At 66.8% G+C, this 114546-nt stretch carries 97 protein-coding genes (1 of these 97 running past the window's edge); 52 read left to right on the top strand and 45 right to left on the bottom strand.

What is annotated here, in order from left to right:
- Positions 1-102 precede the first annotated feature (102 nt).
- A complete protein-coding gene (secB, locus tag K225_RS0101250; protein ID WP_026434713.1) occupies positions 103-561 on the top strand; it encodes a protein-export chaperone SecB in 459 nt (152 codons plus the stop codon).
- A gap of 55 nt (positions 562-616) precedes the next feature.
- Positions 617-1630 (top strand): NAD(P)H-dependent glycerol-3-phosphate dehydrogenase, encoded by a 1014-nt coding sequence (locus tag K225_RS0101245; RefSeq protein WP_026434712.1) that lies wholly within the window; start codon positions 617-619, stop codon positions 1628-1630.
- Between the two features lie 57 nt (positions 1631-1687).
- Here K225_RS0101245 and lysA read toward each other — a convergent pair whose 3' ends face one another.
- The 3 genes from lysA to panB form a co-directional block, all read right to left on the bottom strand.
- Positions 1688-2941: a diaminopimelate decarboxylase gene (lysA, locus tag K225_RS0101240; RefSeq protein ID WP_026434711.1), complete on the bottom strand. Its 1254-nt coding sequence runs from the start codon at positions 2939-2941 to the stop codon at positions 1688-1690.
- A gap of 256 nt (positions 2942-3197) precedes the next feature.
- A complete protein-coding gene (gene panC / locus K225_RS0101235) occupies positions 3198-4052 on the bottom strand; it encodes a pantoate--beta-alanine ligase (protein ID WP_026434710.1) in 855 nt (284 codons plus the stop codon).
- A gap of 27 nt (positions 4053-4079) precedes the next feature.
- Positions 4080-4973 (bottom strand): 3-methyl-2-oxobutanoate hydroxymethyltransferase, encoded by an 894-nt coding sequence (panB, locus tag K225_RS0101230; protein ID WP_026434709.1) that lies wholly within the window; start codon positions 4971-4973, stop codon positions 4080-4082.
- A gap of 309 nt (positions 4974-5282) precedes the next feature.
- Between panB and K225_RS0101225 the strand changes: the two genes are divergently transcribed.
- The 9 genes from K225_RS0101225 to K225_RS0101185 all read left to right on the top strand — a co-directional run bounded on the left by K225_RS0101225 (position 5283) and on the right by K225_RS0101185 (position 14577).
- Positions 5283-6257, top strand: a complete 975-nt coding sequence (locus K225_RS0101225) for a tripartite tricarboxylate transporter substrate binding protein (RefSeq protein ID WP_051248561.1) — start codon at positions 5283-5285, stop codon at positions 6255-6257.
- A gap of 4 nt (positions 6258-6261) precedes the next feature.
- Positions 6262-6750, top strand: coding sequence for a MarR family winged helix-turn-helix transcriptional regulator (locus K225_RS0101220; protein WP_081679567.1), 489 nt, complete (start codon positions 6262-6264; stop codon positions 6748-6750).
- Positions 6751-6786: 36 nt separating this feature from the next.
- The gene (locus K225_RS0101215; protein WP_026434706.1) at positions 6787-8478 is read left to right on the top strand and encodes an FAD-dependent monooxygenase; all 1692 of its coding nucleotides are present in this window, start codon (positions 6787-6789) and stop codon (positions 8476-8478) included.
- 11 nt (positions 8479-8489) lie between these two features.
- Positions 8490-8693 (top strand): hypothetical protein, encoded by a 204-nt coding sequence (locus tag K225_RS0101210; RefSeq protein ID WP_026434705.1) that lies wholly within the window; start codon positions 8490-8492, stop codon positions 8691-8693.
- Positions 8694-8730: 37 nt separating this feature from the next.
- Complete coding sequence (locus K225_RS0101205; protein ID WP_026434704.1) at positions 8731-9267, top strand: VOC family protein; 537 nt, start codon at positions 8731-8733, stop codon at positions 9265-9267.
- A 32-nt stretch (positions 9268-9299) separates the two neighbouring features.
- Positions 9300-10613 carry a fumarylacetoacetase gene (gene fahA / locus K225_RS0101200; RefSeq protein WP_026434703.1) on the top strand — a complete coding sequence of 438 codons (1314 nt, stop codon included), beginning with the start codon at positions 9300-9302 and terminating at the stop codon, positions 10611-10613.
- 94 nt (positions 10614-10707) lie between these two features.
- Positions 10708-11577: a carboxylating nicotinate-nucleotide diphosphorylase gene (gene nadC / locus K225_RS0101195; protein ID WP_026434702.1), complete on the top strand. Its 870-nt coding sequence runs from the start codon at positions 10708-10710 to the stop codon at positions 11575-11577.
- On the top strand, positions 11574-12692 hold the full coding sequence (gene nadA / locus K225_RS0101190) for a quinolinate synthase NadA (protein WP_026434701.1): 1119 nt from the start codon (positions 11574-11576) through the stop codon (positions 12690-12692). Before nadC ends, nadA begins: the two co-directional genes overlap by 4 nt.
- An 82-nt stretch (positions 12693-12774) precedes the next feature.
- Entirely contained in the window at positions 12775-14577 is a 1803-nt protein-coding gene (locus K225_RS0101185; RefSeq protein ID WP_034711481.1) for a chorismate-binding protein, read from the top strand.
- Positions 14578-14676: 99 nt separating this feature from the next.
- On the opposite strand, the gene K225_RS0101180 is transcribed toward K225_RS0101185, so the two are convergent.
- The 8 genes from K225_RS0101180 to K225_RS0101145 all read right to left on the bottom strand — a co-directional run bounded on the left by K225_RS0101180 (position 14677) and on the right by K225_RS0101145 (position 20106).
- Positions 14677-15312 carry a tRNA-uridine aminocarboxypropyltransferase gene (locus tag K225_RS0101180; protein ID WP_026434699.1) on the bottom strand — a complete coding sequence of 212 codons (636 nt, stop codon included), beginning with the start codon at positions 15310-15312 and terminating at the stop codon, positions 14677-14679.
- 79 nt (positions 15313-15391) lie between these two features.
- Complete coding sequence (locus K225_RS0101175; protein WP_026434698.1) at positions 15392-15751, bottom strand: 5-carboxymethyl-2-hydroxymuconate Delta-isomerase; 360 nt, start codon at positions 15749-15751, stop codon at positions 15392-15394.
- 88 nt (positions 15752-15839) lie between these two features.
- Complete coding sequence (gene panD, locus K225_RS0101170) at positions 15840-16220, bottom strand: aspartate 1-decarboxylase (RefSeq protein WP_026434697.1); 381 nt, start codon at positions 16218-16220, stop codon at positions 15840-15842.
- A gap of 85 nt (positions 16221-16305) precedes the next feature.
- Entirely contained in the window at positions 16306-16680 is a 375-nt protein-coding gene (locus K225_RS0101165; protein WP_026434696.1) for a 6-carboxytetrahydropterin synthase, read from the bottom strand.
- 14 nt (positions 16681-16694) lie between these two features.
- Complete coding sequence (queE, locus tag K225_RS0101160) at positions 16695-17330, bottom strand: 7-carboxy-7-deazaguanine synthase (RefSeq protein ID WP_026434695.1); 636 nt, start codon at positions 17328-17330, stop codon at positions 16695-16697.
- Positions 17327-18916, bottom strand: coding sequence for an L-aspartate oxidase (gene nadB / locus K225_RS0101155; protein WP_026434694.1), 1590 nt, complete (start codon positions 18914-18916; stop codon positions 17327-17329). Before nadB ends, queE begins: the two co-directional genes overlap by 4 nt.
- A gap of 73 nt (positions 18917-18989) precedes the next feature.
- On the bottom strand, positions 18990-19835 hold the full coding sequence (locus K225_RS0101150; protein WP_026434693.1) for a ScpA family protein: 846 nt from the start codon (positions 19833-19835) through the stop codon (positions 18990-18992).
- A 64-nt stretch (positions 19836-19899) separates the two neighbouring features.
- Positions 19900-20106: a DUF3460 family protein gene (locus K225_RS0101145; RefSeq protein WP_026434692.1), complete on the bottom strand. Its 207-nt coding sequence runs from the start codon at positions 20104-20106 to the stop codon at positions 19900-19902.
- A gap of 42 nt (positions 20107-20148) precedes the next feature.
- Here K225_RS0101145 and K225_RS0101140 point away from each other — a divergent pair, with 42 nt between their 5' ends.
- Entirely contained in the window at positions 20149-20676 is a 528-nt protein-coding gene (locus tag K225_RS0101140) for a hypothetical protein (protein WP_026434691.1), read from the top strand.
- Positions 20677-20751: 75 nt separating this feature from the next.
- Here the strand turns inward: K225_RS0101140 and K225_RS22405 are convergent, their stop codons facing one another.
- Complete coding sequence (locus tag K225_RS22405; protein WP_081679566.1) at positions 20752-20958, bottom strand: FAD-dependent oxidoreductase; 207 nt, start codon at positions 20956-20958, stop codon at positions 20752-20754.
- On the bottom strand, positions 20939-22678 hold the full coding sequence (locus K225_RS20120; protein ID WP_051248559.1) for a SulP family inorganic anion transporter: 1740 nt from the start codon (positions 22676-22678) through the stop codon (positions 20939-20941). Before K225_RS20120 ends, K225_RS22405 begins: the two co-directional genes overlap by 20 nt.
- Positions 22679-22942: 264 nt before the next feature.
- On the opposite strand from K225_RS20120, the gene K225_RS0101130 reads away from it, so the two are divergent.
- On the top strand, positions 22943-23563 hold the full coding sequence (locus K225_RS0101130) for a YitT family protein (protein WP_026434690.1): 621 nt from the start codon (positions 22943-22945) through the stop codon (positions 23561-23563).
- Here the strand turns inward: K225_RS0101130 and K225_RS20115 are convergent.
- Both K225_RS20115 and K225_RS0101120 read right to left on the bottom strand, forming a co-directional pair.
- The gene (locus K225_RS20115; RefSeq protein WP_051248577.1) at positions 23529-23882 is read right to left on the bottom strand and encodes a hypothetical protein; all 354 of its coding nucleotides are present in this window, start codon (positions 23880-23882) and stop codon (positions 23529-23531) included. The two genes, K225_RS0101130 and K225_RS20115, sit on opposite strands and share 35 nt — an antisense overlap.
- Positions 23883-23974: 92 nt before the next feature.
- On the bottom strand, positions 23975-24868 hold the full coding sequence (locus K225_RS0101120) for a LysR family transcriptional regulator (protein ID WP_026434689.1): 894 nt from the start codon (positions 24866-24868) through the stop codon (positions 23975-23977).
- A gap of 127 nt (positions 24869-24995) precedes the next feature.
- Between K225_RS0101120 and K225_RS0101115 the strand changes: the two genes are divergently transcribed.
- The 4 genes from K225_RS0101115 (at position 24996) to K225_RS0101100 (ending at position 30103) form a co-directional block, all read left to right on the top strand.
- Entirely contained in the window at positions 24996-26354 is a 1359-nt protein-coding gene (locus K225_RS0101115; protein WP_026434688.1) for an acyclic terpene utilization AtuA family protein, read from the top strand.
- Between the two features lie 11 nt (positions 26355-26365).
- Complete coding sequence (locus K225_RS0101110) at positions 26366-26737, top strand: hypothetical protein (protein ID WP_026434687.1); 372 nt, start codon at positions 26366-26368, stop codon at positions 26735-26737.
- Positions 26738-26791: 54 nt separating this feature from the next.
- Positions 26792-27796: a tripartite tricarboxylate transporter substrate binding protein gene (locus tag K225_RS0101105; protein WP_026434686.1), complete on the top strand. Its 1005-nt coding sequence runs from the start codon at positions 26792-26794 to the stop codon at positions 27794-27796.
- Positions 27797-27979: 183 nt separating this feature from the next.
- On the top strand, positions 27980-30103 hold the full coding sequence (locus K225_RS0101100; protein ID WP_051248557.1) for an alpha/beta hydrolase domain-containing protein: 2124 nt from the start codon (positions 27980-27982) through the stop codon (positions 30101-30103).
- Between the two features lie 225 nt (positions 30104-30328).
- Here the strand turns inward: K225_RS0101100 and metG are convergent, their stop codons facing one another.
- The 3 genes from metG to K225_RS0101085 form a co-directional block, all read right to left on the bottom strand.
- Positions 30329-32422: a methionine--tRNA ligase gene (gene metG / locus K225_RS0101095; protein WP_026434684.1), complete on the bottom strand. Its 2094-nt coding sequence runs from the start codon at positions 32420-32422 to the stop codon at positions 30329-30331.
- Positions 32423-32488: 66 nt separating this feature from the next.
- Positions 32489-33724, bottom strand: a complete 1236-nt coding sequence (locus K225_RS0101090; protein ID WP_026434683.1) for a patatin-like phospholipase family protein — start codon at positions 33722-33724, stop codon at positions 32489-32491.
- A 19-nt stretch (positions 33725-33743) separates the two neighbouring features.
- Positions 33744-34328: a restriction endonuclease gene (locus K225_RS0101085; protein ID WP_238323156.1), complete on the bottom strand. Its 585-nt coding sequence runs from the start codon at positions 34326-34328 to the stop codon at positions 33744-33746.
- A 119-nt stretch (positions 34329-34447) separates the two neighbouring features.
- Here K225_RS0101085 and apbC point away from each other — a divergent pair, with 119 nt between their 5' ends.
- Complete coding sequence (apbC, locus tag K225_RS0101080; protein ID WP_026434681.1) at positions 34448-35539, top strand: iron-sulfur cluster carrier protein ApbC; 1092 nt, start codon at positions 34448-34450, stop codon at positions 35537-35539.
- Between the two features lie 14 nt (positions 35540-35553).
- Here apbC and K225_RS20110 read toward each other — a convergent pair whose 3' ends face one another.
- Positions 35554-36771, bottom strand: a complete 1218-nt coding sequence (locus K225_RS20110; RefSeq protein WP_155885198.1) for a cyanophycinase — start codon at positions 36769-36771, stop codon at positions 35554-35556.
- A 195-nt stretch (positions 36772-36966) separates the two neighbouring features.
- Here K225_RS20110 and K225_RS0101070 point away from each other — a divergent pair, with 195 nt between their 5' ends.
- From K225_RS0101070 to K225_RS0101000, 15 genes are all read left to right on the top strand, one after another.
- A complete protein-coding gene (locus K225_RS0101070) occupies positions 36967-38802 on the top strand; it encodes an NAD(P)H-dependent oxidoreductase subunit E (protein WP_026434680.1) in 1836 nt (611 codons plus the stop codon).
- A complete protein-coding gene (gene fdhF, locus K225_RS0101065; protein ID WP_026434679.1) occupies positions 38799-41684 on the top strand; it encodes a formate dehydrogenase subunit alpha in 2886 nt (961 codons plus the stop codon). Before K225_RS0101070 ends, fdhF begins: the two co-directional genes overlap by 4 nt.
- An 83-nt stretch (positions 41685-41767) precedes the next feature.
- Entirely contained in the window at positions 41768-42328 is a 561-nt protein-coding gene (locus K225_RS0101060; protein WP_026434678.1) for a DUF3305 domain-containing protein, read from the top strand.
- On the top strand, positions 42321-43076 hold the full coding sequence (locus K225_RS0101055) for a DUF3306 domain-containing protein (protein ID WP_026434677.1): 756 nt from the start codon (positions 42321-42323) through the stop codon (positions 43074-43076). Before K225_RS0101060 ends, K225_RS0101055 begins: the two co-directional genes overlap by 8 nt.
- Positions 43036-45105 (top strand): 4Fe-4S binding protein, encoded by a 2070-nt coding sequence (locus tag K225_RS0101050; RefSeq protein ID WP_026434676.1) that lies wholly within the window; start codon positions 43036-43038, stop codon positions 45103-45105. Before K225_RS0101055 ends, K225_RS0101050 begins: the two co-directional genes overlap by 41 nt.
- On the top strand, positions 45102-45731 hold the full coding sequence (locus K225_RS0101045; protein ID WP_026434675.1) for a molecular chaperone: 630 nt from the start codon (positions 45102-45104) through the stop codon (positions 45729-45731). Before K225_RS0101050 ends, K225_RS0101045 begins: the two co-directional genes overlap by 4 nt.
- A gap of 148 nt (positions 45732-45879) precedes the next feature.
- The gene (locus K225_RS0101040; protein ID WP_026434674.1) at positions 45880-46089 is read left to right on the top strand and encodes a formate dehydrogenase; all 210 of its coding nucleotides are present in this window, start codon (positions 45880-45882) and stop codon (positions 46087-46089) included.
- A 14-nt stretch (positions 46090-46103) separates the two neighbouring features.
- On the top strand, positions 46104-49073 hold the full coding sequence (locus K225_RS0101035) for a formate dehydrogenase subunit alpha (protein WP_026434673.1): 2970 nt from the start codon (positions 46104-46106) through the stop codon (positions 49071-49073).
- 29 nt (positions 49074-49102) lie between these two features.
- A complete protein-coding gene (gene fdh3B, locus K225_RS0101030; RefSeq protein ID WP_026434672.1) occupies positions 49103-49723 on the top strand; it encodes a formate dehydrogenase FDH3 subunit beta in 621 nt (206 codons plus the stop codon).
- Entirely contained in the window at positions 49720-49956 is a 237-nt protein-coding gene (locus K225_RS0101025; RefSeq protein WP_026434671.1) for a hypothetical protein, read from the top strand. Before fdh3B ends, K225_RS0101025 begins: the two co-directional genes overlap by 4 nt.
- Before the next feature lie 8 nt (positions 49957-49964).
- Entirely contained in the window at positions 49965-51182 is a 1218-nt protein-coding gene (locus tag K225_RS0101020; RefSeq protein WP_026434670.1) for a formate dehydrogenase subunit gamma, read from the top strand.
- Positions 51183-51184: 2 nt separating this feature from the next.
- Complete coding sequence (locus K225_RS0101015) at positions 51185-51556, top strand: hypothetical protein (RefSeq protein ID WP_034711472.1); 372 nt, start codon at positions 51185-51187, stop codon at positions 51554-51556.
- A 63-nt stretch (positions 51557-51619) separates the two neighbouring features.
- Positions 51620-52480: a formate dehydrogenase accessory sulfurtransferase FdhD gene (locus K225_RS0101010; protein WP_026434668.1), complete on the top strand. Its 861-nt coding sequence runs from the start codon at positions 51620-51622 to the stop codon at positions 52478-52480.
- A gap of 39 nt (positions 52481-52519) precedes the next feature.
- Positions 52520-55039: an ABC transporter permease gene (locus tag K225_RS0101005; RefSeq protein WP_026434667.1), complete on the top strand. Its 2520-nt coding sequence runs from the start codon at positions 52520-52522 to the stop codon at positions 55037-55039.
- 664 nt (positions 55040-55703) lie between these two features.
- Positions 55704-56120, top strand: a complete 417-nt coding sequence (locus K225_RS0101000) for a group II truncated hemoglobin (RefSeq protein ID WP_026434666.1) — start codon at positions 55704-55706, stop codon at positions 56118-56120.
- A 110-nt stretch (positions 56121-56230) separates the two neighbouring features.
- Here the strand turns inward: K225_RS0101000 and K225_RS0100995 are convergent, their stop codons facing one another.
- Both K225_RS0100995 and K225_RS0100990 read right to left on the bottom strand, forming a co-directional pair.
- The gene (locus K225_RS0100995; protein ID WP_026434665.1) at positions 56231-57211 is read right to left on the bottom strand and encodes a tripartite tricarboxylate transporter substrate binding protein; all 981 of its coding nucleotides are present in this window, start codon (positions 57209-57211) and stop codon (positions 56231-56233) included.
- A 31-nt stretch (positions 57212-57242) separates the two neighbouring features.
- On the bottom strand, positions 57243-57899 hold the full coding sequence (locus K225_RS0100990; protein ID WP_034711470.1) for an RraA family protein: 657 nt from the start codon (positions 57897-57899) through the stop codon (positions 57243-57245).
- 121 nt (positions 57900-58020) lie between these two features.
- On the opposite strand from K225_RS0100990, the gene K225_RS0100985 reads away from it, so the two are divergent.
- Positions 58021-58926 carry a LysR family transcriptional regulator gene (locus tag K225_RS0100985; protein ID WP_026434663.1) on the top strand — a complete coding sequence of 302 codons (906 nt, stop codon included), beginning with the start codon at positions 58021-58023 and terminating at the stop codon, positions 58924-58926.
- 266 nt (positions 58927-59192) lie between these two features.
- On the opposite strand, the gene ureG is transcribed toward K225_RS0100985, so the two are convergent.
- From ureG to K225_RS0100950, 7 genes are all read right to left on the bottom strand, one after another.
- Positions 59193-59867 (bottom strand): urease accessory protein UreG, encoded by a 675-nt coding sequence (gene ureG, locus K225_RS0100980; RefSeq protein ID WP_034711468.1) that lies wholly within the window; start codon positions 59865-59867, stop codon positions 59193-59195.
- Entirely contained in the window at positions 59864-60574 is a 711-nt protein-coding gene (locus K225_RS0100975; protein ID WP_026434661.1) for an urease accessory protein UreF, read from the bottom strand. Before K225_RS0100975 ends, ureG begins: the two co-directional genes overlap by 4 nt.
- A 17-nt stretch (positions 60575-60591) precedes the next feature.
- Positions 60592-61236 (bottom strand): urease accessory protein UreE, encoded by a 645-nt coding sequence (gene ureE, locus K225_RS0100970; protein ID WP_026434660.1) that lies wholly within the window; start codon positions 61234-61236, stop codon positions 60592-60594.
- Between the two features lie 10 nt (positions 61237-61246).
- The gene (ureC, locus tag K225_RS0100965) at positions 61247-62965 is read right to left on the bottom strand and encodes an urease subunit alpha (RefSeq protein ID WP_026434659.1); all 1719 of its coding nucleotides are present in this window, start codon (positions 62963-62965) and stop codon (positions 61247-61249) included.
- Positions 62966-63058: 93 nt separating this feature from the next.
- Positions 63059-63364 (bottom strand): urease subunit beta, encoded by a 306-nt coding sequence (locus K225_RS0100960; RefSeq protein WP_026434658.1) that lies wholly within the window; start codon positions 63362-63364, stop codon positions 63059-63061.
- 22 nt (positions 63365-63386) lie between these two features.
- Positions 63387-64001, bottom strand: coding sequence for a HupE/UreJ family protein (locus K225_RS0100955; RefSeq protein ID WP_026434657.1), 615 nt, complete (start codon positions 63999-64001; stop codon positions 63387-63389).
- A 36-nt stretch (positions 64002-64037) separates the two neighbouring features.
- Positions 64038-64340 (bottom strand): urease subunit gamma, encoded by a 303-nt coding sequence (locus K225_RS0100950; RefSeq protein ID WP_026434656.1) that lies wholly within the window; start codon positions 64338-64340, stop codon positions 64038-64040.
- Positions 64341-64488: 148 nt separating this feature from the next.
- Here K225_RS0100950 and K225_RS0100945 point away from each other — a divergent pair, with 148 nt between their 5' ends.
- The 7 genes from K225_RS0100945 (at position 64489) to urtE (ending at position 75978) form a co-directional block, all read left to right on the top strand.
- Positions 64489-68082, top strand: coding sequence for an ATP-binding protein (locus tag K225_RS0100945; protein WP_026434655.1), 3594 nt, complete (start codon positions 64489-64491; stop codon positions 68080-68082).
- Positions 68082-69152, top strand: a complete 1071-nt coding sequence (locus tag K225_RS0100940; protein WP_026434654.1) for a response regulator — start codon at positions 68082-68084, stop codon at positions 69150-69152. Before K225_RS0100945 ends, K225_RS0100940 begins: the two co-directional genes overlap by 1 nt.
- A 159-nt stretch (positions 69153-69311) precedes the next feature.
- Positions 69312-70574, top strand: a complete 1263-nt coding sequence (gene urtA / locus K225_RS0100935; RefSeq protein ID WP_026434653.1) for an urea ABC transporter substrate-binding protein — start codon at positions 69312-69314, stop codon at positions 70572-70574.
- Positions 70575-70730: 156 nt separating this feature from the next.
- The gene (gene urtB / locus K225_RS0100930) at positions 70731-72311 is read left to right on the top strand and encodes an urea ABC transporter permease subunit UrtB (protein ID WP_026434652.1); all 1581 of its coding nucleotides are present in this window, start codon (positions 70731-70733) and stop codon (positions 72309-72311) included.
- A gap of 20 nt (positions 72312-72331) precedes the next feature.
- Entirely contained in the window at positions 72332-73471 is a 1140-nt protein-coding gene (urtC, locus tag K225_RS0100925; RefSeq protein ID WP_026434651.1) for an urea ABC transporter permease subunit UrtC, read from the top strand.
- Positions 73468-74343 (top strand): urea ABC transporter ATP-binding protein UrtD, encoded by an 876-nt coding sequence (gene urtD, locus K225_RS0100920; RefSeq protein WP_026434650.1) that lies wholly within the window; start codon positions 73468-73470, stop codon positions 74341-74343. Before urtC ends, urtD begins: the two co-directional genes overlap by 4 nt.
- Before the next feature lie 942 nt (positions 74344-75285).
- Positions 75286-75978 (top strand): urea ABC transporter ATP-binding subunit UrtE, encoded by a 693-nt coding sequence (gene urtE, locus K225_RS0100915; RefSeq protein ID WP_026434649.1) that lies wholly within the window; start codon positions 75286-75288, stop codon positions 75976-75978.
- 39 nt (positions 75979-76017) lie between these two features.
- Here urtE and K225_RS0100910 read toward each other — a convergent pair whose 3' ends face one another.
- From K225_RS0100910 to puuE, 12 genes are all read right to left on the bottom strand, one after another.
- Positions 76018-76848 (bottom strand): urease accessory protein UreD, encoded by an 831-nt coding sequence (locus K225_RS0100910; RefSeq protein WP_026434648.1) that lies wholly within the window; start codon positions 76846-76848, stop codon positions 76018-76020.
- A gap of 547 nt (positions 76849-77395) precedes the next feature.
- Entirely contained in the window at positions 77396-78193 is a 798-nt protein-coding gene (gene otnI / locus K225_RS0100905; protein ID WP_026434647.1) for a 2-oxo-tetronate isomerase, read from the bottom strand.
- A gap of 36 nt (positions 78194-78229) precedes the next feature.
- Positions 78230-78919, bottom strand: a complete 690-nt coding sequence (locus K225_RS0100900; RefSeq protein ID WP_026434646.1) for an aldolase — start codon at positions 78917-78919, stop codon at positions 78230-78232.
- 17 nt (positions 78920-78936) lie between these two features.
- Positions 78937-80208 (bottom strand): 3-oxo-tetronate kinase, encoded by a 1272-nt coding sequence (gene otnK, locus K225_RS0100895; protein WP_026434645.1) that lies wholly within the window; start codon positions 80206-80208, stop codon positions 78937-78939.
- The gene (gene ltnD, locus K225_RS0100890; protein WP_026434644.1) at positions 80205-81116 is read right to left on the bottom strand and encodes an L-threonate dehydrogenase; all 912 of its coding nucleotides are present in this window, start codon (positions 81114-81116) and stop codon (positions 80205-80207) included. The genes otnK and ltnD overlap by 4 nt, the downstream gene beginning before the upstream one ends.
- 36 nt (positions 81117-81152) lie before the next feature.
- Complete coding sequence (locus tag K225_RS0100885; RefSeq protein ID WP_026434643.1) at positions 81153-82520, bottom strand: GntP family transporter; 1368 nt, start codon at positions 82518-82520, stop codon at positions 81153-81155.
- A 127-nt stretch (positions 82521-82647) separates the two neighbouring features.
- A complete protein-coding gene (locus K225_RS0100880) occupies positions 82648-83427 on the bottom strand; it encodes a FadR/GntR family transcriptional regulator (RefSeq protein ID WP_026434642.1) in 780 nt (259 codons plus the stop codon).
- A 149-nt stretch (positions 83428-83576) separates the two neighbouring features.
- Positions 83577-84629, bottom strand: coding sequence for a patatin-like phospholipase family protein (locus tag K225_RS0100875; protein WP_026434641.1), 1053 nt, complete (start codon positions 84627-84629; stop codon positions 83577-83579).
- A 205-nt stretch (positions 84630-84834) separates the two neighbouring features.
- Positions 84835-87141, bottom strand: a complete 2307-nt coding sequence (locus K225_RS0100870) for an NADP-dependent malic enzyme (protein WP_026434640.1) — start codon at positions 87139-87141, stop codon at positions 84835-84837.
- 597 nt (positions 87142-87738) lie between these two features.
- Positions 87739-88974, bottom strand: a complete 1236-nt coding sequence (locus tag K225_RS0100865) for a M20/M25/M40 family metallo-hydrolase (RefSeq protein WP_026434639.1) — start codon at positions 88972-88974, stop codon at positions 87739-87741.
- Positions 88971-90749 (bottom strand): 2-oxo-4-hydroxy-4-carboxy-5-ureidoimidazoline decarboxylase, encoded by a 1779-nt coding sequence (gene uraD, locus K225_RS0100860; RefSeq protein ID WP_026434638.1) that lies wholly within the window; start codon positions 90747-90749, stop codon positions 88971-88973. The genes K225_RS0100865 and uraD overlap by 4 nt, the downstream gene beginning before the upstream one ends.
- A gap of 64 nt (positions 90750-90813) precedes the next feature.
- Positions 90814-91764, bottom strand: coding sequence for an allantoinase PuuE (puuE, locus tag K225_RS0100855; RefSeq protein WP_026434637.1), 951 nt, complete (start codon positions 91762-91764; stop codon positions 90814-90816).
- 262 nt (positions 91765-92026) lie between these two features.
- Here puuE and uraH point away from each other — a divergent pair, with 262 nt between their 5' ends.
- Entirely contained in the window at positions 92027-92377 is a 351-nt protein-coding gene (gene uraH, locus K225_RS0100850) for a hydroxyisourate hydrolase (protein ID WP_026434636.1), read from the top strand.
- Between the two features lie 131 nt (positions 92378-92508).
- Here the strand turns inward: uraH and K225_RS0100845 are convergent, their stop codons facing one another.
- The gene (locus K225_RS0100845) at positions 92509-92979 is read right to left on the bottom strand and encodes a hypothetical protein (protein WP_026434635.1); all 471 of its coding nucleotides are present in this window, start codon (positions 92977-92979) and stop codon (positions 92509-92511) included.
- Positions 92980-93097: 118 nt separating this feature from the next.
- Here K225_RS0100845 and xdhC point away from each other — a divergent pair, with 118 nt between their 5' ends.
- Both xdhC and K225_RS0100835 read left to right on the top strand, forming a co-directional pair.
- Entirely contained in the window at positions 93098-93958 is an 861-nt protein-coding gene (xdhC, locus tag K225_RS20105) for a xanthine dehydrogenase accessory protein XdhC (protein ID WP_051248553.1), read from the top strand.
- 184 nt (positions 93959-94142) lie between these two features.
- The gene (locus K225_RS0100835) at positions 94143-95369 is read left to right on the top strand and encodes a urate hydroxylase PuuD (protein WP_026434634.1); all 1227 of its coding nucleotides are present in this window, start codon (positions 94143-94145) and stop codon (positions 95367-95369) included.
- Here the strand turns inward: K225_RS0100835 and K225_RS0100830 are convergent, their stop codons facing one another.
- Positions 95370-96002, bottom strand: a complete 633-nt coding sequence (locus K225_RS0100830; protein ID WP_026434633.1) for a TetR family transcriptional regulator — start codon at positions 96000-96002, stop codon at positions 95370-95372.
- Between the two features lie 173 nt (positions 96003-96175).
- Here K225_RS0100830 and K225_RS0100825 point away from each other — a divergent pair, with 173 nt between their 5' ends.
- The 4 genes from K225_RS0100825 to K225_RS0100810 are packed head-to-tail and all read left to right on the top strand — an operon-like array spanning position 96176 to position 103552.
- On the top strand, positions 96176-97483 hold the full coding sequence (locus K225_RS0100825; protein WP_034711465.1) for an efflux RND transporter periplasmic adaptor subunit: 1308 nt from the start codon (positions 96176-96178) through the stop codon (positions 97481-97483).
- A 12-nt stretch (positions 97484-97495) separates the two neighbouring features.
- Positions 97496-100654 (top strand): efflux RND transporter permease subunit, encoded by a 3159-nt coding sequence (locus tag K225_RS0100820; RefSeq protein WP_026434631.1) that lies wholly within the window; start codon positions 97496-97498, stop codon positions 100652-100654.
- Complete coding sequence (locus tag K225_RS20100; protein ID WP_051248551.1) at positions 100647-102140, top strand: efflux transporter outer membrane subunit; 1494 nt, start codon at positions 100647-100649, stop codon at positions 102138-102140. Before K225_RS0100820 ends, K225_RS20100 begins: the two co-directional genes overlap by 8 nt.
- Before the next feature lie 59 nt (positions 102141-102199).
- Positions 102200-103552 (top strand): glycerate kinase, encoded by a 1353-nt coding sequence (locus K225_RS0100810; RefSeq protein ID WP_369794825.1) that lies wholly within the window; start codon positions 102200-102202, stop codon positions 103550-103552.
- Positions 103553-103688: 136 nt separating this feature from the next.
- On the opposite strand, the gene K225_RS0100805 is transcribed toward K225_RS0100810, so the two are convergent.
- Positions 103689-104711, bottom strand: a complete 1023-nt coding sequence (locus K225_RS0100805; RefSeq protein ID WP_026434629.1) for a porin — start codon at positions 104709-104711, stop codon at positions 103689-103691.
- Positions 104712-104970: 259 nt separating this feature from the next.
- On the opposite strand from K225_RS0100805, the gene K225_RS0100800 reads away from it, so the two are divergent.
- Together K225_RS0100800 and K225_RS0100795 are read left to right on the top strand one after the other, a co-directional pair.
- Positions 104971-105594, top strand: a complete 624-nt coding sequence (locus K225_RS0100800) for a Crp/Fnr family transcriptional regulator (RefSeq protein WP_026434628.1) — start codon at positions 104971-104973, stop codon at positions 105592-105594.
- A gap of 174 nt (positions 105595-105768) precedes the next feature.
- A complete protein-coding gene (locus tag K225_RS0100795; protein WP_026434627.1) occupies positions 105769-107871 on the top strand; it encodes a diguanylate cyclase in 2103 nt (700 codons plus the stop codon).
- A gap of 57 nt (positions 107872-107928) precedes the next feature.
- Here the strand turns inward: K225_RS0100795 and xdhB are convergent, their stop codons facing one another.
- Both xdhB and K225_RS0100785 read right to left on the bottom strand, forming a co-directional pair.
- Entirely contained in the window at positions 107929-110208 is a 2280-nt protein-coding gene (gene xdhB, locus K225_RS0100790) for a xanthine dehydrogenase molybdopterin binding subunit (RefSeq protein WP_051248573.1), read from the bottom strand.
- A 53-nt stretch (positions 110209-110261) separates the two neighbouring features.
- Positions 110262-111860 carry a xanthine dehydrogenase small subunit gene (locus K225_RS0100785; protein ID WP_026434625.1) on the bottom strand — a complete coding sequence of 533 codons (1599 nt, stop codon included), beginning with the start codon at positions 111858-111860 and terminating at the stop codon, positions 110262-110264.
- A 244-nt stretch (positions 111861-112104) separates the two neighbouring features.
- On the opposite strand from K225_RS0100785, the gene K225_RS0100780 reads away from it, so the two are divergent.
- Both K225_RS0100780 and K225_RS0100775 read left to right on the top strand, forming a co-directional pair.
- Positions 112105-113730: an ABC transporter ATP-binding protein gene (locus tag K225_RS0100780; protein WP_051248549.1), complete on the top strand. Its 1626-nt coding sequence runs from the start codon at positions 112105-112107 to the stop codon at positions 113728-113730.
- A protein-coding gene (locus tag K225_RS0100775; protein ID WP_026434623.1) for an ABC transporter permease crosses the window boundary here: on the top strand, positions 113717-114546 show its 5' portion. Its footprint extends 253 nt past the window's final position; only the first 830 of its 1083 coding nucleotides appear in the window; its start codon is at positions 113717-113719; the stop codon falls past the right edge of the window. Before K225_RS0100780 ends, K225_RS0100775 begins: the two co-directional genes overlap by 14 nt.

Here is a 114546-nt window from a genome sequence, read left to right as displayed (position 1 = left end):
TGCCCGGGCGCTGCATAATGCAAGCCCATGTGCCCGCTGCGGGAGCTGCTCCCCGGCGGGTTTTGTTTTGCTGAAATTTTGTTAGAGCAGAGAGACTTCACCATGGCCGATCAAGAAAACCCCGTGTTCCAGATCCAGCGCGTCTACCTCAAGGACATGTCCCTGGAGCAGCCCAATTCGCCCGGCATCCTGCTCGAACAGGAGCAGCCCAGCGTGGACATCCAGCTGGGCGTGGAAGCCACCCCTGTGGCCGAAGGCATCTTTGAAGTCGCCGTCACCGCCACGGTGCAGACCAAGGTCAAGGACAAGACCGTGTTCCTGGTCGAGGCCAAGCAGGCCGGCATTTTCGAGATCCGCAACATCCCCGAAGACCAGATGGGCCCCATCATGGGCATCGCCTGCCCGCAGATCGTGTACCCCTACCTGCGCGGCAACGTGGCCGACATCGTGAACCGCGCGGGCTTCCCGCCCGTGCACCTGGCAGAAATCAACTTCCAGGCCATGTACGAGCAGCAGCAGGCCCAGGCCGCCGGCGAACCTTCGCCCATCATCACCCAGTGATGCGGTTCAGGGGCCATTTTGGCCTCTGGCGCTTGATGCATAGGCGCAAGCAGCTATGAACATCGTCGTACTTGGTGCCGGTGCCTGGGGCACGGCACTGGCCATGGGGGCCGCCCGGCAACCGGTCGGTCACACCGTCACGCTGTGGGCGCGCGATGGCCAGCAGGTGGCCGACATGCGGGCGCAGCGCCAGAATGCGCGCTACCTGCCGGGCATTGCTTTTCCCCCCGCGCTCGCGGTATCGGGTGCCGACCCGCTGGCGCTGGCGCGCGCTGCCGACCTGGTCATCGTGGCCACGCCCATGGCTGCGTTGCGCGGCATGCTGCGGGCTTTGCGCGGCTGCCAGGCCCCCTTGGCCTGGCTGTGCAAGGGCTTCGAGGCGGTGGTTCCGGCCGATGCAGGGGCATTTGGGCTGCTGGCGCACGAGGTGTGCGCGCAGGTGGCTCCTGATTTGATCGCCGGCGTACTCAGTGGCCCCAGCTTTGCGCAAGAGGTGGCGCGCGGCCAGCCCACGGCGCTGGTGGCGGCCAGCCGGCACGCCGTGGTGCGCGATGCGCTGGTGACGGCCTTTCACAGCGCCAGCCTGCGGGTCTATGCCAACGACGACATCGTGGGCGTGGAAGTGGGCGGTGCGGTGAAGAACGTGCTGGCCATTGCCACCGGCCTGTGCGACGGGCTGAACCTGGGGCTGAATGCGCGTGCCGCCCTCATCACGCGCGGCCTGGCCGAAATGACGCGCCTGGGCGTGGCGCTGGGCGCACGGCCCGACACCTTCATGGGGCTGTCGGGCATGGGCGATCTGGTGCTGACCGCCACGGGCGACCTGTCGCGCAATCGCCGTGTGGGTTTGCTGCTGGCGCAGGGGCAGAGCCTGCAGCAGGCGGTGGATTCACTGGGCCATGTGGCCGAGGGCGTGTACTGCGCCCGCACCGTGGCCCAGCGTGCGGCCGGGCTCGGTGTGGACATGCCCATCACCCAGGCCGTGGTGGCTCTGCTCGATGGCCGGCTGCACCCGGCCGATGCCGTGGGCCTGCTGATGGGGCGCGACCCGGCCTCCGAGCTGCGCTAACCCAATTCCAATGGCCAGCATCCATCCACCGGGCATTTCATTGACCCGGTGGCTGTTTTACAGCCCCAGCTCCAGCGCCAGCAGTTCTTCCACCGTCTGGCGGCGGCGGATCAGGCGGGCCTGGCCGCCATCGACCAGTACCTCGGCGGTCAAAGGCCGGGTGTTGTAGTTGGAGGACATCGAGGCGCCGTAGGCGCCCGCGTCGTGGATCACCAGCAGATCGCCCACCTGGGCGTCCGGCAGGTTGCGTGGCAGCACCACGCCGCCGTCGCCCTGCGTGAACACATCGCCCGACTCGCACAGCGGCCCTGCCACCACGCTGGGCCGGTGCGTGACCGTGTTGCCGTCGCGGCGCAGCACGCTCATGGTGTGGTAGCTGCCGTACATGCTGGGGCGCATCAGCTCGTTGAAGCCGGTGTCGAGCAGCATGAAATGGTTGTTGCCTGCATCCTTGGTGGCACGCACCTCGCCCAGCAGCACGCCCGATTCGGCCACCAGAAAGCGGCCGGGTTCGATCTCCAGGCCCAGCGGGTGGCGCACGATGGCCTCGGCCTGCTGGCGTGCGGCATCCCACAGGCCGTGGTAATGCTGGGTATCGATGACCGGATCGCCATCGCGGTAAGGGATGGACAGGCCGCCGCCGGCCGAGATGGCGTGCAGGTCGTGCCCCGCAGAGTGCGTGGTGCGCACCAGCTCCACCATGGCGCCGCACACCTGTTCGAGGTGGCGGTAGTCCACGCCCGAGCCGATGTGCATGTGCAGCCCCGCCAGCTTCAGGCCATGTTGGCGGATGGCGGCCAGCGCGTCCGGCAGGTCGGTGTGCCAGATGCCATGCTTGCTGTGCTCGCCGCCGGTGTTGGTCTTGTTGCTGTGGCCATGGCCAAAGCCGGGGTTGATGCGCAGCCATACGGCATGCCCTGGCGATGCCGCGCCCAGCTGGTGCAGCATGTCGATGGAGCCGGCGTTCACCGGCACGCCATGCTCGACCACGCAGGCCAGCGTGGCCGCATCGAACAGGTCGGCGGTGAACACGATCTCCGACGGTCCGTCGCCTGGTTGGCCGGCCTGGTAGCCGGCGGCCAGCGCGCGCAGGATCTCGCCGCGCGAGACCGCGTCCACCTTCACGCCCTGCGCGCGCATCAGCGCCAGGATGTGGATGTTGGAGCAGGCTTTTTGCGCAAAGCGGATGGTGTCGAAGTTGGACAGCTGCGCAATGCGCTGGCGAATGGTGGCCGCGTCGTACACCCACAGCGGGGTGCCAAACTGGTCGGCCAGGGACCACAGTTGTGCGGGTGAGAAGGGGTTGGACATGGGGCGATCCGGGTGCAGGGAAAAGGCGCAGGGGTGTGGCGGATCAGGCAATTGATCCGGGTCGTGGAAGTTTACCGGGCATTCGTGGTGGCCGGCGCTCCATGCCCCGATGGCCGGCGGCGCCCGCACCACCTGCCGCAGGTGCTGGTTGGCAAGGTTGGATGTCTTGACTCCAATCTGGTTTTATCCCTTGTTCCTTCAGCGCCAGCCGCGGGGCCCGGCTGGGCGGTGTGCCCTCCCAAGGGCCGGGCGTTGTTCAGAACTCCCGGTTGTCGATCAGCCGCGTGGCCCCCAGCCGGGCGGCACCCAGGGCCACCAGCGTCCCGGGTGCATCACCTGGCGTGGCCGGCTGCAGGTCCAAGCGGCGGCGCACCGCCAGGTAGTCGGGCAGCCAGCCGCGCGCGCGCAGCTGGTCCAGCGCCTGCTGCTCCAGCTCGGCGGGGTGCAGCGTTCCGGCGGCCTGCGCTGCGGCCCAGCGGTCGCACAGCTGGCGCAGCGCCTGCGGCAGCGCTACGGCTTCCTGGCGCTCCTGCGGGCTGAGGTAGCCGTTGCGCGAACTCAGGGCCAGGCCGTCAGGGGCACGGCTGGTCTCGCCCGCGACCACCTCGATGGGCAGCGCAAACTGGCGCACCATCTGGCGGATCACCATGAGCTGCTGGTAGTCCTTGCGGCCAAATACCGCCGTGCCGCCGCCGGTGGCGCCAAAAACGCAGCTGAAAAGCTTCATCACCACCGTGGCCACCCCGGTGAAGAAGCCGGGGCGGAACTGGCCTTCGAGCAGCTCGGCCAGCTGCGGGTCGGGGTGCACCTTGAAGGTCTGCGGCTCGGGGTAGAGGTCGGTTTCGCGGGGCGCAAACAGCACATCGCAGCCGGCGGCCCGCAGCTGGGCGCAGTCTGCATCCCAGGTGCGCGGGTAGCTGTCGAAGTCTTCGTGCGGCAAGAACTGCAGGCGGTTCACAAAGATGCTGACCACGGTGCAGTCGCCCAGCGGCCGGGCCTGGTGCACCAGCGCCAGGTGCCCCGCGTGCAGGTTCCCCATGGTGGGCACGAAGGCGGGGCGGCGGCCGGCCAGGGCGGCGCGCAGTTCAGGAATGGAGCGGGCGATGAGCATTTTGGAGATCTGGGTGGAAGAGGGGCCTTACCAGGCGTGCAATGCGTTGTCGGGGAAGCGGCCCTGCTTGACGGCCTGCACATAGGCCTCCATGGCGCCGCGCACGCTGCCGGCGTCCTGCATGAAGTTATGCACGAATTTGGCCATCTTGCCCAGGTTCATGCCCAGCATGTCGTGCAGCACCAGCACCTGGCCGGCCGTGCCGTTGCCCGCGCCGATGCCGATGGTGTGGCAGTGGCGCAGCTCGGCGGTGATTTCGGCGGACAGTGCGGCGGGCACCATCTCCAGCACCAGCATGGCCGCGCCGGCGTCCTGCAGTTCCAGCGCCTCCTTGCGCAGGGTACGGGCGGCGTCTTCGGTCTTGCCCTGCACGCGGTAGCCGCCCAGGGCGTGCACGGTTTGCGGCGTCAGGCCCAGGTGGGCGCACACGGGCACGCCGCGCTGCACCAGAAACTCCACCGTGGGCGCCGTCCAGCCGCCGCCTTCGAGCTTGACCATGTGCGCGCCGGCCTGCATCAGCACACAGGCGTTGCGCAGGGCCTGTTCGCGGGACTCGTGGTAGCTGCCATAGGGCAGGTCGGCTACCAGCCAGGCCGTACCCTGCACGCGGTGCAGGCCGCGCGCCACGCTGGCCGTGTGGTAGGCCATGGTGTCGAGCGAGACGCCCACCGTGCTGGGCAGGCCCTGGCAGACCATGCCCAGCGAGTCGCCCACCAGAATGCACTCGATGCCGGCCGCATCGGCCACGGCGGCAAAGGTGGCGTCGTAGGCCGTGAGCATGGTGATTTTTTCGCCGGCCTCGCGCATCTGCGCCAGGCGCGGCAGGCTGACGGGCCGGCGCTGGGGCAGCGGTGATGCGGGCGGCAGCGTGCCATACGGCGTGGCGTGCGGGGGCGCCTGGAGCTGGGCAGGATCAGTCATGAAGGTCCCATGGGCAAAAAGTGCCGCGAGTCTATGCCATGTCCATGCTGCCAAGCCTGCGGCCTGCCCTGCCGGACGGTCACCTGGGCAAGACGTCTGGGTGCGCCACCGTACCGGGCCTGCGTTTGCAAGCGGTCGCAGTGGGCTGTAACAGGTTGCGCGCGCAACCATTAGGGTAAGTATCTAGTTGCGCATGCAACCAAATTGCGTACATTTGTTGCGCCAGATCAATGCCGCGTGTGTTTGCCCGGTGGTGGTTTTGGTGTCTTTGCTCCAGCTCAACCCATCCTGCCCGATTCCGAGGTTTTCATGCGCGCCTTCCTGCCTACCACCCGCCGCCTTTTTGCCCTGGCCATGCTCGCCGCCTGCACGGCGGCGGCGGCCCAGACCTATCCTTCCAAGGCCATCGAGTGGGTGGTTCCGTACCCCGCTGGCGGCGGCACCGATGTGGTGGCCCGCACACTGGCCGAGTCCATGGGCAAGTGGCTGGGCCAGCCCATGGTCATCAACAACAAGCCCGGTGCCGCCACCAACATCGGTGCGGAGTATGTCGCCCGCGCCAAGGCCGATGGCTATGTGCTGATGTCCGCCGACACTGCCACGCTGGCGGCCAACCCGTCGCTGTACACCAGGCTGGGCTACAGCGCCGAAAAGGACCTGGCCCCGGTCGGCCTCACGGTGCGGTTTCCGATGATCCTCGTGGTCAACCCGCAGGTGCCGGCCAAGACGCTGCCCGAGTTCCTGGCCTGGGCCAAGGCCCAGAACGCCGCCAACTACGCATCGCCTGGCCCGGGCAGCCCGCACCATCTGGCGGCCGAGCTGTTCCGCGAGAAAACCGGCAACCGCTTTACCCATGTGCCTTATCGCGGCGCGGCCCCTGCGGTGCAGGATGTGGTGGCAGGCCAGGTGCCTTTCATGTTTGTGGACACGGCCAGCGGCTACCAGTTTGTGACAACCGGCAAGCTGCGTGCCATCGGCATCGCCAGCGCCAAGCGGGTCAAGAATTTCGAGGACATCCCGACGCTGCAGGAACAGGGTCTCCGGGGCTTCGAGGCCTACGCCTGGCAAGGCCTGGTGGTGCCTGCAGGCACCCCCAGGGACGTGATCGCCAAGCTCAATGCGGCCTTGCTGGCCGCCATGGACAGCACGGCCGTGAAGGCCCGCCTGCAGGCGCTGGGCCTGGAGTCCATCCCCAGCTCGCCCGAGCAGATGGCCCGCTATTGGGTCGATGAGCGCGCCAAGTGGGGCCAGGTCATCAAGGTCGGCAGCATCAAGCTGGACTGATCCCATGGCCCGGCCCTCCCGTTTCACCATTCCCCAGGCCGATGGGGCCGCCGACCCGTTCGAGGTGCCGCTCAACCGCTCGTTCACCTACCGGTTCCACCACCTGGGCAAGCTGTCCGACCCGGTCAGCCACCAGGCTTATCTGGACGAGGCAGGCCTGTCGCTCAGCGATGGCCGGTGCCTGACCACCATCGGCACCTTCGAGCCGCTGTCGGTCAAGGACCTGGCGCGCCTGTCCAACCTGAACAAGAGCCAGGCCAGCCGGGCTGCCCAGGCGCTGGTGGACCAGGGCCTGGTGTTCAAGCAGGGCAGCGAGGCCGATGGCCGTGGCGTCGTGCTGATGCTGTCGCCGCAGGGCCGCGAGCGCTGGCAGGCCGCCAACCAGCTCGTGGTGCGGCGCAACCGCGAGATCTTTGGCTGCCTCAAGCCCCGCGAGCTGGCCCAGCTGGGCCAGCTGCTCGACCGCCTGGTCGCGCACAACGAGCGCGGCTGACCGGCCGCCCCTTCCTTTTCTGATTCACGACCGACCATGCACCAGCCCACCACGCAAGCGCGCGCTTCCATCTACTACCCCTACCAGGTCCACGCTCCGTGGCTGGCCTCGCAGCATCCGGCCCAGGGCCGCCACCCGGTGGCGATCGTCGGCTCGGGCCCCTCGGGCATGGTCACGGCGCTGGAGCTGGCACGCCACGGCGTGGCCAGCGTGGTGCTCGAATCCGAGCTGCAGGTCTCGCAGGGCAGCCGCGCCATCGTGTTCACCCGCCGTTCGCTGGAAATCCTGCAGCAGGTCGGCGTGGCCCAGCGCATGGTGGACAACGGCCTGCCCTGGCGCTTTGGCAACTCGTACTACCGGGGCCAGCGCGTGTTCCGCATGGAAGCGCCGCACGACGCGGACGACCGGTTTTTCCCCATGCTGAACATCCAGCAGCAGTACATGGAGGAGTACCTCTATGACGCCTGCCAGGCCGAGCCGCTGGTCGATTTCCGCTGGGGCAACAAGGTCACGCAGGTGGCGCAGGACGCCAGCGGCGCCACGCTGGAGGTGGATACCCCCGAAGGCCCCTACACGCTGCACGCCGACTGGGTGGTGGCCGCCGACGGCGGCCGGTCGGGCATCCGCACGGCGCTGGGCCTGCAGATGGAGGGCGCTTCATACGAAGGCCGCTTCGTGATTGCCGACATCCGCATCGACCTGCCCCTGCCCACCGAGCGCCTGGCCTTCTTCGACCCCGAGTGGAACCCCGGCAACACCGTGCTGATGCACCGCGAGCCGCACGGCATCTGGCGCGTGGACTACCAGTTGCCCGAAAACGAAACGCCTGAAGACGCGCTGCAGCCCGCCGCGCTGGCATCCCGCATCAATGCCCTGCTGGCGCAGATTGGCCATGCCGGCAAGCCCTGGGAGATGGACTGGAGTTCGGTGTACTCGGCCCGCACGCTGACGCTGCCCGACTACCGCCACGGCCGCGTGCTGTTCACCGGCGATGCGGCCCACCTGCTGCCGATTTTTGGCGTGCGCGGGGCCAACACCGCCTTCCAGGACGCGCAGTCGCTGGGCTGGCACCTGGCCCTGGCGGTCAAGGGCGTCGCCAGCGACGCGCTGGTGGACAACTACAGCCGCGAACGCGTGGGCGCCGCCCGCGAGATCATCGAAGAGGCGGGCAAGAGCACGCGCTTCATGACACCGCCCACGCGCGGTTTCCGGCTGCTGCGCGATGCCGTGCTGTCGCTGTCGCTGTCGCAGGCGTTCGTGCGCCCGCTCTACCACTGGCGCACCTCGCGGCCGCACGAGTACACGCAGTCGGCGCTCAACAGCCCCGGCGACGACAACGCCCTGTTCCGGGCCGGCCCGGCCCATGGCGCGCCTCCGCAGAATATCCGCCTGTCGGCCAACGACTTCCTGCTTGATCACCTGGGTGGCGGCTTTGACCTGCTGTATTTCACCGAAGCTGCGGCGATTCCAGAGGCGCTGCAATCCGTGGTGAACGCCGTCCGCGCCAAGGGTGTGCCGCTGCGCGTCACCGCCGTGGGCGCCAGTGCAGCCGTGGCCGGCGCCGACCAGACCCTGGCCGATGCCGATGGCCATTTCCGTGCGCGCTACGGCGTGCCCGCCAGCGGCGCGGCCTACCTGCTGCGCCCCGACCAGCATGTGTGCGCCCGCTGGCTCACGCTCGACGCCACCCGCCTGCAGGCGGCCCTGAACCACGCACTGCCCCAGTGAGGAACCGCGCGATGACCACCACTTCCTTGAACCACCCGTCGCTCGGTATCGCCGGGCTCGAGCAGGTCTATGACCAGCTCGCCACCGCCATCGACCAGGCCGGCCCCGACAAGGCCGAGCTGTTCCTCGTCAAGCTCGCGCTGCTCAACGCCCAGGCGCTGGGTGACGCCGAAGCTTTTGGCCGCCATCTGCAGGCGGCCCTGCAGGACCTGTAAACCCCGTAATTCTTCCCAACACCCCAAGGAGACCACCATGCTGGTTCAGAAAATTCACCACGTCGCCTACCGCTGCAAGGATGCCAAGCAAACCGTGGACTGGTACGTCAAGCACCTGGACATGCAATTCGTGCTGGCCATCGCCGAAAACGAAGTGCCCTCGACCAAGGCCCCCGATCCGTACATGCATGTGTTCCTGGATGCCGGCAACGGCAATGTGCTGGCGTTTTTCGAGCTGCCCAGCCAGCCGCCCATGGACCGCGACCACAACACCCCCAGCTGGGTGCAGCACCTGGCGTTGAGTGTGGATTCGATGGACACGCTGCTCGCCACCAAGGCCCGCCTGGAGGCGGCCGGCATCGAAGTCGTCGGCCCCACCGACCACACCATCTTCAAGAGCATTTATTTCTTCGACCCCAACGGCCACCGCCTGGAGCTGGCCTGCGACATCGGCACGCCCGAGATGTACGCCAGGCTTGATGCCGTGAAGTGGGAGATGTTGCAGGAGTGGAGCGAAACCCGCCGCGCCCCCAAGCACGCCGCCTGGATGCACGACGGCAGCATGGCGCAGTAAACCCCGTCCTACCGAACCTGCTTGCCCCACCCATGACCCTTCTGAACGAAACCCACGACCCGCAGCTGCGCTGCTGGCTGCCCTCGGCCCATGCACCCGGTGCCGACTTCCCCATCCAGAACCTGCCGTTCGCGGTGTTTCGCCGCCAGGGGGGCGCCGAGCCCTGGCGTGGCGGCGTGGCCATTGGCGACCAGATCATCGACCTGGCGGCATTGGCCGCCGCGGGCGTGCTGGCGGGCCCTGCACAGGTGGCGGCCCAGGCCGCGGCCAGCGACAAGCTCAACGCCCTGATGGCCCTGGGCCAGGGCGCCTGGAGCGCGCTGCGCCTGGCGCTGTCGCGCGCCCTGCGCGAAGGCGCGCCCGAGCAGGCCGCGCTGGCTGCCTGCCTGGTGCCCCAGGCCGGGGCCGAATACGACGTGCCCGCCCGCATTGGCGACTACACCGACTTCTACACCTCGGTGCACCACGCCACCAACATCGGCCGCCTGTTCCGCCCCGACAACCCGCTGATGCCCAACTACCATTGGGTGCCCATCGGCTACCACGGGCGGGCGTCCAGCATTGGCGTATCGGGCCAGGCCTTTCCCCGGCCCAAGGGCCAGACCCTGCCGCCGGGTGCGCAGACCCCCGTGGTCGGCCCGTGCAAGCGCCTCGATATCGAGCTGGAGCTGGGCATCTTCGTGGGCGAGGGCAATGCCCAGGGCGACGCCGTGCCCATCACCGAAGCCGAGCAGCATGTGTTTGGCATCTGCCTGCTCAACGACTGGTCGGCCCGCGACATCCAGGCCTGGGAATACCAGCCCCTGGGCCCGTTCCTGTCCAAGAACTTCGCCACCACCATCTCGCCCTGGATCGTGCCGCTGGAGGCCCTGGCACCGTACCGCGTGGCCTTTGCCCGCCCCGAGGGCGACCCCGCACCGCTGCCCTACCTGGACAGCCCCGCCAACCGCGCCGGCGGCGCGTTCGACATCCAGCTGCAGGTGGGCCTGCGCACGCCGCGCATGGCTGCCGCCGGGCAGGGCGACGCCAGCATCTGCCGCACCAGCTACCGCCACGCCCACTGGACCGTGGCGCAGATGCTCGCGCACCACACCGTCAACGGCTGCAACCTGCAGCCCGGCGACCTGCTGGGCAGCGGCACCCTGTCGGGCCCCACGCTCGACCAGGCGGGCGCACTGATCGAGTTGACCGCCGGCGGCAAGAACCCGCTGCAGCTGCCCGGCGGCGAGCAGCGCACCTATCTGGAAGATGGCGACGCGGTCGTGCTGCGCGGCTGGTGCGAAAAGCCCGGTGCGGCGCGCATCGGCTTTGGTGAATGCTGGGGCACGGTGCTGCCTGCGCGTTGAAGCGGCGCGAGGGCGCCGGCCAGGCCCTGGGAGGAGGGCCGGGGGAAGTCCGAGCAAGGGCGCGGCCCTTGCCAATGCCGCTATGCTCCCGCCCATGACCCATCCGACCGACGATTTCAGCCCCGCGGCCGTGGCCGCCCTGGCCCGCGCCGATGTGGCGCGCGCCCTTGAAGAAGACGTGGGCAGCGGCGACCTCACCGCTGGCCTGATCGACCCCGCCCGCCGCACCCGCGCGCGCATCCTGGCCCGCGAAAGCGCCGTGATCTGCGGCGCCCCCTGGGCCGAGGCCGCCCTGCGCGCGCTCGACCCATCCGTGCAGCTGACCTGGCGCGTGGCCGAGGGCCAGCGCTGCGCCCCCGACCAGGTGGTGCTGGAGATCGAGGGCCATGCCCGCGCGCTGCTCAGCGCCGAGCGCACGGCGCTCAACTTTCTGCAACTGCTCAGCGCCGTGGCCACCAAGACCGCCACCTATGTGGAGGCCGTGGCCGGCACCCAGGCGCACATCGTGGACACGCGCAAAACCCTGCCCGGCCTGCGCCTGGCGCAAAAATACGCCGTGCGCGTGGGCGGCGGCACCAACCACCGCATCGGCCTGCACGACGCCGTGCTGATCAAGGAGAACCACATTGCCGCCGCCGGCGGCGTCACCGCCGTGCTGCGCGCAGCCGAACAGGTGGCGGCGCAGGCCAAGTTCATCGAGATCGAGGTCGAAACGCTGGCGCAGCTCACCGAGGCGCTGGATGCGGGAGCGAAGATGGTGCTGCTGGACAACATGCCGCTGCCCCTGCTGCGCGAGGCCGTGCGCATCAACGCCGGGCGCGCCATTCTGGAAATTTCCGGCGGTGTCACGCTGGCGGGCCTGCGCGAACTGGCCGAAACCGGCGTGGACCGCATCTCGATTGGCACCCTCACCAAGGACGTGAAGGCCACCGATTTCTCGATGCGCCTGCAGGAGCTGGCATGAACACCACCATCACCCTCAAGGAAGTCGATTACGAGCAGCCCGAAGGTGGCGGCTTGTGCTCCACCAAGCATGCCTGGGCGCGGGTGCCCGCCGAGCCATCGCCCACCGAGCGCACCGCGCTGAAAGACAAGATTCGCCGCCTTTTGAAGGAAAAGAACGCCGTCATGGTCTCGCACTACTACGTGCACCCCGACCTGCAGGACCTGGCCGAGGAAACCGGCGGCATCGTCAGCGACTCGCTGGAGATGGCGCGCTTCGGCCGCGACCATGCCGCGCAGACGCTGGTGGTGAGCGGCGTGCGCTTCATGGGCGAGACGGCCAAGATCCTCTCGCCCGAGAAGACCATCCTCATGCCCGACCTCGATGCCACCTGCTCGCTCGATCTGGGCTGCCCTATCGAGGAGTTCAGCGCTTTCTGCGATGCGCACCCCGACCGCACCGTGGTGGTCTATGCCAACACCAGCGCCGCCGTGAAGGCCCGTGCCGACTGGCTGGTCACCAGCAGCTGCGCGCTCGACATCGTGCGCGCCCTCAAGGACGCGGGCCAGAAGATCCTGTGGGCGCCCGACCGGCATCTCGGCGACTACATCCGCCGCGAAACCGGCGCCGACATGGTGATGTGGAACGGCGCCTGCATCGTGCACGACGAGTTCAAGGCCTTCGAGCTGGAATCGCTCAAAAAAGAGCACCCGAACGCCAAGGTGCTGGTGCACCCCGAAAGCCCGGCCGACGTGATCGCCCTGGCCGACGCCGTGGGTTCCACCTCGGCCATCCTGAACGCCGCGCGTACCATGGATGCGCGCGAATTCATCGTGGCCACCGACAACGGCATGATGCACAAGCTGCGCACGCTCAACCCCGGCAAAGTCTTTTACGAGGCCCCCACCGCCGGCAACAGCGCCACCTGCAAAAGCTGCGCCCACTGCCCCTGGATGGCCATGAACGGCCTGGCCGGCGTGGCCCGGGTGCTGGAAACCGGCGCCAACGCCATCGCGGTGGACCCTGCCATCATCCCGCGCGCACGCCTGCCGATTGACCGCATGCTGGCTTTCACGGCGGCGCTGAAAAGCGGCCAGCCCACCCCTGGTCTGGTGCCGAACATCGGCGCGGCCTGATGCCCGTGTCCGTGGTGTCGGGGCGCGAATGCTCTGTTGGTAATAGCTGTCAGCGAAATACCTGTAGGCGCTGGGGGCCGATTTGATTCCAACGGCGCTCATCGACTTCACCCAACCGCGCGACCGCGGCGCGCCGCGCCTGCGCCACGCCTTTGGTGCGCCGCGCCAGGTGCTGCAGGCCCATGCCCTGCACGAAGTGCGCGGCGTGCTCGATGCCGTGCACGCCGCCGCAGAGCAGGGCCAATGGTGCGTGGGCCATGTGCGCTACGAGGCCGCAGCCGCCTTTGACGCCGCCCTGCAAACCCACGCCGCCGACGGCCCGCTGGCCTGGTTTGCCGTCTATGGCGCGCCCTTGCCATGGCCCGCTGATGGGGCTGCTGACTTGGATGCCGCCGCGCAGGTCGAGTGGACCGGCGGCCCCGACCGCGCCGGTTTTGACGCCGCCATTGCCCGCATCCAGCAGGCGATTCGTGACGGCGAGTTCTACCAGGTCAACTACACCGCGCCTCTCACCGGCGCCTTCCAGGGCAGCCCCGCCGCGCTGTTTGCCGCGCTGCAGCGTGCCCAGCCCGGCGGCTACGCGGCGCACATCGACGCGGGCGACGAGCAGGTGCTCTCCGTCTCGCCCGAACTCTTTTTTGACTGGCAGGACGCGCCCGGTGGCGGCCACATTCTCACGCGCCCCATGAAGGGAACGGCAGCGCGCGGCGCCACACCCGCAGAAGATGCCGCCCAGGCCGCCCAGCTGCGCGCCTCGCCCAAGGAGCGCGCCGAGAACGTGATGATCGTGGACCTGCTGCGCAACGACCTCTCGCGCATCGCCCAGCCCCACAGCGTGCGCGTGCCCGCGCTGTTCCACACCGAGGCCCTGCCCACCGTGTGGCAGATGACGTCCGATGTGCAGGCGCACACCCGGCCCGGCACCACCTTGGGGGACGTGTTTGCCGCGCTGTTCCCCTGCGGCTCGGTCACGGGCGCGCCCAAGGTGCGCGCCATGCAGATGATCCGCGCGCTGGAGGCCGCACCGCGCGGTATCTACTGCGGTGCCATCGGCGTGGTGCGGCCTGCGGGCGCGGCCGGGCCTGATGGCCTGCACCGCGTGGCCGCCACCTTCAACGTGCCGATCCGCACCGTGGTATTGCGCACCGGGGCCGACGGTACCACCACGGCCACCTGCGGCATCGGCAGCGGTATTACCTCGGGCGCCACGGCCGACGCCGAATGGGCCGAATGGCGCCACAAACGCGCCTTTGCCCTGCGCGCCAGCGCGCCGTTCGACCTGCTCGAAACCCTGGCGCTGCAAGCTGGCGCGTTCCACCACCTCGGCGATCACCTGGCCCGCCTGCAAGGCGCAGCGGCGCATTTCAACCGACCGTTTGACGCCGCCGCCGTGCAGCAATGCCTGCAGGCGCTGGCCGCCAGCCTCCCCGCCGGCGCATGGCGCGTGCGCCTGCTGCTGGACGAGCACGGCCAGCCCCGCGCCGAGGCCTTTGCCCTGCAGCCCACGCCCGAGCCCGTGCGCCTGCAACTGGCCAGCCGCCCGCTGGCCGAGGCGCAGGGCGAATTCGTGCGCTACAAGACCACGCGCCGCGCGCACTACGCCGCCTTTGCGCCCACCACGCCCGGCGTGTTCGACACCGTGCTGTACAACGAGGTGGGCGAGATCACCGAGGGCACCTTCGGCAACCTCGCCATGCTGCTCGACGGCCGTTGGGTCACGCCGCCGCTGGCCTGCGGCCTGCTGCCCGGCGTGGGCCGCGCCGTGGCGCTGCGCGAGGGGCGCGTGCAGGAGGCCGTGGTGCGCCTGGCCGATGTGCCGCGCGTGCAGGCCTGGGCCTTCATCAACAGCTTGCGTGGCTGGCTGGCGGCCGAGCTGGTGCCGTGATGTTGCGCGCGTTTTCTGGCCCTGGCGCTTATCTGTAAAGCGCTGATAGCGATTGTTCTTGGAGTATTTGGGTCAGCCGGATCTGTTCATCGCCCGCAGCTACCGACCCTGCCAGGCCGCCTGTTGCTCCACAAACCCGTCGAATGCGGCCAGCAGGGGCGCGAACCGCCCGGCGCCACCCTCCAGCTGGGCCAGCGCGGCGCAGGTGGCTTCCAGCGTGGAGAGCTGGTGCGGCTGGCGTGCCGTGCGGATGCGGTAGCGCGAGGTGGGCAGTGCCTGCAGCGGCAGGCGCGGCAGCTGCTGCAGCAAGGGGTTGAGGTGCAGCATCTTGCGGCTTTTGCGCCAGGTGCCGTCGAGCACCACCAGGCGCAGGCGCTCGGGCCTTGGCAGCCAGGTGGGGTCCAGCGGCGGCGGGGGGGCAATGCCCAGGGCCGCATCCTGCAGCGCCTCGGGGTAGAGCAGCAGGGCGTGGCGCGGCGGGGCTGAAGTGTCTGACGGGCCCCAGGGCGCGGTCAGCAGCGACTGCAATGCGCCGGGGTCGAAGCGCTCGCCGGTCACCACGCGGCTGTGCGGCAGGCTCAGGTGCAGCAGCCGGGCCGTGCCTTTGGCCTCATGCACCTCGCCCGGGTGCTGCAGGATCAGCACCTCGGTGCGGTGCTCCACGGGCGTGGCCCACCGGCAGATGCAGGCGCTGTGCGGGCGCAGGCAGGCGGGGCAGCGCGGGCGTGGGTTCACTCTAAAAAAAGAGCTGCACGCGCTTATGGGATAAGCACTGCAGCCCTGCCGTGTTCAAAAAAGAGGCGATACGGGTGGCTTACAGCCGCTCTTTGACGTAAGAGCCGCGGTCCATGTCCACGATCTCCACGCTGAGCTGCACCATCACGCCAGCCGGCTTGGGCGTGAGGCGGCGCAGCACCTCGGCCACGCGCTCGGACAGGTCTTTCTTGGCCTCGGGCGTGCGACCCGAGAGCAGGCGCAGCTGGGCGTGCACAAAGGCGCGGTTGGCGGGGGCGGTGCCCACGGCAAAGCTGTCCACCAGCACGAAGCGGCTTTTGAGGTCGGCCTCGTCCAGCACTTCGGGGCTGCTGGTGACGGCCTGGTTCAGTTCGGCGAGGGCCTGCGCCTCGGGGAAGCCGGCGAGGTTGTGCGAGTATTCAACGATCAGGTGGGGCATGGCGTGTTCTCGGGTTGGGGGTGGGTCAAGGAAGGATCGGAGCGCGGGCCATCCTGGGGCGGAGCCAGGGGATTCTTTCCGGTGGTTGTCAGAGCGCCTGCGTGGGCACGGCGTGGCGCAGGGCGGTCTGGCGATTGCGGTCATCGACGAACACGAGCTGCGGTTCGTGCGTGGCCACCTTGTCTTCGGGCACCTGGGCAAACGCCGCAATGATGAGCAGGTCGCCCACGGCGGCGCGGCGTGCGGCCGAACCGTTGACCGAGATCATGCCGCTGCCGCGCTGGCCCTTGATGGCGTAGGTGATGAAACGCTCGCCGTTGTTGATGTTCCAGATGTGGACCTGTTCGTTTTCCACGAGGTTGGCGGCATCCAGCAGGTCTTCATCGATGGCGCACGAGCCTTCGTAGTGCAATTCGCAGTGCGTGGTGGTGGCGCGGTGGATCTTGGATTTGAGCAAGGTGCGGAACATGGTGTTTTCTGGCAGTGGAGACGGTGAAAGCGAAGGGTCTTGGGTCTGGCGGGACGGATGCGCTGCGGCGAAGGCGGTTGGCGCGTCAGTGCGTGGAGAAATCCAGCATGCAGCTGTCGCCCAGCGCCTCGCGCCACACGCGCACGCGGCTCACGCTGGCGCGCAGGTCGGCGGGCAGGGCCTGGGCGATGAAGACGCACAGGTTTTCGAGCGTGGGCGTGCCCAGGCCGGGCACCTCGTCGAGCATGTGGTGGTCGAGCTGCTCGCGTACCACGGTCAGGCCCTGGCGCAGCAGGCCCAGGTCCAGCACCATGCCGGTATCGGGATTGCGTGGGCCGGTCAGAAAGACTTCGGCATGGTAGGTGTGGCCGTGCACACGGCGGCTGCCTTCGGCCTCGATCTCGCGGCGCAGGGTGTGGGCGGCGTCGAAGAAAAAGCGCTGGGAGATGGTGAACAACATAGGGCGAAAAGAGCTTAGCGGATGCCGGTGAGCTTGTGCGTCTGCAGGCTCAGGCGCCAGGCCGGGCGGGCCAGGCAGGCGTCAATGCAGGCAGCGGTGTTCTGGCGCTGCAGCAGGCCGTCCATGGGCTGCAGAAAGCGGTGGGTGAAATGCGTGTCCTGCTCCAGCGCCTGCAGGTCAAACCCCGGCTGGGGCCAGACGAGTTTCAGTTCCTGCCCGCTGCGCTGCACCCAGGGCGCACCCGCCTTGGGGCTGATGCACAGCCAGTCGATGCCTTCGGGGGCGACCACGGTGCCGTTGCTTTCGACCGCGATGCGGAACTGCCGCGCATGCAGTGCGTCGATGAGTTCGCTGTCCACCTGCAGCAGGGGCTCGCCGCCCGTCAGCACGACCAGGCGGTGGCCCGCGCCTGCGGGCCATTGGGCGGCAATCAGCTCGGCCAGTGCGGTGGCCGTCTCGAACTTGCCACCCAGCGTGCCATCGGTGCCCACAAAGTCGGTATCGCAGAACTGGCAGACGGCCTGCGTGCGGTCCTGCTCACGGCCCGTCCAGAGGTTGCAGCCGGCAAAGCGGCAGAACACGGCGGGCGTGCCCGCCTGGCCGCCTTCGCCTTGCAGGGTGTAGAAGATTTCCTTGACGCTGTAAGTCATCGTGGCACCGGTGGGACGAGGAGCGTGGGCGCGGCCGGGGCTGCAACCTCGGGGTAATCACGGCTGTAGTGCAGGCCCCGGCTTTCGCGGCGCAGCTGGGCGCTTTGCACGATCAGGTCGGCCACCTGCACCAGGTTGCGCAGCTCCAGCAGGTCACGCGTGACATGGAAGTGCGCGTAGAACTCCTGGATCTCCCCCTGCAGCATGGCGATGCGGTGGGCGGCGCGTTCCAGCCGTTTGTTGGTGCGCACGATGCCCACGTAGTCCCACATGAAGCGGCGCAGCTCATCCCAGTTGTGCGAGATGACGACGGACTCATCGGCGTCGGTCACGCGGCTGTCGTCCCATGCGGGCACGGTGGGCAGTTCGGCCGTGGGTGCCGCTGCAATGGCCTGCGCGGCCGCGCGTGCAAACACCATGCATTCGAGCAGCGAGTTGCTGGCCAGGCGGTTGGCGCCATGCAGGCCGGTGCAGGCGACCTCGCCCACGGCATGCAGGCCCGGCAGGTCGGTGCGGCCGGCCAGGTCGGTCAGTACGCCCCCGCAGGTGAAGTGCGCTGTGGGCACCACGGGGATGGGTTCCCTGGTGATGTCGATACCCAGCGATGCGCAGTGCGCCAGGATGTTGGGGAAATGCTCCTGCAAAAACGCGGGGCTCTGGTGCGAGATGTCGAGGTGCACGCAATCGAGGCCGTGCTTTTTCATCTCGAAGTCGATGGCGCGGGCCACCACGTCGCGCGGGGCCAGCTCGGCACGCGGGTCGTGGTCCAGCATGAAGCGCGTGCCACCCGCCGAGGGGGGCAGCAGCAGCCTGCCACCTTCACCGCGCACGGCCTCGCTGATGAGGAAGGATTTTTCGTGCGGGTGGTACAGGCCCGTGGGGTGGAACTGGATGAACTCCATGTTCGCCACGCGGCAGCCCGCACGCCAGGCGGCGGCAATGCCGTCGCCGGTGGCGGTGTCGGGGTTGGTGGTGTACAGGTAGACCTTGCCCGCGCCGCCCGTGGCCAGGATGGTCTGTGGTGCGCGGAAAGTGACGACATCGTCCGTGCCGCTGTCCAGCGCATACAGGCCCAGGCAGCGGTTGCCGGGCAGGCCGAGCTTGCGCGTGGTGATCAGGTCCACCAGCGTGTGCTGCTCGAACAGGGTGATGCCGGGCGTGGCGCGCACCACGTCGATCAGCGTGCGCTGCACGGCGGCACCGGTGGCGTCGGTCACATGCGCAATGCGGCGCGCGCTGTGGCCGCCCTCGCGCGTGAGGTGCAGCTGGTCGCCTTCGAGCGTGAAGGGCACGCCCAGGCGGCGCAGCCAGGCAATGGATTCGGGCGCGTTCTCCACCACGAAGCGGGTGGTGGCCAGGTCGCACAGGCCCGCGCCGGCCACCAGCGTGTCTTCGATGTGGGCGGCAAAGCTGTCGTCGTCGGCCAGCACGGCGGCAATGCCGCCCTGGGCCCAGCCGCTGGAGCCGTCCTGCAGCTGGCGCTTGGTGATGACGGCCACGCGGTGCGTGGGCGCCAGGTGCAGGGCCGCCGAAAGACCGGCGAGGCCGCTGCCTACGATGAGTACGTCAAAGTCGTGGGATTGCATGGGGGTTTTCTGGGGTCTGCCAGGCCACGGGTGGCGTCCCCCTGGGGGGAAGGCGCGAAGCGGTGCAGGGAGGTCATGCCGGTGTATAGGCCAGCCGGACGTAAATGGGGGCAAAGGCCTCGGCCTGGGTGATCTCGATCAGGGTCTCCTTGGCCAGCTCCAGCAGGGCGATGAAGGTCACCACCAGCACGGTGCTGCCGTTGGCGGGCTCGAACAGTTCTTCAAACTCGACAAAGCGGCGCCCCTGCAGGGTTCTGAGCACCATGCTCATGTACTCGCGCACGCTCAGTTCTTCGCGGGTGATCTTGTGGTGCTGCACCAGCCGGGCGCGCTTGAGGATGTCGTGCCAGGCTTCCTGCAGATCCACCACATGCACATCCGGAAAGCGCGGTTGCATGCTTTGCTCGATGTACACCTGCGCCTTCACAAAGTCGCGCCCGTATTGCGGCAGTTGCGCGAGGCGCATGGCCGCCGTCTTCATCTGCTCGTATTCGAGCAGGCGGCGCACCAGCTCGGCGCGCGGGTCTTCGGCCTCTTCACTGCCTTCCTGCTTCTTGGGTGGCAGCAGCATGCGCGACTTGATCTCGATGAGCATGGCCGCCATCAGCAGGTATTCGGCGGCCAGCTCCAGGTTGCGGCTGCGGATCTCGTCCACATAGACCAGGTACTGGCGGGTGAGGCCGGCCATGGGAATGTCGAGGATGTTGAAGTTCTGCTTGCGGATCAGGTACAGCAGCAGATCGAGCGGGCCTTCAAAGGCCTCGAGGAAGACTTCGAGCGCGTCGGGCGGGATGTACAGGTCTTGCGGCAGCGCAAACAGCGGCTCGCCATACAGGCGGGCCAGCGCCACCTGGTCCACCACGTCGGGCATGGCGCCCGGTGCGACGGCAGTGGCTTCTGCGGGACTGGCGCTGTGCATGAATTGCGATGCAATCAATAGCATCTCGCGCTTGATGGCAAAGCGCTAGAAGCCATTGTGATGCTCAATCCGCGTTGGTCTGGTAGACGTAGGGCTTTTGCGCCACCTGGGCTTCGCGGTACTCGCCCCAGATCTTGCGGTCCACCTGCTTGTCCCACAGCAGGGCACGGCCGGCAAGCTGCTGTGCATCGAGCTCGGGCTTTTGCTCCTTGAGCTGGTTGATGAACTGGGTGGCTTCGGACTGGTAGTCGGGGCGGCGGAAAATGGACATGGACTGATAACCTCTCTTCTTTGATTTTACCGGGAGCCTTTCATGCCCTTTCATTTCAGTGCCCTGGCCGTTGCGGCGGCGGCCCTCGGCCTGGCGGCCCTCGGCCTGGCGGCCCTTGCCGGATGCGATGCACAGCGCATCAGTGAACTGCAGCCCGGTGTCTCCACCGAGGCCGACGTGCGCGACCGCTTCGGCGCACCCGAAACCATCTGGGACGAGGCCGATGGCGCACGCACCCTCGAATACAACCGCCAGCCCGCCGGCCAGATCAATTACATGATCACCGTGGGCGCCGACGGCCGGCTGGTGGCCGTGCGCCAGGTGCTCACGCCCGAGAACTTTGCCCGCATCACCCCCGGCATGGACATGGCGCTGGTGCGCCGCAGCCTGGGCAAGCCGGCCAAGGTCACGCCGTACCGGTTAAGCGGTGAAACCCACCACGACTGGCGCTTTGCCGAGCCGCCCAATATTCCCAAGGTGTTTACGGTGGTGACCAAGGATGGCAGCACGGTGCTGCGTACGATGGTGGGGCCGGATATGGATGCGCCGGAGAACAAGGGCGGGCGTTGAGTTTTTGGTGTTTTTTGGTTCTCGTGTTTATTTTGTAAGCGTTGGTTTGGTGGTGTGCTTTGGCTGAGCGCCTGTTCACAATCTCGCAGGAGATCGTAAACAGGCGCTCAAGGCGCAATTTTCCGCTGCGGCGCTCTCGCCACCGCCGGCGGCCAGCGCGCACTCGGGCGTGTCGCGGTCGATCAAGGCGACCGACTGGCCGGCACGCAGGCACTCCAGTGCGGTGACGATACCGGCCAGCCCGCTGCCGACGATCACCACATCATGGTGCTGCGCCCGCATGGTGTGTCTCCGTTTGGCCCTTGTGGCGGGCCTCGGTGCCGGCCGCCTGCGCCGCATTCTGCTCGGCCAGCCGGGCGCTGAAGCCCGATCGCTCCATCAGCGAGCGCGGCTGCTCTTGCGCATCCAGAACGCTCAGCACGCCGCCGCGCTGGCCCACGGCCTTGAGGATCTGTTCCAGGCCTTCGAGGCCGGTGGTGTCGAGTGCGAACAGGTTGCGTGCGTCCAGCAGCACTTCGGGGCCGTCGGGGCCGGCTTCGATGGCCTGCACGATGGGGTCGATCTTGGCCGCCGCGCCAAAGAACAGCGCGCCGTGCAGGCGCCAGACCATGCGGGGGCGGGGGCCAGCCTCCAGGGCGAGGCCATCGGTACCAGGGGTGGGCGCGGACTCGGGTTCGGCGCGGAACAGCGCGCTCATGCGCCGCACAAACAGCACGCAGGCCAGCCCCAGCCCCACCTCCACGGCCACCGTGAGGTCAAACACCACGGTGAGGAAAAACGTGCCCAGCATCAGCAGCCGGTAGTGGTTGCTGAAATGCCGCAGGCGCACGAACTCGTGCCATTCGCCCATGTTCCACGACACATGCAGCAGGATGCCGGCCAGCACCGCCAGCGGAATATGCAGCGCCAGCGGCGCGGCCACCAGCACGATCACCGCCAGCGTGGCTGCATGCACCATGCCGGCAATGGGGCTGCTGGCGCCCGCCCGCAGGTTGGTGACGGTGCGGGCAATGGTGCCGGTGGCCGGCATGCCGCCGAAGAACGGCACCACGAAATTGGCCACGCCCTGGGCCATGAGTTCCTGGTTGGGGTCGTGCTTGCGGTAGTGCGGGTCAGTGGCCACCTGGTCGGCCACGCGCGCGCACAGCAGCGATTCGATGGCACCCAGCAGCGCAATGGTGACGGTGGGCGTGACCAGCAGGCGCACCGTGTCCCACGAAAAATCGGGCAGCGCAAAGGCCGGGGGCTGCTGCGGAATGCCACCGAACCGGGTGCCGATGGTCTCCACCGGCATCTCCAGCCAGTGCGCCAGCGCCGTGAGCGTGACCAGCGCCACCACGGGCGCCGGGATGCGGGCAAAGCGGCGCACGGTGTGGCCCTCGGCCACGCGCAGCACCGGTGAGCCGTGCGCGAACAGGCGCGGCCACACCAACAGCCCGCCCAGGCAGGCAGCGCCCAGCGCCAGCGCGTAGGGGTTGATGCTGCCCATGTGCAGGGCCAGCGTGTGCACCTGCGAGAAGAAGTTGCCGGGCATCTTGTCGATGGCCAGCCCCAGCCAGTCCTTGAGCTGCGACAGCGCAATCAGCACCGCGATGCCGTTGGTGAAACCGATGACGATGCTCACCGGCACGAAGCGCACCAGGCTGCCCAGCTTGAACATCCCGAGCAGGAACAGCAGCACACCCGCACAGGCCGTGGAGATCAGCAGGTTGGCCACGCCGTAACGCTCGACGATGCCATAGACGATGACGATGAAGGCGCCGGCCGGACCGCCGATCTGCACGTTGGTGCCGCCCAGCAGCGCAATCAGAAAGCCGCCGATGATGGCCGTCCACAACCCGGCTTCGGGCTTGAGCCCGCTGGCGATCGCAAACGCCATGGCCAGCGGCAGCGCCACGATGCCCACGGTAACACCCGCACCCAGGTCGGCCAGCCAGCGGCTGCGGCTGTAACCGCGCAGGGCATCGAGCAGGCGGGGGCGAAAGGCAGGCGAGAAACGCATGGATGGACAGGGCGCGGGTGGCCAGCGAAGGCAAAAGCCGGTGGCCCAGTGTAGTGAGCCGGGAACAAAGCACAACCGCGGCGGTCCTGCCCTGCTGGCGCGTGTTTTCTGTTGATGCTATATAACTGATAGCATGATGCGATTTTTGTATCAGCGATGCAGGCATTTTTGGCCCAAGATGCCTGGCGGGCTTTGCTGGCGCAGCGGTCAGCCGCTCCATGGCCTGGCGCGTTGCTTGCTTGCACTCCTCTCGTGAACTCTTCCATGCCTGACACCTCCCCTTCGCCTTCCTCCCTGCGCCACGGCACGTTCGAAGACGTGCAGGCACTGTTTGCCGGCACGCTGTTCGTGGCCATGGCGCTCATGCTGTTCAACCAGGCAGGTCTGCTGGTGGGGGGCACGGCGGGGGTGGCATTCTTGCTGCACTACGTCACGGGCATCTCGTTTGGCAAACTGTTCTTTGTGGTGAACCTGCCGTTTTACTGGTTCGCCTGGACGCGCATGGGGCGCGAATTCACGATCAAGACCTTTGTCTGCGTGGCCCTGCTGTCGCTGCTGACCGAGCTGTTCCCGCATGTAATGCATGTGGACTACCTGAACCCGTTGTTCGCATCGTTGCTGGGCGGGCTGCTGCTGGGCACGGGCTGTCTGTTTCTGGCGCGCCACCGCTCCAGCCTGGGTGGGGCCACGGTGGTGTCGCTGTACCTGCAAAGCCGCTACGGCATGCGCGCCGGCAAGGTGCAGATGATGATCGACGGCACCGTGGTGCTGCTGGCGCTGTTCGTCGTGCCGGTGGAGCGGGTGGCGTATTCGGTGCTGGCGGTGCTGGTAATGAGCGGTTTTTTGTGGATCAGCCACCGGCCGGGGCGCTATACCGGGGAGTGAGCGGGGGCGGATTTGACTGGGGCAGTGGGTCCGGCAGAGCGGGCAGTGCGGATTGCGCGCCGGGCGCCGGGCGGATGGATTCCCTGATCTGGATGCCGCTGTTGTCTGCCGCTGCCCCGTCACTGGACATGGCATCGACGGCCATTCCTACGCCCTTGCCCACCACCTTGGCGGTGCCCACCGCAGCATCTGCTGCCAGGCCCACGGCGGTGGCCGTGACGCCGACGGCCGTGGTGGTCACTGCCACCACCGTGCAGCCGGCCAGCAACTGCGGCAGCAGCAAGGTGCCCACCAAGGCACAGGCCAGACTGCGCACCAGTCGGGCCGCTTTCAGCGCACGCGATGCCGGGCTTTGCACCCGGCCAATGGAGCGTGTAGATGCCGAAGGAATGGCTGTGCTCTGGATGGTGCTCATGGCCGCTTCTTCATGACCAGAGCATACAGCGCTTGCGCCGCTACCGACAGGCTTTCGTCCCGCCGCCGCACCAGATAGATCTGCCGCGTGAGGCCTGGCAACGACAGCGGCCGCGTGACCAGGCCCGGCTGCTCGAAATGAAACAGTGTGAGCGCAGGCACCACGCTGATGCCCAGTCCCGCGCGCACCATGCCCATCACGGTGGCCAGCTGCTCGACCTCCATCAACGTGTGCATGGCCTGCGGGTGCAGTGCGGCCTCCAGGTACTGGCGCACGCTGCTGGTGCGCGCGAGGTGGACGAACGGCCAGGCCGCCAAGTCCTGTGCGGTGATGGCTTTGCGCTGGCGGGACAGCGGGTGGTCGCTGGGGCACACCAGGTAGAAGTCGTCGCTGCAAAAGGGGGCGGCCTGCAGCGCCGGGGTGTCGGCGCGGATGGCGGCGAGCGCGAAGTCGGCATGGCCGCTCGCTACGCGGTCGATGCAGGGCTCGGACAGCACATCGGCAATGTCGATCTCGATGCCCGGGTGCGCAGCGCTGTACTGCGCCAGCACGCCCGGCAGCCAGCCCGCCGCCAGAGAAGGCAGCAACGCCACGGCCACGCGACCGCGCTGCAGGGTGGCGGTATCGCGCACGGCAGACAGCGCGTTGGTGATCTCGGCACGGATGCGGCGGGCCGAATCCAGAAAGTTCTGCCCCTCGGGCGTCAGGTCCACATGCCGCGTGCTGCGGTCGAACAGGCGCAGGCCCAGGTCATCTTCCAGTGCGCGGATGAGGGCGCTGAACGCGGGCTGCGACAAATGGCACAGCGCCGCTGCGCGTGTGAAGCTGCGCTGCGCGGCCAACGTGATGAAGGCGTCCAGCTGGCGACTGGAGAGGTGGGGGGTGCTCATGGTTGGTGCCGTGGCCGGTACATCGGTTGTCCATCGATTTATCTGAAATTCAGATGGATTCATCGTAACAATCGATTTCACAGAATACCGCAGTTTCTCTACATTGGCCCCAGGAGACAACAAACCCATGGCGAACAACACCCATCTGCTGGTTGGCTGCGCCGCCGGCTTTTCGGGCGACCGCACCGACGCTGCTGCGCCCGTGGTGCAGGCGCTCATTGCCAGCGGCCAGCCCTCGGTGCTCATCTTCGAGACCCTGGCCGAGCGCACGCTGGCCCTGGCCCAGCTGGCCCGTCGCACTGACCCTGACGCGGGTTACGAACCCCTGCTGGTCGATCTGCTGCGCCCCGTGCTGGCGCCATGCCTGGCACACGGCGTGCGCATCGTCAGCAACTTTGGCGCAGCCAACCCGCATGGTGCCGCACGCCGCATCCACGCGTTGGCGGCCGAGCTGGGCCTGCGCCGCCCGCGCATTGCCGTGCTGCAAGGCGACGACCTGAGCGGCCCCGAGCACCGCGAACTGCTGCAAGGCGCGTTGGGCGATGCCATGCCCACCGACACCATCGTCAGCGCCAACGCCTACATCGGCGCGCAGGCCATTGCCGATGCGTTGCGCGCGGGCGCCGACATCGTGGTCTGCGGCCGGGTGGCCGACCCGTCCCTGGTGCTGGGCCCGGCGCTGGCGCATTACGGCTGGGCGCTGGACGACTGGGACCGCCTTGCCCGCGCCACCATGGCAGGCCACCTGCTGGAATGCGGAGCGCAGGTCACGGGCGGCTACTTTGCCGACCCCGGCTACAAGGACGTGCCGGGTCTGGCCCAGCTGGGTTACCCCATTGCCGAGATCGATGCCGACGGCCACTGCACCATCACCAAACCCCCCGGTACCGGTGGCCGCATCGACGAGCGCACGGTGAAGGAGCAACTGCTGTACGAGCTGCACGACCCGGCGGCGTACCTCACGCCCGATGTGGTGGCCGACATTACGCAGGCATGTGTCTCGGCCGCAGCTCCTGACACCGTGCGACTGGAAGGCGTGCGAGGCCACGCGCGGCCGGCCACGCTCAAAGTCAATGTGTGCTTTGAATCGGGCTGGTTTGCCGAAGGCGAAATCTCCTACGCCGGCCCGCGCGCCGAAGCCCGAGCCCGCCTGGCGGGCGAGGTGCTGCGCGAGCGCGTGAGCGGTCTCGGCCCGCTGCGCATCGACCTGATTGGCGTGACCAGCGTCTTTGGCGACGACAACAGCCGCTGGCTCGATGTGCCCGCCAACGGTAGCGAAGATGCCCGCGATGTACGCCTGCGCGTGGCCCTGCAGCACCGCGACCACGCCAGCGCCCAGCGCCTGGTGCGCGAGGTGACCGCGCTCTACACCTGCGGCCCCGCGGGTGGCGGTGGCGTGCGCACCGCCATGCGCCCACGCCTGGGCACGGTGTCGTGCCTGGTGCCGCGCGATGCCGTTGCCGTGCGCTTTGAGATGGTGGATTGAGGATTCAGGCCATGACAACAACAGACCACACCATGACCGTTCCTTTGTATCGACTGGCCCACAGCCGCACGGGCGACAAAGGCAACCGCTCCAACATCAGCGTCATCGCCTGGCACCCCGCGCTGTGGGAGGTGCTGGTCGATCAGGTCACCGAGGCCGCCGTGGCCCGCCAGTTTGCGCAGCGCCGCCCGCGCCAGGTCACGCGCTACCTGTTGCCTCGGTTGCAGGCCATGAACCTCGTGCTCGACGACGTGCTCGACGGTGGCGTGAACGACGCGCTCAACCTCGACAGCCACGGCAAGGCGCTGAGCTACCTGCTGCTGGACCTGTCCGTCACCGTGCCCGCGCACCTGGCGCCGTACTTCGGTGGCCCCACCGTGTAAGCCCTCCGGTTTTTTCCCCTTCCTTTCCCATCCATACCAACACAAGGAGACAACATGACCCATCCATCTCCCCGCGCGGGCTGCCGTCGCGCTCTGCTCGCCACAGCCGCCGCGCTGGCGCTCGGCACATTGCATGCCCCCACTGCTTTCGCCCAGGCTGCTGGCGCCTACCCTTCGAAGGCCATCACTTTTGTCGTTCCCTTTGCCGCAGGCAGCGCCACCGACCAGCTGGCCCGCGCGCTGGGCCAGTCCATCACCAACGACACCAAGCAGCCCGTGGTCATCGACAACAAGGCGGGCGCCAGCGGCATGATTGCTGCGTCTGCCGTGGCCAAGGCGGCGGCCGATGGCTACAGCGTGCTCATCACCACCAACACCACGCATGCGGCCAACGAGCACCTGTACAAGAAGCTCTCGTACGACCCGGTGAAGGACTTTGCCCCCGTCACCGGCCTGGGCAAGGGCGGGCAAGTGCTGGTGGTCAATGCCAGCGCGCCGTACAAAAACGTGGGCGAGCTGCTGGCCTTTGCCAGGAAGAACCCCGGCAAGCTCAGCTTTGGCAGCGGCAGTTCGTCCAGCCGCATGGCGGGCGAAATGCTCAAGCAGCTGGCCAGCGTGGACATCCTGCATGTGCCCTACAAGAGCAACCCGCTGGCCATCACCGACCTGCTGGGCGGGCAGATCGACCTGATGATCACCGACACCTCCACCGGCGTGCCGCAGGTCAAGGCGGGCAAGCTGCGTGCGCTGGGTTATTCCACGCAAAGGCGCAGCGCGCAATTGCCCGACGTGCCCACGCTCGACGAGGCGGGCGTGAAGGGCTACGACATGGGCTACTGGTTTGCGGCCTACGTGCCAGCAGGCACGCCCGCGCCGGTGGTGGCGCGCCTCAATGAGCTGCTGGGCGCTGCCACCAAAAGCGCGGCGGCCAAGAGCTTCTTCGACAACGCGGGCTCCGAGGCGTGGACGACCACGCCTGATGAACTGGCCAGGTTCCAGGCCGCCGAAACCCAGAAATGGGGCAAGGTGATCAAGGCCGCGGGCATCGAGGCCGAATAAGCCACTTGCCCGGCGCACGCTGAACTGCGCGCCGGGCTCCGTAGCTTCCTTCCACTTTTTTCACACCGCCTGCCGTTCATCGGCAGGTGTGGGCGAAGCCTCGCCCGCGTGCTGCGCCAAAGACGCCGCCACCTTCCCCCAGAGCCGCCAAAGCGGCCACAACCACCCACCCAAGGAGACAATATGAGACCTCTTCATGCATTCGGAAAAATCACGCTGACCGCCGCCACTGCTGCGGCCCTCGCTGCCTGCGGAGGCAGCAGCAACAGTGACGCAGCCAAGGGCCCGACCTTCAAGCTGGAGATCACCGCCACCGAAGCCTTCCCCGGCACCTACGGTGATGTGGGCGAATACGAGCGCGTGACGGGTACGCTCAGCGGCGAGGTGGACCCCAAGGATCCCAAGAACGCCACCATCCAGGACCTGGCGCTTGCGCCCACCAATGCCAATGGCATGGTCGAGTACAAGGCCGATTTCCTCATGCTCAAGCCCAAGAACATGGCCAAGGCCAGCGGCGTGCTGCGCTACGACGCGCCCAACCGCGGCAACATCCTCACGCTGCTCAACCCCACGGCCTCGCCCAGCGATGCGGTGTACCTGGAGCGGGGGTACGTGATGCTGTACTCGGCCTGGCAGGGCGACGTGCCCAAGAGCACACCTGCGCGCCTCACGGTGAGCGTGCCCGTGGCCAAGAACAAGGACGGCAGCAGCATCACCGGTCCCTACCGTGCCGAGCTGGTGCCTGCTGCGGCCAGCCCCGCGATGACGCTGCCCGGCGGCGTGTTCAATGGCTCCATGATTCCGTACGAACCCGCCAGCCTGGACAACGCGCAGCCCGGCTACTCGCTCACCCGCCGCGCCAACGAGACGGATGCGCGCATCCCTGTGCCCGCGAGCGACTGGAAGTTCGCCACTTGCGACACGGGCACCAACGCCTTCCCCGGCACGGCCAGTCCCACCAGCGTGTGCCTCAAGGGCGGGTTCGACCCCGCCTACCTGTATGAACTGGTCTACGTCGCCAAGGACCCGAAAGTGATGGGCGTGGGCCTGGCTGCACTACGCGACACGGTGAGCTTCTTCCGCAGCAAGGCGGCGGACTCGGCGGGCACCCCCAACCCGCTCGCAGGCCGCATCCAGTACACGCTGGGGCAGGGCACTTCGCAGTCGGGCAACGCGATGAAGACCTTTTTGCACCTGGGCTTCAACCAGGCGCTGGATGGGGGCAAGGTGTTCGACGGCATGTACGCCCACGTGGCCGCGCGGCAGACCCACATCAACACCCGCTTTGCCGTGCCCGGCGGTGGTGGTGGCCTGCGCACCGACCACACGGCCTTTGGCCAGACCGCGCCGCGTGGGCTGGACAAGGACTACATGGACGACATCAGTGGCCGCCAGGGTGGCGTGATGAAGCGCTGCGCCGCCACCAACACCTGCCCCAAGTTCTTCCTGGGCCTGTCGGGCACCGAGTTCTGGCAGCTGCAGGGCTCGCCCGTGCTGACCGATGCCAACGGTACCAGGGATCTGGCCCAGCCCGAGAATGCGCGCATCTACTACTACGCCAGCACCCAGCACGGCGGGGCAGGGGGCACGGCCAGCATCGGCTACGCGCCCACGCGCGCCACCTACCCCACGGGCACGGTGGTGCACTTCAATGACACGTTCCGCGCGCTGTTCCTGAACCTGGAAGACTGGGTGGTGCGTGGCACGCTGCCGCCCGACAGCCAGGTGCCCAAGCTGGCCGACGGCACGCTGGTGCGGCCGGAGGCGCTGGCGTTCCCGGCCATGAAGGGCCTGACCTGGGCGGTGGGTGGGGCGCAGACCGCGATCCCGGACTTCACCTACCGGGGCCTGTACAACAACTTCCCGCTGTTCGACTTTGGCCCACAGTACATCCCGCAGGACGAATCGGGCATCGCCACGATCCTGCCTCCGCGCAACCTGGGCCGCGACTACGCGATCCTGGTGCCGCAGGTGGATGCGTCCACCGGCCTGACCCGCGCAGGCATCCGCAGCGTGGAAGCCCGCGCCCCGCTGGGTACCAGTATTGAATTCAATTACGTGGCCACGCCTGGCATCACCGACCTGGCCAACCTCACGGGCAGCTTCATCCCCTTCCACAAGACGCGCGCGGCGCGCCTGGCGGCGGGTGATGCGCGGCCCTCGCTGGAGGAGCTGTATGGCACGCAAGAGGGCTACGTGGCGGCCGTGACCGAAGCGGCCAATGTGCTGGTGGCGCAGCGTCTGCTGCTGCAGCGCGATGCGAATTTGCAGATCGCCCGAGCCAAGGCCCAGGTCGTATTGCCCTGAAGGCCGGGCGCGCGCTGTGGCGTCGGGGTGTGCACCCTGCGGCGGGCACGAGGCCGTGGGCATGCCTCGCTGAGGCTTGTGTTCCGGCCGCACAACCTGGGCAGAAGCCGCTGCGTTTGTGCGGGGTTGAGCCTGCATGAAGGGCGCGGGCGCCATGTTGCCGCCCGTGCGCGCCCCCAAGGAGGCGTGTCCGGGATCGCCGTGCCCGGTTCCGGGGTGCCCGTGTCAGCGCACGCGCATGCCAGGCATGGCGCCGGGCCAGGGGTTGAGCACGTAGATGCCGGGGTTGGCTTTTTCGTCGCCATGGCTGGCGGCCAGCACCATGCCTTCCGACACGCCAAACTTCATCTTGCGCGGCGCCAGGTTGGCCACCATCACGGTGTGCTTGCCGATCAGGTCGGCGGGCTGGTAGGCGCTGGCAATGCCGCTGAAGACATTGCGCGTGACGGGATTGCCCTGCGGGTCAGTGCCTTCGCCCACGTCCAGCGTCAGGCGCAGCAGCTTGGTCGAGCCCTCCACGGCCTCGCAGTTCACGATCAGCGCAATGCGCAGGTCGATCTTCGTGAAGTCGTCGATGGTGATGGTGGGGGCCAGCTCCTCGCCGCCGGGGGCTGCGGTTTCAATCGTTGCCTGTGCTGGAGGATCAAACAATGCTTCCAGCTGCTTGGCATCCACGCGCTGCATCAGGTGCTTGTACTCGCCGATCCCATGGCCCTTGCCCAGCATGGTGGCGGCGTCGGCAAAGGAGAACGGCGGCACCTTGAGGAAGGCCTCGACCTGCGCGGCCAGCGCGGGCAGCACGGGCTTGAGCAGGATGGTGAGCAGGCGGAAGGCCTCGATGCAGGTGGTGCACACGTCCTGCAGGCGGCCTTCCATGCCCTCCTGCTTGGCCAGCTCCCAGGGCTTGTTCTGGTCCACGTAGGCGTTGACGCGATCGGTCAGCAGCATGGTCTCGCGCAGGGCCTTGCCATATTCGCGCTCGGCCAGCAGCTCAATGATGGAGGGCGCCACGGTGCGCAAGTGGTCCAGCAGCGCATCGCCGTCGGCCGACACCTCGCCGAGCTGGCCGCCAAAGCGCTTGGCGATGAAGCCGGCCGCCCGGCTGGCGATGTTGATGTACTTGCCGATCAGGTCGCTGTTGACGCGGGCCATGAAGTCGTCGGCGTTGAAGTCGATGTCCTCGTTGCGGCTGCTGAGCTTGGTAGCCAGGTAGTAGCGCAGCCATTCGGCGTTCATGCCCAGGCCCAGGTACTTGAGCGGATCGAGGCCGGTACCGCGGCTCTTGCTCATCTTCTCGCCGTTGTTCACCGTGAGGAAGCCGTGCACGAACACCGAGTCGGGCACCTTGCGGCCGCTGAACTTCAGCGTGGCGGGCCAGAACAGGGTGTGGAAGGTGACGATGTCCTTGCCGATGAAGTGGTACTGCTCCAGCGCCGGGTCGGCCATGTAGGCCTCGTAGTCCTGGCCGCGTTTTTCGAGCAGGTTCTTCAGCGAGGCCAGATACCCGATGGGGGCGTCGAGCCACACGTAGAAATACTTGCCTGGCGCGTCGGGGATCTCGATGCCGAAATAGGGCGCGTCGCGCGAGATGTCCCAGTCGCCCAGGCCCTCGCTGGTCGTGCCGTCGGGGTTGGTGCGCACGGTGAACCATTCGCGCACCTTGTTGGCCACTTCGGGTTGCAGGCGGCCGTTTTGCGTCCAGTCTTCCAGAAAGGCCACGCAGCGCGGGTCGGACAGCTTGAAGAAGAAATGCTCCGAGCTTTTGAGCACCGGCTTGGCGCCCGACAGTGCCGAGTAGGGGTTGATCAGGTCAGTGGGCGCATACACCGCGCCGCAGACCTCGCAGTTGTCGCCGTACTGGTCCTTGGCGTGGCACTTGGGGCATTCGCCCTTGATGAAGCGGTCGGGCAGGAACATGTTCTTCTCGGGGTCGAAGAACTGCTCGATGGTGCGCGTCTCGATCAGGCCGTTGGCCTTGAGGTCGCGGTAGATATCTTGCGCGAGCTGGTGGTTTTCGGGCGCGTCGGTGCTGTGCCAGTTGTCGAATTCGATGTGAAAACCGTCCAGGTACTGCTGGCGGCCGGCGGCAATGTCGGCCACGAACTGCTGCGGTGTCTTGCCGGCTTTTTCGGCCGCGATCATGATGGGCGCGCCGTGGGTGTCGTCGGCACCGACGAAATTGACCGCGTTGCCCAGCAGCCGCTGCGTGCGCACCCAGATGTCGGCCTGGATGTATTCCATGATGTGGCCGATGTGGAAGTTGCCGTTGGCATACGGCAGGGCGGTGGTGACGAAGAGTTTGCGTGCAGAGGACGTCATGGAAGCGGCTTTCTCGGGCGGAACCCGCAATTTTAGGCGCTCTGCGGTGGGGATGCAGACCCGGCGTCAGGTGTATGGCCGGTTGCGCAGTTCGGCGCCCGTGTCCTTCCAGCCAAAGAAGTGGCATACCTCGGCCCGCCGGGCCAGGGTGTCCTTGCGGCCCAGGGCCATCAGTTCCTGGGTGTAGCCCCGTTCGAACAGCAGGTAGCTGGCCAGCGCCGCGCCGCGCACATCGGCCATGTTCGGTGTCACGCCCAGTGCGCCCAGCATGGCGCGCACGGGGCCGGGCAGGTCGCCCACATGGCGGGCCGCTATGGCGTCGAGCCGCTGCGAGGGGGCGATCACCAGCAGCTCGATGGGGCGCAGCGCACTGTGGGAGCGTTTGTCCTCGGAGATGAGCGACAGCGTCTGGTTGATGCGTTTGACCCGCTCCACATCGACCGACAGCGCATCCAGAAAGATATTGGACAGCGCATGCCCGGCAATCTGCGCCAGCGAGGGGTAGCCGGGCGAGGGCGTGGCGGCGCTGTCGCCCCGGGGCTCGTGCATGCGGCCTGCGCCGATGACCAGCACGCGCTCGGCCCCCAGGTGGATCGCCGCGGCGATGGGGGCCGACTGGCGCATGGAGCCGTCGCCAAAGTATTCGGTGTGGCCATCGATGGCGAGGCCCTTGGCCGGAAAGACGAAGGGAATGGCCGAAGACGCCAGCAGGTGCTCGTGCGTGATGCGGGCGCGCACCGCCTTGCGCTGCGAGCGCACCCAGGGCTGTTCACCGTCGGCCACCTCGAAAAAAGTGACATGCTCGCCCGAGCTGTAGCTCGATGCCGTGACCGCCAGTGCCGTGAGGTGACCTTTGTGCATCAGCCGGGGCAGGCGCATGAGTGGCACCATCTTGCCCAGCAGTTTTTCGAGCGGCGCATTGTCCAGCAGCGAGCGCGGGCGCAGGCGGCGCCAGCGGGCCAGCGCCCAGCCCAGCGACACCAGGGTGAGCCAGCGGGCACCGCTGCGCATCACGCTGAACGGATCTGCACCGTATACCTGGCCCGCGTGGAACTGGCGCCACACGCGGGCGATGCGGCGCACGGTACGGTCGAAATCATCGGCGCCGCAGGCCAGCGCGGCGGCGTTGATGGCCCCCGCCGAGGTGCCCGTGATGATGGGGAACGGATTGGGCTGGCGGCTGGCGCCGCAGGCGTGGCGCAGGTCGGCAATGGCTTCGAGCACGCCCATCTGGTACGCGGCCCGTGCACCGCCCCCGGTGAGGAGCAGGCCTGTGCGGGGCGATGGGGTGGCGGTCGGCATGGTGCGGCGGGCCAGCCTCTCAGGCCTTGGTCTTGGTGAGCAGCAGCGCGGCCAGGGCGGCGTCCTGCACGATGGTGATGCCGTTGTCGCGCGCATACAGCCGGGCGTTGTCGCTCAGGCCGCCCTGCGCCAGCACATACAGGCCCGTGGGTGCGCCGCGCTGGTCCATGGCGGCGCGCAGTTCGCGCAGTGGCTCCACGCCATGGGTGGCGGCCTTCCAGCGGCGGGCGCTGGCCAGCGTGGTGCTGCCGTTCTTCGCCAGGCAGAAATCGGCAGCACCGTTGCCCGGCAGGCGCTCCACGGTGTAGCCCGCGCGCGTCCAGGCGGCCGCGAGCGCCTGGGCAAAGTCACGCCAGGGCATGCGGGCCGCTGCATCGAGCATTCCGGTCAGGTGCGCGGGGTTGGGTGCGCGCAGCTGCTTCCAGGCCGCCATGCAGCCCACCACGAAGATGGGAAATCCGGCCAGCGCACCCACCACGAAATACTCCCTGGGCAGCAGCGCACCTGCCGCCAGGACGATGACGCCCACCACCACGAAGCTGACCCACCACGGCGAGCGCAGCAGCATGGCAAACAGGGATTTCTCGGCCATCTTGAATTTCACGGAGGTCCTTTTCTTTCGGTTTCACGGGGTGCCGGCTGTGGCAGGGCGTGCGCATTGTCCTTCAGACAACGGGGGAACAGCGCTTGGATAGACTACCGGCCTCTTCTGGAGTTTATTGAATGGCAGTCACCGAACAGGGCCTCTTGGCCGCACTTTCCAGCGTGCTGGACCCCCACACGGCCCAGGATTTCGTCAGCACCCGCGCCCTGCGCAATGTGCAGATCACCGGCGGCGATGTGGCCTTTGATGTGGAGCTGGGCTACCCCGCCAAGAGCCTGGTGCCCGAGCTGCGCCGCAGCCTGGTGGCCGCCGCCAAGGGCGTGGCCGGGGTTGAAAACGTGTCGGTCAACATCACCACCAAAGTGGTGGCCCATGCGGTGCAGCGCGGTGTGCAGCTGCTGCCGCAGGTCAAGAACATCATTGCCGTGGCTTCGGGCAAGGGCGGCGTGGGCAAGAGCACCACGGCCGCCAACCTGGCCCTGGCCCTGGCCGCCGAGGGCGCCAGCGTGGGCGTGCTCGACGCCGACATCTACGGCCCCAGCCAGCCCATGATGCTGGGCATCAACCGCCGCCCCGAAAGCGACGATGGCAAGACCATGGAGCCGCTCGAAAACTACGGCGTGCAGGTCATGTCCATCGGCTTCCTGGTAGACCAGGATGAGGCCATGATCTGGCGCGGCCCCATGGCCACGCAGGCGCTGGAGCAGCTGCTGCGGCAGACCAACTGGAAAAACCTCGACTACCTCATCATCGACATGCCCCCCGGCACCGGCGACATCCAGCTCACGCTCTCCCAGCGCGTGCCCATGACGGGCGCCGTGATCGTGACCACGCCGCAGGACATCGCGCTGCTCGATGCCAAGAAGGGCATCAAGATGTTCGAGAAGGTGGGTGTGCCCATCCTGGGCATCGTCGAGAACATGGCCGTGCATGTGTGCAGCAACTGCGGCCAGGTCGAGCACATCTTTGGCGCCGATGGCGGCAAGAAGATGGCGGCCGAGTACGGTATGGACTATCTGGGCGCGCTGCCACTCGACATGAGCATCCGCCTGCAGGCCGACAGCGGCAAGCCCACCGTGGTGGCCGATCCCGACGGCGACGTGGCCAGGATCTACAAGCAGGTGGCGCGCGACGTGGCGGTGAAGATCGCCCGGCAGGCGAAAGACTTCTCCAGCAAGTTCCCCACCATCTCGGTCAGCAAGAACACCTGATCCGCCAGGGTGCATCAGTAGGGATTGGCCGGCAGCAAGCTGCCGTTCACCACGCCCACCGACTGGTAGACGGGAAAGCCCGACCAGTCGGTCAGGTTGATCGATGCAGCGGAATTGGCAAGCTTGCGAATCACCACCGATGACGTGGGCACTTCCAGGGGCCTGCCCGCAGCGCACACGGTCGGCCCCTGGGTGACATTGATGAAGTACACCGCGCTTTCCGTAGTGGTGGAGATATTGGTCACCCGCCTGCCGCTGTAGGTGGAGTCAGGGTTGCGCTGCACCAGCAGGGCGGCTTCCACGCCAATGCCGATGCCCCGGGCTGTGTTGTTGCCCAGCACGCCGCCAGGGCAGCCAAATTCTTGCAGGCCCGCACCGGGGTACGTGCCGATCAGCCGGGAGACAAAGGTGACCAGGCGGCCCATGCGATCGCGTGAATCCAGGTGCGAATCGGTGATGGTATTGGCCAGCGCCGGCGGTGCGATGAAGCCGCCCACCGTGCTCAAGGGGTTGGGGTCCAGCGTCACGTAGCTGTTGTAAGGGTTGCTCAGCGCTTGCGTGGAGGTGACGGTGCCATTGAGCGCGGCAAAGTCAAACCCGCCCAGCACGGCCAGTCCCGCACTGGTGCCACCAATGGGCACGTTCTTTTGCATCAGGCCGTTCAAGGTCGCCTCCAGCGCCTGGCCTTTCCAGTAGCGGATGTAGTTGGCCTGGTCACCGCCGGCAATCCACACTGCATTGGCCCGGGCCAGCACGGTGTTGACAAAAGGGTCGTTGGCCGCCGCGATGCTGGGAATCACCAGCGTTTCGACCGAACTCAGGCCCAGCGAAGCCCCGCCAACCCAGCCGTCCCGGACCACGGAGTCCATGGCCGACTTGCGGCCGCTGTAGTAGATGTAAGGGTTGTAGCCGTCATCGCCCGAGGCACGGATCACCACAAGGCGGCCACCAGTGCCCGGCGCCACCCCGGCGCGCTGGATCATCCACCGAAAGGCATCGTCCACATCGGGCCCACCGCCCATCAGTACATACGACGGGTGGGGTTGTGACTGGCTGACCGTGGGCACCACATCGGGGTTGCCCTCGGCGTAGTACTCATAAGCCGTTTTGACTGGCTTGGCCTGCGCGGCGCCGAAGCTTGCGCCGAACACCAGGGTCAGCAGGGTGAGGGCGAGCTTGCACCAGGACGCACTGCGCCGCGAAGCGGCCTTCTGCAACGGGAATCGAGCCATGGCATCTTCCTGTCAAAAGTGTGAGAAACCCACTCTACGGTGCCGGGGCATGTTTATTGTTAGTTGATGTCATTGTTGTGACTATATGTTTCATGTGGCTATGATCTGTGGCCTGTCCCGGTACCCTGCCATCCATTTTGAAATTCTGAAAGATGGGGCCCCTTTGCCGAGGCCTGCTCAACCGAGACAACACCCATGCAGCCATCACCTGTTCCGCCTGCCGTAGCCTCGGTCGCAACGCTCGCCACCTCCGACGACCTGCGCGCCAGCCTTCGTCGCGCCAGCCAGCTCAAGGGCCGCCAGCCTGAAGGCGCCGCGATGGCCGAGTTGACCGCTTTGCTGGGTGATCCGCCGGCCGAGGGCTTTCGGCGCGACCTGCTGATCGAACATCTGCACCGCCTCAACGACCACTTTGGCGTTCTGCACGACCGGCACCTGGTAGCGCTGGCCAAGCAGATGCATCTGCCCATGGCCGAGGTGTACGAGGTGGCCAGCTTCTACCACCACTTCGAGATCGTGCGCGGCGACCAGGCCCAGGCACCGCGCCTGGTGCTGCGCGTGTGCGACAGTCTGAGCTGCGGCATGGCCGGCGCGCGCGCGCTGCTGGCCGCGCTGCCCGAGCGCCTGCGTACGGCCGGGCAGGGCGATGTGCAGGTGCAGGCCGTGCCCTGCGTGGGCCGCTGCGAACAGGCGCCCGTGGCCGTGGTGCACCAGTGCCCGGTGCCACACGCCACGGTCGAGGGGGTGCTGGAAACCATCGATTGGAAGCCCGATCGGTCGGTAGCGATACATCCCTATGCACAAGGTGTTCTCCATTTTGATGTTGCAGCGCTGGCCGGGCACAGCGTGCCTGCGCAGCCAGAAGGCATCAGCCCTGCCCACGCCGACCTCGCCACCTACCGCGCCCATGGCGGCTATCAGACGGCTGCCGCGCTGGTCAACGGCGAGATGGACGCCGAGGCCGTGCTGGCAGCCATGGAAGACTCGGGCCTGCGCGGCCTGGGCGGCGCGGGTTTTCCAGCGGGACGTAAGTGGCGCATCGTGCGCGACCAGCCCGCGCCGCGCCTGATGGCCGTGAACATCGATGAAGGCGAACCCGGCACCTTCAAGGACCGCACTTACCTGGAGCGTGACCCGCACCGCTTTCTGGAGGGTGTGCTCATCGCCGCCCAGGTGGTGGGCACCGAGGCCATCTATATCTACCTGCGCGACGAGTACCACGGCTGTCGCGCGTTGCTGCAAGCCGCGCTGGATGACCTGCGTACCCAGCCCCCATGTCCGTTGCCGCACATCGAGCTGCGCCGGGGCGCGGGCGCCTACATCTGTGGCGAAGAGTCGGCCATGATCGAGAGCATCGAAGGCAAACGCGGCGAGCCGCGCATGCGACCACCCTACATCGCGCAGGTGGGCCTGTTCGGCCGGCCCACGCTGGAACACAACTTTGAGACGCTGTACTGGGTGCGCGACATCGTGGAGCGCGGGCCGGATTGGTTTGCCAGCTTTGGCCGCCACGGGCGCAAAGGGCTGCGGTCTTTCAGCGTGAGCGGGCGCGTGAAGCACCCGGGCGTCAAGCTCGCGCCGGCGGGCATCACGGTGCAGGAACTCATCGACGAATACTCCGGCGGCATGCTGGACGGCCACGAGCTCTACGCTTACCTGCCCGGCGGCGCCTCGGGCGGCATCCTGCCCGCCAGCCTGAACCACATCCCGCTGGACTTCGACACGCTGCAGCCCTACGGCTGCTTCATCGGCTCGGCCGCCGTCATCGTGCTCAGCCAGCACGACCGCGCGCGCGATGCGGCGCTGAACGTGATGCGCTTTTTTGAACACGAGAGCTGCGGGCAGTGCACACCCTGCCGGGTGGGCACCGCCAAGGCGGCCCAGTTGATGCAGGCGCCGCAGTGGGATGAGGAACTGCTGGATGACCTGGCGCAGGTGATGGGCGATGCGTCCATCTGCGGCCTCGGGCAGGCGGCGCCCAACCCCATCCGGTGCATACAGCGCTACTTTGCTCATGAGGTGCAAGCATGAACGGCAACAGCCCCGGCATCGACTTTGAGCTGGACGGTCACAGCGTTACCGCCCACCCCGGTGAAACCATTTTGAAAGCTGCGCAGCGCCATGGCGTGGAGATTCCGCACCTGTGCTACACCGACGGCCTGCGCCCCGACGGCAACTGCCGCGCCTGCGTGGTGGAGATTGCGGGCGAGCGCACGCTGGCGCCCAGCTGCTGCCGCGTGCCGACCGCAGGGATGAAGGTGCAGGCCGCCAGCCCGCGCGCCCGCAAGAGCCAGCAGATGGTGGTGGAAATGCTGCTGTCTGACATGCCGGACGTGGGCTACCAATGGAACGACAAAGGTATAGGTACTCCTGAATTGATAGCTGGAAGCGCATATTCTTCAAGCGCTACAGGCCAATCCGATTCAAAAACCGCCCCGACGGTAGGCCAGCATGGTGAGTTGAGCGAATGGGCGGATCGCCTGGGCGTCACCGTGCGCCCGGCGCTCCAGGCCCTGCGCCGCGAGCAACCCGCGCCGGACCTCAGCCACCCCGCGATGGCCGTCAACCTGGACGCCTGCATCCAGTGCAACCGCTGCGTGCGCGCCTGCCGCGAGGAGCAGGTCAACGACGTGATCGGCTACGCGCTGCGCGGGGCCCAGAGCAAGATCGTCTTCGACCTCGATGACCCCATGGCCGAGAGCACCTGCGTGGCCTGTGGCGAATGCGTGCAGGCCTGCCCCACGGGCGCGCTCAGTCCCAAGACGCACACTGGTTCGCAAAAGGTGGACCGCCAGGTCGATTCGGTCTGCCCGTTCTGCGGCGTGGGCTGCCTCATCACCTACAACGTGCGCGACGAAAAGATCATCAGCGTCGAAGGCCGCGACGGTCCGGCCAACCAGGGCCGCCTGTGCGTGAAAGGGCGCTTCGGTTTCGACTACGCCCACCACCCCGATCGCCTGACCATGCCGCTGATCCGCAAGCCCGGTGTGCCCAAGGAAGTGCGGCCCTACGGCGCGGACTGGCGCGACACCTTCCGCGAAGCGACGTGGGACGAGGCACTGGACCTGGCGGCGGGCCAGCTCCAACACCTGCGCGACACGCACGGCCCCAAGGCGCTGGCAGGCTTCGGCTCGGCCAAGGGCAGCAACGAAGAGGCCTACCTGTTCCAGAAGCTCGTGCGCATCGGCTTTGGCAGCAACAACGTGGACCATTGCACGCGGTTGTGCCATGCCTCCAGCGTGGCCGCGCTGCTCGAAGGCGTGGGTTCGGGCGCGGTGAGCAACCCGGTGAATGACGTGGAGCATGCCGGGCTGATCTTCGTGATCGGCTCCAACCCCACGGCCAACCACCCGGTGGCCGCCACCTGGATGAAGAACGCCGCCCTGCGCGGCGCCAAGATCGTGCTGGCCGACCCGCGCGTGACCGACATCGGCCGCCACGCCTGGCGCACGCTGCAGTTCAAGGCTGACACCGACGTGGCCATGCTCAACGCGCTGATCCACACAGTGATCGACGAGGGCCTGGTGGATGAGGCTTTTGTCCGTGACCGCACCACCGATTTCGAGGCGCTCAAGGCCCATGTGATGGGCTGCAGCCCCGAGGCCATGGCCCCGGTGTGCGGCATTCCGGCCGAGACGCTGCGCGAGGTGGCGCGTGCGTTTGCGCAGGCCAAGGCGTCGATGATTCTGTGGGGTATGGGCGTGAGCCAGCATGTGCACGGCACGGACAACGCGCGCTGCCTGATCGCGCTGTGCGCCGTCACCGGCCAGATCGGCAAGCCCGGCTCGGGCCTGCACCCGCTGCGCGGCCAGAACAACGTGCAGGGCGCGAGCGACGCGGGCCTCATCCCCATGATGTTCCCCAACTACCAGCGCGTGGACAACGCGGGGGCGCATGCCTGGTTCGAAGATTTCTGGGGTACCCCGCTGGACCAGACACCCGGCTACACGGTGGTCGAGATCATGCACAAGGCCCTGGCGCCCGACAGTGACCCGCACAAGGTGCGCGGCATGTACATCCTGGGCGAGAACCCCGCCATGAGCGACCCCGACCTGAACCACGCGCGCCACGCGCTGGCCAGCCTGCAGCACCTGGTGGTGCAGGACATCTTCCTGACCGAAACCGCCTGGCTGGCCGACGTGGTGCTGCCCGCCAGCGCCTGGCCCGAGAAGACCGGCACTGCCAGCAACACCGACCGCATGGTGCAGATGGGCCGCCGCGCACTCAACCCGCCGGGGGACGCACGTCCGGACCTGTGGATCATTCAGCAGATCGCCGCACGAATGGGGTTGGCGTGGAACTATGAAGGTGACGAGTCGGGCGTGGCCGCCGTTTACGACGAAATGCGCCAGGCCATGCACGCGAGCATCGAGGGCATCACCTGGGACCGGCTGGAACGCGAGTCCAGCGTGACCTACCCCTGCCTCGCACTCGACGACCCTGGCCAGCCCATCGTCTTCACCGAGAAATTCCCCACGCCCACGGGCCGCCTGCAATTGGTGCCTGCCAGCGTGATCCCCGCGGCCGAGAAGCCCGATGCCGACTACCCCCTGGTGCTCATCACGGGCCGCCAGCTGGAGCACTGGCACACCGGCAGCATGACGCGGCGCAGTACGGTGCTGGACGCTATCGAGCCCATGGCCACCGCGTCGCTGCATGGCGACGAACTGGCACGGCTGGGCGTGGCGCCCGGTGCGCTGGTGGGCATCCGCTCGCGGCGTGGCAGGGTGCAGGTGCGCGTGCGGCGCGACGACGGCACGCCGCGCGGCACGGTGTTCATGCCCTTTGCGTACGTGGAGGCAGCGGCCAACCTGCTGACCAACGCGGCGCTGGACCCGTTCGGCAAGATCCCCGAGTTCAAGTACTGCGCGGTGGCGGTAGAGGCCTTGCAGGCCACTGGCGGGCCTGCCTGACATCGCGCGATCTGTGCGCTGGCTGTGGGGCTTTGCAGGGCGCACTGGAGGCAAGGGGTGACTCCGGGGTACAGTCGCAGCCCATGACAGAGCGCCCCTACACCGACGTTGCCGTGATCATGCGCTGCGAGCACATAGCCAACCGCTGGCAGCCCTGGCGGTGGTCGCTGGCCGAGGTGGTGATCCACGAGCCCGCCTTTGGCTCCGAGCCGCGCCAGATCCTTCAGGACGAGCGCGAGCGGCGCTGGCTGTTTCCGGGCTTTCGCGTGGAGCTGTTCCGTGACGATGCCGAGGGCTACCACCTGAATCTCACCTCGCCAGCCCCCTGCTGGTTTGTGATGTGGCGGCGCGACGAAGACCCCGGCACGGGCGAGATCCCGCTGGCCCGCCCGGTTGAAGTGAGTCTGAGCTACCACGACGCGGGCCGCTGGCTGGATGCGCAGGAAACGGTCGAGCAGGTGCCGGCCGACCCCGAGGTGGTGGAGGCGCTGCGTGCCTTCGTGGCCGAGCACTACCAGCCCGAGCCCAAGCGCCGCAAGCGCCCCGACAGCTTCCGGCCACTGCAGGACCGGTTTGGCAATCCGGCCTCCGTGTCCACTGAGAAGCAGCGTGGCGGCGGTGGAGGAGGGGCCGGCCATGGCTGACGGATTTCTCGGGCGCTGGTCGCGCCGCAAGCAGGATGTGCTGGCGGGCAGGCCGGTCGAGGAGATGCCTGCTCGTGCAGCGAAGATACCCGCGCCGGCGACAAACCAGGCCGTGGCGGCACCTCTGACTGCGGAGAGCACGCCAGGTGCCAATCCGTCTGTCGTTCCGGGGGCTGATGCGCCGCCACCGCCCACGTTGTCGGATGCAGAAGCCCTCACCCCCGCCTCTGACTTCAAGCCCTTTGTGGGCCGCGCCGTCTCGCCCGAAGTGCGCAACCTGGCCATGAAGAAGTTGTTTGCCGATCCGCACTTCAATGTGATGGATGGCCTCGATATTTACGTTGGCGATTACACCCAACCCGATCCGCTGCCCGCCGGGATGTTGCGAGATATGACCAGCGCCCGTGCGATGGGCTTCTTTGCCGATGAGAAGAAGGCCGACGCCGAGGCATCGCCCGATGCACTGGTGGACGGCGCCACCGCAGACACGCAAGCCGATGCAATAGCCCCTGCCATCGCTCAGCCTCGGGATGATGCGGAGGGGCAAACCTCCCCAGACGTGGCACAGTCCGGGGTATGCAACGCTATTCCTAGCGACCCCTCCAGCGAGCTTGCGCTGGCCTCCGACTCCGCACAGGATGCGGTGGCCATGCCAGCCAGCCACACCCACAATGACCACGACGCTCCTCTGCGACTGCAACCAGACAATGCCCCTCAACGCCAAGGCGCTGGGCGAGGCACTGCATGAAGACCTGACCCTTCACTCCACCCTGTGTCGGCGCGACGCGGGGGCGTTCCAAAAGGCCATCCAGTCCGGGCAGGACGTGGTGGTGGCGTGCACCCAGGAGCAGCGCCTGTTTGGCGACCTGGGCCAGCAGACCGAAGGGGCTGTGTCCCCCATCCGGTTTGTGAACATTCGCGAAACCGGGGGCTGGAGCCGCGATGCCGCCAAGGCCAGCCCCAAGATCGCAGCGCTGCTGGCGGCGGCCCGGCTGCCCGATCCGCCGCCCGTGGCAACGGTCACTTACAAGAGCACGGGCCGCCTGCTCATCATCGGACCGCTCGACCAGGCCGAACAGGCGGCGGCCCTGGTAGCGGATGTGCTCGATGTGACCCTGTTCACGCAGGGCCCTGGCAACGCCGGTGGCGCACAGGCACGGCGCTTTCCGGTGCTGGGCGGGCGCATCACGGGCCTTGCCGGCTGGCTGGGCGCGTTCGAGCTGCAATGGAAGGCCGATAACCCCATCGACCTCGACCTGTGCACGCGCTGCAACGCCTGCGTGGCCGCCTGCCCAGAGAACGCCATCGGCCTGGATTACCAGATCGACCTGGCCGCCTGCCAGTCGCACCGCGCCTGCGTGAAGGTGTGCCAGGTGGCCGGTGCGATCGACTTCACGCGCGACGCGGCTGCGCAGACCGAGCGTTTTGACCTGGTGCTGGACCTGCGCTCGGCCACCGCCACGCCCACCTTCCTGCAGCATGCGCTGCCGCAGGGCTATTTCCGTTGGGACGGGCGCGACCTGTCGGCCCTGCTGCAACTGCGCGAACTGGTGGGTGAGTTCGAGAAGCCCCGGTTCTTTGCCTACAAACAAAAGCTCTGTGCCCACAGCCGCAACGAAACCATGGGCTGCAACGCCTGCGTGGACATCTGCTCGGCCGAGGCCATCAGCAGTGACAAGGGCCGCCAGCAAATCAAGGTGAACCCCAACCTGTGTGTGGGCTGCGGCGCCTGCACCACCGTGTGCCCCACGGGTGCGCTGACCTATGCCTATCCCAGTGCCACGGAGCAGGGCACCAGGCTCAAGACGCTGCTGTCCACCTACACCGCCGCAGGCGGCAAGGACGCCGTGCTGCTGCTGCACAGCCAGGAACGTGGCCAGGCGCTGGTCGAAGAACTGGGCCGTGCCGCGCAACTGAAGCTGGCGCAGGGCGTCCCCGCCCACGTGATCCCGGTGGCGTTGTGGCATACGGCCAGCACCGGCGTGGACCTGTGGCTCAGCGCCATGGCCTACGGCGCCTCGCAGGTGGTGGTGCTGGCCACCCACGAAGAGGCGCCGCAGTACCTCGATGGGCTGCAGGCCCAGATGGATGTGGCACAGAGCATCTTGCGCGGCCTGGGCTACACCGGCACGCATGTGCAGCTGCTGCGCGCCACGCACCCCACCGAGCTCGACGCCGCACTGCAGGCCCTGGGCCAGACGCGGCAGAAGACCCCGGCCGTGGCTGCGCGTTTTGCGGTGGCGCAGGAAAAGCGCAGCACGCTGGAGATGGCGCTGGACCACCTCATCGAGCAGGCTCCGATACCTGCGGCCGAGCGGCCCGAGGCCATTGCGCTGCCCGCCGTGGGATCGCTGCTGGGCACCATCGAGGTCAACAAGGACCGCTGCACCCTGTGCCTGAGCTGCGTGAGCGCCTGCCCCGCCAGTGCGCTGCAGGACAACCCGCAGCTGCCGCAGCTGCGCTTCATCGAAAAGAACTGCGTGCAGTGCGGCCTGTGCGCCACCACCTGCCCCGAAGACGCCATCACCCTGCAGCCACGCCTGCTGCTCACGCCGGAGCGCGCGCAGCTGCGCGTGCTCAACGAAGCCAAGCCCTGGGCCTGCGTGCGCTGCAGCAAGCCCTTTGGCACCGTCAAGGCCATCGAGGCCATGCTGGGCAAGCTGTCGGGACACCCCATGTTCCAGGGCGAGGCGCTGGAGCGGCTGAAGATGTGCAGCGACTGCCGCGTGATCGACCTGTATTCCTCCCAAAGCGAAACGAAAGTGACCGACCTGTGAGCGATTCCCTTTCCCTGAACGCGGCTGGCAGCTCGGCGCTGGACGAAGAAACCGCGCGCGCCGAGGTGTATGGGCTGCTGGCGCAGCTGTACTACGCCAGGCCCACGCCGGAAACCCTGGCCGCGCTGCGCGTGGCCGTCACCGAAGCCCCCATGGAGGGGGGCTTTCTGCAGGAGCCCTGGCAGCAGCTGGTGGGCGCCGCGCGGGCCCACGGCGATGCGGCCATTGCCGCAGAGTTCGATCGCCTGTTCGGTGGCGTGGGCAAGCCCGAGGTGTTCTTGTATGGCTCGCACTACCTGAGCGGATTCCTGAACGAAAAGCCGCTGGTGCGCTTGCGCAGCGACCTTGCGGCGCTGGGCCTGGCGCGCACGGAAGCGATGCCGGAAACCGAAGACCATGTGGCCTACCTGTGCGAGGTGATGCGCTACCTGATCGCGGGCGACGACATGGCTGTCTGCAACCTGACGACGCAACGTGATTTTTTTGCGACACATCTGCAGCCCTGGATCCTGCAGTTGTGCGATGCCCTGCAAGGGCAGCCGGCGGCCCGGTTTTATGCCGCACTGGCCCAGTTCACGCGGGCTTTCGTGGCGGTGGAGGCCCAGGGCTTCGATATGCTGGAGTGAGTCTTGGAGTCCGCAGAAACCCTGATGCAGGCGCTATAAAAGATGAGCGCATTGGTGGGGGGTGGAAAGCGCGATTGCAGGGTTTTACACACTGACATAGACTCGTATGAATTCCGTTTCATAGCTGCCAGCCATTCTGGAGACAAGCATGCAGAACCGCCAGCCCCATTCCTCACGCCGGAGTTTCTTTTCCGGCGCCGCCACCGTAGGGGCTGCAGCAGCAGCCGTCGTGGCTCTTCCCCAGGTGATTCCCTCTGACGCCACGGTGTCCGAGCCTGCCCGCGTGGCCCCTGAAAAGGGCGGTGGCTACCGCCTGTCTGCCCACGTCAAGCAGTACTACAAAACCACCCAACTCTGACAGCGGGGCGCACCATGTTGCTTACCAAGAAGTCCTCCCACGCCGCGCAGGCCGCATCGTCCTCGGCGTCTCCTTTTGTGCACAGCCTGCGCCGTGGCCTGTCGCAGGCTCTGCCCACCATGGACCGCCGCTCGTTCCTGCGTCGCTCCGGTCTGGGGGTGGGCGTCGGCATTGCCGCGTCGCAACTCACGCTGGTCAAGAAATCCAACGCCGCCGAAGGCGCCAAGGTCGGCATCGGCGACAGCAAGATCGAAGTGCGCCGCACGGTCTGCTCCCACTGTTCTGTGGGCTGCGCGGTCGATGCCGTGGTCGAGAACGGCGTGTGGGTGCGCCAGGAGCCGGTGTTCGACTCGCCCATCAACCTGGGCGCCCACTGTGCCAAGGGTGCGGCCCTGCGCGAACACGGCCACGGCGAGTACCGCCTGCGCTACCCCATGAAGCTGGTCAACGGCAAGTACGAGCGCATCAGCTGGGACACGGCCCTGAACGAAATCACCGCCAAGATGCAGGAGCTGCGCAAGGCCAGCGGCCCTGACAGTGTGTATTTCATTGGCTCTTCCAAGCACAACAACGAGCAGGCTTACCTGCTGCGCAAGTTTGTGAGCTTCTGGGGCACCAACAACTGCGACCACCAGGCGCGCATCTGCCACTCCACCACCGTGGCGGGTGTGGCCAACACATGGGGCTATGGCGCCATGACCAATTCGTACAACGACATGCAAAACAGCAAGGTCGCTCTGTACATCGGCTCCAACGCCGCCGAAGCCCACCCGGTGAGCATGCTGCACATGCTGCACGCCAAGGAAACCGGCTGCAAGATGATCGTGGTGGACCCGCGCTTCACCCGCACGGCGGCCAAGGCCGACGAATACGTGCGCATTCGCTCGGGCACCGACATCCCCTTCCTGTTTGGCCTGCTGTACCACATCTTCAAGAACGGCTGGGAAGACAAGAAGTACATCAACGACCGTGTCTATGGCATGGACAAGGTGCGCGAAGAAGTGCTGGCCAAATGGACACCCGACAAGGTGGAAGAGGCCTGCGGCGTCAAGGAAGACCAGATGTTCAAGGTCGCCAAGATGCTGCACGACAACAACCCCGGCACCATCGTCTGGTGCATGGGCCAGACGCAGCACACCATCGGCAATGCCATGGTGCGCGCCTCGTGCATCCTGCAGCTGGCCCTGGGCAACGTGGGCAAGAGTGGCGGCGGCACCAACATCTTCCGCGGCCACGACAATGTGCAGGGCGCGACCGACGTGGGCCCCAACCCCGACTCGCTGCCAGGCTACTACGGCCTGGCCGAAGGCTCCTGGAAGCACTTTGCCAATGTGTGGGGCGTGGACTTTGAGTGGATCAAGAAGCAGTACGCCTCGCCCGCGATGATGTCCAAGAACGGCATCACCGTGTCGCGCTGGATCGACGGCGTGCTGGAGAAAAACGAACTGATCGACCAGGACTCCAACCTGCGCGGCGTGTTCTATTGGGGCCATGCCCCCAATTCGCAGACCCGTGGTCTGGAGATGAAGCGGGCCATGGACAAGCTGGACCTGCTGGTGGTGGTGGACCCTTATCCATCGGCCACTGCCGCCATGGCGGCCATGCCCGGCAAAGCCGAAGACCTCAACCCCAACCGCGCGGTGTACCTGCTGCCGGCGGCCACCCAGTTCGAGACGAGTGGTTCCTGCACGGCATCCAACCGCTCGCTGCAGTGGCGCGAGAAGGTGATCGAGCCGCTCTGGGAGAGTCGCAGCGACCACATGATCATGCACCAGTTCGCTGAAAAGCTCGGTTTTGCCAACGAGCTGTCCAAGAACTACAAGATGCAGAAGGTCAAGGGCATGGACGAGCCCATGCCCGAGGACATCCTGCGGGAGATCAACCGCAGTGTCTGGACCATTGGCTACACCGGCCAGAGTCCCGAGCGCCTGAAGGCCCACATGAAGAACATGCATGTGTTCGATGTGAAAACCCTCAAGGCCAAGGGTGGCAAGGACAAGGAGACCGGCTACGACTTCACCGGCGACTACTTTGGCTTGCCCTGGCCCTGTTACGGCACGCCCGAGCTCAAGCACCCGGGTTCGCCCAACCTGTACGACACCTCCAAGCATGTGATGGATGGTGGCGGTAACTTCCGCGCCAATTTCGGTGTGGAAAAGGACGGCCAGAACCTGCTGGCCGAGGATGGATCGCATTCGCTGGGTGCGGAAATCACCACGGGCTACCCCGAGTTCGACCATGTGCTGCTCAAGAAGCTGGGCTGGTGGGACGATCTTTCTGACGCCGAGAAGGCCAAGGCCGAAGGCAAGAACTGGAAGACCGACCCCACGGGCGCCATCATCCGCGTGGCCCTGAAGCATGGTTGCCATCCGTTTGGCAACGCCAAGGCACGTGCCGTGGTGTGGAATTTCCCCGATGCGATTCCGCAGCACCGCGAGCCCATTTACGGCACGCGTCCCGACCTGGTGGCCAAGTACCCCACGCACGATGACAAGAAGGCGTTCTGGCGCCTGCCCACGCTCTACAAGACCCTGCAGGACAAGAACGTGGCCGACAAGGTCTACGAGAAATTCCCGCTCATCCTGACTTCCGGTCGCCTGGTCGAATACGAAGGCGGCGGCGAAGAAACCCGTTCCAACCCCTGGCTGGCCGAGTTGCAGCAAGAGGCGTTTGTGGAAATCAACCCCAAGACGGCTGCCGACCGGGGCATCCGCAATGGTGAGCGCGTGTGGCTGAGCTCCCCCACGGGTGCGCGTCTGAATGTGCAGGCGCTGGTCACCGAGCGCGTTGCGCCCGACACGGTCTGGATGCCCTTTCACTTCTCGGGCCGGTGGCAAGGTGTCGACATGCTGGCGCACTACCCGAAGGGGGCCGCACCTGTCGTGCGGGGCGAGGCTGTGAACACGGCCACCACCTATGGCTACGACAGCGTGACCATGATGCAGGAAACCAAGACCACGATCTGCAACGTGGAGCGGGCGTGAGCGCGCGGCACTGATCAGGAGACAGAACAATGGCACGAATGAAATTCATCTGCGATGCAGAACGCTGCATCGAATGCAATGGCTGCGTCACCGCGTGCAAGAACGAGCATGAGGTGCCGTGGGGCGTGAACCGCCGTCGCGTGGTCACGCTCAACGACGGCGTCCCCGGCGAGAAATCCATCTCGGTGGCCTGCATGCACTGCAGCGATGCCCCCTGCATGGCGGTCTGCCCCGTGAACTGCTTTTACCGTACCGACGAAGGTGTGGTGCTGCACGACAAGGATGTCTGCATCGGTTGCGGGTACTGCAGCTATGCCTGCCCGTTTGGCGCCCCCCAGTTTCCGTCGCAAGGCACGTTCGGCGTGCGCGGCAAGATGGACAAGTGCACTTTCTGCGCCGGCGGCCCCGAGGCCCATGGCAGCCAGGCAGAGTTCGAGAAATATGGGCGCAACCGCCTGGCGGAAGGCAAGCTGCCCGCCTGTGCCGAAATGTGTTCGACCAAGGCGCTGCTGGCCGGCGATGGCGACGTGGTGGCGGACATCTTCCGCAACCGCGTGGTGCAGCGCGGCAAGGGGGCCGAAGTGTGGGGCTGGGGCACAGCCTACGGCACGCAAAAGGGTGCTCAGCCACCCGCAGGAGCCAAGTCATGAAGCGCATTTCCATCACCCTGACGGCAGTGCTGGCCCTTGCCGGCCTGGCCGCCTGTACCGAAAAACCGCAAACCGGTGGCGGCATCAAGAGCGACGCTGTACCGTACGCCGGCACAGGCAGCAACTTCACCCAGCCGGGCTGGAAGGTGGGCGACAAGACCAGCTGGGAGCAGCAGCTGAAGGCGCGCCAGCAGTACGGCCAGAACGAATACACCCGCACCCCATCCAAGTGAGGCCCACCATGAAACACATCATGTGGTCCCTGGCCTTGGCGGCGGGCTTGGCATGGGTGCCTGCCCATGCGCAGGCACCGGCTGCAGCCACGGATGCGTCCGCGGCTCCAGCTGCGGTGGCGCCCGCGCCTGCTGCAGCGCCCGGTGGCATTCAGAGCCAGAACATTTTTGAAATCAAGCCCGACGCCAGCGCCGACCCCCAATACGCCGATCAGACCAACGGCGAGCGCGCCAAGGTACAGCCTGGCAACAACGCCCCCATGTGGCGCCAGGTGGGGCAGGGTGTGACGGGCTACAGCAGCCTGCCCCGGACCCAAGCGCCTGAGGCCGGCAACCTGATCCAGCCGATGGTGGCATACCCCGGGGCCCGGGTGACCAACGCGGGTGAGGGCTGGCGCCAGGTGCGCAACCAGTGGATCATTCCCTACGGTGCTGCCTTGCTGGGCCTGGTGTTGCTGGCCTTGGCGATTTTCTATTTCACCAAGGGCCCCATGGGGCACGAGCACCCCGAATCAGACCGCCGGATCGAGCGTTTCACGCCTTTTGAGCGGGCAGCACACTGGGCCAATGCCGGTGCCTTCATCGCGCTGGCGATTTCGGGCATCGTCATGGCGTTTGGCAAGTTCTTTCTGCTGCCGGTCATCGGCAGCACGCTGTTTGGCTGGCTGGCCTATGCGCTCAAGAACGTGCACAACTTCATGGGTCCGCTGTTTGCGGTTTCGCTGCTGGTCATCATCCTCACCTTCGTGAAGGACAACATCGCCAACCGCGCTGATTTCATCTGGCTCAGCAAGGGCGGCGGCCTGCTCGGTGGCGGTGACCACCAGGTGCCTTCACACCGCTTCAACGCGGGTGAAAAGGGCTTGTTCTGGTGGGGTATCACCATCCCCGGCATCTTCGTGGTGGCCACGGGGCTGGTGCTGGACAAGCTGATCCCCGGCTTTGGCGACGTGCGCAGTGACATGCAGATCGCCCACATGGTCCATGCCGTGCTGGCGATCTGGATGATGGCCTTGATCTGCGGTCACATCTACATGGGAACGGTCGGCATGCGGGGCGCCTACAAGGCCATGAAAACCGGCTATGTCAGCGAGGGCTGGGCCCGCGAGCACCACGAGCTCTGGGCCGATGATGTCCGTGCCGGCAAGATTCCAGCGCAGCGCAGCGGCGTTGCCGTACCCACCGAAAGTGCCGCCCGTGCGGCGCAGGCAGCGAGGCCTACATGAAAATGAGCATGCACCATTCCCTGCTGGCCTTCCTGGTGGCCGGCGCATCTTCCATGGCACTTGCCAAGCTGCCAGCGCCCACGCCTGAAGTACAGGCCAAGGCCGCCGAGACTGCTGCCAAGGCCGCCTGGAACGGCAAGGTGGACAGCTACAAGCTCTGCCAGTCGCAGGACAAGGTGGCTGCGCACTACCGGCGCACGGCCAAGGATGCCAAGCCCGCCGTGGCCACCAGCGGGTGCACCGATCCGGGTCCTTTTGCCTACACCCCGCCGGCCGCCAAACCGCTCGAAGCTTCGGGTGCCCATTCGCCACCCGGTACCGCCAGCAGCCCGCCCAGCACGCTCATGCCTGCAGCGTCGGCGCCCAAGCCCTGAGTTCGTGTCGATATTCCCCCAGTCCTGCGACGGACTGGCGAGGAATGCGTGTACGCTGATCGCATGACTGACGTACCCGATCTTGCGGCCCCCGCCTTGCCGCGCCTGACCCAGGCACAAGCCCCCCTGACCCACGCCGTGGAGGTGGTGAACGAGCGCGGTGAACGCGAGCAGGTGCATATTCCCGCCGAACGCCCGTTGACCGTGTATGTGGACAAGCGCGAGCTCGTCACGCTGATGACACTGGGTGCGCTGCCCGAGCTGCTGGTGCTGGGCTACCTGCGCAACCAGCGGCTGGTGCAATCGGCGCACGACATCGAATCCATCACCGTCGACTGGGAGGTCAACGCTGCAGCCGTCAAGACGCGCAGCGGCATCGAGCGCATCGACGAACGCACGGCGGCCAGGGTGGTCACCACCGGCTGTGGGCAGGGCAGCGTGTTCGGTGGTTTGATGGACGAGGTGGACCGTATCGCGCTGCCGGCAGCGCAGCTCACGCAGGCGCAGCTTTACGGCATCGTCAACGCGATTCGCCTCAAGGAAAGCACCTACAAGTCCGCCGGCTCGGTGCACGGCTGCGCGCTGTTTCGCGGCGAAGAACTGCTCACGTTCGTGGAAGACGTGGGCCGGCACAACGCCATCGACACCATCGCCGGCTGGATGTGGATGCAGGCAGGCGACATGGCGGGCGGCGACAAGGTCTTCTACACCACGGGCCGGCTGACCAGCGAGATGGTCATCAAGTCGGCGCAGATGGGCGTGCCCATCGTGGTCTCGCGCAGCGGCATGACGCAGATGGGCCATGCCGTGGCGCAGCAGCTCGGCCTGTGCGCCATTGGCCGCGCAACCAACCGGCGCTTCGTCTGCTACAGCGGTGCCGACCGCCTGCTGCTGCAAACCGAACTGGCTGCGGCAAATCCCTAAAGCCGCTTCGGCAGCGCAATTGCGCTAAGGTCCGCTCCCATGAATCTGTCTTTTTTCCGCCTGGGGCTGCGTACCCTGGCACGTGATCTGCGCGCCGGAGAGTTGCGCCTGCTCATGGTGGCCGTCACGCTGGCGGTTGCGGCGCTGACGTCGGTGGGTTTTTTTGCCGACCGGCTGCAGGGGGGGCTGGAGCGCGACGCCCTGCAGTTGCTGGGTGGCGATGCCGTGGTGGCCAGCGACAACCCCACGCCCCCCGCCTTTGCCGAGCGCGCCCGGGCGCTGGGCCTGAAGGCCGTGACGACCATGGGCTTTCCCACCATGGGCCGGGCCAGCGATCTGCAGGGCGGTGCCACCAAGCTGGTGGCCCTCAAGAGCGTGGAGCCGGGCTATCCCTTGCGCGGCAATCTGCAGGTGGCCGACTCGCTCGATGCCCTGGGTGAGGTCACCCGCGATATTCCTGCGCCGGGCGAGGTCTGGGTCGATGCGCCCTTGCTGGAAGCGCTGAACCTCGCCATGGGCGACATGCTGCTGCTGGGCGATGCGCAACTGCGCATTGCGCGCATCATCGTGGTGGAGCCCGACCGGGGTGCCGGCTTCATGAGCTTTGCGCCGCGCGCCATGATCAACCAGGCCGACGTGCCGGCCACCGGCCTGGTGCAGCCGGCCAGCCGCCTCACCTACCGTTTTGCCGTGGCCGGTTCGCCCGCTGCCGTCAAGGCCTTCGCCGAATGGGCTGCCGCCGAGGCAAAGAAACCCGCGGTGCACGGCGTGCGCGTGGAGTCGCTCGAAAGCGGCCGCCCCGAGATGCGCCAGACGCTGGACCGCGCCCAGAAATTCCTCAACCTGGTGGCCCTGCTGGCGGCCCTGCTGTCGGCCGTGGCCGTGGCGCTGGCGGCCAGGGGCTTTGCGGCCGACCATCTCGATGCGTCGGCCATGCTGCGCGTGCTGGGCCAGAGCCAGCGCACCATCGCTGGCGCCTACACCACCGAGTTCGCGCTGATCGGGCTGTTTGCCAGCGCCCTGGGCGTGGCGCTCGGTTATCTGGTCCACAACGTTTTCGTGCTGCTGCTGGCAGGGCTGGTGGAGTCGGCTTTGCCCGCGCCCAGCCTGTGGCCCGTGGCATTTGGCCTGGGCATGGGCCTGATGCTGCTGCTGGCCTTCGGGCTGCCGCCGGTGCTGCAACTGGCCCAGGTGCCGCCGCTGCGCGTGATCCGGCGCGACATGGGCGGGCTCAAGCCTGTATCGCTGGCGGTGCTGGCGGTGGGCGTGGCAGGTTTTGCGGCATTGCTGCTGGCCGTCAGCAGCGATCTGGTGCTGGGCCTGATTGCCGTGGGCGGCTTTGCCGGCGCCGTGGCGCTGTTTGCGCTGCTGAGCTGGGTGGCGGTGAAGCTGCTGCGCAAGAGCGTCAATGAATCCACCGCGCCGCGCTGGCTGGTGCTGGCCACGCGGCAGATCTCGGCCCGCCCGGGCTACGCGGTGGTGCAGGTCAGCAGCCTGGCCGTGGGGCTGCTGGCGCTGGTGCTGCTGGTGCTGCTGCGCACCGACCTGATTGCCAGCTGGCGCAAGGCCACGCCGCCCGATGCGCCCAACCGCTTCGTCATCAACGTCATGCCCGATCAGGCCGAAGCCTTCCAGCAGGTGCTGAAAGATGCGGGTGTGGCCCGCTACGACTGGTACCCCATGATTCGCGGCCGCCTGCTGGCCGTGAACGGCCAGTCCGTGGGCCCCGACAGCTACACCGAAGACCGCGCCAAGCGCCTGGTGGACCGTGAGTTCAACCTTTCCACCGCGGTTGACCAGCCCGGCCACAACCAGGTGGTGGCCGGCCAATGGACGCCCGGCGAAGAGGGTGCCATCAGCGTGGAAGAGGGCATTGCACAAACCCTGGGCCTGAAGCTGGGCGACCGCCTGCGGTTCGACATGGGCGGTGTGCAGAACGAAGCCCGCATCACCAGCCTGCGCAAGGTGGACTGGGGTTCCATGCGCGCCAATTTCTTCGTGATGTATCCCGTGGCCAGCCTCCAGGATGTGCCGGTGACCTATCTTGCCGCCTACCGCGCGCCCGACAAGGCGGGCTTCGACAACGCTCTGGTGCGGCAGTTTCCCAACATCACCAACGTGGACATGGGCGCCACCATTGCCCAGGTGCAGCGCGTGCTGGAACAGGTGATCCAGGCGGTGGAGTTCCTGTTCGCCTTCACGCTGGCGGCCGGTCTGGTGGTGCTGTTTGCCGCCGTCACGGCCACGCGCGAGGAGCGGGCGCGCGAGTTCGCCATCATGCGCGCCGTGGGGGCCCGCGCCAGCCTGCTGCGCCAGGTGCAGCGCGCCGAGCTGATGGGCGTGGGCCTGCTGGCAGGTCTTCTGGCCAGTTGCGTGGCCGTGGCCGTGGGCTGGGCCCTGGCGCGCTATGTGTTCGATTTCGCCTGGACCGCCGCACCCTGGGTGCCACTGGCGGGGGCCTTGGTCGGTGCCGTGCTGGCGCTGGCGGCTGGCTGGTGGGGGCTGCGCGATGTGCTGCTGCGGCCCGTCGTGGATACCTTGCGCCGAGCTGCTGAATGACAGGCCGTGCGCGCAGCGTGTGAGCGGTGTGCCGCGAGTGTCCCGGGTTGGAAGTTCGTTGATGAAATAAAGATGTCGAAATCGCTGTCAGGCAAGGCGCAAACCGCAGCGATAGCTGTAGTTATCGCGAGGATTTGCAACGCAGCATGGCGGCGATTTCGGCATCTTTATGAAACGAATTTCCAACTCGGAACACCGGGTCAGCGGCGTCCGCCGCCATGATGGCCACGGCCCCCGGGAGGCCCACCCCGGCCACCGCCACTCCAATAGCCCAGGCCAAAGTTCCAGAAAACCGGCGGCCCCATGTACGCGGGGCCGTAGTAATGCGGGACTGGGTAGGTGGGTGGGGGCGCATAGAAGGCTTGGCCATAGGCGTCCGTGCCATAGTAGGAATAAGGGTCGGGGGCAGGAGCGTAGACTGCGCAGCCACCCACCGCAGACACTGCCAGCAGTGAAAACGCCAGGCGAGTCGCCGTTCTTTTCAGGTTTTGCCGCATGGTGGGGCCTTTCGGTGGTGTTCAGAATGGTGGTTAGAGCGCAGCTTTGGCTCCACAGTTCTGTGCCGAGGGCCTTGTCGCAGGGGGCGCTGTGTAAAGTCTGGCCCCTTTCTCAGCGACAGCGGAAAACCGCTGAGGTAATTTTTCGTAAGTCCTTTGCCATCCCGATGCCTACCAACGACAAACCACCCGTCAGCACGCCCGCCGACACCCCCTATGCCTGGATTGGCGGGGAAGAGCGCGTCCACGCCCTGGTCGAGCGTTTCTATGACCTCATGGACCTGGAGCCTGCATATGCCGAACTGCGCGCGGCCCACGGCAGTCATCTGGCCAGCGCAAGAGAGAAGCTATTCTGGTTTCTCTGCGGCTGGCTGGGTGGCCCGGACCACTACCAAAGCCGGTTTGGCCATCCGCGCCTGCGCATGCGCCACATGCCGTTTTCCATCGGCATCAAGGAGCGTGACCAGTGGGTCGCTTGCATGGACCAGGCCATGGGAGAAACCGGCGTGCCCGAAGCCCTGCGCGCCCGGCTGCGCGAGAGTTTCATGGGCACGGCCGACTGGATGCGCAACCGGGGCGCCTGAGTCCGCTGGCTTCGCTCTGCGGGTGTGCCGCCGTGCCGGCGGAGTCCCGCCATGTGCCCATTCAACTGCATCTGATTGGTACTGCGCAGCGCGCAACATGACCATGATGTCTATTCGATCGCTGCGCCGGAGTCCTCCACAATTTTCTTGTAGCGTTGGATTTCACTGTGCATGAACTTTCCAAACGCCTGCGGCGATTCAGGGCGCACCACTGCGCCGAAGTCAGAGAGGCGCTGCAGCACATCGGGGCGCCTGAGGATCGCGTTGATTTCGGTGTTGAGCCGCTGCACGATTTCTTCCGGCGTCCCCGCGGGAGCCATGACGCCATACCAGGCAGATGCGTAAAAGCCTCTGACACCCGCCTCGTCAAAGGTCGGGACGTTCTGCAGCGCCGGCAGGCGCTCCGATGCTGCAACAGCCAGGGCACGCAGGTTGCCTCCCTTGATATGTGGCATGGAGCCCGTGTCGATCATCAAATCGAGGTGTTTGGCGATAAGGTCCGAGGCAGCCGGACCCGAACCCTTATAAGGCACGTGGATCAGTTGCAGGCCGGTTGCCTTGACGAACATTGAGCCGGCCAGATGCTGCGATGAACCATTGCCCGCGGAACCATAAGTGATCTTGCCCGGCGATGCCTTGGCCGTGGCGATGATGTCCTGCACATTTTTGAACTGCGATTGCGCCGGCACGACGAGCACATTCGGCACCGTCGCAATGAACGCGACCGCAGAGAAGTCTTTGACTGGATCGAACGGCAGTCGCTTGTACAGACTGGGGTTGACAGCGTTGGTGCTGCTGGTGCCCATCAGCAGGGTGTAGCCATCGGCGTGCTCGCGTGTCACCGCGGCGGTACCAATGTTGCCGCCAGCACCGGGTTTGTTGTCCACTACGACCGGCTGGCCCAGTGACTGACTCAGGTGCTGGCCAATCGTGCGTGCAATCACATCCGTTGCGCCGCCAGGCGACCAGGGCACGACGATGCGGATCGGCCTATCGGGGTACGCTGCCGCAGCACCAAGCGAAAAGCCCGTGCCAGCGAACAAAGTGAGGGCCGCGGCAATGCAGCGGCGTGTCATGCGAAGGGTTTTCATGGTACGTCTCCTTGATGTGTATTGTTTGAACTCAAAGGCCTGCGGGGATGAGCACCTTGTCTAGCCATGACTGCTCGACTTTGCCCGTCGCGATCTCGCGTTTGACGGCTTCCTCGTGTGCAGCGGTCTTGCGTGCGGCCTCAATCAGCGCTGCGGCTTGTGATTGGCTGAAGGAGACGACGCCGTCTTCATCCCCCACGACCAGGTCTCCCGGATGAATGACCTGCCCCCCTACGGTTACCGGCACATTGAGCGCGCCGGGGCCCTGCTTGTAGGGACCACGGTGGCTGACGCCGCGGGCGTAGCAGGGAAAGTCGGCTTCAGCGAAGGCCGCGCTGTCGCGCACGGCGCCATCGATCACAAATCCACTGAAGCCGCGCTGCCGTGCATACAGCAGGATCAGCTCGCCGACCAGGGCGTTGGTCAGGTCCCCCCCGCCATCGACCACCAGCACATGCCCGGGCTGTCCGAGCGTGAGTGCCTTGTAGATCAGCAGGTTGTCGCCGGGGCGGACCTTCACGGTCACCGCCGTGCCGACGAGTTTGCGCTGGCGGTGGATGCGCCGCAGTCCGGTGACTCCACTCAAGCGTGCCAAGTTATCGCTGAGGTGCGAGACCACGATGCCGTGCAGCGCGGAGACGACATCGCTCGGAGCGGGAGTGGGAAAAGGGTTCTGTATTGCGTTCATGTTCAAAGCGGAGCAAACACTGTGAGGCCGATTCTTTCTGTAGATACGAATGAAAAAAAGCGATATTTAATTTATGATTAAAATCGCTTTTAGTTATCAAAAGAGAGGGTTTTCCCACGCCATGTTCTCGTTCAAGCAGCTCGAAGCGATTTATTGGATCGATCGCGAAGGCAGTTTCGGCGCCGCCGCTCTACGCTTGCACACCAGCCAGGCTGCGGTCTCCAAGCGGGTCAAGGAACTGGAATCGCTGCTCGGCGACGAGTTGTTTGACCGCAGCCTGCGCCATGCACGGCTGACGGAGAAAGGCCAGCAGGTGCTGTTGACGGCGCAGCGGCTGCTTGCGCAGCGCGATGCAGCGCTAGAGAGCCTGGTCAACCCCGAAGCGATGGTGCGGCGTGTCCGCATCGGCATTACCGAGCTGGTCGCCATGACCTGGCTACCCCGCTTGTTGGGCCGCGTGCGCGCCATGTATCCGCAGGTGACGATCGAGCCGGACGTGGATTCAGCCACCCGGCTGCGCGACAAGCTGCAGGCCGACGCGCTCGATCTGGTGATCGTCCCCGATGCGTTCAGCCATGATCGCCTGGCTTCCAAGCGCTTGCAAAGCGCCAGATTCACCTGGATGTGCAAGCCAGGGTTGGTGCGCAAACAAGGGCCGCTGAGCGTTCAGGAACTGGCGTCGCACACTTTGTTGATGCAGGGCGACACTTCGGGGCTCGGCGTCATCATGGACCACTGGCTGAACGAAAACCTGGTCGCACGTATCGAGCCCCCCATCATCACCAACAGCCTGCTGCCTCTGATCGGCCTGACCGTCGCGGGCATGGGCGTGAGCTACATGCCGCTGGAGTGCTTGCAGCCACTGGTCGATGCGGGAGCTCTGCAAACGGTCGATATCGACGTGCCCAACCCTGAGGTGCCTTACGCCGCTGTCTATAAGCCACAGCGCAAGAGCATCCTGGTTTCCTCCATTTGCCTGTTGGCCCAGGAGTGCGGGAACTTCTCAAGGATGTTCGACGGGATATGAGGAGGCATCTATGCCAAGCCCGTGGGCGAACTGCGCAAAGCGCTAAGGCAATGTTGATCAGTAGCGTCAACCCATCGTACGAACGGTTTTGAAGAAGCCGGTTCTTGAGCTCCAACCGGTCAACGAGCCGCCCGCGCCCCCCGCCGCGCGGGCACCGTGACGCCCGGTGCCGTCACGCAGGCCTCGCTGGTCGATCCGTTCGCCCGTCTGTCAATCGCTGGGCATGGCGCGGCATCGCGGCCATTTCCGCCTTTTTATGGAGTCTGTTATTGCGCTGCAGGTGCCGGTTTCTGCAGCATGCCCCGTGTTTCGATGAACTTCACCACGTCGGCCACGCCCGCCAGGGTTTTGAGGTTGGTCATCACAAAGGGCTTGAGACCTTGGGCGTTGGTGCGCATGCGCACGGTATCGGCGCGCATCACCTCCAGGTCGGCACCCACATGCGGGGCCAGGTCGGTCTTGTTGATGACGAACAGGTCGCTCTTGGTGATGCCGGGGCCGCCCTTGCGGGGGATTTTCTCGCCAGCGGCCACGTCGATGACGTAGATGGTCAGATCGCTCAGCTCGGGGCTGAAGGTGGCTGCCAGGTTGTCGCCGCCGCTTTCGACGAACACGATATCGGCGTTGGGGAACTCGCCCAGCATGCGGTCGATGGCTTCGAGGTTGATGGAGCAGTCTTCGCGGATGGCAGTATGGGGGCAGCCGCCGGTCTCCACGCCCAGGATGCGTTCGGCGGGCAGGGCGCCGCTCACCGTGAGCAGGCGCTGGTCTTCCTTGGTGTAGATGTCGTTGGTGATGGCGATGAGGTCGTAGTCATCGCGCATGGTCTTGCACAGCATTTCCAGCAGTGTGGTTTTGCCTGAGCCAACGGGGCCGCCAACGCCCACGCGCAGGGGGGGCAGGTTCTTGGTGCGGTTCGGGATGTGGTGCAGGGTGCTCATGATCGGAAGAGGCGGGAGTATTGGGTTTCGTGCTGGGCCGACAGGATGGCCAGCATGGGCGAGAAGGCCTGCCGTTCGCTGTCCATCAGGCCGATCGCATGGTCTGCGGCATCGGGGATGGCGTCAGCCAGCCGGGCCAGGATGCGCTGGCCCGCGCTTTGGCCCAGCTGCATGGATTTGAGTGCGGCCTGCACCATGTTCTCGGCCCAGCCAAAGGCGTAGGCCAGCAGCACTGTGCGCACGGGCGCCTGGGTGGTGGATGCGGCCAGCGCAAAAGCCACGGGGTAAGTGGGTGGAAGTGCCGCCAGGTGGCGCACGGCCGGCATCAGGGCTTCGTCGTCCTGGTGCTGGTTGCGCAGCCAGTCGGCCATCGACCGGCCCATTTGCTCGGTTTGCAAGCGCAGCTCGCTGGTCTCGCGGGTGTGTTGTACCCAGTCGTTGAGCGCTTGCACTTGGGCCATGTCGCCACGGCGCCAGGCGCCTACGGCCTTGGCGATCAGGGCCATGTCGCCGCGCGACTGGGTGATGTGCAACTGGTCGAGCAGCCAGTTGGCCACTGCGGCTTCGGTGGAAAGGTTTGCGTTTTCAATGGCGCTTTCCAGCCCTTCGGAATACGAGAACCCGCCCACGGGCAGCGCGGGGGAGGCGAGCCACATGAGCTGCAGCAGGCTGGCCGCGGGCAGGGGGGCGGTGCGGTCTGTACGCATGCAGGCGCTCCGCTGGCTCAGTGGTCGTGGTTGCAGTGCGGGCCATGCACATGGCCTTGTGCGACCACCGGAATGGCCACAGCGCGAACGCGAGCGGGCGCAGCTGCCGGCCCCTGCCCGTGCGAATGGCCGTGCCCATGGTCGTGTGGGTGGTCGTGCCCATGGTCATGCCCGTGTTCACCGTGGGCGTGGTGCCCGCCGCCATGCCCCGCCGCATACGCACCGCCTTCGGGCTCAAACGGCAGCTGCTGTTCGTTCACGATCAGATGCATGGCGCGCAGCATCTCGGCCAGCACATGGTCGGGCTCGATCTTGAGGTGGTCGGGCTGCAGTTCGATGGGCACGTGGCGGTTGCCCAGGTGGTAGGCGGCGCGGGTCAGATCGAAAGGGGCGCCATGGTTGGCGCAGTGCGTGATGACCAGCACCGGCTGCGGCGCAGCCAGCACGCGCACCAGCGAGCCGTCTTCGGCCACCAGCACATCGCCGCCGCGCACCACGGTGCCGCGTGGCAAAAAGATGCCCAGTTCTCGGCCTGCCGAATCGGTGGCCGCAAAGCGGCTTTTCTGGCGAATGTCCCAGTCCAGATCGACCGTGGTGGCGCGCTTGAGCAAAACGGGAGCAAGGCCTTGGCCCTGGGGGATGAGTTTGGAGACCTGGATCATGGACGGAGCGTCAGAAAAGGAAATAGCGCTGCGCCATCGGCAACACCGTGGCGGGTTCGCAGGTGAGCAATTGTCCATCTGCGCGCACGGTGTAGGTCTGTGCGTCCACCTCCATGCGGGGCGTGTAGCTGTTGTGCACCATGTGCTGCTTGCGCACGCCGCGGATGTTGTGCACGGCGCTGAGCTGCTTGCGCAGGCCGAAGCGCTCGCCAATGCCCGCGTTCAGGCCGGCTTGCGAGACAAAGGTCAGCGAGGTCCTGGCGATGGCACCACCAAAGGCGCCGAACATGGGCCGGTAGTGCACGGGCTGCGGCGTGGGAATGGAAGCGTTTGGGTCGCCCATCGCAGCCATCGCGATCAGGCCGCCTTTCAGTATGAGCGCAGGCTTGACGCCGAAGAACGCGGGCTTCCAGATCACGATGTCGGCCCACTTGCCGACCTCGATGGAGCCCACCTCGTGGCTGATGCCATGGGCAATCGCGGGGTTGATGGTGTATTTGGCCACGTAGCGCTTGATGCGCGTGTTGTCGTTTCGCGCGCTGTCGCCTTGCAGGCTGCCGCGCTGCAGCTTCATCTTGTGCGCGGTCTGCCAGGTGCGCAGGATGACCTCGCCAACGCGGCCCATGGCCTGGCTGTCGCTGCTCATCATGCTGATGGCGCCCAGGTCGTGCAGGATGTCCTCGGCTGCAATGGTTTCCTTGCGGATGCGGCTTTCGGCAAAGGCCAGGTCTTCGGCAATGCTCGCATCGAGGTGGTGGCACACCATGAGCATGTCCACATGCTCGTCCAGCGTGTTCTGGGTGTAGGGCATGGTGGGGTTGGTGGAGCTGGGCAAAAAGTTGTCTTCGCCCACCACGCGCAGGATGTCGGGTGCATGGCCGCCGCCCGCGCCCTCGGTGTGAAAGGCGCAGATGCCGCGCCCGCCCACGGCGGCGATGGTGTTCTCCACAAAGCCCGATTCGTTGAGCGTGTCGCTGTGGATGGCGACCTGCGTGTCGGTTTCCTCTGCCACATCCAGGCAGTTGCTGATGGCCGATGGGGTGGTGCCCCAGTCTTCGTGCAGCTTGAGGCCAATGGCGCCTGCGTTGATCTGTTCGTGCAGCGCATCGGGCAGGCTGGCGTTGCCCTTGCCGAGGAAGCCCAGGTTCATCGGGAAGGCGTCGGCGGCCTGCAGCATGCGCTCCATGTTGAAGGGGCCGGATGTGCAGGTGGTGGCCAGCGTACCCGTGGCCGGGCCGGTGCCGCCGCCCAGCATGGTGGTCACGCCGCTGGCCAGGGCTTCTTCCACCTGCTGGGGGCAGATGAAGTGGATGTGGCTGTCGATGCCGCCCGCGGTGACGAGGTTGCCTTCGCAGCTGATGACCTCGGTGCCGGGGCCGATGACGATGTCCACACCGGGTTGTGTGTCGGGGTTGCCCGCCTTGCCGATGGCGGCGATGCGGCCCGCGCGCAGGCCGATGTCGGCCTTGAAGATGCCGGTGTGGTCCACCACCAGGGCATTGGTCAGCACCGTGTCCACTGCCCCTTGTGCGTTGCTGCGCTGGCTTTGCGCCATGCCGTCGCGGATGGTCTTGCCGCCGCCAAACTTCACCTCTTCGCCGTAGCTGCCCGCGCGCAGGGTGTAGTCGGCCTCCACTTCGAGGAGGAGTTCGGTGTCGGCCAGGCGCACGCGGTCGCCCACGGTGGGGCCGAACATCTCGGCGTAGGCGCGTCGTCCAATGGTTGCCATGGGTGGGGTGCTCCGTGAGAACGGTTTACTATTTTTTTGATAGCTGCTTGGGCAATGAATACCTGCGCTATCTGCCAATTTGGCTTGAATTCGCTACAGCGCGCCTTGCGTCAGGCCCTGGAAGCCGAACACGCGGCGCTCGCCGGCGTAGTCCACCAGTTCCACGGTGCGCTCCTGGCCGGGCTCGAAGCGCACGGCGGTGCCGGATGCAATGTTCAGCCGCATGCCGCGCGCAGCCGCACGGTCAAAGCCCAGGGCGTTGTTGGTCTCGGCAAAGTGGTAGTGCGAGCCGACCTGGATGGGCCGGTCGCCGGTGTTGCGCACCACCAGCGTGAGGGTGCGGCGGCCGGTGTTGAGCTGGTGTTCGCCGGGTTCGGTGAAAAGTTCGCCGGGGATCATGAAGGCTCCTTCGAGGGAATGCTCAGGCCATTTGCGCCAGCAGCGCGCCACCCAGCATGGCCACGCTGGCACCTGCGGCGCGGGCCGGCCACACATGGCAGTGGCGCAGAGCCCAGCCAGCCGCCAGGCCCGCGCTGTGCAGCAGCACGGTGGCCGTCAGCATGCCTGCCAGGGTCAACCAGGCGCTGTCGCTGCCTGCCAGCTCGTAGCCGTGGGCCACTCCGTGGAAGACGGCGAACACGCCCACACCCAGCGCCGCCACCAGCCCGGGCACACGCAGGCGCGACACGACCAGCAGGCCCGTGACCAGCAGCGACGCCGCAATCATCGGCTCCACCGCTGGCAGCGCCACGCCCTGCAGGCCCAGCACGGCGCCCACCAGCAACATGGCGGCAAAGCCCACGGGGCCCCACAGCAGATCGCGCCCGGCGCTGCGCGCGGCCAGGGCGCTCCACAGGCCCACTGCGACCATGGCGGCCAGGTGGTCCAGCCCGAACAGGGGGTGGGCCAAGCCGCTCAGAAAGCTGTTGTGGATGTGGGATTCAGCACTGGTATGGGCGTTGGCGCTGTTACCGATTGCGCTGGCAGCTATGAAAAGAAGAGCGGCTGTGTGGCGGTGTGAGAGGGCGATGCGCATGGGTGCTCCACGGAGAGAAGAGGGGAATAGAAGGGATCAGACGATCGGCTGGTGCACCGTCACGAGCTTGGTGCCATCGGGGAAGGTGGCCTCCACCTGGATGTCCGGAATCATCTCGGGGATGCCTTCCATCACGTCCGCGCGGGTCAGCACGGTGCGGCCTGCGCTCATGAGCTGCGCCACGGTCTTGCCGTCGCGCGCGCCTTCCATCACGGCGGCGCTGATCAGGGCCACGGCCTCGGGGTAGTTGAGCTTCAGCCCCCGGGCCTTGCGGCGCTCGGCCAGCAGGGCGGCGGTGAAGATCAGCAGTTTGTCTTTTTCGCGTGGGGTCAGTTCCATGGTGTACCGAGTGAGCGAGTGGAAGCGAATCCATCATAGGCAGCAAGCCCCGTGCCCGCCATACGCCAGAGGGCGAAGGTGCACCGCATACGAAGGCAACCCGTGGCATGGAAACTGCACTTGCAGGGGCTGCCGCCGCCCTTTGCCCATGCCTCCCTCCATCGCCTCCCTTGCCCCGCCCGACGCCAGTTCGGCCCCTGTGCCAGGGCCGGATGCCGACGCGCAGGCGCCCCAGCAGGTCGTCAAGGTCCGGCGTGACTACAACAGCTGGGTGGCCACCGAGACCATGGAGGACTACGCGCTGCGCTACACGCCCCAGCGCTTTCGCAAGTGGTCCGAATGGCGCGTGGCCAACACGGCGTTCGGCGCCGCGTCCTTCCTGATCCTGGAGGCCGTGGGCGCCACGCTGCTGGTGCAGTACGGCTTCATCAATGCCTTCTGGGCCATCATGGCCACGGGGCTCATCATCTTCCTGGCGGGCCTGCCCATCAGCATTTACGCCGCGCGCTATGGCGTGGACATGGATCTGCTCACGCGCGGCGCGGGTTTTGGCTACATCGGCTCCACGCTCACCTCGCTCATCTACGCCAGCTTCACCTTCATCTTCTTTGCGCTGGAGGCCGCCGTCATGGCCTACGCGCTGGAACTGGCGCTCGACATCCCGCCCACCTGGGGCTACCTGATCTGCGCCGTGGTGGTGATTCCGCTGGTCACGCACGGGGTATCCGTCATCAGCCGCCTGCAGGTGTGGACGCAGCCGCTGTGGCTGGTGATGCTGGTGGTGCCGTTTGTGTATGTGCTGGTGCGCGATCCTGGTGCATTTGTGGGGGTCGTGCACTACGGTGGGGAGTCAGGGCGCAATGCAAGTTTTCAGCTGCCCGTGTTTGGTGCGGCACTCACCGTCGGTATTGCGCTCATCACCCAGATGGGGGAACAGGCCGACTACCTGCGCTTCATGCCTGCCAGCACCCCGGACACGCGCGGGCGCTGGTGGCTGGGCGTGCTGGTGGGCGGTCCGGGCTGGGTGGTGCTGGGGGTGCTCAAGATGCTGGGCGGGGCGCTGCTCGCCTACCTGGCACTCACCCACATGGTGCCTGCCGACCGCGCGGTGGACCCCAACCAGATGTACCTGGCCGCGTATGAATATGTGTTCCCCCACTACGGCTGGGCGGTGGCGGCCACGGCCTTGTTTGTGGTGATCTCTCAGCTCAAGATCAACGTGACCAACGCCTACGCGGGCTCGCTGGCTTGGTCCAACTTCTTCTCGCGCCTCACGCACAGCCACCCGGGGCGCGTGGTGTGGGTGGTGTTCAACACGCTGATCGCCTTCATGCTGATGGAGATGAATGTGTTCCGCGCCATGGGCGAGGTGCTGGGGCTGTACTCCAACATCGCCATCGCCTGGATCATGGCCGTGGTGGCCGACCTCGTCATCAACAAGCCGCTGGGCCTGTCGCCCAAGGGCATCGAGTTCAAGCGCGCGCACCTGTACGACATCAACCCGGTGGGCGTGGGCGCGATGGCGCTGGCGTCCCTCCTGTCCATCAGCGCGCACCTGGGCCTGTTCGGCCCGCTGCCACAGGCTTTCTCGGCCGTGATCGCCATGGCCGTGGCGTTTGTGGCCGCGCCGCTCATTGCCTGGACCACACGCGGCCGTTACTACATCGCGCGGCAGAGCGCACCCGTGGCCATGCCCATGGTGGGCCCCGTGCCGGGTACTCGGGCCGCCGACCTGGGGACTTTCCAGCGCCTGACCGTGCAGCGCTGCGTGATCTGCGAGCGCGAGTATGAAGCCCCCGACATGGCCCAGTGCCCCGCCTACCGAGGCGCCATCTGCTCCCTGTGCTGCACGCTCGATGTGCGCTGTGGCGACCTGTGCAAGCCGCATGCGAGCATGGCGGTGCAGTGGTCCGCCGCCCTGCGCTGGGTGTTGCCGCGCGCCATGTGGCGCTACCTGGACACGGGCCTGGGCCACTTCCTGCTGCTGATGCTGGTGATCGCACCGCTGCTGGCGTCGGTGATGGGCATGCTGTACCACCAGGAGCTCAACACCCTCGCGCAGGCGGCGACCCATACCGAAGTGCTGGCTGCGCCCGAGGTCGCCTTGCGCTCCGGCCTGCTCAAGGCTTACCTCGCGCTGCTGGTCATCTCGGGCATCGTGGCCTGGTGGCTGGTGCTGGCGCACAAAAGCCGCCAGGTGGCGCAGGAGGAGTCGAATCGCCAGACGGGCCTGCTGGTGCGCGAAATCGAGCTGCACCGCCAGACCGACGAGGCGCTGCAGACCGCGCGCAGCGTGGCCGAGCAGGCGCAGCAGGCCGCGGAGCAGGCCAACCATGCCAAGAGCCGCTATATCAGTGCCATCAGCCACGAGATCCGCACGCCGCTCAACTCCATCCTGGGCTACGCCCAGCTCATGGGTGAGGACGCGGGCGTGCCGCCGCACCGCAAGCAGGCCGTGCATGTGATCCGCCGGGGCGGCGAGCATTTGCTGTCGCTCATCGAAGGCACGCTGGACATTGCGCGCATTGAATCCGGCAAGCTCACGCTGGATGTGGCGCCCATGCGCTTTGCTGACGGCCTGCACGAGATGGCCGCATTGTTCGAGCTGCAGGCCGCCGCCAAGGGCCTGGCGTTCACGTTTGATGTGCAAGGGGTGATTCCGGAGGTGGTGCGCGCCGACGACAAGCGTCTGCGCCAGATCCTCATCAACCTGCTGGGCAACGCGGTCAAGTTCACCGTGCAGGGCACCGTCACGCTGCGCGTACGCTATGCGCGCGAGATGGCGCGCATCGAGGTGCAGGACACCGGGCCGGGCCTCACGGCTGAAGAGATCGAGCGCATCTTCGAGCCCTTTGCGCGCGGCGGATCGGGCGGTGGCAGCACCGCTGCCGCGCCGGGTGCGGGGCTGGGCCTGACCATTGCCAAGATGCTCACCGCGCTCATGGGCGGCGAGCTGACAGTGAGCAGCACCCCGGGTGTGGGTTCGGTGTTCCACGCCAAGCTGTTCCTGCCCGAAGTGCATGGCGATGCGTCGGGCAAGGCCGCAGCGCCGGCGGCGCGGGCCGCACACGGCCAACGCCAGCGCAAGGGGTACGCGGGCGAGCGCCGCCGCATTCTGGTGGTGGACAACGAGGAGCCCGACCGCGAGCTGCTGGTGCAACTGCTCGAACCCCTGGGCTTCGAGCTGCGCCAGGCCGCCAGCGGCCACGATGCGCTGGACTTGCTGTCTACCGGGTACCGGCCGCACGCGGTCTTCATGGACCTGGCCATGCCGGGCATCGATGGCTGGGAAACGCTGCGGCGCGTGCGGCAGATGCACCTCGAAGACCTCCACTGTGCCATCGTCTCCGCCAATGCTTTCGACAAGGCGCTCGACAACGACGTGGATATCCGCCCCGAAGACTTCATCGTCAAACCCGTGCGCCACAGCGAGCTGCTGGACTGGCTGGAGCGCCGCTTGGGCCTGCAGTGGCAATACGACGAGGCCTCCGGGGCGCTCGCTGGGGCTGAACCCGCGCTGGGGTCTCATGCGCCCGTGCCCCTCACTTACCCCGATGCCGCTGCGCTGGTGGCTTTGGCACAGGCGGTGTCCTTGGGCTACTACCGGGGCATTCTCAACACCCTGGATGACATTGAACGCAGCCAGCCTGCGCACAGCGCTTTTGTCGGCACCATGCGGCAATTGGCCAAGCAATTCCAGTTCGATGCTATGGGCCAGATCCTGGAGCAGGCACCCTCGTGATGACCACTGCCAACCCCCTTCCTTCTCAACCACCCACAGCGCCCGCCAGCGCGCTGGACCGCAGCGACAGCGACGTGGTCCTGATCGTGGACGACGTGCCCGACAATCTGGTCGTGCTGCACGACGCGCTCGATGAATCCGGCTACACCGTGCTGGTGGCCACGCACGGTGAAGCCGCATTGCAGCGCGCTGCGCAGGCCCTGCCGGACATCGTGCTGCTCGACGCCATGATGCCCGGCATGGACGGCTTTGAAGTGGCGCGGCGCCTGAAGGCCTCGCCCGCCACCGCGCATATCCCCATCATCTTCATGACCGGCCTGACCGAGACCGAGCACCTGGTGGCCGCGCTGGAGGCGGGCGGCGTGGACTACGTCACCAAGCCCCTCAAGCCGCGCGAGGTGATGGCCCGCATGGGCGTGCACCTGGGCGCGGCCCGCAAGGCCCGGCAGGACGCCCGCCAGGCGCGCGAGGCGCGCAACGCGCTCGATGCCTTTGGCTACGCCAGCATCACCGTGCGCGCCGCGGACGGGCGCATCGTGTGGCAGACCCCGCTGGCGCGCGAGCTGCTGCAAAGCTACTTTGGCGAGGTAGGCCCCGATGGCGCACCCACCCCGTTTGGCCAATGGGCGCCCGAGCCCGTGCAGGCCTGGCTGCGCCGCCATGTGCTGGCCGACAACGCGGCCGAGCGGCTGGAGGCTTCGCTGGCCGAGCCGCCGCGCCTGGCGGTGGAGCAGGGCGCGCGCAGGCTCACCTTCCGGCTGCACCAGCAGGCGGGCGACAGCGCGGGCGGCGGCGACTGGCTCATCGTGATGCGCGAGGTGTCCGACGCCAAGATCATCGAATCCATGAGCCTGTCCTTCAAGCTCACCGCACGCGAGGCCGAGGTGCTGTACTGGGTGCTCAAGGGCAAGATCAACCGCGACATCGGCGACATCCTGGGTGCCAGCCCGGCCACGGTGAAGAAGCACCTGGAGCGCGTGTTCGCCAAGCTCGGCGTGGAAACACGCACGGCCGCAGCCGCCATGGCCATGAACCGCATCCGCCAGTTGCACCCGCAGTTCGAGGGCTGAGCGCGGGTGGAACCCGTGCGGTGTACGCCACCCGGCGTATTTCCCAAGCCGGCCGCGCTCTCCAGAATCCATTCCATCGCCCGATCACACATGGCACCCCACCGGGGCCACCGTGTGAAGCGGTTCGATGGATTGCAACCACCCACTGGAGAAGCACACATGCAACGTCGTCATTCCCTCAAGGCCCTCGCGGCCGCCGCTGCGCTCGCTGGCCTGTCTGCACTGCCAGCCCACGCCCAGGACACGATCAAGGTCGGCATCCTGCACAGCCTGTCGGGCACCATGGCCATCTCCGAAACGGTGCTGAAAGACACCGTGCTCATGGCCATCGACGAGATCAACGCCAAGGGTGGCGTGCTGGGCAAGAAGCTGGAACCCGTGGTGGTGGACCCGGCCTCCAACTGGCCCCTGTTCGCCGAAAAGACCAAGCAGCTGCTGGGCCAGGACAAGGTCTCGGTCATCTTCGGCTGCTGGACCTCGGTGTCGCGCAAGTCGGTGCTGCCCGTGGTGGAAGAAATGAACGGCCTGCTGTTCTACCCCGTGCAGTACGAGGGTGAAGAACTGTCCAAGAACGTGTTCTATACCGGTGCCGCGCCCAACCAGCAAGCCATCCCTGCGGTGGACTACCTGATGAGCAAGGACGGCGGCGCTGCCCGCCGCTGGGTGCTGCTGGGCACCGACTATGTGTACCCCCGCACCACGAACAAGATCCTGCGCGCCTACCTCAAGTCCAAGGGTGTGAAGGATTCCGACATCGACGAGAAGTACACGCCGTTTGGTCACAGCGACTACCAGACCATCGTGGCCGACATCAAGAAGTTCAGCCAGGGGGGCAAGACGGCGGTGGTGTCCACCATCAATGGCGACTCCAACGTGCCCTTCTACAAGGAACTGGGCAACGCCGGCCTGAAGGCCAAGGACGTGCCGGTGGTCGCGTTCAGCGTGGGTGAAGAAGAGCTGCGCGGCGTGGACACCAAGCCGCTGGTCGGCCACCTGGCTGCCTGGAACTACTTCCAGTCCATCAAGAGCCCTGAGAACACCGCCTTCATCAAGAAGTGGAGCGATTACGCCAAGGCCAAGGGCATTGCCGGCCACAAGGACAAGCCACTCACCAACGACCCGATGGAAGCCACCTACATCGGCGTGAACATGTGGAAGCAGGCCGTGGAAAAGGCCAAGAGCACCGACGTGGACAAGGTGATTGCCGCCATGGCCGGCCAGACCTTCAAGGCACCGTCGGGCATCGTGAGCAAGATGGACGAGAAGAACCACCACCTGCACAAGAGCGTGTTCATCGGCGAGATCAAGGCCGACGGCCAGTTCAACGTGGTGTGGAAGACCCCTGGCCCTGTGAAGGCCAAGCCGTGGAGCCCGTACATCGAAGGCAACGACAAGAAGAAGGACGAGCCTGAAAAGAAGTGACACCCCCTGAGGCGCTAGCGCGCCTTCACCCCTCTCTCACGCTGGCGCGTGGGAGGGGGGACGCCGCCAGCGCGGCGGGGCGGCCCTTGCGCGGCGGCTCTCGCCTTCGCATCGCGCCTGCACGGCGGCCCACTGCGACTTCAAAGAGCCTCCTTCATGTATTCCTCTTTTTTTTCTCGTCTGATCGCCTGCCTGTTGCTGTGGGTGACGGTACAGGCCCACGCACTCACCGCCGAGCAGGCCCTGGCCATGGCCGCAGGCGAAACCGACGACCGCGTGGCCGCCGTGCAGCAGGCCGTGGCGGAGCCCAGCGAGCGCACCGCCGCCTTCCTGCGGGCGCTGGCCGATGATGCAGTGAAGGTCGCCGGTGGCAAGGCCCTGATCGTGCGGGACGACAAGGGCATCGACCCCGTCACCGGTGCCGAGGTGCCCGTGCCCGCGGACGCCGAGGAAATCATCAACAACAACCGCATGCGCGGCGAGATCGACACGGCCCTGGCGGGCCTGGCGCTGTTTGGCAAGGACGAAGCCCAGCGCATGGCCGCAGCCAAGGCGCTCACCAAGGAGCCCGATGCGGGCCGCCTGCCCCTGTTCGACAAGGCGCTGGCGCAGGAAAGCAACGACAAGATCAAGGCCCAGCTGCAGCTGGCGCGCGCCGCCACCTTGCTGGGCAGCGACGATGCCGCGCAGCGCATGGCTGCCGCGCAGGCCCTGTCGGCCAGCGCCACGCCCGACACGCGCCTGCTGCTGAACGAGCGCGTGGCGGTCGAAGAAGACGCCAAGGTCAAGTCAGCCCTGCAGGCCGCGCTGCGCACCCTGGACGAAAAACTGGCCTGGGGCGAACGCCTGGGCGCAGCGTTCTCGGGCATCAGCCTGGGCTCCATCCTGCTGCTCGTCGCCTTGGGCCTGGCCATCACTTACGGCCTCATGGGCGTGATCAACATGGCCCATGGCGAGCTGATGATGATCGGCGCTTACGCCACCTACGTGGTGCAGGGCATCTTCCAGAAGCATTTTCCGGGCGCGTTCGACTGGTACCTGGTCGCCGCGCTGCCGCTGGCGTTTGGCGCATCCGCCGCCGTGGGCGCGGTGCTGGAGCGGGGTGTGCTCCGCTTCCTGTACGGCCGTCCGCTGGAGACGCTGCTCGCTACCTGGGGTATCAGCCTGGTGCTGATGCAGCTGGTGCGCACGATTTTTGGCGCGCAGAACGTGGGCGTGGAAAACCCCGCGTGGATGAGCGGCGGCGTGCAGGTGCTCTCCAACCTCACGCTGCCGTACAACCGCCTCGTCATCATTGGTTTTGCTATTGCCGTCCTGCTGGGCATGGGCTACCTGATTGGCCGCACGCGCCTGGGCCTGTTCGTGCGCGGCGTCACGCAAAACCGCCCCATTGCTTCGTGCATGGGCGTGAACACCGCGCGCATCGACACCATGGCGTTTGCGCTGGGCTCGGGCATTGCGGGCCTGGCTGGCTGCGCCCTGAGCCAGGTGGGCAACGTGGGGCCGGACCTGGGCCAGAGCTACATCGTCGATGCCTTCATGGTGGTGGTGCTGGGCGGCGTGGGCCAGCTGGCGGGCACGGTGTATGCCGCGCTGGGTCTGGGCATCCTGAACAAGTTCCTTGAAGGCTGGGCGGGCGCCGTGCTGGCCAAGATTGCGGTGCTGGTGTTCATCATCATCTTCATCCAGAAGCGGCCCCAGGGCATCTTCGCGGTCAAAGGGCGTACGGCCGACTGAAGCACCAGAGACGACAGATCATGACTACGCCAACCTCTCCCAACCTCCAACTGCCCGCACCCGCGCCGCTGCTCACGCGCGGTGGCTGGTCGGCCTTCATCGTGGCGCTCATCGTGGTGTGCGCCGTGGCCCCCGTGCTCAACCTGTGGGTGCCCGCAGGCAGCCTGTTCCACCTGTCGGACTACGCCGTGGCGCTGCTCGGCAAGATCATGTGCTACGCCATCTGCGCGCTGGCCATGGATCTGATCTGGGGCTACACCGGCATCCTGAGCCTGGGCCACGGCCTGTTCTTTGCGCTGGGTGGCTACGTGATGGGCATGTACCTCATGCGCCAGATCGGCCGCGACGGCAACTACCAGAGCGACCTGCCCGATTTCATGGTGTTCCTGGACTGGAAGGAGCTGCCCTGGCACTGGGCGCTGTCCGACAGCTTTGTGGCCACGCTGGTCCTCATCGTGGCTGTGCCCGGCGTGATTGCGTTCGTGTTCGGCTACTTCGCCTTCCGCTCGCGCATCAAGGGCGTGTACTTCTCCATCATCACCCAGGCCATGACCTATGCGGCCATGCTGCTGTTCTTCCGCAACGAGACGGGCTTTGGCGGCAACAACGGGTTCACCGACTTCAAGCGCATCCTGGGCATGCCCCTTGCCACTCCGACCATGCGCATGACGTTGTTCGTGCTGACAGGCGTCACGCTGCTGGGCTTCTTCCTGTTGGCCCGCTGGCTGGTGCGCAGCAAGTTCGGCCGTGTGCTGCAGGCGGTGCGCGACGCCGAGAGCCGCGTCATGTTCTCGGGCTACTCGCCGCTGCCCTACAAGCTCACCATCTGGACCATCAGCGCCATGATGTGCGGCGTGGCAGGCGCGCTGTATGTGCCCCAGGTCGGCATCATCAACCCCGGCGAGATGAGCGCCGCCAACTCCATCGAGATAGCAGTGTGGGCAGCCGTGGGCGGGCGCGCCACGCTGATCGGGCCCATTGTGGGCGCGTTCATCGTCAACGGCGCCAAGAGCTGGCTCACGGTGACGGCGCCGGAGTTCTGGCTGTACTTTCTGGGCGCGCTGTTCATTGCCGTGACGCTGTTCCTGCCCGATGGCGTGGTGGGGCTGGTCAAGAAGCTCAAAGCAAAAATGACAACCACGAAGGGAGCTGCGCAATGACGCCCGATCTGATGGAAGAAGGCGCGCTGCGGCTGCAGAAGACGCTGGCGCCCGCTGCGCTGGGCCAGACCGAGTCGGGCGGCCGCGCCGCAGGCTTCTCGCGCGTGGCGGTGCCGGGCGAGGTGGACGTGACCCATGGCCGCATCCTGTACCTGGAAGACGTGCACGTGAGCTTTGACGGCTTCAAGGCCATCAACGGCCTGAGCCTGGACATCGCGCCCGGCGAGCTGCGCTGCATCATCGGCCCCAACGGCGCGGGCAAGACGACGATGATGGACATCATTACCGGCAAGACGCGGCCCGACACAGGCACGGTGTTCTTCGGCTCCACGATCGACCTGCTGCGCCACAACGAGCCCGAGATCGCCAGCTTAGGGATAGGCCGCAAGTTCCAGAAACCCACGGTGTTCGAGCAGCTCAGCGTGTTCGAGAACCTGGAACTGGCGCTCAAGACCCACAAGGGCGTGAAGTCCAGCATGTTCTTCCGGCTCGACTCCGCGCAGTCGGACCGCCTGGCCGAGATCCTGCACACCATCCACCTGGCGGGCAGTGTGACGCGCCAGTCCGGCAACCTGAGCCACGGGCAAAAGCAGTGGCTCGAGATTGGCATGCTGCTGATGCAGGACCCGAAGTTGCTGCTGTTGGACGAACCGGTGGCGGGCATGACGGATGAAGAAACAGCCCGCACGGCAGAGCTTTTTCTGGCTTTGAAGGGAAAGCATTCGTTGATGGTGGTGGAACACGACATGGGCTTTATCCGCACGATTTCGGAGAAGGTGACGGTGTTGTGCGATGGGTCGGTGTTGGCGGAGGGAACGCTCGATCAGGTGCAGGCGGATGAGCGGGTGATTGAGGTTTATCTGGGGCGGTGATCGTGTTTTGCCACTTCTTCGTCTCCGCTGGCCTGGCTGTCCTCGATCCGTTCGGGCTGAGCTTGCCGAAGCCTGGGCGCTACCTCGGAACCGTTCGGGCTGAGCTTGTCGAAGCCTGGGCGTGCGGGTTGGGAAAGCGTGCTTGGGTTCGGGGCGGAGGCCGGGAGTCGCCCGGCATGCAAGTAACTTTCTTTTGCTTCGCCAAAAGAAAGTCACCAAAGAAAAGGCGACCCCCAGTCTGCGACCCCTTCGCTGTGCGAAGGGGCAAACCTGCGGCGTGTCGGTTGCGGGGTGCGCCGTGGAACTCGCTTTGCGCTGTGCGCGCCGCTCGGACAGCCACGGCGAGTCAGAGCACGAAGCATGGGCGCTTCGACGCCCATGCCACCCCGCAACCGCCCCGCCGCAGGCGCAGCCAGCAGGGGGTGGGAAATCCGAACATCCAACAGCCGAACAGCCCTACGGGCCATCGCTTCGCTCGGCCCCACCTTGCGGGCGCAAGCGCCACGCGCTGTGCAGGCGAGGCCGAGCGCAGCAATGGCCCGTGTGGATGTCCGCACCCAGGGTTCCCTTCAGGATGTGCCGAGGAGCGCAGCGGCCAGTGGATAAGGGCTCGCGATTGTCTGAGCGCAGTGAAACGAAGCGAGTTGGAGCGAGACCCCGCTGGACGCGAGCACCGCAGGTTGCCCGTAGCGAAGCGCAGGGACGCAGCCTGTAGGGTCGCCCTTTCTTTGGTGACTTTCTTTCGGCGAGACGAAAGAAAGTTACTCGCATGCCGGGCGACTCCCGGCCTCCGCCCTCAGCAAAAGCACGTCGCCCAAACCAGCACCCAGGCTCAGACAAGCTCAGCCCGTCCGTTCGGACTCAACACAGAAGCTATAAAAACAATAGCTAATAGCGCTTGCTGAACAGGCGCCAGCAGCCAAAAACACTCAAAAGACCACCATGCTCACCGTCCAAAACATCAACCAGTACTACGGCGGCTCTCACATCCTGCGTGACGTGAGCCTCACCGCCACCCCCGGCAAGGTCACCGTGCTGCTGGGCCGCAACGGCGTGGGCAAGACCACGCTGCTCAAAAGCCTCATGGGCCTGGTGCCCATCAGAAGCGGCTCCATCAGCTTCGATGGCAAGCCCATCGACAAGGCCACCCCGTACGAACGGGCCCGGGCCGGCATCGGCTTCGTTCCCCAGGGGCGCGAAATCTTCGGCCGCCTCACGGTGGAAGAGAACCTGCGCATGGGCCTGGCCTACAAAAGCGGCTCCACGCCCGTGCCTGCGCACCTGTACGAGCTGTTCCCCGTGCTCCAGCAGATGCTGGGGCGCCGGGGCGGCGACCTGTCGGGTGGGCAGCAGCAGCAGCTGGCCATTGCGCGGGCCCTTGCGCCCGGGCCGCGCCTCTTGATCCTGGACGAGCCCACCGAGGGCATCCAGCCCAGCATCATCAAGGACATCGGCCGCGTGATCCGCATGCTGGCCGACACCGGCGAGATGGCCATCCTGCTCTGCGAGCAGTACTACGACTTTGCGCAGGAGCTGGCCGATGACTACCTGGTGATGGAGCGCGGCGAGGTCATTGCGCGTGGCCCCGGCAGCGAGATGGAGGCGAAGGGTATTCGCAAACTCGTGGCGATTTGATCGTGGGCTCCATGGCAGGTCTGCACCAGCGCCTGTTGCCTACATGGACCAGATGCGGGGCGGTGCGGCGTCGAGTTGCCACAGGGCCGCACGCCATGCGGACCGCACCTGCTGGAGCAGTTGCATCGCCGGCTCTACCTGCGGCGCCAGCACGCGGAGCACCACCACCTGCCCGTTGGGGCTGGTGGCGCCTGCGGTGGCCTTGAGTGCATGGGTGTCCATCAGGGCGCGGGCAGCGTCCAGAGCGGCATCGCGCCGGGCCTTGCCCATCGGGGCGCCCGTTGTGAAGAACAGGCTGGCCACGCAGCGGTGCCCTGCCAGACCCAGTGGGCTTTGCAGCAGGCGCCGGTCGGCAGCATCTATCACGCCGCGCTCCAGCCACAGGCCGGGCACCTCGATGTGCTGCACGAAGCGGCCGGTGTCAAAGGCTTGCCCGGCATGCGGCAGGCCCAGCGCGGTGACATCCCAGCCCATGCATTCGGCACCAGGGGCGATATTGATCGTGAGGTGGTTTTCTGCCTGGCAGGCGTTGTAGCAAAGCGACTCCAGCGGCAGCCATTCCAGGCGGGAGTTTTCTTCGAGTGAGAGGTGTGTGCGCTGCAGGGCGCGCTCTCCGGTGGAGCGGTAAAAGCGCGTGGCACCCGGCGTTGTGACCAGCCCGTGGGCGCCGGGTCCCACAGATGCCGTGATGTCCAGAGTGTCCCCCCCCACCAGACCGCCCGGCGGGTGGACCAGCACGTTGTGGCAAATGCCGTCACCTTCCGGGTACAGGCTTTGCAGGATGCGCAGCGGCCCGTCGTGCTCGAAGCGCGCCACGGTGCGGGCGTTCTCCAGGGTGTAGTTCAGCTGCAGGCGGGCGTACCAGGGCATATCGGATGGACAATGTCGCTACTAAATAAATAGCTGATTATGAGCGTTGGACGAGCGCAAAGCACCCTGTAGGCCAGGGATCAGGTGCCGTGCCAGGCCGCCAGAATCCTGTGTGTGGCGCGCTGGATTTCTCCAGCAACGCCGGGCCCACGCATTCGACGGGGCCAGACGCGGTGGTCGTGCAATAGGCCTCGGCCAGCAGCGTACCTTCGGCCCCGGCGATCACCGCCCCAAAAGGGTGAGTGCCACGCGCCCGAGCGGTGCATGCCCAGGCGATGGCCTGGCGCAGGAGGCGGGTGCCTGTTTTGCCCAGCGGCACGGGCATGTCGAATGCTGGCGGGTGGGTCGCCATGAAGGTGTGCATGGTTGTCTCCTGCAGTGTGCAGGGTGGGCGCGTGTTGCAAGGACCCGCACACTGCCTGCCACCCGTGCCATGGCCATGCATTTGGCGTGCCAACCGCCATGTGTCACACCGCGCAGGAGTGCTGGCCTCCTGACCGTCGGTAAACGTGCCGGGATTTGCACGCTGCAAGACCCCGAGCGCGTTTTACAGCCAGGGCTTGAGCCAGCCCAGGCCGTCCGACGTGGCATGGGGCGCTGCGCCGCGCGCCGGGCGGTACTCGCAGCCGATCCAGCCGCCGTAGCCCAGGCTGTCGAGCAGCTGGAACAGGTAGGTGTAGTTCACCTCGCCCACATCGGGCTCGTGGCGCTCGGGCACGCCCGCGATCTGCAGGTGGCCTACATTGCCGGTGGGCAGGTACTGGCGGATCTTCATGGCCAGGTCGCCTTCCACGATTTGCGCGTGGTACAGGTCCATCTGCACCTTGACGTTGGTCGCACCGATCTCGGCAATCAGCGCGTGGGCCTGGTCCTGGCGGCTCAGGAAGAAGCCGGGCATGTCGCGGCCGTTGATGGGTTCCAGCAGGATCTGGATGCCGTGGGGCGCGGCCTGCTCGGCGGCGTGGCGCACGTTGGCGATGTAGGTGGCACGCACGGTGGCCGCATCGGCACCCTGTGGCACCAGGCCGGCCATCACGTGGATGCGCGGGCATTGCAGTGCCTTGGCGTACTCGATGGCCTTGGCCATGCCTTCGCGGAACTCGGCCTCGCGCCCGGGCAGGCAGGCCAGGCCGCGCTCGCCCGCATCCCAGTCGCCGGGCGGGGCGTTGAACAGCACCTGCTGCAGGCCGTTGGCCTGCAGGCGCGTGGCCAGTTCCTGGGCGGGGTAGGCGTAGGGGAAGAGGTATTCCACCGCTTGGAAGCCGTCGTGGGCGGCGGCGGCAAAGCGGTCGAGGAAGTCCACGTCGTTGTAGAGCATGGACAGGTTGGCGGCAAAACGGGGCATGGGTGTCTTTCTGTCTGGGGGGGTGAGGGCTGGGCCTTACCACTGCGCGCCAAAGGCCTGGCGCAGTTCTTCCATCTGGGGCTCGGTCAGCGGCGTGGGGCGGGGCTGGCACAGCAGCCACAGGCGGGCGGTTTCTTCCAGCTCTTCGAGCACGGCCATGGCGGCGGCGGGAGTGTCGTGCCACACATTGGGCCCCAGCCGCGCCAGCATCACGGCGCGCACGGGGTGGCCCTGCGCGGCATGGCGGGCGATGGTCTGCGCCACCAGTGCCGCCGCAGCCGCATCGCCGGGGCGGTGGTAGGGGATATGCGGCACCCGGCCCACCTTCATGACAAAGTAGGGCGTGATGGGGGGCAGCAAGGGCGCATCGGGCGCGAGCTGGCCTCCTGCCGCCGTGTCGGCATGCAGCGAGCAGGCCACCAGGTGCGTGCTGTGGGTGTGGATGACGCAGCGGGCAGGTGCCGCCGTCGATGCCGAGGCCTCGTAGATCTGCCGGTGCAGCGCAATGGTCTTGCTGGCCCGGTCACCCGCCACCTGCTGGCCCTGCGCGTCCAGGCGCGCCAGCCGCTCGGGCTGCAGCGTGCCCAGGCAGGCGTCGGTGGGGGTGATGAGGTAGCCATCGGCCAGGCGCACGCTGATGTTGCCTGCGGTGGCATGCACATAGCCCCGCTCGAACAGGCTGCGGCCCACGCGGCAGATGTCGTCGCGGGCGGTGCTCTCATCCATGAAGGCGGTGGTGGTGCTCATGCCGGCAATTGTGCAAAAGCCTTGGTGAAGAAATCGGTGCTGCCGAAATTGCCCGATTTCAGCGTGATGTGCAGGCCGTCCACCGCGTCGGGCGCCACCGCATGGCACCACGGCACGCCGGGGTCGATCTGCGCGCCAATGCGCATCTGCGTGATGCCCAGGGCCTGCACGCAGGCGCCCGAGGTTTCGCCGCCCGCCACGATGAGCTGGCGCACACCGCGCTGCACCAGGCCGCGTGCAATGGCGGCGATGGTTTCCTCCACCATGGCGCCCGCTTTTTCGGAACCCAGCTTGCCCTGGATGGCGCGCACGGCCGAGGGCTCGGCGGTGGAATACACCAGCACCGGCCCCTGGCCGATGTGGCCTTCGGCCCAGGCCAGCGCTTCGGCGGCTACATCCACGCCTGCGGCGATGCGCAGCGGGTCGATGGCGAGGGCTGGCTTGCCCGCCTTGATGAAATCCATGACCTGCTGGTTGGTGGCCACCGAGCAGCTGCCCGACACGATGGCCTGCAGCCCTTGCGCTGCGGGCAGGCGGGCTGCCTCGTTGCTGGGTGCCACGCCAAAGTTGCCCGGCAGGCCAATGGCCACGCCCGAGCCCGCCGTGACCAGCGGCATGCCCTGGAGCGCCGGGCCCAGGCGCAGCAGGTCGGCATTCGACACCGCATCGACCACGGCCATGCGCACACCCTCGGCCTTCAGTTGATCGATGCGCGCGCGGATGGCGGCCTCGCCCTGTGCGACCACGCTGTGGTCGATCAGGCCCACGCGGCTCTCGGTCTGCGCCTGCAGCACGCGCACCAGGTTGGGGTCGGTCATGGGCGTGAGCGGGTGGTTCTGCATGCCGCTCTCGTTCAGCAGCACATCGCCCACAAACAGGTAGCCCTTGAATACCGTGCGCTTGTTGTCGGGGAAGGCGGGCGTGGCGATGGTGAAGTCGGTGCCCAGGGCCTGCATCAGCGCATCGGTCACGGGGCCGATGTTGCCCTCTGCCGTGCTGTCAAACGTGGAGCAATATTTGAAATAAATCTGCTCGACCCCCTGCGCCTGCAGCCACTGCAGGGCGGCCAGCGACTGGGCGATGGCTTCGTCCTTCGGGATGGTGCGCGACTTGAGCGCGACCACGATGGCATCGGCCTCCGCATCCAACGGAGCCGTGGGCACGCCCATGGCCTGCACCACGCGCATGCCTGCGCGCACCAGGTTGTTGGCCAGGTCGGTCGCGCCGGTGAAGTCGTCGGCAATGCAGCCCAGCAATGCGCGTGTCATGCCTTCTCCTTACCCTCGGGCAGCGTGATGCCGGGGAAGATCTTGATCACGGCGCTGTCGTCTTCCTTGGCAAAGCCTGCGGTGGAGGCCTGCATGAACATCTGGTGCGCGGTGGCGGCCAGCGGCAGGGGGAACTTGCTGGCGCGGGCGGTGTCCAGCACCAGGCCCAGGTCCTTCACAAAGATATCGACGGCCGACAGCGGCGAGTAGTCGCCCGCCAGCACATGGGCCATGCGGTTTTCAAACATCCAGCTGTTGCCCGCGCTGTGGGTGATGACCTCGTACAGCGCTGCAGCGTCCACGCCTTCGCGCAGCCCCAGGGCCATGGCTTCGGCGGCCACGGCAATGTGCACCCCGGCCAGCAGCTGGTTGATGATCTTGACCTTGCTGCCTGCGCCCGCCTTGTCGCCCAGGCGGTACACCTTGCCGGCCATGCCGTCGAGCACGGCATTGGCTGCGGCATAGGCCTCGGGCTTGGCCGAGGTCATCATGGTCATCTGGCCCGATGCGGCCTTGGCGGCGCCGCCGGAGATGGGGGCGTCCACATAGTGCAGGCCCAGGGCGTTCAGGCGCGTTTCGAGTGCCACCGACCAGTTGGGATCGACGGTGGAGCACATCACAAAGGTGCTGCCGGAGCGCATGGCCGCAGCCGCTCCGCCCTGGCCATCGTCACCAAACAGCACGCTCTCGGTCTGCGCGGCGTTCACCACCACCGACACCACCACATCGCTCACCGCCGCCAGGGCGGCGGTGGTGGCGTGGGCCGTGCCGCCGTCTGCCACAAAGGCATCGGCCACGCCGGGGCGCACGTCGCACACGTGGATGGTGAAACCGTTGTTGCGCAGGGTCTTGGCAATGCCAGCGCCCATGGCGCCCAGGCCGATGATGCCTACGATGGGTCGGGTCATGTTGTCAGTCCTTCAGTGAATTGGAGAAGAGGGGGCTCAGGCCACCAGGGCCCACAGCAACGCCGTGAGTGCAAAGCCCGCCAGGCCCAGCACGGTGGTCAGCACCGTCCAGGTGCGCAGGCCATCGCCCACGCTCAGGCCCAGGTAGCGCGTCACGATCCAGAAGCCCGAATCGTTGACATGCGACAAGCCCAGGCTGCCAAAGCCAATGGCCACCGTGAGCAACGCCACTTGCAGGGGGGAATAGCCGCCGCCCGCGATCGCGTCGGCCAGCAGGCCGCAGGTGGTGATGATGGCCACGGTGGCCGAGCCCTGGGCGGCGCGCAGCGCCAGCGCGATGAGGAAGGCCAGCAGGATCAGTGGCAGGTGCGTGGCCGTGAGGCTTTGCGACAGCGCCGCGCCGATCCCGCTGGCGGTGAGCACCTTGGCAAACACGCCGCCGGCGCCCGTCACCAGGATCACGGTGGCGGCCGGGGGCAGGGCGGATTCCATGATGGCGTTGGTGCGTTCGCGGTTCCAGCCCTGGCTGCGGCCCAGCAGGAACATGGCCAGGCCCACGGCCACCGTCAGCGCAAAGATGGGCGAGCCGATGAAGCCCAGCACATTGCGCAGGCTGTCGCCCTTGGGCAGCAGCGTGGCGCCGGTGGTGCCGGCCATGATGAGGGCCAGCGGAATCAGGATCAGCGCCAGGATGGTGCCCACGCCCGGCGCGCTGCGGGCTTTGGATGCAGCGGTTTCATCGCTGCTGCCAAAGGCGGCGAACTGCTCGGCCGTGGTGGGCAGCAGGGGGTAGCCCTTGCGGTTGAGCCAGCCTGCCACGTACTGCGACAGCGCCGCCAGCGGAATGCAGATGGACAGGCCAATGATGGTGATCCAGCCGATGTCGCCCTTGACGATGGCCGCACCGCCCACGATGCCGGGGTGCGGCGGCACCACCACGTGTGCGGCCAGCATGATGCCCGCCACGGGCAAGCCGAACTTCACCGGGTTGACGCCTGCGGCCTTGCAAAAGCCATAGACGATGGGCACCAGGATGATGAAGCCCACGTCAAAAAACACGGGAATGGCCAGCACCAGCGCCGCCGCCGTGAGCGCCATGGGCACGCGCGTGGGGCCCAGCAGCTGCGTGAAGCGGTTGGCCAGGCTGGCCGCGCCGCCCGAGACCTCGATCATGCGGCCCAGCATGGAGCCCAGCGCCACCAGGATGGCCACCGAACCCAGCGTGCCGCCCATGCCCGCAATCAGCGTGCTGATGATGTCGCCAATGGGCATGCCGGTGGCAAATGCCACCAGAAAGCTCACCAGCATCATGGCCACGAAGGCGTGGACCTGCCAGCGGATGATGAGCAAAAGAAGCAGGGCAATGCTGCCGGCGCCAATGCCGAGGAGTGCGAGGGTGGACATGCGAGGGTTCTCTGAATGGAAGGGCGAGCGCGACGCGCTGCACCACTGTTGGTGTGTTTATATGGTTATCATACAAATTTATGAAGGCGCCCTTGCTGCGGGTTAACCCTGATGCGGGGTGGCGTTCTTAAAACAGCAGCGGCGGCGAGGCCTGTACCAGCGGCTGGGCCAGCCGCTCGCCGTCCTGTGCCCAGAAGGCGGGATCGGCCTGCTCGATGCGTGACAGTGCGTTGCGCATGTGCTCGGCAGCGGCGTGCCGGGCTGCAGGGGCATCACCCGCTTCTATGGCCTGCACGATGCGCTCATGTTCCTGCGTCACGGCCTGGGCAAAGTCGGCGCGCCGCGCTTCGTTGGCGCGGGTCACGCGCGTGGCGCCCTTGAGGAACTGGGCCAGGTAGTCCAGCGTGCGGATCATGAAGGGATTGCCCGCGGCCCGGGCAATGGCGCGGTGAAACAGCACATCTTCTTCCACGCCATCGCGCCCGGTCTGCACGGCCTGGGCAATCTGCCGCATGGCGTGGCGGATGGCGGCCACGTCGGCGGGATTGCGGCGCTGCGCGGCCAGTTCGGCCACTTCGGATTCGAGGGCCTTGCGCACTTCCACGATCTGCATCACGGCCTCGCGCGATGCCGAGTGCGGCAGGTCAAAATGGAGCGGCTCGATGCCCGGGGCCTGCACATACACGCCACTGCCCTGGCGCGAATCCACCAGTCCCAGCGATTTCAGGCGTGAAACGGCTTCGCGCACCACCGTGCGGCTGACCTGGAACTGCTGGGCCAGCGCGGCCTCGGTGGGCAGCTTCTCCGCCGCCTGGATGCGGCCTGCGCGGATTTCCGCTTCCAGCGCGCTGGCGACCTGATCGGACAGCTTGATGCCGGGTTTGATGGCGGAAAACGGTGACGACATGGGTAAAGCGGCTCAGGGATGACGGCGGCAGCGCGGGGGAGGCAGGCCTGGCTGACTGTACCCCAAGCGCCTGGGCGCACACCGGCGCAGCGAAGGGGCCGGGGCAGGTGCGCAAGGGCGCATGGCCCAGCGCCCAACCCGCCGCCCGGCTACTTTGGCGCTGCGCAGGAATCGTCCAGCCGCGCCAGGTCTGCGATTTTTTGCAGGCGGGAACGGCTGTCCATGCAGGTCTGGTACTGCGCCTCGGCGGTCTTCTGCTGGGCCAGCCGCGCGGCGTTGGCGCGTTCGGCCTGCAGCTGGGCCATGCGTTCGCGGATCTGCGGCATGGCGGCCAGGGCCGACTTTTCGCCTTCCAAGATGGCATTGGCGCGCTGGCTGAAGTCCGTCGAACCGATGTCCAGCACCTGGGGGCGGATGATCACATCGGCACGCGCCAGTTCGGCCTGGCCCAGTTTCTGGCCCATGATGGCAATCGACTGGCCCAGCGTGCCCAGCATGTCGCCGGGCGATTTGCCCCGGGCCTTGCTGGAGATGTCCACGGCGATCACGATGTCCGCGCCCAGCTGGCGCGCCGCATCCACCGGCACGGGGCTCACGACGCCGCCATCCACGAAATGGTATTTGCCAATGGTCACGGGCTGGAACACGCCCGGCACGCTGCTGGAGGCGCGCACGGCCTGGCCCGTGTTGCCGCGCGCAAACACGGTGCGCTCGCCGTCTTCGAGCCTTGTGGCCACGGCCACGAAGGGCTTGGCCAACTGTTCCATGGGCTTGCGGCGCACCTGCTCGTTCACATAGTCTTCGAGCTTCTGGCCCAGCACCAGACCGCCCGAAGACAGCTGCAGGTCGCGGATCCGGGTTTCGTCGAGTGCCACGGCTTTCTCCTGCATCTCGAAGGCATTCATGCCGCTGGCATACAGCGCGCCGACCACGCTGCCCGCGCTGGTGCCGGAGATGACAGCGGGCGCCAGCCCATTGGCCTCCAGCATCTTGATCACGCCAATGTGCGCAAAGCCCTTGGCCGCGCCGCCGCCCAGGGCAATGCCCACACGGATGGGACTGGTGGAGGACGCAAGAGGGGGCTGCGCCGACGTTTCGGGCCGGGTGGGGCTGGTGCCACCACAGGCCGCCAGGGCCAGGGTTGCCAGCACGGTCACTGCGGCGCGGGCGGCCAGTGGGGGGAAAAAAGCGGTCAAGCGCATGCCAGGCAATCCTGCGGTCCAACGGGGCGGGCAGTATAGCGGTGGCATTCCCCTGACACCGTGGGTGGTGTATTCGCTCCTGGAAAAGGAGCTTCTGGCGCTTGACCTGATTGCGCTAGAAGGCTTTTGGGCTGAATTTCACCGGACTGCACGCCCGCGCACCGTTAGGCCCTCTGCGGGCCTCGGGCGGCAGAGCGCCTTGCCCTTACCTGGGTCTTGCTGCCGCGCTGGCCACGGCAAGCGCCGTCATGTTGAACACCCGGCGCACGGTGGATGCAGGCGTCAGGATGCAGGCCGTGGCCGCAACGCCCATCAGGATGGGGCCCACGGTCACACCACCGCTGGTGGTGGTTTTCAGTACGTTGTAGAGGATGTTGGCGGCATCCAGGTTGGGGCAGATCAGCAGGTTGGCCGAATCCGTGAGGGTGGAGTCCGCCATGTAGGCGTTACGGATGTTCGGCTCCAGCGCGGCGTCGCCGTGCAGCTCGCCGTCGCACTCGATTTCAGGGTGGGCCGCCACAAACAGGTCGCGCGCCTCGCGCATCTTGCGGGCCGAGGCGCGTTTGGACGAGCCGTAGCTCGAATGCGACAGGAAGGCCACCTTGGGCGGCAGGCCAAAGCGCTGCACCTCCTGCACCGACATCCAGGCGATGTCGGCGAGCTGCTGCGCCGTGGGGTCTTCGTTCACATAGGTGTCGGCAATGAAGAGCGTGCCGCGGTTGGTCATCAGGGCGTTGAGCGCAGCGTAATCGCGTGCACCCTCCTGGCGGCCCAGGATGCTGTGGATGCGCTCCAGGTGCGTCTCGTAGGTGCCCACCAGGCCGCAGATCATCGCGTCGGCGTCGCCCAGCGACACCATCAGCGAGGCGATGATGGTGTTGGAGCGGCGCACGGCGGCCTTGGCCACTTCGGGTGTGGCGCCGTCGCGCTTCATGCGCCGGTGGTAGTGCTCCCAGTACTGGCGAAAGCGCGGGTCGTCCGAGGGGTCGCAGATCTCCACGTCCTTGCCCGGCTGCATGCGCAGGCCGGCCTTGGCGATGCGCGCCGCGATCACGGCGGGGCGGCCAATGAGGATGGGTGCAGCGATCTTGTCGTCGATGGCCATCTGCGCGGCGCGCAGGGCGCGCTCGTCTTCGCCGTCGGCATAGGCCACGCGCTTTTGCGCGTCGGGCAGGGCCTTGGCCGCATTGATCACCGGGCGCATCAGCATGCCGGTCTGGTACACGAAGCGCGACAGCGTTTCCTTGTAGGCCTCCATGTCGTCGATGGGGCGCGTGGCCACGCCCGATTCCGCCGCCGCCTTGGCCACGGCGGGCGCGATCTTGAGGATCAGGCGTGAGTCGAAGGGCGTGGGGATGAGGTAGTCGGGGCCGAAGGTGAGTTCCTTGCCCGCATAGGCACTGGCCACTTCCTCGCTGATGTCGGCCTTGGCCAGGTCGGCGATCTGGCGCACGCAGGCCAGCTTCATGGCCTCGGTGATCTTGGTGGCGCCACAGTCCAGCGCGCCGCGGAAGATGTAGGGGAAGCACAGGACGTTGTTGACCTGGTTGGGGTAGTCCGAGCGGCCCGTGGCGATGATGCAGTCGGGGCGGATGGCCTTGGCCAGCTCGGGACGGATCTCCGGCTCGGGGTTGGCCAGGGCCAGGATGATGGGCTTGGCCGCCATGGTTTTCACCATCTCGGCCGTGAGCACGCCCGGGGCCGAGCAGCCCAGGAACACGTCGGCGCCGTTGACAGCATCGGCCAGCGTGCGCGCTTCGGTTTTTTGCGCGTAGCGCGCCTTGGATTCGTCGTAGCCGCCGGGGCGGCCTTCATAGATGACGCCCTTGGAGTCGCACATGAAGATGTTTTCCACCTTCACGCCCAGGCCCACCATCACACCCACGCAGGCAATGGCGGCGGCACCGGCGCCCGACACCGCGATCTTCACCGAGCCAATGTCCTTGCCCACCAGTTCCAGGCCATTGAGCAGTGCCGCGCTGCTGATGATGGCCGTGCCGTGCTGGTCGTCATGGAACACCGGGATGTTCATGCGCTTGCTCAACTCCTGCTCAATGTAAAAGCACTCGGGCGCCTTGATGTCTTCGAGGTTGATGCCGCCCAGCGTGGGCTCCAGCGCGGCAATGATCTCGATGAGCTTGTCGGGGTCGCGCTCGGCCAGTTCGATGTCGAACACGTCCACGCCCGCAAACTTCTTGAACAGGCAACCCTTGCCCTCCATCACCGGCTTGCCGGCCAGCGGGCCGATGTCGCCCAGGCCCAGCACGGCCGTGCCGTTGGTGATCACGCCCACCAGGTTGCCGCGCGAGGTGTAGTCGAAGGCCTTGCTGGGGTCGGCCTGGATATCGAGGCAGGGGTAGGCCACGCCGGGCGAGTAGGCCAGTGACAGGTCGCGCTGGTTGGACAGGGGCTTGGTGGGTGTCACCGCAATCTTGCCCCGGCCGGGGTTGCGGTGGTATTCGCGTGCGGCGTCGCGCAGTGCCTGTTCGGCGGCGGAAATGTTCTGTGTCATACGGAAATCCTGGAAATCGTCGGCGGAATGCAAAACCAGCGCACCCGGGGGGCACGGGGCCCATGTGCCGATCCGTGCGCAGATGGGGCCGGACCTTCCTTTTCTGCATCTGTCGCCACCCTGCCGCACGCGGGTGCGCGGTGGCCAGGTGGCGAGCGCACAGTCGCGCAGGTGACGCGACCGGGCCGGTGCAGGGCACTGGAATGTCCCCGGGATGGAGCGGGCTGACAGGATAACCGGGTTACGGTCCTGGTTGAATGAATCCTGGCAGCCGAGGGTTGCTTTGGAGCGGGCGTGAACGCTGCCGCAGCGCTCAGAGCCTGTTGACGATCTCGCAGGGGATCGCGTTGGAGCACCATCGGGATGAGTGGATGCTTAGGGTGCGCCGCATGGGCTCGCGCCCATGCCAGCAGCCGGGGCGCCAACACTCCAAGTACATCGGCCCGATTGCGCTCCAACCCTTGGGGCAGCGGTCTTTGCGGGCGGTCTGCGGCGTTGCGGCGTTTGTGGATAGCCGGGCTATCCACTGCGCACCACGCCTTGCATCCCATCGCGCAAAGACCGCTGCGCGACCCCTGGGAGATCGTCAACAGGCTCTCAGGCGAGCAGGTCGCTCAGCGCGCGGGCCACCACCTTGGTGGCGCGGCGCAGGTCTTCCAGATCGAGCCGCTCGTCGGCCCGCTTGGCATGCGATTCAAGCACGGTGCGCGGGCCGGCGCCGTAGATCACGCCCGGAATGCCACGCTCCCCATACAGGCGCACATCGGTGTACAGCGGCGTGCCCACGGCGGGCACGGGTTCGCCCAGCACGGCCTGGGCGTGCTTTTGGATGGCCTGTACCAATGGGGCATTGCCCACCAGCGGCGTCATCGCATTGGCCAGCAGCAGGCGCTTGATGTCCACGCTGATGCCGGCGCGCTCGGCCGCAGCTTGCTCGATCACGCGGCGGATGGTGGCTTCCACCTCGGCAGGGTTCTCTTCGGGGACCATGCGGCGGTCGAGCCTGAACGTGACCTTGCCTGGCACCACGTTGGTATTGGTGCCGCCTTCGATGCGGCCCACGTTGAGGTAGGGGTGCTGGATGCCCGCCACGCTGGACGTGACCTTCAGGTACTCCTGGTTCTGCGCATACAGCGCGTTCAGGATGTGCACTGCGCCCTGCAGCGCATCGACGCCGGTGTGGGGCACGGCGGCATGGGCCATCTTGCCGTGCACGGTCACTTCCATCTGCAGGCAGCCGTTGTGGGCGGTCACCACTTCGTAGCTGAAGCCCGCGGCGATCAGCAGGTCGGGTTGTGTCAGGCCGTTTTTCAGCAGCCAGCCCGGGCCGAGTTCGCCACCAAACTCTTCGTCGTAGGTGAAGTGCAGCTCCACCGCGCCCCGGGTGGGCCTGGCCACGGCTTCGAGCGCGCGCACGGCAAAGGTGAAGCTGGCAAAGTCGCTTTTGCTCACGGCGGTGGCGCGGCCGTACATCGTGCCGTCCACGATCTCGGCGCCATAGGGGTCGTGTGTCCAGCCTTCGCCGGGAGGCACCACGTCGCCATGGGCGTTCAGGGCAATGGTCCTGCCCGAACCGGGTGCGCCGTAGGGCCGGCGCACGATCAGGTTGGTGATGGATTCCATGCCGTAAGCCAGCACATCGGCAGCCGGCACGGCATGTTGCTCGGCGGTGAAGCCGAAACCCTGCAGCAGTTCGGCGGTGCGCTCGGCGTGCGGCGCGTTGTTGCCCGGCGGCGTATCGGTGGGCACGCGCACCAGGGCCTGCAAAAAGCGCACTTCCTCGTCGAAGTGCTGGTCGACCCAGGCGTCGAGCGCGGTGTAGTCGGTGGTCATGGCTGGTGTTCCTCGGCAAGCTGGTGCAGCACCTGGGTGAAGGCCTCCACGGCCAGCTGCATGTCGTTGTGGGTGGTGGATTCGAGCGGGTTGTGGCTGATGCCGGAGTTTTGCCCGCGCACGAACAGCATGGCCTGCGGCATGATCTCGTGCAGTTTCATGGCGTCATGCCCGGCGCCGCTGGGCATGCGGAAGACGGGCAGTCCCAGGGCATCCACGGCACGTTCCCAGTGGTGCTGCAGGGCAGGGGTGCTGGGTGCTGCGGCGGCGCGCATCGATTCTTCCAGCGTGTAGCGCAGGCCGCGCCGCTGGGCAATGCGCGCCAGCGCATCGAGCACGTCGCGCACCAGGGCGTCACGCTGGGCGTCGGTAGGGGCGCGCAAGTCCAGTGAAAAGCTGCAGCGCCCCGGAACCACGTTGATGGAGCCTCCGGGCACATTCAGCAGGCCGATGGTGCCCACCGCGTCGCCATCCTGCGCGGCGCGCTGCTCCACATACAGCGCCAGTTCGGCCACGGCCACGGCGGCGTCGCGGCGGCTGTCCATGGGGGTGGTGCCAGCGTGGCTGGCGGTGCCGATCATCTCGGCCACAAAGCGCACACCGCCGTTGATGGAAGTGACCACGCCCAGGGGCAGGTCCAGCCCGTTGAGCACGGGACCCTGCTCGATGTGCACTTCGACGAAGCCCAGGTACTGCGCCGGGTCGCGCTGGAGCCGTTCAATGTCGTCGATGCACAGGCCTGCCTGCTGCATGGCCTCGCGCATGGTGATGCCGTCGGCATCCTTCTGGTCCAGCCAGGCGGGGTTGAAGTGCCCGATGAGCGCACCCGAGCCGAGGAAGGTGGCCTTGTAGCGCTGGCCTTCTTCCTCCGCAAACGCCACCACCTCGATGCCAAACGGCAGGCGTTGGCCCGCGCGGTGCAGTTCGCGCACGCAGGCCATGGGCACAAAGATGCCCAGGCGCCCGTCGTACTTGCCGCCGTTGCGCACCGTGTCGTAGTGCGATCCGCTCATGAGGTACTTGGCCGCGGGCTGCGCGCCGTGGTAGCGGCCCACCACATTGCCCACGGCATCGGTCTCCACGCTGTCAAAGCCGCACGCGTGCATCCATTGGCCGATGCGCCGCGCGCAGGCGCGGTGCGCGTCGGTGAGGTAGGTGACGGTGAGCTGGCCCTTTTCGGCAAAGCCGGGGTCGGAGTGTTCGGCCAGTTGCTCTTGCCAGTCCCACACGTCGCCGCCCAGCACGGGCTCGGCACCGAACTTGTCGTTCAGGCGGATCTCGGCAATGCGGTGGATATTGCGCAGGGCCTCGGCCAGCTCGAACTCCGGGTGGTTATCGAGCCGCCGAGCAAAGGTGTCGATGATCTCGCGCTGGTTCAAACCCGTGCCACGGGGCCCGCGGACGGCCAGGATGAAGGGGAAGCCGAAGCGCGCGTTGTACGCGGCATTGAGCTGCTGGATGTGCTCCAACTCCTCGGGCGTGCACTGCGTCAGGCCCGCCTTGCTCTGCTCGTGGGTGGATTCTGCGGTGAGGCTTTGGGCCACCATGGCTTTGCCTGCGAGTTCGGGGTGGGCACGGATCAGTTCCAGCTGCGCGTCCGTATGGGCGGTGCGCACGGCTTGCGCCATGGCGTGCTTCAGGTGGGCCAGCGAGCGAAAAGGCCGCTGCGCCAGCGCCTGTTCGGCAATCCAGGGCGAGTGTTCGTACAGTCCGTCCAGCCATTGCAGGGCATCAGCCGCGCTGGCGGTGTTGAGTTGTTCCAGAGTCAGGGGCATGGTGTTTGCTTTTACCAGGTGGTCTGCTTTCGCTTATGAGGTAAGCGCTGGTTGTCAATTGGTTTCATAGCGCGGGCGCTGGGTGGTGCTGCGCCCAGTGGCGCGCAATGTCGATGCGCCGGGCCACCCACACCTTGTCATGCTGCGCGATGTGGTCCAGAAACCGCTGCAGCGCCGTGATGCGCCCGGGGCGGCCCAGCAGGCGGCAGTGCATGCCGACGCTCATCATCTTCGGGGCGTTGTCGCCGGCCGGGTCGCCCTCGGCATACAGGGCATCGAATGTGTCCTTGAGGTACTGGAAAAACGGGTCGGCGTGCGAGTAGCCCTGGGGCAGGGCAAAGCGCATGTCGTTGCAGTCCAGCGTGTAGGGCACGATGAGCTGGGGCACCGCCGTGCCGTCGGTGCGCCGCACCTTCATCCAGAAGGGCAGGTCGTCGCCGTAGTAGTCGCTGTCGTAGGCAAAGCCGCCATGGTCGGCCACCAGGCGGTGGGTGTTGGGGCTGTCGCGGCCGGTGTACCAGCCCAGGGCCCGTTCCCCAGTCAGGTGTTCGATGATTTCCATGGCCTGCTGCATGTGGGCGCGCTCGATTTCCTCGGGCATGTGCTGGTAGTGGATCCACTTGAGGCCATGGCAGGCGATCTCGTGGCCCAGTTCCACGAAAGCGGCCGTGAGCGCGGGGTGGCGCTGCAGCGCCGTCGATACGCCGAACACCGTGAGCGGCAGCTTGCGCTTTGCAAACTCGCGCAGGATGCGCCACACCCCGGCACGCGAACCGTATTCGTAGATGCCTTCCATGCTCATGTGCCGCTCGGGGTAGCTGGCGGGGTTGAACATTTCCGACAAAAACTGCTCGCTGCCCGCATCGCCGTGCAGCACGGCGTTCTCGCCCCCTTCTTCGTAGTTCAGCACAAACTGCACTGCAATGCGGGCGCCGCCGGGCCAACGCGGGTGGGGCGGGTTCTTGCCGTAGCCGATCAGGTCACGCGGGTAAGGCTGGGTGGAGTCGTAGATCATGGACGGGGGCAAAGGGCTGGGAAATCATGCGTTGCCTGGCAGTATCGCCGCCGAATCGCGGGCGGGGTACCCGTGCCCCCAGGCAGGCAAATCACCAGCCAGCCGGAGGCCGGGTTGAAGCAGTGGGGTGCGACGGCAGGCATCCATGCCTTGGCGCTGGGGCGGGTCGGCGAAAATTCCATGGACCCGATGCGCAGTGCCTACACTTTGGGCACCGGCTGTGGTATCCCATGCCGGCTTCCCACCTTCAGGAGATTGCCCCATGGGCTTGAGCACCCACGTTCTGGACACCATGCACGGCTGCCCCGCGGCTGGCATGGAGGTGTCGCTGTTTTCCACCCGGGGTGACGAGGCCACGCTGATCCAGCGGCTGGTGCTCAACCACGATGGCCGCACCGATGCGCCGCTGTTGGACAACGCCAGCCTGCGCGCTGGCACCTACCGGCTGCGTTTTGACGTGGCGGGGTACTTCAAGGCCCGGGGCGTGGCACTGCCCGAACCCAATTTCTTGAACCAGGTGAGCCTGGACTTCGGCATCGCCCATGCCGACCAGCATTACCACGTGCCGCTGCTGGTAAGCCCCTGGAGCTATTCGACCTACCGGGGTTCGTGATGAGGGGATGACAGTGCGGTGGCATGGAAAACTGTCCGCCGAAACTGGCACGCCCCAGGGAAGGCGCGCAGCGCCTCCGGGGGATGTCTTTGGAGCCGTTCACGATCCCCTGCGGGATTGTGAACAGGCTCTTAAAGCTGACCTTCGGTCAGGGTATCCAGCTGGAAATGCCCGCTCTTGTCCCACAGCCAGGTGTCGGTATAGGTGACGCGGCCCATGCGGGCAGGTACCGGGAACGGTGCGGCGGCACGCACGGTGCGCTCGATTTCGGCCACCACTTCGGGGGCATGGCGCGGGGCGCGCATCCAGTGCAATTTGGTGATGCGGCCGTTGCGGTCGATGTCCACTTCCAGCACCCCAATGGCGTACAGCAGGGGCGGGAGCTTGCCCTTGAAAACCCGCTGGTTGTTCTGGTTGTAGAGGTGGGTTGCCGCGTCGCGGCGATAGGCCCGCGCGGTGCTGGCCGCTGAGGGGCCGGGTGTTACCGATTTGCCCAGTGAATGCGCCGCAGCATCGTCGCTGGGCAAGCGGCTTTCGGGAGACGGGGGCACGTTGACAGGGGTGGACTTGCAGGCGGCAAGGATGGCGCCAACGGTCGCCATGAGGCCGGCCAGGAGCCAGTGACGACCCGTTCGGGAAGAGCGTTGGAGCGAGGTGGGGGGCATGGTGTTGTCGCTATGCTGGTGGGCACGATGCATGCGCGCTGTGCATGGCAGTGCAATGAACCTGTGGAAGTTTGCCGTGGCTGATCTGTTGTTACTGCTGGAGGATCTGAAGGCTGCCCCGGCCTGTTGGGTGACCGTGGAGTCTACACAAGGCTCTACCCCGCGGGAAGTGGGGGCGTGGATGTTGGTGTTTGAAGACAAGCTGGTGGGCACGGTCGGTGGCGGGCATATCGAGTACCAGGCCATTGCCGAGGCCCGGCGCAGGCTGCGCGGGGGGCAGGGGGCGCCGCAGTTGCGTTACGCGCTGGGGCCCGCCCTCGGCCAGTGCTGTGGCGGCGTGATGCACCTGCGATTTGCGTTGGTGGGGGCGCAGGATGGGGCAGACCTGCAGCAGCGCCTGGCGAGCGTGCGCCACCCGGTGGCCTTGTTTGGCGGCGGGCATGTGGGCCATGCGCTGGCGCGTGTGCTGGCGCCGCTGCCGTTTGCGCTGACCTGGATCGACAGCCGCGATGGTGTCTTTCCTGTCCATCCGCCGGGCGATGTGGTGTGCGAGCATTCCGAACCGGTACACATGGCCGTGCCGCGTCTGGCAACGGGCAGCCGCGTGCTGGTCATGAGCTTCAGCCATGCCGAAGACCTGGATGTGGTGGCGGCATGCCTGCAGCGCCAGCGCACCCGGGGTGATCTGCCCTTCATCGGGCTGATCGGCAGCCAGACCAAATGGGCCACGTTTGCGAGCCGGCTGAACGGGCGGGGTTTCACGCCGCAAGAGCTGGCGCATGTGACTTGCCCCATCGGGGTGCCGGGCATCGTGGGCAAGGACCCCGAGGTGATTGCGGTGGCCGTGGCCGCGCAGCTGCTGCAGACCTTGCAGGGGGCGCGAACAGCCTTCAGGAGCCATTCCAGCGGTCGATGAAGCGGGTTCAGGCGTAGCCGGGAAAAAAATCTGCTTACACTTTGGGCCGAACCGCAAGGTTTCTGGGTCGCAGCGGTGCCCCGGCAGATGTCTGCCACGGTGCGCGGCCCCTTTGTCTGCTCAGAGCGCCCGCCGTGGTGAGCAGGTTTGCAACGCAGCGCGCCGGCGCTGCCAGGGTTGAGACATGGAAAGCTATCTTCTCGACTGGGCCAACCTGCTGCTGCGCTGGATCCACGTCATTACCGCGATGGCCTGGATCGGCTCGTCGTTCTACTTCGTTTTTCTGGACAGCAGCCTCACGCCGCCCGAGGACGATGACCTGAAAAAGCAGGGCGTGAGCGGCGAGCTGTGGGCCGTGCACGGCGGCGGCTTTTATCACCCGGTCAAGTTCGCGGTGTCGCCGCCCCGGTTGCCCAAACACCTGCACTGGTTCTTCTGGGAAAGCTACAGCACCTGGATGAGCGGGTTTGCGCTGTTCACGGTGTCTTACCTCTACAGCGCCAGCACCTACCTCATCGACAAGTCGCGCATGGACTGGGCGCCCGCCACGGCCATCGGGGTGGCGCTGGCGTTCCTGGTGGTGTTCTGGCTGCTGTACGACGCGATCTGCCGCATCTTTGGCCAGAAGAAGAACGGCGACGCCATCGTGGGCGCCTTGGTGTTCGTGCTGGTGTGCGTGGCCTCCTGGCTGGCCTGCCACTGGTTTGCCGGGCGTGCCGCCTTCTTGCTGGTGGGCGCCATGATCGCCACCGCCATGAGTGCCAACGTGTTCTTCTGGATCATCCCCGGCCAGCGCACGGTGGTGGCCCAGATCAAGGCCGGCCAGCCGGTGGACCCGATCCACGGCAAGCGCGGCAAGCAGCGCAGCGTGCACAACACCTACTTCACGCTGCCGGTGCTGTTTGCCATGCTGAGCAACCACTACAGCTTTGCCTGGAGCCACCCGCAGAACTGGCTGGTGCTCATCCTCATGATGTTGGCGGGCGCGGCCATCCGCCAGTTCTTTGTGATGCGCCATGGCTACCTGCTGGGCAAGAGCGGCCATCCGCTGCCGTATGCGCTGGTGGGCGTGGCCGTGATCGTGGGCGCCATCGTGTGGATGCGCCCGGTGGCCTTTGTTGCTCCTGTTTCAGGAGCTTCTGGCGCATACGGAATAATCGCTGGAGATCAATATGGCTATCTATCTGTGCAGGCGGTGCTGGAGCAGCGCTGCACCCAGTGCCATGGTGCCCAGGTGCAGATGAAGAACCTGCGCCTGGATTCACCCGGCAGCGTGAAGCAGCACGCCCAGGCCATTTACCAGCAGGTGGTGGTGCAAAAGCTCATGCCCATGAACAATGCCACGCAGATGACTGACGCTGAACGCGCACTGATCGGGCGCTGGTACGCGGCGGGTGCCCCCGCGCAATGATCAGGCGGGGGGGCTGGCCTGCAGGCCCAGGCCCGTCAGGTAGACGTCCAGCGCAGCCCGGCCGTTGGCCTGCAGGTCAAACGCGGCGGGGTTGAGCAGCCATTGGTGCACCAGCCCCTCGATCAGCACCTGCAGGCCCCGGGCCGCGCAGTCCAGCGGCACCGGCGGGGGCTGGCTGCGGGCGGCGAAGGCCCTTTGCAGCGCGACATGGTTGCGCGCCACGCAGCCGTCGTGCACGCTCAGATGGCGCTCCAGCACGGCTCCCATGTCGGCGGTGTATTCCACCTGGTGGGTGGCGATTTGCAGCACGCGCTGCGTCTGCGCGTCGGTGGCGATCAGGTGCAGCGCATCCAGCATGGCGCTGCGGATCTCGGCCACGGGGTGGGGCGATTGCTCCACATAGGCCGCCACCAGGGTCTGCTCCAGCGGCAGGGTCACGCGCTCCATCATGGCGTTGAACAGGTCGGCCTTGTCCTTGAAATGCCAATAGATCGCCCCCCGCGTGGTACCTGCCGCCACCGCAATGTCATTGAGGGAGGTGTGTGAAACGCCACGCGATTGAAACAATTGTTCCGCAGCATCGAGCAGGTTGTTGCGCGTGGTCTGTGCGTCTGCCTTGGTGCGGCGGGCCATGGAATACCTTTCACTGGTAGGGGTGCTTTTGCCACTATACATACATTCTTGAATGTATGTATGCTTTAATGCAGCACTTCGTTACCGTGCTGCGGTCCTGTGCGCTGAACGCCGAGCCACACTAGACTGACTCCATCCGCGGATTCACCGCGCCTTTTTCTCCAAGGAACGCCATGTCTGCCTTGCGCCATGTCAAGACTGCCCCCGTTGTTGCCTCTGCCTCGTCCCCTGCGCTGGTGCGCCTGGGCGTTGCGGCGGGTGGCCTGTCCGTTGTATTGCTGTTGGCAGCCTGTGGCAAGTCCGAGGCGCCAGCGGCAGCGGCTGGTGGCGGCATGCCCGCACCCGAAGTGGGTGTGGTCGTGGCAACGCCGGGCAATGTGGGCCTGGTCACCGAACTGCCCGGGCGCCTGGAAGCGTCGCGCGTGGCCCAGGTGCGGGCCCGGGCGGCCGGCATTCTGCAAAAGCGGCTGTTCCGTGAAGGCAGTGACGTGAAGGCCGGTCAGCCACTTTTTGCGATCGACCCCGCCCCCTACGCGGCAGCCCTGCAAAGTGCGGAGGCCACGCTGGCACGGGCCCAGGCCAACCTGACCCAGGCCGCCGCGCTGGCAGAGCGTTACAAGCCGCTGCTGGCCGCCAACGCGGTCAGCCAGCAGGAATACGCCAACGCCGCGGCCGCGCACAAGCAGGCCGAGGCCGATGTCGCCGCCGGCAAGGCCGCGGTGCAGACGGGGCGCATCAACCTGAATTACGCCAGCGTCACGGCGCCGATTTCGGGCCGCATCGGCCGCGCCCTGGTCACCGAAGGCGCGCTGGTGGGGCAGGGCGAGGCCACGCAACTGGCCGTGATCCAGCAGATCGACCCGGTGTATGTCAATTTCACCCAGTCGGCTGGCGAGGTGATGAGGCTGCGCCGCGCCATGGCCGACGGCCAGCTCCAGCGCGCCGGGGGCAGCGATGCGGCCAGCGTGCGCGTGGTGCTGGAAGATGGCAGCGAATACTCGCGTCCTGGCAAGCTGCTGTTTTCCGACCTGACGGTGGATGCCAGCACGGGCCAGATCACGCTGCGCGCCGAGGTGCCCAATCCCAAGGGCGATTTGCTGCCGGGCCTGTATGTGCGCGTGCGGCTGGAGCAGGCCGAGGTGGCCAACGCCATCACGCTGCCGCAGCAGGCCGTGACGCGCACCCAGCAGGGCGACCGCATCACGGTGGTGGGCGCCGACGGCAAGCCCAGCCAGCGCACGGTGAAGGTGGGTGCCGCGCGCAACAACCAGTGGGTTGTCCTCGAAGGCCTGAAAGAAGGCGAGCAGGTCATGGTCGATGGCTTCCAGAAGCTCCAGATGATGCCGCCCGGCACGCCCGTGAAGGCGGTGCCGTGGCAGGCCCCTGGCAGCGCCGCTGCTCCGGCACCCGCAGCCTCAGCATCAGGTGCTGCGCCCGCGGCCAGTGCCCCCGCTGCGGCCGCCAGCGCCGGCCAGAAATAAGGAGCCAGCCCCATGGCCAAGTTCTTTATTGACCGTCCCATCTTTGCGTGGGTGATTGCCCTGTTCATCATGGTGCTGGGCGCCGTGTCGATCACCAGGCTGCCGGTGTCGCAGTATCCCTCCGTGGCGCCACCGAGCATCGTGGTCACCGCCGCCTATCCGGGCGCTTCGGCGCAAACGCTGGAAGACAGCGTGCTGGCCGTGATCGAGCGCGAAATGAATGGCGCGCCCGGCCTCGCCTACATGGAGGCGGTGAGCCAGGCCAACGGCACCGGAACCCTGACGCTGAGCTTCGAGCCGGGCACGAATCCCGATCTGGCCCAGGTCGAGGTGCAAAACCGCCTGTCGCGCGCCACGCCGCGGTTGCCTGCCGTGGTAACCCAGCAGGGCGTGCGCGTGGACAAGTCGCGCAGCAACTTCCTGCTGTTCACCATGCTGTCTTCCTCGGACCCCCAATTCGACGTCAATGCGCTGAGCGATTACGCCGCACGCAACGTGGTGCCGGAACTGCAGCGCGTGCCCGGCATCGGCCAGGTGCAGTTGTTCGGTGCCGAGCGCGCCATGCGCGTCTGGGTCGATCCGGCCAAGCTGCAGGGCTACAACCTGTCTGCCGCCGATGTGGCCAGCGCCATCCAGGCGCAGAACGCACAGGTCTCGGCCGGCAGCCTGGGCGAGTTGCCCAACCTGAGCGGCCAGAGCATCTCGGCCACCGTGGTGGTGCCGGGGCAGATCAGCTCGACGAAGGAGTTTGGCGACATCGTGCTGCGTGCCAATGCCGACGGCTCCACGGTGCGCCTCAGGGATGTGGCGCGCATCGAGCTGGGCGCCCAGTCGTATGCCACCACCGCGCGTCTGAACGGCAAGCCGGCCACCGGCATGGGGCTGCAGTTGTCGCCCTCGGGCAATGCGCTGGCCGCAGCCACGGCCGTCAAGACCCGCATGGCCGAACTGGAGAAATACTTTCCGCCGGGCGTGAGCTGGACCATCCCTTACGACAGCTCCGACTTCGTCAAGATTTCCATCAAGCAGGTGGCCCAGACCCTGCTGGAAGCCATCGCGCTGGTGTTTCTGGTGATGTTCCTGTTCTTGCAGAACTTCCGCTATACCGTCATCCCGACCATCGTGGTGCCGGTGGCCCTGCTGGGCACTTTCGGCGCATTGCTGGCCATGGGCTTCTCGATCAACGTGCTGACCATGTTCGGCATGGTGCTGGTGATCGGCATCGTGGTGGACGACGCCATCGTGGTGGTGGAAAACGTCGAACGCATCATGAACGAGGAAGGCCTGCCGCCGCTGGAGGCCACGCGCAAGGCCATGGGCCAGATCTCGGGCGCCATCATCGGTATCACCGTGGTGCTGGTCTCGGTGTTTTTGCCGCTGGCCTTCTTTGCCGGCTCGGTGGGCAACATCTACCGCCAGTTTTCGGCGGTGATGGCGGTGTCCATCGCCTTTTCTGCCTTCATGGCGCTGTCGCTCACGCCCGCGCTGTGCGCCACGCTGCTCAAGCCGGTCGAGGCCGGGCATGGGCACTCCAAGACGGGCTTTTTCGGGTGGTTCAACCGCAGCTTCGCCCGCAGTGCCAAGGGCTATGAAGGCTGGGTGGCCAAGCTGCTGCGCCGCGGCGGCCGCATGATGGTCATCTATGTGGCGTTGATCGCCGCCGTGGGCGTACTGTACATGCGCCTGCCCACCTCGTTCTTGCCCAACGAAGACCAGGGCAACCTGCTGGTCAACATCCAGCTGCCGCCTGGCGCCACGCTCGAGCGCACCCAGGCCGTGGTGGAAAAGGTCGAGGGCTTCATGCTGCAGCAGCCGGAAGTCAGGAACATCGTCGCCGTGCTGGGCTTCAGCTTCTCCGGCCAGGGGCAGAATGCCGGTCTTTCGTTCGTGACGCTCAAGGACTGGTCCGAGCGCACCGGTGCCGGGCACACGGCCGAAGCCATTGCAGGGCGTGCCATGGGTGCGCTGTCGGGCGTGCGCGATGCGTTCATCTTTGCGCTGAGCCCGCCGCCCATTCCCGAGCTGGGCGTGAGTTCAGGCTTCACCTTCCGCCTGCAGGACCGCGGTAGCAACGGCCACGATGCACTGGTGGCGGCCCGCAACCAGATGCTGGGCATGGCCTCCAAGAGCAAGGTGCTCGCGGGCGTTCGACCCGACGGCCTGGAAGACGCGCCGCAATTGCAGGTGGACATCGACCGTGACAAGGCCAGCGCCCAGGGCGTGGGCTTTGCCGCCATCAACAATGCCATTTCTACCGCTCTGGGCTCGGCCTACATCAACGACTTCCCGAACGCTGGGCGTCTGCAGCGGGTGGTGGTGCAGGCCGAGGCCGAGGCCCGCATGCAGCCCGAGGACATCCTCCAGCTCACGGCACTGAACAGCCAGGGCAAGGCCGTGCCGTTGTCATCGTTTGCCACCACACGCTGGGTCAGCGGTGCCATGCAGACCGTGCGCTACAACGGCTACCCCGCCATGCGCATTGCCGGTGGCGCCGCCCCTGGCTACAGCACCGGCGAGGCCATGGCCGAGATGGAGCGCCTGGCCGCGCAGCTGCCGGCCGGTTTCGGCTTTGAATGGACGGGCCAGTCGCGCGAAGAAAAGCTCGCCGGCTCGCAGGCCATCGTGCTGTACGGTTTTGCCATCCTGGCGGTGTTCCTGTGCCTGGCGGCGCTGTACGAGAGCTGGTCGATTCCGCTGTCGGTGATTCTGGTGGTTCCGCTGGGGGTGCTGGGCGTGCTGCTGGGCATCAGCCTGCGGGGCATGACCAACGACGTGTACTTCCAGGTCGGTCTGATCACCATCATTGGCTTGTCGGCCAAAAACGCCATCCTGATCATCGAGTTCGCGAAAGACCTGCAGGCACAGGGCAAGGGCGTCATCGAGTCGGCGCTGGCCGCGGCCCATCTGCGCTTTCGCCCGATCGTCATGACCTCGCTGGCCTTCATTCTGGGCGTGGTGCCACTGGCCATCGCCTCGGGTGCCAGCTCGGCGAGCCAGCGTGCCATTGGCACGGGCGTGATCTCCGGCATGGTGGTGGGTACCTTCCTGGCCGTGTTTTTCGTGCCTATCTTCTTTGTGGTGGTGCGCAGCCTGTTCAAGGGCAGCCAGCGCCAGCGGCAATTCGATGCCCAGCATTCCCACCAGGCTGGCACAGGGGACTCCCATGCGTAATGTTTTCACGGCCCGCCGCACTGCCGGCGTTTGCGCGGCCCGCCTTCCTGCTGCCACGGTGCTTGCCGTTGCGGCGCTGCTGGCCGGTTGCTCCATGATTCCCACCTACGAGCGGCCCGCCGCCCCCGTGGCGGCGCAATGGCCCGCCGTGGGCGCTGCCCAGGGCAGCACGACCGCCACGGCCACCACAGGCACCGCCGCGGCCGCCGACCTGCCCTGGCAGGACTTTGTGGGTGACGCGCGCCTGCGCGAGCTGGTGGCGCTGGCGCTGCAAAACAACCGCGACCTGCGCGTGGCCGTGCTCTCCATCGAGCAGGCCCGCGCCCAGTACCAGATCCGCCGGGCCGACCAGTTGCCCACCATCAATGCCGCCGCCACGGGCAACCGCCAGCCGGCCACCGATGGCAGCGGCAGGATCAGCAGCGCCTACACCGCTGGCCTGGCCATGGCATCCTGGGAAATCGATTTCTTTGGCCGCGTCGCCAGCCTGAAGGAAGCGGCCCTGGCGCAGTTCCTGGCCACGCAGGAGGCGCGCAGTGCGGTGCAGACCAGCCTGGTCGCCTCGGTGGTCAGCACCTGGCTGAGCCTGCAGACCAACGAAGAACTGCTGGCCCTGACGCAGCGCACGCTGGCCACCCGGGACGACTCGTTGCGGCTCAACCGCCTGCGCTTTGACCAGGGCGTGACCTCGGCCCTGGACCTGCGGCAGGCCGAATCCCTGACGGCTGCCGCGCGTTCCACCCTGGCCCAGCAGCAACGCCTGCGCGCGCTCGATGTGAACGCGCTCACGCTGCTGGTGGGGCAAGCCCTGCCCGAGCGGCTGCTGCCCACGCCGCAGGGCGATGAGCGCGCGGTGGCCCTGCGCGACGTGCCCGAAGGCATGCCGTCCGATCTGCTGGAACGCCGCCCCGACATCCGCCAGGCCGAGCAGCAGCTGATCGCGGCCAACGCCAACATCGGTGCGGCGCGGGCTGCGTTCTTTCCGCGCATCGCCCTCACGGCCAGCGCAGGCACCGCCAGCAATGCGCTGTCGGGCCTGTTCAAGAGCGGCTCGTGGGGCTGGACGCTGGCCCCCCAGGCCGTGCTGCCCATTTTTGATGCCGGGCGCAACCAGGCCGGGCTCGACTCGGCCCGTGCCGGGCGCGAGATCGCGGTGGCCCAGTACGACAAGGCCATCCAGAGCGCGTTCCGTGAAGTGGCCGACGCCCTGGCGGGCCGCGCCACCCTGGGCGAGCAGGTGCGGGCCCAGCAGGAGCAGGCCACCGCCGAGGCCGACCGTTTCCGCCTGGCCGATCTGCGCTACCGCAACGGCGTGGCCAGCTACCTCGATGTGCTCGATGCCCAGCGCGCCCTGTTTGCGACGCAGCAGGCGCTGGCACAGACCCAGCTGGCCCAGCGGCAGAACCAGGTGGCGCTGTACAAGGCGCTCGGCGGCGGCTGGCGCGATGCGCTTGCCAGCGCCGCAAGCACGGGCGCGCAAAACTGAGGGGGCTGGCCGGGCCGGGCGTAGGCTGCCGCTTCGCGCAGCGCGCGACTGCGGCGACAATGCCTGCCATGCCAGCACCTTCTGACGTTTCGGGCGCGAGCCTGCCGGACTTTCGTTCCCAGCCGCGCGCATTCTTGCAAGCGCTCTTCCAAACCGCCGTGCGCAGCGCCCAGCCGCTGCACGGCATGCGGGCCTGGCTGCCCCCGCCGCCGCGCGGACGCACGCTGGTGCTGGGCGCCGGCAAGGCGGGGGGCTCCATGGCCCAGGCGCTGGAGGCCCTGTGGCCTGCCGACGCACCGCTGTCGGGCCTGGTGGTGACGCGCTACGGCCATCTGCCGCCCCGGCCGCAGGGGCTGGCGCAGCGCATCGAGGTGGTCGAGGCCGCGCACCCCGTGCCCGATGCGGCGGGCATGGCGGCGGCAGAGCGCATGCTGGGGCTCACTGCCGGGTTGACGGCCGATGACCTGGTCCTGTGCCTGATTTCGGGCGGCGGCTCCTCCTTGCTTACGCTGCCCGCCGACGGCCTGGCGCTGGAAGACAAACAGCGCATCAACCGCGCCCTGCTGGAAAGCGGTGCCAGCATTGGCGAGATGAATTGCGTGCGCAAGCACCTGTCCCGCATCAAGGGTGGGCGCCTGGCCGCGGCCTGCGCGCCGGCGCGGGTGGTCACGCTCACCATCAGCGACGTGCCCGGCGATGACCCCTCCGTCATCGCCAGCGGCCCCACGGTGCCGGACACCACCACCTGCGCCGATGCCCTCGAAATTCTGGCGCGCTACCGCATCGACGTGCCGCTGCCCGTGCGCCAGGCCCTGCACAACGGCATGCTGGAGACCCCCAAGCCCGCAGACGGCGTGTTTGCCGGGCATTCCGTGCACCTGGTGGCCACGCCCTGGCAGGCGCTGGAGGCGGCGGCGGCGGCGGCGCGTGCGGCGGGCCTGGCGGCCTACATCCTGTCGGACGAGATCGAAGGCGAATCCCGCGATGTCGGGCGGGTGCATGCGGCACTGGCGCGTGGCGTGGCGCTGCGCGGCCAGCCGTTTGCACGGCCCTGCGTGATCCTGAGCGGCGGCGAAACCACGGTCACGGTGGGCCCGCGCCGCGAGGGTGCAGCCCCCGGCCGCGGCGGGCGTGCCGGCGAGTTTTGCCTGGGACTGGCGCAGGCGCTGCAGGGCATCGATGGCGTGTGGGCGCTGGCGGCCGACACCGATGGCATCGATGGCATCGAAGACAACGCGGGCGCTCTGGTCTCCCCCGACACGCTGGCCCGCGCCGCAGCCGCGCAATTGCGCGTGGCCGACCACCTGGACCGCCACGATGCCTATGGCTACTTCGAGGCACTGGGCGACCTGGTCATCACCGGCCCCACCCATACCAATGTGAATGACTTCAGGGCGCTCCTGGTTTTATAGCTATTGACGATGGATTGATAATCGCTCGAGGCTTGGTTGATTCAAGTCCTTGCGGTGACGGCTGAACCGCCACGGCATGAAAAAAGGCACGGCAGATGGCTCGGCCGTGCCTTGTCTGCGCCCAGGGGCGCGGTCATCAGAAGCGGTGGCGGATGCCCATGCCGAAGCTGTTGCCGTTGGTCTGGCTGGTGATCTTGTCGTTCATGTACATGGCGTACACATCGGTGCGCTTGGACAGGTGGTAGTCATAGCCCAGCGTGAAGGTTTTGCGGCTCACGTCGGGGGTGGACCACTCGGTCTTGACCCACTCGGCGAGCAGCTTGCCACCGCCCAGGGGCGCAGAGGCGCCCACCTGGTAGGTCTTGCCCTTGGTGGAGGCGGTGTCATCGATCTTCTTTTCGCCATAGCTCAGGTAGGGCTTGACCATGCCGAAGTCGTAGGCGCCCAGCAGCATCCAGTATTTCTGGTTATTGGCCAGCAGCGTGTTCACCGGGTTGTTGAGGTCGGCGTTTTCATAGAAACCGGTCAGGGTCAGCGGGCCGCCAAAGTAAAAGAAATTGGCGCCAATGTTGTTCTTGCCGGGCTTGCCGGCCTGTTCGCCGAACTGGTATTGCAGGTTGGCCTTGAAGCCACCGATGTCGGGCGTGGAGTACACGATCTGGTTGCTCCAGCCCGTGTCGGCGGGAGTCATGGAGCGCCAGCCGGTGCCGTTGAACAGCGGCACATCCTTGTGCAGGATCAGCGGCGAGAAGACGAACGAGTCACCCAGCGGGTTGCCCACCACCGAAGGCAGGAAGTTGGGCGCCATCCAGCGGCCCAGCAGCACCGAGCCGAAGCCGCCCGACAGGCTGACGTTGGCATCGCGTGAGAAGAACGTGTCGTTCGTGAACCGGCCTTGCGTGCCGGTGTCTACCTTGATGAACGAGGTCAGGTTGAAGTGGGCCTTCAGGCCGCCGCCCAGGTCTTCGGTGCCGTTGAAGCCAAACCACGAGGTGGTCAGGCCGCCGCTATCGACAACGGACTGGCTCTTGGCGTCGCCCGCCATTTTCATGGACCCGGCAAACACGTCCATCAGACCCGACACCTGGACGGAACTTTGGGCATGGGCTCCGGCGGCACACAGCAATGCGGCGCCCAAGGCGATCAGGTTTTTTGGCATGAAAACTCCTGCAGAGGTTGAAAGTTCCGGTGTTTCCGGCAGCAAAGGGGGACGCATGGCACCGTCATGACAGTGCACGGCGGGCTCCATGATCATGCCCTCAACAATCTGCCGCAAGTTCCATGTCTCCAAGAGGCGCCAGATGTTGTTTTTCGCGCTTTTGACCGGACGCAGAGAGCGGGCACCGCCTTCCAGAGGGCCCTGCTTCCTTTGATCTTCCTCAAAACGCGCAGTGCTAACGCACGGCAAAGTGGTCCACATGTTGCCATCTACATTCTTCTCACTCCCCGCCCAGATCGAAGTGATTGCTGCCGGCGAAGTGCTTCGCCGGCGCAACGAAACCCTGACTTCGGTGCTGCACCTTGAAAACGGGCGGGTGCTGCGCGGCGTTTATGAAGATGGGCGCATGCGCCACCAGCTGGGTGTGGTGGAAGGGCCCTTCTGGTTGGATGCGGCCTCTGCATTGCTGGAAAGGCCCTTCCCGGTGGACATGGTGGCGGAGACGCGTGTGCAGGTGCGCCGCCTGCCCATCGAGGAGTTCCGGCGCGGGTGCGCGTCGCTGCCTGCCGTGGCGCAGGGGCTGTTGCGGGACCTGGCCACCGGGTATCGGGCGCAGTCCGAACTGGCGGTGAGCCGACTGGCCCAGGACGCCGAGGCGCGCTGCGCCCAGTGGCTGCTCAACCATGCACAGCCCGACCACAGTGGCGCCATGAGCGTCACGCTGCACCAGCGCAAGCGCCTGATTGCCGCGCAGCTGGGCATTGCGCCCGAAACGTTCTCCCGTGTTCTGCGCCACCTGCGCGAGCACGGGCTGATCGCCGGCACCGGCAACGTGCTCAATCTGCCGCAGCCGCATGCGCTGCAATCCGTGGCAGGTTGCTGACGGGCTGGCCGGCCCTCGGACTCAGGGTTTTTCCTTGGGCTGAAGCGAGGGTTCCACCCAAGCGCGGGGGGCGGCGGGCTGCGTATATTGGCCAGAGATCTCTCTGGCAAAGCCTGTTTGTATGTTGCCCCACCACGTTCTTTCTGCCCTGGGCCTATCGCCTGCGGGGTGCCCATGACGCCCCTGGAGCGCGCCCAGGCACAAATGGATGCGCCCGGCTGGTTGCTGCCCGGGCCGCTGGTGCTGCGCCTGATGCTGGTGGCCCTGCTGGCCGTGGCCGTGTCGGGGGTGCTGTCCGCATGGCTGGCCTCGCGTGCTTCGGAGCGCGAAGCCGTCCGCCGCCTGGTGGACCAGCAGACGGAAGAGGTCGAGGTGATGGCGCGGCTGCTGGCCAGCAAGATCGAGCAAAGCCAGAAAGTGCTGCGCACCGTGGCCGAGGGCATCACGCCGCAGATGCTCGGTTCGCCGTCGTCGCTGCATTGGCTGTTGCAGCAGGGCCTGCCGGCCGTGCAGTTCTTTGATTCCATGCAGGTGGCCCGCCAGGACGGTGAGTTGCGTGTCAACCTGCATTCCGGGCGGCTGGAGGATGCGGCCAACCTCGACCCTGCCGAACGCGATGCCCTGCGGCGCACGCTCAGCGATGGCAAACCCCTGGTGTCCGAATTGGTGGGGGCGCGCACCACCGGCGCACGGGTCGTGTTCACCATGCCGCTGCGCCGCGAGGATGGTCCGGTTCTGGGGGTGGTGGCGGGGGCGCTGAAGCTGCATTCCCAAGGGCTGCTGCCTCCTTCCATGACGTCGCCGGCGCGGGACGATTCGCGCCTGATTGTCTTTACCCGCGATGGCACCATCCTCGCGCACCCCGATGCGCAGCGCATTCTGGGGAGCGTGCGCGATGAACCGGGGCTGGGGCCGGTCTATGCCCAATGGCTGCAGCAGGCGCAGCCTGTGGCAGGGCGGGGCACCACCGTGGTGCAGCCGGCGCACATTGTGAGCATGGCCGGAATGCCTCTGCCGCAGTGGCTGGTGGCTCGCGTGACGGACTCCCGCGCCATGCTGGCGCCGCTGGAAGGCGCGCAGCGCAAGGTCTGGTGGCTGGCCGTCGCGGTGATGGGTGCCAGCATGGCCCTGCTGGCGGTGTTCACGCTGTGGATGGCGCAGCCGCTGGCCCGGTTGTGCCAGAGTGCACTGCAGCTGGCACAGGGGGGGCGCACCGACTCCATCGTGTGGCCCCGGGCTACGGGCGAGGTGGGGGTGCTGGTGCAGGTGTTTGAAGGGCAGGTGCAGCACAGCGCGCATGAGCGCCAGCAGCGCGTCCAGCTGGAGGGGCAGTTCCAGGCCATCCTGGACAACGCCTCGGTGGGGATCGTGATCACGCGCCAGGGCGTTCTGGAAGTGGTAGGGCGGCAGGCCTGCCAGATGCTCGGCTATGGCGCCAGGGAGCTGCAGGGCCGCCCGGCGCGCATTCTTTATGCATCGGATGAAGATTACGCCCGGCTGGGCGAAAGGGTGCAGGCCGAATTCGTGGCCCATGGGGCATTTGACGGGGACGTGCGTTTCATGCACAAGGATGGCAGCCCCGTCTGGGCGCGGGTGCAGGGCCGGGGGATACAGGCGCACGATATCGGGGGCGGCACCGTCTGGATTCTGGAGGACATGACGGCTGCGCGCGAGGCGCAGCAGCAGCAGGACTGGGCTGCCACCCACGATCCGCTGACGCAACTGTGCAACCGCGAAGCGTTTGTCCAGCGCATGGCCGTGCTGCTGGCCGAGCGGTCGTCGCGGGCACATGCACCGGCCATGGCGGCCATGGATGCCGCGGAAACCGAGGGCGATGGCGTGATGCTGTTTCTCGACCTGGACCATTTCACCGTGGTGAACGATGTGGCCGGCCACGATGCGGGCGATGACGTGCTGCGCCATGTGGCACGCCTGCTGGAGTCGCAGGTGCGCCAGATCGGCTGGGCGGCGCGGCTGGGCGGCGACGAGTTTGCCGTGGTGCTGCCCGGTTGCTCCCTGGCGCGGGGGCGGGCGCTGGCCGAGCAGTTGCGCGCCGCGGTGCAGACCTGGGAACCTTCGTACCAGGGCCGCAGCTTCACGCTGGGGGTGAGCATTGGCCTGGTGGCGCTGGATGCCAGCCTGCAGGACGTGCCTTCGTTGCTGAATGCGGCAGACATGGCTTGTTATGACGCCAAGCGGGCGGGACGCAATCGGGTGGAAACGCGGCATGCGAGGGAGGCGACGGCGTCGGGGCGGGCGGCATTGGGGGCGTTTTAAAGAGATCTTGGCCGCCAGCGCAAGACAGGCAAGCGCCAGACCCGAGGCAGAAAACACTCAATCCACGACTCGCCCCAACGCCCTCAGCACATTCTCCGCCGTCGCCGGCGCCGTCAACACCACCGGTGCTGCAGCATCCCCCCCACGCCCCGCCGCCACCGCATTGCGCAGCGCCTCATATGCGCTGATCGCCAGCATCAACGGCGGCTCGCCCACGGCCTTGCTGCCGCCCACGTTGTCCTCGCGGTTGGCCTCGGGCCAGAGCTGAACCTTGAAGTGCGCCGGGATGTCGCCCGTGGCCGGGATCTTGTAGGTGCTGGGCGCGTGGGTGGCCAGGGTGCCCTTGTCGTTCCACACCAGCTGCTCGGTGGTGAGCCAGCCCATGCCCTGCACAAAGCCGCCCTCGATCTGGCCCAGGTCGAGGGCCGGATTGATGCTGTGGCCCACGTCGTGCAGGATGTCCACGGCCAGCACGCGGTTCTCGCCGGTGAGGGTGTCAATCACCACTTCGGTGCAGGCCGCGCCGTAACTGAAGTAGTAGAACGGCCGGCCCGTGAGCGTGGTCTTGTCGTAGTGGATCTTGGGCGTGCGGTAAAAGCCGTCGCTCCACAGCTGGATGCGGTTGGCATAGGCCTCTTTGACCACGGTTTCGAAGCTGCGCACGGCCTTGGGCGAGATGACCTGCCCGCCCGCAAACCGGATGGCGCCCGCGCCGCAGCCATCGAGCCCGCAGACGAATGCGGCCAGGTTGTCGCGCACATGGCGCGCCGCGTATTGGGCCGCGCGGCCGTTCAGATCGGTGCCGCTGCTGGCCGCGGTGGCGCTGGCGTTGGGCACCTTGCCGGTGTCGCTGGCCGTCACCAGCACGCGCGCCAGCGGCACGCCCAGCTCGTCGGCCACGATCTGCGCCACCTTGGTGTGCAGGCCCTGGCCCATCTCGGTGCCGCCGTGGTTCACCTGCACGCTGCCGTCGGTGTACACGTGCACCAGTGCACCCGCCTGGTTGAACAGCGTGGCCGTGAAGCTGATGCCGAACTTGACGGGCGTGATGGCCAGGCCGCGCTTGAGCACGGCGCTTTGTGCGTTCCATGCGGCAATGTCGGCCTGGCGCTGGCGGTAGTTGGCGGTTTGCTCCAGCGAGGGCAGCAGTGCCTGCAGGATGTTGTCCTCCACCGCCATCTGGTAGTGGGTGACGTTGCGTTCCGTGGTGCCGTAGAGGTTGGCCAGGCGCACATCCTGCGCGTCCCGCCCCAGGGCGCGCGCGATGTCGCCCAGGATGGCCTCGATCACGATCACGCCCTGCGGGCCGCCAAAGCCGCGAAACGCCGTGTGGCTTTGCGTGTTCGTCCTGCAGCGGTACGACGCGATCTCGACATCGCTCAGGTAATAAGCATTGTCGGCATGGAACACGGCCCGGTCGGCCACGGGGCCCGACAGGTCGGCGCTGAAGCCACAGTTGGCCGCCATCTGCAGCTGCAGGCCCGTGATGCGGCCCGTGTCGTCAAAGCCCACGTCGTATGCATACGCAAACGGATGGCGCTTGCCGGTGACCATGAAGTCCTCGTCCCGGTCCAGCCGCAGCTTGACGGGGCTGCCCAGCTTGTTCGCGGCCACGGCGGCCCACACGGCCAGGTGCCCGGCCTGCGTCTCCTTGCCGCCAAAGCCGCCGCCCATGCGGCGGCATTCCACGCGCACGGCGTGGTTGTCCAGCCCCAAGGCGTGTGCCACCCAGTGCTGCACTTCGCCGGGGTGCTGGGTGCTCGAATGGATGGACCACTGCTTTTGCTCCAGCGGCAGCGCGTAGGCAATCTGGCCTTCGAGGTAGAAATGCTCCTGCCCGCCGACTTCGAACGCGCCGCTCAGGCGGTGGGTGGATTGCGCGAGGCCCGTGGCTGCATCGCCCCGGCGCACAAACACCGGGGGCAGCACATGGCTCTCGGCTTTCAGTGCCTCCTGCACCGTGAGCACGGCGGGCAGGGGGGTGATGTCGGGCTTCACGGCCCGCACCGCGCGGCGCGCCTGCATGACCGATTCGGCCACCACCAGGCCGATCACCTGGCCGACAAACTGCACGCTGTCCAGCGCAAACACGGGCTCGTCGTGCCCGAACGCGGCCAGGATCTTGTCGCCCGGCACGTCGGCCGCCAGCACCACGCCACGCACACCGGGCAGGGCGAGGGCGGCGGTGGCATCCACACCGTTCAGGATGCCGTGGGCCACGGTCGAGAGGATGGGTGCCGCATACAGCGTGCCTTTCACCTCCGGCAGGTCGTCGATGTAGTGCGCAGCGCCAGCCACCTGGGCGCGGGCGCTTTCGTGGATGTGCGATTGGCCCATGGCGGCGCGGGTGGGCGCGGGCAGGGCGGTTCCGGCGATGGTGGGGGGGGCGTTCACGCGGTGGCCTCCAGCGTCAATGTGTCCAGGCTCACAGAAGGCTGGCCCTGGCTTTCCAGCCAGTAGCGCTGCAGCAGGCTGCCCAGCACCTGGCGGCGGTAGGCACCGCTGGCGCGCATGTCCGAGATGGGACTGAACTCGGCCTGCAGCACCGCAGCGGCGCGCTGCGCAGTGGCCTCGGTCCAGGGCTGGCCGGTCAGTGCAGCCTCGGTCTGCCGAGCGCGGGCCGGGGTGGCGGCCACGCCGCCTGCGCCAATGCTCGCGCGTTGCACCGTGCCATCCACGATGTTGAGGTTGATCACCAGGCAGACGGCGGAGATGTCGTCGTCGAAGCGCTTGGAGATCTTGTAGGCCCGAAGGATGTTGGCCCCCACGCTCGGCACTGTCGTGTCCTCGCTGCCCCCCGAGGGGTCGCTCGCCGCCTTGGGGCGGCCCGGCGGCGGCTCGGTCTTGCTGCTGCCCGTAAGGGGCACCACGATGCGCACCAGCAGCTCGTCCGGCGCCATCACGTTCTGCCGATAGCCGGTGTATAGGTTTTCCAGCGGCAACTGGCGTTCGCCCCGGGCCTGGCTGGCCAGCACCACCTGGGCGCGCAGCGCGATCAGCAGGGGCATGGAATCGCCAATGGGCGAGCCGTTGGCCACGTTGCCGCCCAGCGTGCCTGCGTTGCGCACGGGCAGGCCGGCAAAGCGGCTGGCGAAGCGGTGCAGCTGCGGCCACTGCGTGGTAAGGGCGGCAAAGGCGTCGGTCAGCGTGACGGCTGCGCCGATGCGGATGTGGTGTGCGTCCTGCTGCACTGCGCGCAGCTCGGCCACGCGGGTCACGTCCAGAACCTGTGCGTACTGCTGGTGCAGCTTGGTCACCCACAGCCCGACATCGGTGCAGCCGGCCACCACCTGGGCGCCCGGGTGGGCCGCGCGCGCGGCCAGCAGGGCGGGCAGCGTGGTGGGAGAAATATACGAAGAATCTGCCTGTGGCGATGGATGGGCATGCGCCATCAGCTCCAATCTTTGCAGCAACAGAGCTTCGTTCACGGCCATGGCGGGCAGGGTGGCCATCTGCTGCGCGGCGTCCAGGATGGGGCGGTAGCCGGTGCAGCGGCACAGGTTGCCCGAGAGTTCTTCCTGCGCCAGTTCGCGGGTAATGGGCGCACCGTTGCAGACGTGGTTCTGGTACATGCCGAAGAGGCCCATGACGAAGCCTGGTGTGCAGAAGCCGCACTGGGAGCCGTGGCACCGCACCATGGCTTCCTGTGCTGGGTGGAGCGTGATGGTTTGCTGAGCAGCGGGTGCAGCATCGCCCACCGGCTGGATCAGCGGGTCTTCCACCAGGTCCTCCACCGTCCACAGCGCCATGCCGTCGATCGAATGCGCCAGGCGGATGCAGCTGTTCACGGTGCTGTAGTGCACCCGGCCATTGCGCGCCTCGCCCAGCACCACGGTGCAGGCGCCGCAGTCGCCTTCGCCGCAGCCCTCCTTGGTGCCGGTGCAACCCAGATCCTCGCGCAGCACCTGCAGCAGCGTGCGGTCGGGTGGTACATTGCCCAGCGCCACGGGCTGGCCACGGCGCAAGAATTGCAAGGTTCGGGTTGTCATGGGGAAAATGCCATTTCGCTTCGAAAGACGCCCGTAAAGAGATGGATGGCCGGCAGAGCGCCAGCACGCACCCGGCGCTGGCGCCGGCTCAAGCTTATGCCGCCCAGGTACGCATCGCAATTTCCACACCCGATGCAGGCGGGTATGTGCTTCTAAAAATATAGCTGCTTGCGTATGTGGAATAAGCGCAAACCTTGTTTTTAACCCAATTTTCTTTCGTGAAAACTGAGCGACAATCGCCCGCATGAGTTCCACCCCCATTTCCCTCCAGCCGGGCATGCCGGGCAGGTCTGACGCCGTACCACCCCGGCTGCAGCTGGTGGGCATTACCAAGCGCTACCCGGCCGTGGTGGCCAACAGCGGTGTCTCGCTGACGGTGCAGCCCGGCGAGATCCATGCCGTGCTGGGCGAAAACGGCGCGGGCAAGTCCACGCTGATGAAGATCATCTACGGCGCGGTCAAGCCCGATGAAGGCAGCCTGCATTTCAACGGCCGGGCCGTGCAGGTGCGCAACCCGCAAGAGGCCCGCGCGCTGGGCATCGCCATGGTGTTCCAGCATTTCAGCCTGTTCGATACCCTCACGGTGGCTGAAAACGTGTGGCTGGGCCTGGACAAGCGCCACGCCCTGGCCGAAGTGACCGCCCGCATTGCGGCCAAGGCCGCCGAATACGGCCTGGGTATCGACCCCCTGCGCCCGGTGCATACCCTGAGCGTGGGGGAGATGCAGCGCGTGGAAATCATCCGTGCGCTGCTCACCAACCCCAAGGTCCTGATCCTGGACGAGCCCACCTCGGTGCTCACGCCCCAGGCGGTCGAAAAGCTGTTCGTGGTGCTGCGCAAGCTCGCCTCCGAGGGCTGCAGCATTCTCTACATCAGCCACAAGCTGCACGAGATCCGTGCGCTGTGCACGGCCTGCACCGTGCTGCGTGGCGGCAAGGTCACCGGCGTCTGCAATCCGGCCGAAGAATCGAATGCCTCGCTCTCGCGCCTGATGATCGGCGCAGAGCCGCCCGCGCTCACGCACCGCCCGGTGCAGGCCGGTGCCACGGTGTTGCGCGTGCAGGGTCTGTCGCTGCCCCGTGCCGACCAGTTCGGCGTGGATCTGATCGACCTGCAGTTCGAGGTGAGGGCCGGCGAGGTGCTGGGCATTGCCGGGGTGTCGGGCAACGGGCAAAAGGAGCTGCTCTATGCCCTGTCGGGTGAGGACCAGCGCGCCGAGCCAGCCAGCATCCAGGTGGCGGGGCAGAACGCGGGCCGCATGGGCCCCCGCCAGCGCCGGGCGCTGGGCCTGCACTTCGTGCCCGAAGAACGCCTGGGCCGCGGTGCCGTGCCCACCATGAGTCTGGCGCACAACCTGCTGCTCACGCGCACCAACGCGGTCACGGGCAGCGGCTGGATCCGGATGGGGGCGCTGCAAAAACATGCCCAGACCCTCATCGAGCGCTTCAACGTGAAGGCGGGCGGTCCCCACTCGGTGGCCCAATCGCTGTCGGGGGGCAACCTGCAAAAGTTCATCGTGGGGCGTGAAATCGATGCCAACCCCGCATTGCTGATCGTCTCGCAACCCACCTGGGGTGTGGACGTGGGTGCGGCCGCGCAGATCCGCGGTGAAATACTGGCGCTGCGCGATGCCGGCTGTGCCGTGCTGGTCGTGAGCGAGGAGCTGGACGAATTGTTTGAAATCTGTGACCGCCTGCATGTGGTGGCCAAGGGGCACCTGTCGCCTTCAGTGTCCCGTGCCGAAGCCACCGTGGAGCGCATCGGCGAATGGATGAGCGGCCTGTGGCATGCCGACGTGCAGGCGCATCTGGCCCGCAACCGCGAACAGCTCGCGCAGCTCACCCAGGAGGCGCAGCATGTTCCGTCTTGAACCCCGCCCGCAGGCATCGCGCTGGTGGAGCTACGGTTCGCCGCTGTTGGCCCTGGCCGTCACGGTGCTGATCGGCATTGCGCTGTTTGCCGCGCTGGGCAAGGACCCGGTGCGCGGCCTGCAGGTGTTTTTCTGGGAGCCCATCCGTTCGCAATACGCACTGGGCGAGCTCATGGTCAAGGCCACGCCGCTGCTGCTGATTGCGCTGGGGCTGGCCGTGTGCTTTCGCTCCAACGTCTGGAACATTGGCGCCGAGGGGCAGTTCGTCATCGGCGCGGTGGTGGCCGGTGGCGTGGCGCTGCTGGCCGACAAGACCTCGGGCCCCTGGATCGTGCCCGCCATCCTGCTGGCCGGCGTGCTGGGCGGCATGGCCTGGGCGGGACTCACGGCGCTGCTGCGCGACAGGTTCAATGCCAACGAAATTTTGGTCAGCCTGATGCTGGTGTATGTGGCCACGCTGGTGCTGGGCTACCTGGTCTATGGGCCCTGGAAAGACCCCATGGGCTACAACTTTCCGCAGACCAAGACCTTCGAGAAGGTCACGCAGATCCCGCGGCTGATGCAGGGCTCGCGCGTGAACATTGGGTTGCTGCTGGCGCTGGCGGGTGCGGCTGCGTTGTGGGTGTTCCTGTTTCGCACGCGGGCGGGCTTTGCCCAGCAGGTGGGCGGGCTGGCGCCGGCGGCGGCGCGCTATGCCGGGTTTTCGTCGCGCCGCGCGCTGTGGACGGCGCTGCTGGTGTCGGGCGGAGCCGCCGGCCTGGCGGGGGCGCTGGAAGTGGCGGGGCCGATTGGCCAGCTCACCCCCTACGTGCCGGC

It is taken from the genome of Acidovorax sp. JHL-9 (assembly GCF_000426205.1).
Taxonomy (GTDB): domain Bacteria; phylum Pseudomonadota; class Gammaproteobacteria; order Burkholderiales; family Burkholderiaceae_C; genus Acidovorax; species Acidovorax soli.
Note: the sequence above shows the minus strand (reverse complement) of the source record. Positions and strands in the feature narration are given on the sequence as shown.

Excerpts from the sequence above, each read along its gene's own strand:
- secB (WP_026434713.1), top strand. The coding sequence starts at position 103 with ATGGCCGATCAAGAAAACCCCGTGTTCCAGATCCAGCGCGTCTACCTC.
- K225_RS0101245 (WP_026434712.1), top strand. The coding sequence starts at position 617 with ATGAACATCGTCGTACTTGGTGCCGGTGCCTGGGGCACGGCACTGGCC.
- lysA (WP_026434711.1), bottom strand. The coding sequence starts at position 2,941 with ATGTCCAACCCCTTCTCACCCGCACAACTGTGGTCCCTGGCCGACCAG.
- panC (WP_026434710.1), bottom strand. The coding sequence starts at position 4,052 with ATGCTCATCGCCCGCTCCATTCCTGAACTGCGCGCCGCCCTGGCCGGC.
- panB (WP_026434709.1), bottom strand. The coding sequence starts at position 4,973 with ATGACTGATCCTGCCCAGCTCCAGGCGCCCCCGCACGCCACGCCGTAT.
- K225_RS0101225 (WP_051248561.1), top strand. The coding sequence starts at position 5,283 with ATGCGCGCCTTCCTGCCTACCACCCGCCGCCTTTTTGCCCTGGCCATG.
- K225_RS0101220 (WP_081679567.1), top strand. The coding sequence starts at position 6,262 with ATGGCCCGGCCCTCCCGTTTCACCATTCCCCAGGCCGATGGGGCCGCC.
- K225_RS0101215 (WP_026434706.1), top strand. The coding sequence starts at position 6,787 with ATGCACCAGCCCACCACGCAAGCGCGCGCTTCCATCTACTACCCCTAC.
- K225_RS0101210 (WP_026434705.1), top strand. The coding sequence starts at position 8,490 with ATGACCACCACTTCCTTGAACCACCCGTCGCTCGGTATCGCCGGGCTC.
- K225_RS0101205 (WP_026434704.1), top strand. The coding sequence starts at position 8,731 with ATGCTGGTTCAGAAAATTCACCACGTCGCCTACCGCTGCAAGGATGCC.
- fahA (WP_026434703.1), top strand. The coding sequence starts at position 9,300 with ATGACCCTTCTGAACGAAACCCACGACCCGCAGCTGCGCTGCTGGCTG.
- nadC (WP_026434702.1), top strand. The coding sequence starts at position 10,708 with ATGACCCATCCGACCGACGATTTCAGCCCCGCGGCCGTGGCCGCCCTG.
- nadA (WP_026434701.1), top strand. The coding sequence starts at position 11,574 with ATGAACACCACCATCACCCTCAAGGAAGTCGATTACGAGCAGCCCGAA.
- K225_RS0101175 (WP_026434698.1), bottom strand. The coding sequence starts at position 15,751 with ATGCCCCACCTGATCGTTGAATACTCGCACAACCTCGCCGGCTTCCCC.
- panD (WP_026434697.1), bottom strand. The coding sequence starts at position 16,220 with ATGTTCCGCACCTTGCTCAAATCCAAGATCCACCGCGCCACCACCACG.
- K225_RS0101165 (WP_026434696.1), bottom strand. The coding sequence starts at position 16,680 with ATGTTGTTCACCATCTCCCAGCGCTTTTTCTTCGACGCCGCCCACACC.
- queE (WP_026434695.1), bottom strand. The coding sequence starts at position 17,330 with ATGACTTACAGCGTCAAGGAAATCTTCTACACCCTGCAAGGCGAAGGC.
- nadB (WP_026434694.1), bottom strand. The coding sequence starts at position 18,916 with ATGCAATCCCACGACTTTGACGTACTCATCGTAGGCAGCGGCCTCGCC.
- K225_RS0101150 (WP_026434693.1), bottom strand. The coding sequence starts at position 19,835 with ATGCACAGCGCCAGTCCCGCAGAAGCCACTGCCGTCGCACCGGGCGCC.
- K225_RS0101145 (WP_026434692.1), bottom strand. The coding sequence starts at position 20,106 with ATGTCCATTTTCCGCCGCCCCGACTACCAGTCCGAAGCCACCCAGTTC.
- K225_RS0101140 (WP_026434691.1), top strand. The coding sequence starts at position 20,149 with ATGCCCTTTCATTTCAGTGCCCTGGCCGTTGCGGCGGCGGCCCTCGGC.
- K225_RS22405 (WP_081679566.1), bottom strand. The coding sequence starts at position 20,958 with ATGCGGGCGCAGCACCATGATGTGGTGATCGTCGGCAGCGGGCTGGCC.
- K225_RS20120 (WP_051248559.1), bottom strand. The coding sequence starts at position 22,678 with ATGCGTTTCTCGCCTGCCTTTCGCCCCCGCCTGCTCGATGCCCTGCGC.
- K225_RS0101130 (WP_026434690.1), top strand. The coding sequence starts at position 22,943 with ATGCCTGACACCTCCCCTTCGCCTTCCTCCCTGCGCCACGGCACGTTC.
- K225_RS0101120 (WP_026434689.1), bottom strand. The coding sequence starts at position 24,868 with ATGAGCACCCCCCACCTCTCCAGTCGCCAGCTGGACGCCTTCATCACG.
- K225_RS0101115 (WP_026434688.1), top strand. The coding sequence starts at position 24,996 with ATGGCGAACAACACCCATCTGCTGGTTGGCTGCGCCGCCGGCTTTTCG.
- K225_RS0101110 (WP_026434687.1), top strand. The coding sequence starts at position 26,366 with ATGACAACAACAGACCACACCATGACCGTTCCTTTGTATCGACTGGCC.
- K225_RS0101105 (WP_026434686.1), top strand. The coding sequence starts at position 26,792 with ATGACCCATCCATCTCCCCGCGCGGGCTGCCGTCGCGCTCTGCTCGCC.
- K225_RS0101100 (WP_051248557.1), top strand. The coding sequence starts at position 27,980 with ATGAGACCTCTTCATGCATTCGGAAAAATCACGCTGACCGCCGCCACT.
- metG (WP_026434684.1), bottom strand. The coding sequence starts at position 32,422 with ATGACGTCCTCTGCACGCAAACTCTTCGTCACCACCGCCCTGCCGTAT.
- K225_RS0101090 (WP_026434683.1), bottom strand. The coding sequence starts at position 33,724 with ATGCCGACCGCCACCCCATCGCCCCGCACAGGCCTGCTCCTCACCGGG.
- apbC (WP_026434681.1), top strand. The coding sequence starts at position 34,448 with ATGGCAGTCACCGAACAGGGCCTCTTGGCCGCACTTTCCAGCGTGCTG.
- K225_RS20110 (WP_155885198.1), bottom strand. The coding sequence starts at position 36,771 with ATGGCTCGATTCCCGTTGCAGAAGGCCGCTTCGCGGCGCAGTGCGTCC.
- K225_RS0101070 (WP_026434680.1), top strand. The coding sequence starts at position 36,967 with ATGCAGCCATCACCTGTTCCGCCTGCCGTAGCCTCGGTCGCAACGCTC.
- fdhF (WP_026434679.1), top strand. The coding sequence starts at position 38,799 with ATGAACGGCAACAGCCCCGGCATCGACTTTGAGCTGGACGGTCACAGC.
- K225_RS0101060 (WP_026434678.1), top strand. The coding sequence starts at position 41,768 with ATGACAGAGCGCCCCTACACCGACGTTGCCGTGATCATGCGCTGCGAG.
- K225_RS0101055 (WP_026434677.1), top strand. The coding sequence starts at position 42,321 with ATGGCTGACGGATTTCTCGGGCGCTGGTCGCGCCGCAAGCAGGATGTG.
- K225_RS0101050 (WP_026434676.1), top strand. The coding sequence starts at position 43,036 with ATGCCCCTCAACGCCAAGGCGCTGGGCGAGGCACTGCATGAAGACCTG.
- K225_RS0101040 (WP_026434674.1), top strand. The coding sequence starts at position 45,880 with ATGCAGAACCGCCAGCCCCATTCCTCACGCCGGAGTTTCTTTTCCGGC.
- K225_RS0101035 (WP_026434673.1), top strand. The coding sequence starts at position 46,104 with ATGTTGCTTACCAAGAAGTCCTCCCACGCCGCGCAGGCCGCATCGTCC.
- fdh3B (WP_026434672.1), top strand. The coding sequence starts at position 49,103 with ATGGCACGAATGAAATTCATCTGCGATGCAGAACGCTGCATCGAATGC.
- K225_RS0101025 (WP_026434671.1), top strand. The coding sequence starts at position 49,720 with ATGAAGCGCATTTCCATCACCCTGACGGCAGTGCTGGCCCTTGCCGGC.
- K225_RS0101020 (WP_026434670.1), top strand. The coding sequence starts at position 49,965 with ATGAAACACATCATGTGGTCCCTGGCCTTGGCGGCGGGCTTGGCATGG.
- K225_RS0101015 (WP_034711472.1), top strand. The coding sequence starts at position 51,185 with ATGAGCATGCACCATTCCCTGCTGGCCTTCCTGGTGGCCGGCGCATCT.
- K225_RS0101010 (WP_026434668.1), top strand. The coding sequence starts at position 51,620 with ATGACTGACGTACCCGATCTTGCGGCCCCCGCCTTGCCGCGCCTGACC.
- K225_RS0101005 (WP_026434667.1), top strand. The coding sequence starts at position 52,520 with ATGAATCTGTCTTTTTTCCGCCTGGGGCTGCGTACCCTGGCACGTGAT.
- K225_RS0101000 (WP_026434666.1), top strand. The coding sequence starts at position 55,704 with ATGCCTACCAACGACAAACCACCCGTCAGCACGCCCGCCGACACCCCC.
- K225_RS0100995 (WP_026434665.1), bottom strand. The coding sequence starts at position 57,211 with ATGAAAACCCTTCGCATGACACGCCGCTGCATTGCCGCGGCCCTCACT.
- K225_RS0100990 (WP_034711470.1), bottom strand. The coding sequence starts at position 57,899 with ATGAACGCAATACAGAACCCTTTTCCCACTCCCGCTCCGAGCGATGTC.
- K225_RS0100985 (WP_026434663.1), top strand. The coding sequence starts at position 58,021 with ATGTTCTCGTTCAAGCAGCTCGAAGCGATTTATTGGATCGATCGCGAA.
- ureG (WP_034711468.1), bottom strand. The coding sequence starts at position 59,867 with ATGAGCACCCTGCACCACATCCCGAACCGCACCAAGAACCTGCCCCCC.
- K225_RS0100975 (WP_026434661.1), bottom strand. The coding sequence starts at position 60,574 with ATGCGTACAGACCGCACCGCCCCCCTGCCCGCGGCCAGCCTGCTGCAG.
- ureE (WP_026434660.1), bottom strand. The coding sequence starts at position 61,236 with ATGATCCAGGTCTCCAAACTCATCCCCCAGGGCCAAGGCCTTGCTCCC.
- ureC (WP_026434659.1), bottom strand. The coding sequence starts at position 62,965 with ATGGCAACCATTGGACGACGCGCCTACGCCGAGATGTTCGGCCCCACC.
- K225_RS0100960 (WP_026434658.1), bottom strand. The coding sequence starts at position 63,364 with ATGATCCCCGGCGAACTTTTCACCGAACCCGGCGAACACCAGCTCAAC.
- K225_RS0100955 (WP_026434657.1), bottom strand. The coding sequence starts at position 64,001 with ATGCGCATCGCCCTCTCACACCGCCACACAGCCGCTCTTCTTTTCATA.
- K225_RS0100950 (WP_026434656.1), bottom strand. The coding sequence starts at position 64,340 with ATGGAACTGACCCCACGCGAAAAAGACAAACTGCTGATCTTCACCGCC.
- K225_RS0100945 (WP_026434655.1), top strand. The coding sequence starts at position 64,489 with ATGCCTCCCTCCATCGCCTCCCTTGCCCCGCCCGACGCCAGTTCGGCC.
- K225_RS0100940 (WP_026434654.1), top strand. The coding sequence starts at position 68,082 with ATGACCACTGCCAACCCCCTTCCTTCTCAACCACCCACAGCGCCCGCC.
- urtA (WP_026434653.1), top strand. The coding sequence starts at position 69,312 with ATGCAACGTCGTCATTCCCTCAAGGCCCTCGCGGCCGCCGCTGCGCTC.
- urtB (WP_026434652.1), top strand. The coding sequence starts at position 70,731 with ATGTATTCCTCTTTTTTTTCTCGTCTGATCGCCTGCCTGTTGCTGTGG.
- urtC (WP_026434651.1), top strand. The coding sequence starts at position 72,332 with ATGACTACGCCAACCTCTCCCAACCTCCAACTGCCCGCACCCGCGCCG.
- urtD (WP_026434650.1), top strand. The coding sequence starts at position 73,468 with ATGACGCCCGATCTGATGGAAGAAGGCGCGCTGCGGCTGCAGAAGACG.
- urtE (WP_026434649.1), top strand. The coding sequence starts at position 75,286 with ATGCTCACCGTCCAAAACATCAACCAGTACTACGGCGGCTCTCACATC.
- K225_RS0100910 (WP_026434648.1), bottom strand. The coding sequence starts at position 76,848 with ATGCCCTGGTACGCCCGCCTGCAGCTGAACTACACCCTGGAGAACGCC.
- otnI (WP_026434647.1), bottom strand. The coding sequence starts at position 78,193 with ATGCCCCGTTTTGCCGCCAACCTGTCCATGCTCTACAACGACGTGGAC.
- K225_RS0100900 (WP_026434646.1), bottom strand. The coding sequence starts at position 78,919 with ATGGATGAGAGCACCGCCCGCGACGACATCTGCCGCGTGGGCCGCAGC.
- otnK (WP_026434645.1), bottom strand. The coding sequence starts at position 80,208 with ATGACACGCGCATTGCTGGGCTGCATTGCCGACGACTTCACCGGCGCG.
- ltnD (WP_026434644.1), bottom strand. The coding sequence starts at position 81,116 with ATGACCCGACCCATCGTAGGCATCATCGGCCTGGGCGCCATGGGCGCT.
- K225_RS0100885 (WP_026434643.1), bottom strand. The coding sequence starts at position 82,520 with ATGTCCACCCTCGCACTCCTCGGCATTGGCGCCGGCAGCATTGCCCTG.
- K225_RS0100880 (WP_026434642.1), bottom strand. The coding sequence starts at position 83,427 with ATGTCGTCACCGTTTTCCGCCATCAAACCCGGCATCAAGCTGTCCGAT.
- K225_RS0100875 (WP_026434641.1), bottom strand. The coding sequence starts at position 84,629 with ATGCGCTTGACCGCTTTTTTCCCCCCACTGGCCGCCCGCGCCGCAGTG.
- K225_RS0100870 (WP_026434640.1), bottom strand. The coding sequence starts at position 87,141 with ATGACACAGAACATTTCCGCCGCCGAACAGGCACTGCGCGACGCCGCA.
- K225_RS0100865 (WP_026434639.1), bottom strand. The coding sequence starts at position 88,974 with ATGACCACCGACTACACCGCGCTCGACGCCTGGGTCGACCAGCACTTC.
- uraD (WP_026434638.1), bottom strand. The coding sequence starts at position 90,749 with ATGCCCCTGACTCTGGAACAACTCAACACCGCCAGCGCGGCTGATGCC.
- puuE (WP_026434637.1), bottom strand. The coding sequence starts at position 91,764 with ATGATCTACGACTCCACCCAGCCTTACCCGCGTGACCTGATCGGCTAC.
- uraH (WP_026434636.1), top strand. The coding sequence starts at position 92,027 with ATGGGCTTGAGCACCCACGTTCTGGACACCATGCACGGCTGCCCCGCG.
- K225_RS0100845 (WP_026434635.1), bottom strand. The coding sequence starts at position 92,979 with ATGGCGACCGTTGGCGCCATCCTTGCCGCCTGCAAGTCCACCCCTGTC.
- xdhC (WP_051248553.1), top strand. The coding sequence starts at position 93,098 with ATGAACCTGTGGAAGTTTGCCGTGGCTGATCTGTTGTTACTGCTGGAG.
- K225_RS0100835 (WP_026434634.1), top strand. The coding sequence starts at position 94,143 with ATGGAAAGCTATCTTCTCGACTGGGCCAACCTGCTGCTGCGCTGGATC.
- K225_RS0100830 (WP_026434633.1), bottom strand. The coding sequence starts at position 96,002 with ATGGCCCGCCGCACCAAGGCAGACGCACAGACCACGCGCAACAACCTG.
- K225_RS0100825 (WP_034711465.1), top strand. The coding sequence starts at position 96,176 with ATGTCTGCCTTGCGCCATGTCAAGACTGCCCCCGTTGTTGCCTCTGCC.
- K225_RS0100820 (WP_026434631.1), top strand. The coding sequence starts at position 97,496 with ATGGCCAAGTTCTTTATTGACCGTCCCATCTTTGCGTGGGTGATTGCC.
- K225_RS20100 (WP_051248551.1), top strand. The coding sequence starts at position 100,647 with ATGCGTAATGTTTTCACGGCCCGCCGCACTGCCGGCGTTTGCGCGGCC.
- K225_RS0100810 (WP_369794825.1), top strand. The coding sequence starts at position 102,200 with ATGCCTGCCATGCCAGCACCTTCTGACGTTTCGGGCGCGAGCCTGCCG.
- K225_RS0100805 (WP_026434629.1), bottom strand. The coding sequence starts at position 104,711 with ATGCCAAAAAACCTGATCGCCTTGGGCGCCGCATTGCTGTGTGCCGCC.
- K225_RS0100800 (WP_026434628.1), top strand. The coding sequence starts at position 104,971 with ATGTTGCCATCTACATTCTTCTCACTCCCCGCCCAGATCGAAGTGATT.
- K225_RS0100795 (WP_026434627.1), top strand. The coding sequence starts at position 105,769 with ATGACGCCCCTGGAGCGCGCCCAGGCACAAATGGATGCGCCCGGCTGG.
- xdhB (WP_051248573.1), bottom strand. The coding sequence starts at position 110,208 with ATGGGCCAATCGCACATCCACGAAAGCGCCCGCGCCCAGGTGGCTGGC.
- K225_RS0100785 (WP_026434625.1), bottom strand. The coding sequence starts at position 111,860 with ATGACAACCCGAACCTTGCAATTCTTGCGCCGTGGCCAGCCCGTGGCG.
- K225_RS0100780 (WP_051248549.1), top strand. The coding sequence starts at position 112,105 with ATGAGTTCCACCCCCATTTCCCTCCAGCCGGGCATGCCGGGCAGGTCT.